The sequence below is a fragment of the Chitinophaga ginsengisoli genome (assembly GCF_003014595.1).
GTDB classification, from domain to species: domain Bacteria; phylum Bacteroidota; class Bacteroidia; order Chitinophagales; family Chitinophagaceae; genus Chitinophaga; species Chitinophaga ginsengisoli.
This window is the reverse complement of the sequence record NZ_PYGK01000001.1, coordinates 1-115,343: the sequence shown is the minus strand read 5'-3', so window position 1 is coordinate 115,343 and position 115,343 is coordinate 1. Positions and strand designations below refer to the sequence as shown.

Annotated in this window: 94 protein-coding genes (1 of these 94 running past the window's edge); 62 read left to right on the top strand and 32 right to left on the bottom strand. The window is 45.9% G+C overall.

What is annotated here, in order from left to right; all coding sequences use genetic code 11:
• From CLV42_RS00490 to CLV42_RS00480, 3 genes are all read left to right on the top strand, one after another.
• A protein-coding gene (locus CLV42_RS00490; protein ID WP_146154286.1) for a gliding motility-associated C-terminal domain-containing protein crosses the window boundary here: on the top strand, window positions 1–2,256 show its 3' portion. Its footprint begins 9,963 nt before the window's first position; only the last 2,256 of its 12,219 coding nucleotides appear in the window; its start codon lies off the left edge, out of view; the stop codon is at window positions 2,254–2,256.
• Window positions 2,257–2,331: 75 nt separating this feature from the next.
• The gene (locus tag CLV42_RS00485; RefSeq protein ID WP_106599944.1) at window positions 2,332–3,342 is read left to right on the top strand and encodes a PorP/SprF family type IX secretion system membrane protein; all 1,011 of its coding nucleotides are present in this window, start codon (window positions 2,332–2,334) and stop codon (window positions 3,340–3,342) included.
• Window positions 3,343–3,360: 18 nt separating this feature from the next.
• Window positions 3,361–5,373 carry an OmpA family protein gene (locus CLV42_RS00480; protein WP_106599943.1) on the top strand — a complete coding sequence of 671 codons (2,013 nt, stop codon included), beginning with the start codon at window positions 3,361–3,363 and terminating at the stop codon, window positions 5,371–5,373.
• Window positions 5,374–5,535: 162 nt separating this feature from the next.
• On the opposite strand, the gene CLV42_RS00475 is transcribed toward CLV42_RS00480, so the two are convergent.
• The gene (locus tag CLV42_RS00475; protein ID WP_106599942.1) at window positions 5,536–6,033 is read right to left on the bottom strand and encodes a hypothetical protein; all 498 of its coding nucleotides are present in this window, start codon (window positions 6,031–6,033) and stop codon (window positions 5,536–5,538) included.
• A 401-nt stretch (window positions 6,034–6,434) separates the two neighbouring features.
• On the opposite strand from CLV42_RS00475, the gene CLV42_RS00470 reads away from it, so the two are divergent.
• On the top strand, window positions 6,435–7,847 hold the full coding sequence (locus CLV42_RS00470; RefSeq protein ID WP_106599941.1) for an MATE family efflux transporter: 1,413 nt from the start codon (window positions 6,435–6,437) through the stop codon (window positions 7,845–7,847).
• A 53-nt stretch (window positions 7,848–7,900) separates the two neighbouring features.
• A complete protein-coding gene (locus CLV42_RS00465; protein WP_106599940.1) occupies window positions 7,901–8,827 on the top strand; it encodes a PfkB family carbohydrate kinase in 927 nt (308 codons plus the stop codon).
• A 79-nt stretch (window positions 8,828–8,906) separates the two neighbouring features.
• On the opposite strand, the gene CLV42_RS00460 is transcribed toward CLV42_RS00465, so the two are convergent.
• Window positions 8,907–9,704 carry a S1/P1 nuclease gene (locus CLV42_RS00460; protein ID WP_170117347.1) on the bottom strand — a complete coding sequence of 266 codons (798 nt, stop codon included), beginning with the start codon at window positions 9,702–9,704 and terminating at the stop codon, window positions 8,907–8,909.
• Window positions 9,705–9,817: 113 nt separating this feature from the next.
• Here CLV42_RS00460 and uvrB point away from each other — a divergent pair, with 113 nt between their 5' ends.
• The 4 genes from uvrB to CLV42_RS00440 all read left to right on the top strand — a co-directional run bounded on the left by uvrB (window position 9,818) and on the right by CLV42_RS00440 (window position 15,838).
• Window positions 9,818–11,872, top strand: a complete 2,055-nt coding sequence (gene uvrB / locus CLV42_RS00455; RefSeq protein ID WP_106599938.1) for an excinuclease ABC subunit UvrB — start codon at window positions 9,818–9,820, stop codon at window positions 11,870–11,872.
• Between the two features lie 438 nt (window positions 11,873–12,310).
• Window positions 12,311–13,699, top strand: coding sequence for an ammonium transporter (locus CLV42_RS00450; protein ID WP_106599937.1), 1,389 nt, complete (start codon window positions 12,311–12,313; stop codon window positions 13,697–13,699).
• Between the two features lie 265 nt (window positions 13,700–13,964).
• Window positions 13,965–15,047 (top strand): porin, encoded by a 1,083-nt coding sequence (locus tag CLV42_RS00445; RefSeq protein ID WP_106599936.1) that lies wholly within the window; start codon window positions 13,965–13,967, stop codon window positions 15,045–15,047.
• A gap of 125 nt (window positions 15,048–15,172) precedes the next feature.
• A complete protein-coding gene (locus CLV42_RS00440) occupies window positions 15,173–15,838 on the top strand; it encodes a DUF2461 domain-containing protein (RefSeq protein ID WP_106599935.1) in 666 nt (221 codons plus the stop codon).
• A 169-nt stretch (window positions 15,839–16,007) separates the two neighbouring features.
• On the opposite strand, the gene CLV42_RS00435 is transcribed toward CLV42_RS00440, so the two are convergent.
• Window positions 16,008–16,259: a hypothetical protein gene (locus tag CLV42_RS00435; RefSeq protein WP_089829114.1), complete on the bottom strand. Its 252-nt coding sequence runs from the start codon at window positions 16,257–16,259 to the stop codon at window positions 16,008–16,010.
• A gap of 299 nt (window positions 16,260–16,558) precedes the next feature.
• Complete coding sequence (locus CLV42_RS00430) at window positions 16,559–17,548, bottom strand: aspartate-semialdehyde dehydrogenase (RefSeq protein ID WP_106599934.1); 990 nt, start codon at window positions 17,546–17,548, stop codon at window positions 16,559–16,561.
• A gap of 122 nt (window positions 17,549–17,670) precedes the next feature.
• Between CLV42_RS00430 and CLV42_RS00425 the strand changes: the two genes are divergently transcribed.
• From CLV42_RS00425 to CLV42_RS00415, 3 genes are all read left to right on the top strand, one after another.
• Window positions 17,671–20,259: a lamin tail domain-containing protein gene (locus CLV42_RS00425; RefSeq protein WP_106599933.1), complete on the top strand. Its 2,589-nt coding sequence runs from the start codon at window positions 17,671–17,673 to the stop codon at window positions 20,257–20,259.
• A 127-nt stretch (window positions 20,260–20,386) separates the two neighbouring features.
• Window positions 20,387–21,046, top strand: coding sequence for a DUF5606 family protein (locus CLV42_RS00420; protein WP_106599932.1), 660 nt, complete (start codon window positions 20,387–20,389; stop codon window positions 21,044–21,046).
• Between the two features lie 453 nt (window positions 21,047–21,499).
• Window positions 21,500–23,224 carry a M3 family oligoendopeptidase gene (locus tag CLV42_RS00415; RefSeq protein WP_106599931.1) on the top strand — a complete coding sequence of 575 codons (1,725 nt, stop codon included), beginning with the start codon at window positions 21,500–21,502 and terminating at the stop codon, window positions 23,222–23,224.
• A gap of 78 nt (window positions 23,225–23,302) precedes the next feature.
• Here CLV42_RS00415 and CLV42_RS00410 read toward each other — a convergent pair whose 3' ends face one another.
• From CLV42_RS00410 to purN, 4 genes are all read right to left on the bottom strand, one after another.
• Window positions 23,303–23,731: a Fur family transcriptional regulator gene (locus tag CLV42_RS00410; protein WP_106599930.1), complete on the bottom strand. Its 429-nt coding sequence runs from the start codon at window positions 23,729–23,731 to the stop codon at window positions 23,303–23,305.
• Between the two features lie 17 nt (window positions 23,732–23,748).
• Window positions 23,749–24,381 carry an SCO family protein gene (locus CLV42_RS00405; protein ID WP_106599929.1) on the bottom strand — a complete coding sequence of 211 codons (633 nt, stop codon included), beginning with the start codon at window positions 24,379–24,381 and terminating at the stop codon, window positions 23,749–23,751.
• 191 nt (window positions 24,382–24,572) lie between these two features.
• Window positions 24,573–25,235, bottom strand: coding sequence for a hypothetical protein (locus CLV42_RS00400; RefSeq protein ID WP_106599928.1), 663 nt, complete (start codon window positions 25,233–25,235; stop codon window positions 24,573–24,575).
• Between the two features lie 85 nt (window positions 25,236–25,320).
• Window positions 25,321–25,887 (bottom strand): phosphoribosylglycinamide formyltransferase, encoded by a 567-nt coding sequence (purN, locus tag CLV42_RS00395; RefSeq protein ID WP_106599927.1) that lies wholly within the window; start codon window positions 25,885–25,887, stop codon window positions 25,321–25,323.
• A gap of 474 nt (window positions 25,888–26,361) precedes the next feature.
• Between purN and CLV42_RS00390 the strand changes: the two genes are divergently transcribed.
• The 15 genes from CLV42_RS00390 (at window position 26,362) to CLV42_RS00320 (ending at window position 42,513) form a co-directional block, all read left to right on the top strand.
• Window positions 26,362–27,573 carry a c-type cytochrome gene (locus CLV42_RS00390; RefSeq protein WP_106599926.1) on the top strand — a complete coding sequence of 404 codons (1,212 nt, stop codon included), beginning with the start codon at window positions 26,362–26,364 and terminating at the stop codon, window positions 27,571–27,573.
• Between the two features lie 139 nt (window positions 27,574–27,712).
• Window positions 27,713–30,799 (top strand): TAT-variant-translocated molybdopterin oxidoreductase, encoded by a 3,087-nt coding sequence (locus CLV42_RS00385; RefSeq protein ID WP_106599925.1) that lies wholly within the window; start codon window positions 27,713–27,715, stop codon window positions 30,797–30,799.
• A 119-nt stretch (window positions 30,800–30,918) separates the two neighbouring features.
• Window positions 30,919–32,400 carry an NrfD/PsrC family molybdoenzyme membrane anchor subunit gene (nrfD, locus tag CLV42_RS00380; protein WP_106599924.1) on the top strand — a complete coding sequence of 494 codons (1,482 nt, stop codon included), beginning with the start codon at window positions 30,919–30,921 and terminating at the stop codon, window positions 32,398–32,400.
• 76 nt (window positions 32,401–32,476) lie between these two features.
• Window positions 32,477–33,073 (top strand): DUF3341 domain-containing protein, encoded by a 597-nt coding sequence (locus CLV42_RS00375; RefSeq protein ID WP_106599923.1) that lies wholly within the window; start codon window positions 32,477–32,479, stop codon window positions 33,071–33,073.
• A 79-nt stretch (window positions 33,074–33,152) separates the two neighbouring features.
• Window positions 33,153–33,794 carry a c-type cytochrome gene (locus tag CLV42_RS00370; RefSeq protein WP_106600687.1) on the top strand — a complete coding sequence of 214 codons (642 nt, stop codon included), beginning with the start codon at window positions 33,153–33,155 and terminating at the stop codon, window positions 33,792–33,794.
• 39 nt (window positions 33,795–33,833) lie between these two features.
• Window positions 33,834–35,042: a quinol:cytochrome C oxidoreductase gene (locus tag CLV42_RS00365; protein WP_106599922.1), complete on the top strand. Its 1,209-nt coding sequence runs from the start codon at window positions 33,834–33,836 to the stop codon at window positions 35,040–35,042.
• Window positions 35,043–35,134: 92 nt separating this feature from the next.
• Window positions 35,135–36,196 carry a cytochrome c oxidase subunit II gene (locus CLV42_RS00360; RefSeq protein ID WP_106599921.1) on the top strand — a complete coding sequence of 354 codons (1,062 nt, stop codon included), beginning with the start codon at window positions 35,135–35,137 and terminating at the stop codon, window positions 36,194–36,196.
• A gap of 116 nt (window positions 36,197–36,312) precedes the next feature.
• Complete coding sequence (locus CLV42_RS00355; protein WP_106599920.1) at window positions 36,313–38,139, top strand: cytochrome c oxidase subunit I; 1,827 nt, start codon at window positions 36,313–36,315, stop codon at window positions 38,137–38,139.
• A gap of 80 nt (window positions 38,140–38,219) precedes the next feature.
• Window positions 38,220–39,098 (top strand): heme o synthase, encoded by an 879-nt coding sequence (cyoE, locus tag CLV42_RS00350; RefSeq protein ID WP_245901387.1) that lies wholly within the window; start codon window positions 38,220–38,222, stop codon window positions 39,096–39,098.
• A 31-nt stretch (window positions 39,099–39,129) separates the two neighbouring features.
• Complete coding sequence (locus CLV42_RS00345; RefSeq protein WP_245901385.1) at window positions 39,130–39,684, top strand: cytochrome c oxidase subunit 3; 555 nt, start codon at window positions 39,130–39,132, stop codon at window positions 39,682–39,684.
• 30 nt (window positions 39,685–39,714) lie between these two features.
• The gene (locus tag CLV42_RS00340; protein ID WP_106599917.1) at window positions 39,715–40,389 is read left to right on the top strand and encodes a cytochrome c oxidase subunit 3; all 675 of its coding nucleotides are present in this window, start codon (window positions 39,715–39,717) and stop codon (window positions 40,387–40,389) included.
• 50 nt (window positions 40,390–40,439) lie between these two features.
• Complete coding sequence (locus CLV42_RS00335) at window positions 40,440–40,844, top strand: cytochrome C oxidase subunit IV family protein (RefSeq protein ID WP_106599916.1); 405 nt, start codon at window positions 40,440–40,442, stop codon at window positions 40,842–40,844.
• Between the two features lie 122 nt (window positions 40,845–40,966).
• Window positions 40,967–41,653, top strand: coding sequence for an SCO family protein (locus CLV42_RS00330; RefSeq protein ID WP_146154285.1), 687 nt, complete (start codon window positions 40,967–40,969; stop codon window positions 41,651–41,653).
• A 36-nt stretch (window positions 41,654–41,689) separates the two neighbouring features.
• The gene (locus CLV42_RS00325; RefSeq protein WP_106599914.1) at window positions 41,690–42,259 is read left to right on the top strand and encodes a DUF420 domain-containing protein; all 570 of its coding nucleotides are present in this window, start codon (window positions 41,690–41,692) and stop codon (window positions 42,257–42,259) included.
• Window positions 42,260–42,303: 44 nt separating this feature from the next.
• Window positions 42,304–42,513, top strand: coding sequence for a hypothetical protein (locus tag CLV42_RS00320; protein ID WP_106599913.1), 210 nt, complete (start codon window positions 42,304–42,306; stop codon window positions 42,511–42,513).
• Between the two features lie 96 nt (window positions 42,514–42,609).
• Here the strand turns inward: CLV42_RS00320 and CLV42_RS00315 are convergent, their stop codons facing one another.
• A complete protein-coding gene (locus CLV42_RS00315; protein ID WP_106599912.1) occupies window positions 42,610–42,876 on the bottom strand; it encodes a DUF2024 family protein in 267 nt (88 codons plus the stop codon).
• A 315-nt stretch (window positions 42,877–43,191) separates the two neighbouring features.
• Here CLV42_RS00315 and CLV42_RS00310 point away from each other — a divergent pair, with 315 nt between their 5' ends.
• Window positions 43,192–44,466 (top strand): chloride channel protein, encoded by a 1,275-nt coding sequence (locus CLV42_RS00310; protein ID WP_106599911.1) that lies wholly within the window; start codon window positions 43,192–43,194, stop codon window positions 44,464–44,466.
• Between the two features lie 11 nt (window positions 44,467–44,477).
• Here CLV42_RS00310 and CLV42_RS00305 read toward each other — a convergent pair whose 3' ends face one another.
• Window positions 44,478–44,798 carry a DMT family transporter gene (locus CLV42_RS00305; RefSeq protein WP_106599910.1) on the bottom strand — a complete coding sequence of 107 codons (321 nt, stop codon included), beginning with the start codon at window positions 44,796–44,798 and terminating at the stop codon, window positions 44,478–44,480.
• A gap of 256 nt (window positions 44,799–45,054) precedes the next feature.
• Window positions 45,055–45,954, bottom strand: coding sequence for a methylmalonyl Co-A mutase-associated GTPase MeaB (meaB, locus tag CLV42_RS00300; RefSeq protein ID WP_106599909.1), 900 nt, complete (start codon window positions 45,952–45,954; stop codon window positions 45,055–45,057).
• 60 nt (window positions 45,955–46,014) lie between these two features.
• Here meaB and CLV42_RS00295 point away from each other — a divergent pair, with 60 nt between their 5' ends.
• Window positions 46,015–46,887, top strand: coding sequence for a glycosyltransferase family protein (locus CLV42_RS00295; protein ID WP_106599908.1), 873 nt, complete (start codon window positions 46,015–46,017; stop codon window positions 46,885–46,887).
• Between the two features lie 51 nt (window positions 46,888–46,938).
• Here CLV42_RS00295 and CLV42_RS00290 read toward each other — a convergent pair whose 3' ends face one another.
• Both CLV42_RS00290 and CLV42_RS00285 read right to left on the bottom strand, forming a co-directional pair.
• The gene (locus CLV42_RS00290; RefSeq protein ID WP_170117346.1) at window positions 46,939–47,982 is read right to left on the bottom strand and encodes a glycosyltransferase family 4 protein; all 1,044 of its coding nucleotides are present in this window, start codon (window positions 47,980–47,982) and stop codon (window positions 46,939–46,941) included.
• 19 nt (window positions 47,983–48,001) lie between these two features.
• The gene (locus tag CLV42_RS00285; protein ID WP_170117345.1) at window positions 48,002–49,054 is read right to left on the bottom strand and encodes a glycosyltransferase family 4 protein; all 1,053 of its coding nucleotides are present in this window, start codon (window positions 49,052–49,054) and stop codon (window positions 48,002–48,004) included.
• Between the two features lie 127 nt (window positions 49,055–49,181).
• Here CLV42_RS00285 and CLV42_RS00280 point away from each other — a divergent pair, with 127 nt between their 5' ends.
• The 3 genes from CLV42_RS00280 to CLV42_RS00270 all read left to right on the top strand — a co-directional run bounded on the left by CLV42_RS00280 (window position 49,182) and on the right by CLV42_RS00270 (window position 51,172).
• Window positions 49,182–49,817 carry an LON peptidase substrate-binding domain-containing protein gene (locus CLV42_RS00280; protein ID WP_106599905.1) on the top strand — a complete coding sequence of 212 codons (636 nt, stop codon included), beginning with the start codon at window positions 49,182–49,184 and terminating at the stop codon, window positions 49,815–49,817.
• Window positions 49,818–49,911: 94 nt separating this feature from the next.
• Window positions 49,912–50,466: an LPS export ABC transporter periplasmic protein LptC gene (gene lptC, locus CLV42_RS00275; RefSeq protein WP_106599904.1), complete on the top strand. Its 555-nt coding sequence runs from the start codon at window positions 49,912–49,914 to the stop codon at window positions 50,464–50,466.
• Between the two features lie 367 nt (window positions 50,467–50,833).
• Window positions 50,834–51,172 carry a tRNA-binding protein gene (locus tag CLV42_RS00270; RefSeq protein ID WP_106599903.1) on the top strand — a complete coding sequence of 113 codons (339 nt, stop codon included), beginning with the start codon at window positions 50,834–50,836 and terminating at the stop codon, window positions 51,170–51,172.
• A gap of 1,482 nt (window positions 51,173–52,654) precedes the next feature.
• On the opposite strand, the gene CLV42_RS00260 is transcribed toward CLV42_RS00270, so the two are convergent.
• From CLV42_RS00260 to lysS, 3 genes are all read right to left on the bottom strand, one after another.
• Window positions 52,655–54,787: a S9 family peptidase gene (locus CLV42_RS00260; RefSeq protein ID WP_106599901.1), complete on the bottom strand. Its 2,133-nt coding sequence runs from the start codon at window positions 54,785–54,787 to the stop codon at window positions 52,655–52,657.
• 98 nt (window positions 54,788–54,885) lie between these two features.
• Window positions 54,886–55,236 (bottom strand): DoxX family protein, encoded by a 351-nt coding sequence (locus CLV42_RS00255; protein WP_106599900.1) that lies wholly within the window; start codon window positions 55,234–55,236, stop codon window positions 54,886–54,888.
• 231 nt (window positions 55,237–55,467) lie between these two features.
• The gene (gene lysS, locus CLV42_RS00250; RefSeq protein WP_106599899.1) at window positions 55,468–56,982 is read right to left on the bottom strand and encodes a lysine--tRNA ligase; all 1,515 of its coding nucleotides are present in this window, start codon (window positions 56,980–56,982) and stop codon (window positions 55,468–55,470) included.
• Window positions 56,983–57,117: 135 nt separating this feature from the next.
• Between lysS and CLV42_RS00245 the strand changes: the two genes are divergently transcribed.
• Window positions 57,118–57,951, top strand: a complete 834-nt coding sequence (locus tag CLV42_RS00245; RefSeq protein WP_170117344.1) for a universal stress protein — start codon at window positions 57,118–57,120, stop codon at window positions 57,949–57,951.
• A 118-nt stretch (window positions 57,952–58,069) separates the two neighbouring features.
• Entirely contained in the window at window positions 58,070–58,804 is a 735-nt protein-coding gene (locus CLV42_RS00240) for a DUF4197 domain-containing protein (RefSeq protein ID WP_106599897.1), read from the top strand.
• A 75-nt stretch (window positions 58,805–58,879) separates the two neighbouring features.
• Here the strand turns inward: CLV42_RS00240 and CLV42_RS00235 are convergent, their stop codons facing one another.
• Window positions 58,880–59,764: a flavin reductase family protein gene (locus CLV42_RS00235; RefSeq protein ID WP_106599896.1), complete on the bottom strand. Its 885-nt coding sequence runs from the start codon at window positions 59,762–59,764 to the stop codon at window positions 58,880–58,882.
• 9 nt (window positions 59,765–59,773) lie between these two features.
• Entirely contained in the window at window positions 59,774–61,024 is a 1,251-nt protein-coding gene (locus tag CLV42_RS00230) for a fumarylacetoacetate hydrolase family protein (protein WP_245901383.1), read from the bottom strand.
• A gap of 177 nt (window positions 61,025–61,201) precedes the next feature.
• Between CLV42_RS00230 and CLV42_RS00225 the strand changes: the two genes are divergently transcribed.
• Window positions 61,202–61,867, top strand: coding sequence for a sterol desaturase family protein (locus CLV42_RS00225; RefSeq protein ID WP_106599895.1), 666 nt, complete (start codon window positions 61,202–61,204; stop codon window positions 61,865–61,867).
• Window positions 61,868–61,873: 6 nt separating this feature from the next.
• Here the strand turns inward: CLV42_RS00225 and CLV42_RS00220 are convergent, their stop codons facing one another.
• From CLV42_RS00220 to CLV42_RS00195, 6 genes are all read right to left on the bottom strand, one after another.
• Entirely contained in the window at window positions 61,874–62,200 is a 327-nt protein-coding gene (locus CLV42_RS00220) for a hypothetical protein (RefSeq protein ID WP_106599894.1), read from the bottom strand.
• Window positions 62,201–62,245: 45 nt separating this feature from the next.
• Entirely contained in the window at window positions 62,246–63,205 is a 960-nt protein-coding gene (locus CLV42_RS00215; protein ID WP_146154284.1) for a DUF6263 family protein, read from the bottom strand.
• 13 nt (window positions 63,206–63,218) lie between these two features.
• Window positions 63,219–63,992: a TIGR02757 family protein gene (locus tag CLV42_RS00210; protein WP_106599892.1), complete on the bottom strand. Its 774-nt coding sequence runs from the start codon at window positions 63,990–63,992 to the stop codon at window positions 63,219–63,221.
• 256 nt (window positions 63,993–64,248) lie between these two features.
• Complete coding sequence (locus tag CLV42_RS00205) at window positions 64,249–65,388, bottom strand: cystathionine gamma-synthase (RefSeq protein ID WP_106599891.1); 1,140 nt, start codon at window positions 65,386–65,388, stop codon at window positions 64,249–64,251.
• Window positions 65,389–65,960: 572 nt separating this feature from the next.
• The gene (locus CLV42_RS00200) at window positions 65,961–66,581 is read right to left on the bottom strand and encodes a DUF2911 domain-containing protein (protein WP_170117343.1); all 621 of its coding nucleotides are present in this window, start codon (window positions 66,579–66,581) and stop codon (window positions 65,961–65,963) included.
• Window positions 66,582–66,629: 48 nt separating this feature from the next.
• Window positions 66,630–67,211, bottom strand: coding sequence for an acyl carrier protein phosphodiesterase (locus CLV42_RS00195; protein WP_106599889.1), 582 nt, complete (start codon window positions 67,209–67,211; stop codon window positions 66,630–66,632).
• Window positions 67,212–67,730: 519 nt separating this feature from the next.
• Between CLV42_RS00195 and CLV42_RS00190 the strand changes: the two genes are divergently transcribed.
• From CLV42_RS00190 to CLV42_RS00180, 3 genes are all read left to right on the top strand, one after another.
• The gene (locus CLV42_RS00190; RefSeq protein ID WP_106599888.1) at window positions 67,731–68,255 is read left to right on the top strand and encodes a hypothetical protein; all 525 of its coding nucleotides are present in this window, start codon (window positions 67,731–67,733) and stop codon (window positions 68,253–68,255) included.
• A gap of 123 nt (window positions 68,256–68,378) precedes the next feature.
• Window positions 68,379–69,353: a deoxyhypusine synthase family protein gene (locus CLV42_RS00185; RefSeq protein ID WP_106599887.1), complete on the top strand. Its 975-nt coding sequence runs from the start codon at window positions 68,379–68,381 to the stop codon at window positions 69,351–69,353.
• 138 nt (window positions 69,354–69,491) lie between these two features.
• On the top strand, window positions 69,492–70,667 hold the full coding sequence (locus CLV42_RS00180) for an aldose epimerase family protein (RefSeq protein ID WP_106599886.1): 1,176 nt from the start codon (window positions 69,492–69,494) through the stop codon (window positions 70,665–70,667).
• 402 nt (window positions 70,668–71,069) lie between these two features.
• On the opposite strand, the gene hemW is transcribed toward CLV42_RS00180, so the two are convergent.
• Window positions 71,070–72,194 (bottom strand): radical SAM family heme chaperone HemW, encoded by a 1,125-nt coding sequence (hemW, locus tag CLV42_RS00175; protein WP_106599885.1) that lies wholly within the window; start codon window positions 72,192–72,194, stop codon window positions 71,070–71,072.
• Between the two features lie 462 nt (window positions 72,195–72,656).
• Between hemW and CLV42_RS00170 the strand changes: the two genes are divergently transcribed.
• The 8 genes from CLV42_RS00170 to CLV42_RS00125 all read left to right on the top strand — a co-directional run bounded on the left by CLV42_RS00170 (window position 72,657) and on the right by CLV42_RS00125 (window position 82,801).
• Window positions 72,657–73,712, top strand: coding sequence for a DUF4271 domain-containing protein (locus tag CLV42_RS00170; protein WP_146154283.1), 1,056 nt, complete (start codon window positions 72,657–72,659; stop codon window positions 73,710–73,712).
• Between the two features lie 40 nt (window positions 73,713–73,752).
• Window positions 73,753–74,544 (top strand): uroporphyrinogen-III synthase, encoded by a 792-nt coding sequence (locus CLV42_RS00165; RefSeq protein WP_106599883.1) that lies wholly within the window; start codon window positions 73,753–73,755, stop codon window positions 74,542–74,544.
• Window positions 74,545–74,682: 138 nt separating this feature from the next.
• Window positions 74,683–76,725 (top strand): thioredoxin domain-containing protein, encoded by a 2,043-nt coding sequence (locus tag CLV42_RS00160; protein ID WP_106599882.1) that lies wholly within the window; start codon window positions 74,683–74,685, stop codon window positions 76,723–76,725.
• Window positions 76,726–77,192: 467 nt separating this feature from the next.
• Window positions 77,193–78,488 (top strand): T9SS ring complex lipoprotein PorK/GldK, encoded by a 1,296-nt coding sequence (gene porK / locus CLV42_RS00150; RefSeq protein ID WP_245901378.1) that lies wholly within the window; start codon window positions 77,193–77,195, stop codon window positions 78,486–78,488.
• A 231-nt stretch (window positions 78,489–78,719) separates the two neighbouring features.
• Window positions 78,720–79,469, top strand: a complete 750-nt coding sequence (porL, locus tag CLV42_RS00140) for a type IX secretion system motor protein PorL/GldL (RefSeq protein ID WP_089829059.1) — start codon at window positions 78,720–78,722, stop codon at window positions 79,467–79,469.
• A 61-nt stretch (window positions 79,470–79,530) separates the two neighbouring features.
• Complete coding sequence (gene porM, locus CLV42_RS00135; RefSeq protein WP_106599879.1) at window positions 79,531–81,063, top strand: type IX secretion system motor protein PorM/GldM; 1,533 nt, start codon at window positions 79,531–79,533, stop codon at window positions 81,061–81,063.
• Window positions 81,064–81,074: 11 nt separating this feature from the next.
• The gene (gene porN / locus CLV42_RS00130; protein ID WP_106599878.1) at window positions 81,075–82,127 is read left to right on the top strand and encodes a type IX secretion system ring subunit PorN/GldN; all 1,053 of its coding nucleotides are present in this window, start codon (window positions 81,075–81,077) and stop codon (window positions 82,125–82,127) included.
• A 104-nt stretch (window positions 82,128–82,231) separates the two neighbouring features.
• Window positions 82,232–82,801 (top strand): DinB family protein, encoded by a 570-nt coding sequence (locus CLV42_RS00125; RefSeq protein WP_106599877.1) that lies wholly within the window; start codon window positions 82,232–82,234, stop codon window positions 82,799–82,801.
• 27 nt (window positions 82,802–82,828) lie between these two features.
• Here the strand turns inward: CLV42_RS00125 and uvrC are convergent, their stop codons facing one another.
• The 3 genes from uvrC to gpmI form a co-directional block, all read right to left on the bottom strand.
• Window positions 82,829–84,664 (bottom strand): excinuclease ABC subunit UvrC, encoded by a 1,836-nt coding sequence (gene uvrC / locus CLV42_RS00120; RefSeq protein ID WP_106599876.1) that lies wholly within the window; start codon window positions 84,662–84,664, stop codon window positions 82,829–82,831.
• Between the two features lie 17 nt (window positions 84,665–84,681).
• Window positions 84,682–85,254, bottom strand: a complete 573-nt coding sequence (locus tag CLV42_RS00115; RefSeq protein WP_106599875.1) for a hypothetical protein — start codon at window positions 85,252–85,254, stop codon at window positions 84,682–84,684.
• 245 nt (window positions 85,255–85,499) lie between these two features.
• Window positions 85,500–87,023 carry a 2,3-bisphosphoglycerate-independent phosphoglycerate mutase gene (gene gpmI / locus CLV42_RS00110; protein WP_106599874.1) on the bottom strand — a complete coding sequence of 508 codons (1,524 nt, stop codon included), beginning with the start codon at window positions 87,021–87,023 and terminating at the stop codon, window positions 85,500–85,502.
• 284 nt (window positions 87,024–87,307) lie between these two features.
• Here gpmI and CLV42_RS00105 point away from each other — a divergent pair, with 284 nt between their 5' ends.
• The 4 genes from CLV42_RS00105 to CLV42_RS00090 all read left to right on the top strand — a co-directional run bounded on the left by CLV42_RS00105 (window position 87,308) and on the right by CLV42_RS00090 (window position 89,944).
• On the top strand, window positions 87,308–87,727 hold the full coding sequence (locus tag CLV42_RS00105) for a DUF4783 domain-containing protein (RefSeq protein WP_170117342.1): 420 nt from the start codon (window positions 87,308–87,310) through the stop codon (window positions 87,725–87,727).
• A 120-nt stretch (window positions 87,728–87,847) separates the two neighbouring features.
• Window positions 87,848–88,693 carry a carboxylating nicotinate-nucleotide diphosphorylase gene (nadC, locus tag CLV42_RS00100; RefSeq protein WP_106599872.1) on the top strand — a complete coding sequence of 282 codons (846 nt, stop codon included), beginning with the start codon at window positions 87,848–87,850 and terminating at the stop codon, window positions 88,691–88,693.
• Between the two features lie 23 nt (window positions 88,694–88,716).
• On the top strand, window positions 88,717–89,601 hold the full coding sequence (locus CLV42_RS00095; protein ID WP_170117341.1) for a diacylglycerol/lipid kinase family protein: 885 nt from the start codon (window positions 88,717–88,719) through the stop codon (window positions 89,599–89,601).
• 10 nt (window positions 89,602–89,611) lie between these two features.
• Complete coding sequence (locus tag CLV42_RS00090; RefSeq protein WP_106599870.1) at window positions 89,612–89,944, top strand: translation initiation factor; 333 nt, start codon at window positions 89,612–89,614, stop codon at window positions 89,942–89,944.
• Window positions 89,945–90,041: 97 nt separating this feature from the next.
• Here CLV42_RS00090 and CLV42_RS00085 read toward each other — a convergent pair whose 3' ends face one another.
• Complete coding sequence (locus CLV42_RS00085; protein WP_106599869.1) at window positions 90,042–90,983, bottom strand: AraC family transcriptional regulator; 942 nt, start codon at window positions 90,981–90,983, stop codon at window positions 90,042–90,044.
• A 369-nt stretch (window positions 90,984–91,352) separates the two neighbouring features.
• Between CLV42_RS00085 and CLV42_RS00080 the strand changes: the two genes are divergently transcribed.
• Window positions 91,353–92,891 carry a glycosyltransferase family 39 protein gene (locus tag CLV42_RS00080; protein ID WP_106599868.1) on the top strand — a complete coding sequence of 513 codons (1,539 nt, stop codon included), beginning with the start codon at window positions 91,353–91,355 and terminating at the stop codon, window positions 92,889–92,891.
• A gap of 1 nt (window position 92,892) precedes the next feature.
• Here the strand turns inward: CLV42_RS00080 and CLV42_RS00075 are convergent, their stop codons facing one another.
• A complete protein-coding gene (locus tag CLV42_RS00075) occupies window positions 92,893–93,636 on the bottom strand; it encodes a biotin--[acetyl-CoA-carboxylase] ligase (RefSeq protein WP_106599867.1) in 744 nt (247 codons plus the stop codon).
• Window positions 93,637–93,925: 289 nt separating this feature from the next.
• On the opposite strand from CLV42_RS00075, the gene rsfS reads away from it, so the two are divergent.
• From rsfS to CLV42_RS00050, 5 genes are all read left to right on the top strand, one after another.
• Window positions 93,926–94,285: a ribosome silencing factor gene (gene rsfS, locus CLV42_RS00070; protein WP_245705352.1), complete on the top strand. Its 360-nt coding sequence runs from the start codon at window positions 93,926–93,928 to the stop codon at window positions 94,283–94,285.
• A 46-nt stretch (window positions 94,286–94,331) separates the two neighbouring features.
• Window positions 94,332–96,359: an ATP-dependent zinc metalloprotease FtsH gene (ftsH, locus tag CLV42_RS00065; RefSeq protein ID WP_106599866.1), complete on the top strand. Its 2,028-nt coding sequence runs from the start codon at window positions 94,332–94,334 to the stop codon at window positions 96,357–96,359.
• 6 nt (window positions 96,360–96,365) lie between these two features.
• The gene (locus CLV42_RS00060) at window positions 96,366–97,001 is read left to right on the top strand and encodes a LutC/YkgG family protein (RefSeq protein ID WP_106599865.1); all 636 of its coding nucleotides are present in this window, start codon (window positions 96,366–96,368) and stop codon (window positions 96,999–97,001) included.
• Between the two features lie 85 nt (window positions 97,002–97,086).
• Window positions 97,087–97,533 (top strand): hypothetical protein, encoded by a 447-nt coding sequence (locus CLV42_RS00055; protein WP_146154282.1) that lies wholly within the window; start codon window positions 97,087–97,089, stop codon window positions 97,531–97,533.
• A 120-nt stretch (window positions 97,534–97,653) separates the two neighbouring features.
• Complete coding sequence (locus CLV42_RS00050; RefSeq protein ID WP_106599863.1) at window positions 97,654–98,442, top strand: UDP-2,3-diacylglucosamine diphosphatase; 789 nt, start codon at window positions 97,654–97,656, stop codon at window positions 98,440–98,442.
• A gap of 4 nt (window positions 98,443–98,446) precedes the next feature.
• Here the strand turns inward: CLV42_RS00050 and recO are convergent, their stop codons facing one another.
• Together recO and porZ are read right to left on the bottom strand one after the other, a co-directional pair.
• Entirely contained in the window at window positions 98,447–99,178 is a 732-nt protein-coding gene (gene recO / locus CLV42_RS00045) for a DNA repair protein RecO (protein ID WP_106599862.1), read from the bottom strand.
• A gap of 43 nt (window positions 99,179–99,221) precedes the next feature.
• The gene (porZ, locus tag CLV42_RS00040; protein WP_106599861.1) at window positions 99,222–101,522 is read right to left on the bottom strand and encodes a type IX secretion system anionic LPS delivery protein PorZ; all 2,301 of its coding nucleotides are present in this window, start codon (window positions 101,520–101,522) and stop codon (window positions 99,222–99,224) included.
• A 117-nt stretch (window positions 101,523–101,639) separates the two neighbouring features.
• Here porZ and CLV42_RS00035 point away from each other — a divergent pair, with 117 nt between their 5' ends.
• The 6 genes from CLV42_RS00035 to CLV42_RS00010 all read left to right on the top strand — a co-directional run bounded on the left by CLV42_RS00035 (window position 101,640) and on the right by CLV42_RS00010 (window position 115,166).
• Window positions 101,640–104,054, top strand: coding sequence for an efflux RND transporter permease subunit (locus CLV42_RS00035; protein WP_106599860.1), 2,415 nt, complete (start codon window positions 101,640–101,642; stop codon window positions 104,052–104,054).
• A 196-nt stretch (window positions 104,055–104,250) separates the two neighbouring features.
• A complete protein-coding gene (locus CLV42_RS00030) occupies window positions 104,251–104,946 on the top strand; it encodes a LuxR C-terminal-related transcriptional regulator (protein WP_089829038.1) in 696 nt (231 codons plus the stop codon).
• 576 nt (window positions 104,947–105,522) lie between these two features.
• A complete protein-coding gene (locus CLV42_RS00025) occupies window positions 105,523–108,750 on the top strand; it encodes a SusC/RagA family TonB-linked outer membrane protein (RefSeq protein ID WP_106599859.1) in 3,228 nt (1,075 codons plus the stop codon).
• 19 nt (window positions 108,751–108,769) lie between these two features.
• Window positions 108,770–110,218 carry a SusD/RagB family nutrient-binding outer membrane lipoprotein gene (locus CLV42_RS00020; RefSeq protein ID WP_245901375.1) on the top strand — a complete coding sequence of 483 codons (1,449 nt, stop codon included), beginning with the start codon at window positions 108,770–108,772 and terminating at the stop codon, window positions 110,216–110,218.
• Between the two features lie 274 nt (window positions 110,219–110,492).
• Complete coding sequence (locus CLV42_RS00015) at window positions 110,493–113,699, top strand: SusC/RagA family TonB-linked outer membrane protein (protein WP_106599858.1); 3,207 nt, start codon at window positions 110,493–110,495, stop codon at window positions 113,697–113,699.
• A gap of 21 nt (window positions 113,700–113,720) precedes the next feature.
• Entirely contained in the window at window positions 113,721–115,166 is a 1,446-nt protein-coding gene (locus CLV42_RS00010; RefSeq protein ID WP_106599857.1) for a SusD/RagB family nutrient-binding outer membrane lipoprotein, read from the top strand.
• Window positions 115,167–115,343: the final 177 nt, after the last annotated feature.

Sequence of the window (115,343 nt, the reverse complement as noted above, 5' to 3'; positions counted from 1 at the left end):
TATCGCTGGTACACAACGGCAACAGGAGGTACTCCGATTGCTACGGGCAGCAGCTTTACTACGCCGGTTATCAACGCAGCAGTAAACTACTATGTAGAGGCTGTGAATGGCAATTGTACCAGCGCTGCAAGAGCTCAGGCGGCCATTTTTGTATCTACTGCGCCTCCTGTGCCGGTACTTGAGTCAAACAATGTAAGTATCTGTACGGGAGAGACCGCAACGCTGCGCGTAACTTCCAGTACAAATGGTATGCTGTATAGTTGGTATACTGTGGCTACTGGTGGTACGCCGATAGAATACGGTCCTGAGTTCACGACTCCTGCTCTTACCAGCACCACTACCTACTACGTAGATGGAACAACTACTAATAATCAGTGTATCGGTACCAGCGCGCGGGTTGCAGTTACAGTAACAGTGGGTGTGTCTCCGAATGTACCGGTACTGACGGCTGCCAATGTAAGGGTGTGTGCTGGTCAGGATGTGACTTTGTCAGTACAGAACCCACAGGCGGGAATCACCTACCAATGGTTCGATGCACCAACAGGCGGTACGTTGGTATTCACGGGGAATGCCTTCACTGTAACAGCTGTGAGCACAGATGTCAGCTACTATGTGCAGGCTACATTAGGTGCAACCTGTGTAAGTGCCAGCCGTGCAACGGCAAGTATAGTGGTAGATGCAGCAGCACCAACGCCGGATGTTGTTGCCGCGAATGTAGTCACCTGCGTAGGTGGTACAGCAACATTCAATGTGCTCAACCCTGACGCAGCACTGACCTATCGCTGGTATGATGCACCGGCCAATGGAACCCTCTTGGCTTCGGGACCAGAATACACAACGGCGACATTGAATAATAATACCACTTTCTATGTTGAAGCATTGAATGGCTCCGGTTGCAGCAGCCAGGCGAGAAAAGGAGTAACTGCAACAGTAGTGAATACCATTGATGCGCCATTGGCGGATGGTACAACGATCTGTGCAGGCCAATCAGCCGTACTCAATGTGAAAGATCCGCTGGCGGGCATCAGTTACAAATGGTATACAGCTGCCACAGGTGGTACTCCTGTCTTCACAGGTGCAGCCTTTACCACAGCACAACTGGATGCGAATACGACATACTATGTAGAAGCAGCTACAGGTGGTTGCGTAAGCCAGAGCCGTACTATTGTACAGGTAACAGTCAATCCGACACCATCATCCCCTGCGGTAAGCAATGCCGCAATAACCGCATGCCCTGGTGAAGTCGTAACACTGAGCGTACAAAATCCAAATACAAGTCTGACCTACAACTGGTATACCAGCCTGACAGGTGGTACGCCGGTGGCAACAGGCAGCTCTATCATGACACCGGCAATCACGGCAAATGCTACTTACTATATAGAGGCACTGAATACCTCCGGTTGTGCAAGCATTACCCGTACACCTGTAAGTATAACAGTAGGTGCTTCCGCTAATGCGCCAATAGTAACCGGTAATGGAGCTGGCATCTGTCCTGGTAATATGGCAACACTTTCTGCTACATCAACCACCGCAAACGCCACATTCCGCTGGTATACTACCGCTACAGGCGGCGCACCGGTAGGAACAGGCGCTTCATTCACCACACCTGCCCTCAGCCAGGGTACAACCTACTATGTAGAGGCAGTGACAACAGGTGGTTGCAGCAGTACTTCCAGAACAGCTGTACAGGTGAATATCCTCGAACCACTCGCTCCGCCGGTTGTAACGGTAACAGAGACAACACCGACTGAGGTAACCTTTGCGTGGACCGCAGTGCCGGGTGCAACAGCCTACCAGGTAACCCTGGATAACGGAGTGACTTATGTTGTTCCAAGTTCCGGAGCCGAAGGGCTTGTACATGTTATCTCCGGTTTAGCGCCTGCACAGTCAGTGAGTATCCGTGTAAGAGCATTGGGTAATGCAGATTGTGAAACCAGTGGACTCTCCGATGCAGTGACAGGTACAACAGAGAACCCGCAGGGCAACAACATCTTTGTACCAAACGTGTTCACGCCAAACGGTGATGGAATGAACGATGTGCATTATGTATACGGCAATACTATCGCAAACATAGTAGTGAGGTACTACAACCAGTTTGGTCAACAGATATTTGAGACCAAAGATCAGCGCATCGGATGGGATGGTACCATGGGTGGACGTCAGCAGCCTGTGGGTGTCTACATCTACGTACTCCGCGCTACGCTTCAGGATGGTTCCATCGTGAATAAGAAAGGAACCGTTACTATCGTCCGCTAATCGGGTTAGAAAAGGTATAAACAGGGCCGGGATGGCATTCATCCCGGCCATTACAAAAAAGTTAAAAATCTTCTTATGAAGAATAGAAACATACGCTTTGTTGTCTGGATAGTATTGGCCACTTTGCTGCCTGCATGGGCAAACGCACAGGTGGATCCTCACTTCTCACAATACTATGCTTATCCTATGTGGCTGAACCCTGCATTGACAGGTATCGTTGATGGCGATTACCGCGTCAGTGCCAACTATCGTAATCAATGGGTAAACATTGGTAAGCCGTTTTCCACTACCGGTGTATCCTTTGATGCTGCTGCGCCCAATAATATTGGCGCCGGTGTGAATATAATAAACATGACTGCCGGCGATGCAGGCTACAGATACCTCAATGCAATGGCCAGCGTTTCCTATCGCGGTGTACGCTTTGGGGAAACCGGTACCAGCCACCTGGTATTCGGTATCCAGGCAGGTATGATCAACCGGAAGATAGATCCGGCCAAATGGCAGCTGGGGAGCCAGTATGACCCGGTAATGGGCTTTAATCCTTCTAAACCAAGTGGTGAGAATATTAGTACCACTTCTTCCAATGTATTTGACGCGGCGGCAGGTGTAATGTTCTTCGATGGTAATCCCAATCATCAGTTCAACCCCTTCGCCGGTTTTTCTGCAGGCCATCTTACACAGCCGAGAGATCCGTTTTTAACAGGTGAAGATAAACGCTTGCCAGTAAGGTATATGGCGCATGGCGGTACACGTATTAAGTTGAATGACATCTTCAGTGTTACGCCTCATGGATTGTATATGCGCCAGGGAAATGCGCATGAAGCTGTGCTGGGTGCATATGGACAGGCTTATCTGAACGAAGAGTTTGACTTCCTGCTGGGAGCTAATTATCGCATCAATGATTCTGCCATTCCGTTTGCCGGCTTTCACTTCAAAAGCTTTGTACTCGGCGTCAGCTATGATGTGAATACCTCCAATCTCAGACGATTGGTCAATGGCAGTAACAGTTTTGAGCTATCCTTATCCTTCATAAGCCGGAAAAAGAGAGTGTATTCAGAAGAAAATTTCTTTTGCCCGCGCCTGTAAAAAACAAAAAATATACGGATGAAACCAAATGTACGCTATTGGCTGGCTATCGCATTATTATGGATTGTTAGCACCTCAAAGGCCCAATATGTATATGACTATAAGAGAACCGGTGATATTTACTTCGAGGCAAAGGATTACTACTCTGCAGCGCAGTATTACAACAAGGCGCTTGGTACTTTTAAAATAAAGCCGGGCCAGATCCTGCCCTATACCGTTGAATTACGGGGTAAGGAATCAGGGAAGCTCAAAGACTATGAAGCAGTGATCTATCGCCTCGCGGAATCTTACCGGAACTATTACGACTATGGTAATGCAGAGAAATACTATGAGCAGGTAGTTGGTTTCAATAATAGTGCGCTCTTTCCGCTGGCCCGTTTCTGGTATGGGGTGAGTTTGCGCGCAAACGGGAACTATAGTGCCGCATTGGAGCAGTTCACAAGATTCAAACAGGAATATACCAAAATAGACGATTTCAGTACACGTACAAACCTGGAGATCGCCTGTTGTGAATTTGCAATCGCTGAGAGTAATCGCATGCCTGCATATACGATCAGTAAATTGTCGGGAGATATAAATGCAGGCGGTGCAAACTATGCCCCAGCCATGCTGGCGAAAGACTTGTTGTTGTATACGTCTTCCCGCCCTGACAGCAGCGAGCTTGAAAAAGAAAAGAAATCCAAAAAAGCCAATCCATACATCAACAACCTGTTCATTGCCCGTGGGAAGGGAGCTGATTTTCATAATAGTCAGGCCGTTAATATTCCAGAAGCGAAAGGAATGGACCAGGGTGTGGCAACGGTCAGTCCTGATGGGAATACGCTTTACCTGACCCGCTGGACGGCTAAAAACGGTGTAAAGGCAGCTGCTATTTATACCAGCACCCGGAAAGCCGGTGGCTGGGACGAGCCCAAACCCATGGGGCCCAATGTTAACGTGGAGGGATATAGCGCTATGCAGCCATTTGTGACTGCAGATGGAAAATACCTGCTGTTCGCATCCAACAGACCGGGAGGTATGGGGAAAAATGACCTGTGGTATTGCCCGCTTGACAAAGGTCTTGTAGGCCCTGCCAAGAACATGGGAACCAATATCAATACCCGTGATGAGGAACAGGCACCTTTCTATGATAGTGAAAAAAAGGCACTGATATTCAGTACCGACGGAAGGATCGGGCTGGGCGGACTGGATTTCTTTGTTGTGGAAGGCGATTTCAGCAAATGGGAAGCGCCAAGGAACCTGGGTATTCCCCTGAACTCTCCTAAGGATGATGTTTACTACTCCCCTGTTGACAATGAACATCCACTGTCTGGCGGATACATCAGTTCTGATAGAGAATCCGTTTGTTGCCTGGAAGTATTTGCCATTAAAAAGATCTCTAAGACCATTAACGGACTGGTGCTGGATTGTGAGAATGATATGCCGCTTACCGGCGCTAAAATAACGCTGTTGGATACTATATTACAGCGTGTATTGCAGCAGGTTGTATTGGATGAGACCGGACGTTACCACTTTGAAGTGGAGCCATTAAAGCACTATAAGATCATGGCCGAGAAAGAGAACTACTTTTCTAAAGCCATTTATGCAAATACAGATGGGTTAACAAAAGTCGACTCTTTAATGAACCCCAATACCTGTCTCAAACATTTTGAAATAGGAAAGCCGATCATCCTGAAAGATATTTATTATGACTTCGATAAAGCAACCTTACGTTCGCAGTCACTGATAGTATTGGACACTGTGGTCTCAATCATGCTGGATAACCCGAATCTCATCATTGAGATGAGTGCACATACGGATAGTAAGGGCAAGGACGCATATAATATGAAGCTGTCTCAGAAACGGGCACAGTCCTGTGTGGATTATTTGATAAGCAGAGGTATCTCTGCCGATCGTATGATCGCTAAAGGATATGGTGAAACAAGGCCTATCGCGCCCAATGAAATGCCAAATGGGAAAGATAATCCAGACGGCAGACAGCTGAACAGAAGAACAGAATTTAAAGTGTTGCGGGTAACCCAGTTAAACTAATAACCGGAACAGCAACTTTTTATAAAGTCGGTATCTGGCCTGCGGGTCGGAGCCATATCCTAATAACGAGCAAAGACCATTATGATAATGGCCGGAAAGTTCCGGCCATTATTACTTTTTTTTACCCTGTAGTCTTCTGATACTTTTTATATCAGACGATTATTACTGAGCGCTGCTTTTCAGGATGTTACCGATAGCAATCACGCTGTCTTTACCAGCTTTGAAGTATACTTTAGAGAATGCGCTTATTTTCAGTGCACTATCGTAGTTGAACTTACGGGTCTGTCCGTTTACAACAACGCTCTTCACCTTGTTCCAGATCACTTTTGTAGCTTCAGCACCGTTACCAGGAATAGTATCCTTTAACAGGGTATCGATGGTAGGAGATGCAACAGAACCGCCGATCAGGTAGAACGGATGTTTTGTGTCTTTGGTAGAAGCTTTCAGTGTGATAGACAGGTTAACACTGCTATCCGCATTTTCAGTCAGTTTAACAGAACCTACCTGAGTTGCATCTGTAGCGCTTTTTGCCAATTTGAATTCTTTAGAACGAGTATTCGGCGTTGCTGGATCGTCATCATCGCTGCAAGCTGCAAAAGTAATACCCATAGCAAGGGCTAATGCTCCCACTTTAAGAGCATGTTTTTTAATCGTAAGCATGGTTTCCGTTTAATTTGAATTAATAGAAAATAGGTTTCCGTATTTATAACAATAAATTGGTTTCTCAGCGCTGATGCTATTGTTAAACGGAGATGGTCAGGAAAAGTTACAGTGACTGTAGAAAAATTATTTAATGTGTTTCCGGCAAACAATGAATTGCTTATCCGTACAGTGTTTGAGCCCTATAAAAAATGTTCTGAAAAGGAATATATGTTGTCACACCATCTAAAAAAGAGAAGGAGAATAAAAAAACATTTTACCTTTGTGTCCTACAACTTGATGTGTTATGAAAATGTAATTTGATATCCGGTACTTCCGGATATGCCCATCGCCCCCTTTTGATGTTAACAGGTACGGATCTGTACCGGCCATTCCATTTTTAATTATTTAATAGTATTTATATGCGAGATACACAGGCCAGTTCCCGCCTGGGCAAGGTGTTCCGGTTGTTTGTTATGGCAGTATCAGGCACGGAAAAAGAGTTCACAAGTGGTAATATCAACCGCGCTATTTTTTTATTATCGGTACCCATGATCCTGGAAATGATGATGGAATCATTGTTTGCGGTCGTGGATATTTTCTTTGTCAGCAAACTGGGTAAGCATGCTATTACCACAGTTGGACTAACAGAGTCTATGATGACGCTGGTTTATACAGCGGCATTTGGGCTGAGCATGGCTGCTACTGCCGTGGTAGCACGTCGTACCGGCGAGAAAGACAGCGATGCAGCAGCACATACTGCTGTACAATCCCTGTATGTTGCCGCAGTGCTGGCAGCAGCTATTGCTATAACAGGTATCATACTGGCGCCCGATCTGCTGGCGCTGATGGGAGCCTCTGAAGAAGTAATAGATAACGGACACATATATACGCGTATTATGCTGGGAAGTAATCTCATCGTGATGCTGCTGTTCCTTATCAATGGTATTTTCAGGGGAGCAGGAGATGCGGCTATTGCCATGAGATCATTGTGGATAGCGAATATCCTGAATATTCTCTTATGTCCTTTGCTGATCAATGGTCTGGGACCAATTCCGGCGTTGGGCCTGAAAGGCGCTGCGCTGGCTACTACAATAGGCCGTGGCATAGGGGTATGTTATCAGCTGTACCACCTTTTTGGGGGTAAGGACCTGATCCGTATTACCAACCGCCATATACGCCCTGATATAGGCGTGATCTGGAAACTGCTGAAGATAGCAGCAGGGGGGACTGCACAACTGCTGATCAATACAGTCAGCTGGATATTCCTGGTACGCCTGATTGCCCGTTTCGGGGAAGATGCAGTGGCCGGCTACACTATTGCGATAAGGATCGTTATTTTCACCTTGCTGCCTGCCTTTGGTATGGCCAATGCAGCAGCTGCCCTGGTGGGACAGAACCTGGGTGCTGGTCAGCCTGACAGGGCAGAAACATCCGTATGGAGGGCCGCCTTCTTCAATATGGTGTTCCTGGGACTGATATCCATCCTTTTCTTCCTGGCGGCGCGGCCGATAGTTATGATCTTTACGAGCGACGCTGCTATTGTTTTACACGCAGCACAGTGCCTGCAGCTGGTAAGTATAGGGTATATCTTTTATGCCTATGGTATGGTACTGTCCCAGTCTTTTAACGGGGCAGGAGATACACGTACCCCTACTCTTATTAACCTGGTAGGGTTCTGGATGTTGCAGATACCCATGGCCTGGATACTGGCCGTCAATTATAACATGGGCCCGTCCGGTGTTTTCTGGGCTATTGCTATAGCAGAATCCTGTATCGCGGTGGCGGCAATTGTTATATTCCGGAAAGGATGGTGGAAGCAGGTGAAAGTTTAGTTACATTTGCGCTGTTTTGCAAACTAACTAAAACTCAATAAAAAAGAATACGCATGTCGCTAACTGTTGTAGGTTCTATGGCGTTCGATGATATAGAAACGCCCTTTGGTAAATCAGGCCGGATCGTAGGTGGTTCTGCTACATTCATAGCATGGGCCGCTTCTAATTTCGTAAAGCCCATTAACCAGGTTTCCGTAATTGGTGGTGACTTCCCTCAGGAAGAACTGGATGCACTGAGTGCCAAAGGTGTGGCTTTCGATGGCGTACAGGTAAAGAAGGATGAGAAATCTTTCTACTGGGCCGGTAAATATCATATGGACATGAACACCCGTGATACGTTGACTACAGAGCTGAACGTACTGGGTGAATTCCAGCCTGTAATACCTGACAGTTACCAGGGAAGCGAATTCCTGATATTGGGTAACCTGACACCACAGGTGCAGATGTCTGTAATCAAACAGATGAAAACAAGGCCTAAACTGATCGTAATGGATACCATGAACTTCTGGATGGAAGTAGCCATGGACGATCTGAAAAAGGTATTGAAAGAAGTAGACGTGCTCCTGGTAAATGATGCCGAAGCCCGTCAGCTGACCGGAGAAGTATCTCTGGTAAAAGCTGCCCGTACGATATTGACAACCATGGGGCCTAAATACCTGATCATTAAGAAAGGTGAGCATGGTGCACTGCTGTTCCACGAGAACCATGTATTTTTCGCACCTGCGCTGCCACTGGAAGAAGTATTTGACCCAACCGGTGCTGGCGATACCTTTGCAGGTGGTTTTATCGGTCACCTGGCTAAAACAAAGGATATCTCTTTCGAGAACATGAAAACTGCCATCATCGTAGGTTCCGCTATGGCTTCCTTCTGTGTGGAACGTTTTGGGGTAGGCCGTCTGCGTGAGATCACCCATGAGGATATCAGTAACCGCCTGGAGCAGTTCGTACAACTGGTAAATTTTGATATAGACCTGATCTAGTCAGTAAAAGACTACAAAAAGAAAAGCATCAGCCCCGGGCTGATGCTTTTCTTTTTGTACTATATACTATAACCCACTATTATTTATAAATCTGATTCAGCACAGCTGCGAGTCTTAAGCCTCCTTTCAGCAGCTGGTTATTCAGGTCGTTGACAAACCAGAAATTATAACGGTAATTCAGTTTATCATTTGCATGTGTCAGCGAATATACCTTGCCTGCCAGCTGGTTGGATTCAAATATCCAGTCGGCTACAGTACCGCCCTGTATTTTCTTTACAGTAGCAGCGGTAGCGGTATCCAGGGCATGTGTATATTCAGTATAGCTGAGTTGCTGGAATTCTATGAGGTGTTCATCCCATACCCTGTGCAGGTTGGTCTGTTTGTCAAACCACATTACCTGTATCTTGTTACCACCCTGGTCTTCATCACGGCCTGCATGTAATGGCTGATGCATATCCCCTATCATATGAATAAGGAAACTCAGTGCAAATACTTTATCCTCTTTGGAGGTGGCAGGATCTTTCAGTTGTTTGATCAGCGCCTCAGTTTGTGCATATAAGTTGTCTCCCGTAGCATGTGCCTTTATTACCTCGTCAAATTGTGCGCGTGTACAGTTGGCAGGAAAATCGAGGTAGTGCCAGGGAGAAGTACGATCATACTTGTGCGTAGTGTCTGACTTGATAAAATCAGGCCAGTTGGCAACCATTGCCATACTCTGACGGCCAAGTAAAGCAGTGATGGCTTTCCGCGCCTGTGGGTTTAGGTGATGGCTGGCGATCTCGGCCACTACGCGGTGACCGGTAACGCCCCAGGCAAAGCCTGATACGGGTGCCAGTAACAGCATACCCAGTAAAGCATGGTAGAGTTTCTTAAGCATAATACATGAGGTGGTTAATAAGTCTGAATAAGTGCATAAAGGTGAGCCAGATTTTTCAAATGAAAAAGCACTGTCTATTAATTTGTACATTTGATAACGCTAGAATTTAGAATATGCCCTTTAAGATAAATGCACCATATGCCCCTGCGGGCGACCAGCCGGAAGCCATTCGCCAGTTAGTAGAAGGATTACAGGATGGAGCCCCTGCCCAGACATTGCTGGGGGTAACGGGATCCGGAAAGACCTTCACCGTTGCAAATGTTATTCAACAGGTACAGCGCCCAACCCTGGTGCTGACACACAATAAAACACTGGTGGCTCAGCTGTACGGAGAGTTTCGTCAGTTCTTCCCGGATAATGCTGTGGAATACTTTGTGTCTTACTATGACTACTATCAGCCGGAAGCTTATATGCCGGTAAGCGATACCTATATAGAAAAAGACCTTTCCATCAATGAAGAATTGGATAAGCTTAGACTGAGAGCAACCACCAGTCTCCTGTCAGGCCGGAGAGATATCATAGTCGTAGCGAGCGTGTCCTGTATTTATGGTATGGGTAATCCGACGGACTACGAAAATGGTATTATCCGCCTGCACAAAGGACAGACCATTGGCCGTAATACCGTATTGCATGGATTGGTGAACTCCTTATATACCAGGACTACCGGCGACTTCAACAGGGGTAATTTCCGTGTACAGGGAGACACAGTAGACATCAACCTGCCTTATGTGGATTTTGGTTACCGTATCACTTTCTTTGGCGACGAAATTGAGGAGATTGAAAGTTTTGACGTACAGAACGGCAAACGTATAGGCACTATGGAGAATGCGGCCATCTTCCCGGCCAATCTCTACCTGGCGCCTAAAGATATGATGGCTCAGATCATATTTGAGATCCAGGATGAGCTGCTGGCACAGGTGGAATATTTCCGGTCTATCGGGAAACACCTGGAGGCACAGCGTCTTTCTGAAAGAGTGAACTACGACCTGGAGATGATCAGGGAACTGGGTTATTGTAGTGGTATTGAGAACTACTCCCGTTTCCTGGACAGGCGATCTCCTGGTACCCGTCCTTTCTGCCTGCTGGACTATTTTCCTAAAGATTTTCTCCTGGTAATAGACGAGAGCCACGTAACCATTCCCCAGATCGGAGGAATGTATGGTGGAGACAGGTCCCGTAAGCTGACCCTGGTCGACTTCGGGTTCCGGTTGCCTTCCGCAATGGACAACCGGCCGCTGAACTTCTATGAATTTGAGAACCTGGTGAACCAGGCCATCTTCGTCAGCGCTACCCCGGGTGAATATGAACTGAGACAGACAGAAGGTGTGGTGGTAGAACAGGTGGTACGACCTACAGGGTTGCTGGAGCCACCTATTGAGATAAGACCAAGCGTCAACCAGGTGGATGATCTGCTGGAAGAAATAGATAAGCGCGTGGCAAAAGGAGGCCGTGTACTCGTCACCACCCTTACCAAACGGATGGCCGAGGAAATGGACAAATACCTGCATCGCATTAATATTAAGTCCCGTTACATTCACTCCGAGGTAGATACCCTGGAACGTATAGAGATATTAAGAGACCTCCGTCTGGGTAATATCAACGTCCTGGTGGGGGTGAACCTGCTGCGTGAGGGGCTTGACCTGCCTGAGGTGACACTGGTAGCCATACTGGATGCGGATAAGGAAGGCTTCCTGAGGGATGAGCGCTCTCTGACCCAGACAGCAGGACGTGCTGCACGTAACGTAGATGGACTCGTGATCTTCTATGCAGATAAGATTACCGACAGTATGCAGCGGACTATTGATGAAACAGACCGACGCAGGCAGAAGCAGATAGCTTATAATATAGAACATAAGATCACGCCCAGAACGGTGCTTAAGAGTAAGGAACAGATCATGGGACAGACGGCCGTGCTGGAAATCAAACAGTTCGACGAAAACTCACCATATGCGGTCCATGACGAAGTGACGCTCGTAGCGGAAGATGCAATAGGTTACGCCAAACAGGAGGCTACTGTTGCGAAAACAATACCTCAGATGGAGAAGGCAATTACGAAGATCAAAAAGGATATGGAGAAGGCGGCAAAGGATCTCGACTTTATGGAAGCTGCCCGTCTACGTGACCAGATGTTTGCAATGCAACGTGAATTAGAAAGTATGAAGCAATAATGCAGTGGAAAGATCAATTTTTATGGTCTGGATCATAAAAGTCACATTATATTATTTTTAATATATCGATAATATTCAACGACGGTATTCGACGTAACAAAATCAGCTTAATATTTATTAAGCTGATTTTTAGTTTATTATAAGGTCTATCTCCTAATTGCAGTAACAACTGCCTTTCCAATGTTAGATAATTGTTAAATGCCCCTCCCTTGAATTTATAAATAATTGATAATAAGTTGTTTGTGAACACATAGCCCCCGTTTTTAGCCTGTCTTTAACGGCTAAAAGCGATAGTTATATTATTTATATTTATAATATACTTGATATTTGACCCTATATCCTATATTTTTCTTCAATCATTTCTATTTTTTGCCTTTTCTATTTGATGAAATAAATATCCTTTATACTTTTATTAAAGAAATTTAAAAATGCATTGCTATGAAGAAAACATCATTTCAAGACTATCTGCCCTTCCTTTTGCTGGCATTGGTTGCGATAATTGCATTGTTTATTCCGGGGGAGCTTCCTTTTGCTGATCCGAAACATCAATACAATTCTGGTGACATTGCCTGGATACTGGTAGCATCCTGCCTCGTGTTTCTGATGACCCCTGGGCTGTCATTTTTTTACGGTGGTATGGTTAACCGTAAAAATGTGATCTCAACATTGGTACAAAGCTTTATTGCTGCCGGTGTAGTTAGCATCGTATGGGTAGCTGTAGGCTTCAGCCTGGCCTTCGGTAAATCTTTGAATGGTGTGATCGGTGATCCTTCTACCTTCCTGTTTTTCAGAGGCGTGCCTTCCGGCGAGCCCTGGTCTCTGGCCACCAGCATTCCTTTGCTGGTATTTGCCCTGTTCCAGATGAAATTTGCGGTAATCACCCCTGCCCTGGTAGTAGGTGCCGTAGCGGAGAGGATCCGTTTTACATCTTATGTATTATTTATGGTATTATTCAGCCTGCTGGTTTATGCGCCTATCGCACACTGGACCTGGCATCCTGATGGTATCCTGTTCAAACTGGGGGTGCTTGACTTCGCAGGTGGTACGGTAGTACATATCTCTGCTGGTTGTGCTGCACTTGCGGGTGTACTGGTACTGAAACGCCGTAAAGATCATATAGAAAAGAAAGAACTGCAACCTGCCAATATTCCTTTCGTGCTGTTAGGTACTGGCCTGCTCTGGTTCGGATGGTTCGGTTTCAACGCCGGCTCCGCACTCGCTGCTAACGGTCTGTCTGCTTCTGCTTTCGCTACTACCAATACGGCTGCTGCTGCTGCTGGTTTGTCCTGGATCTTCTTCGATGTGATCCGTGGCCGTAAACCTTCTGCACTGGGCTTCTGTATCGGTGCTGTAGTTGGTCTGGTAGCTATTACCCCTGCTGCAGGTTATGTAGGTATTCCGCAGAGTATTATGGTAGGTTTTGCTGCTGCTATCGTTTCTAACCTGGTAGCTCATTACAAATCCAAAACCGCTATCGACGATACACTGGATGTATTCCCTTGCCATGGTATAGGTGGTATGGTCGGCATGCTGCTCACCGGTATCTTCGCCAGCAAGAACGTAAATGGCGCTATCAGTGATGGCCTGTTCTACGGTGGCTTTGAGCTCTTCAAAAACCAGGTGATCGGATTGGCGCTCGTAGTAGTATACAGTTTCGTGGTTTCCTACGGTATCTTCAAACTGATCAACCTGATCCACCCGCTGCGCGTAAGCGACGAAGAAGAAGCACTGGGTCTGGATGCTACACAGCACAACGAACAATACCATCCTGCTTTGATGAGTGTAGCCGACAACGGTGCACTGAAAGAAGAGCAGCTGGTGCACTAAGCGCATAAACGATATTTACATAGTTTAACACCCAAATGTTAGAATAGCTAATAATCAAACTGGAAAATAAAAAACGTAAACAGTATTTTATTTTATCAACCAGAATTACTTTATCAACCAATATCTGTAGTATTCCATGTAGATGCTTTCCGGTTGGTTATTAGCTATTCTTTTCTCTTCCTCTTATTTCCAGTTATAGAACAGCGAGTATAGAATTGACATAAACAGATTCGCACACACCATTTTATCAACCAAATTTCCTTGCATGAAAAAAGTTATATTGGTAGCATATGCTGCCTGCCAGGGGTTTATTGCCCACTCCCAGACCGCTGCTGATACAACTAAAGCCCCGCTGGTTAAGCTTTCCGGCTCTGCAGACGTCTACTATCGCTATAATTTCAACGGTAATAATACCGACAATAAAACAAGCTTCACTAACTCGCACAACAGCTTTGAACTGGGGATGATCTCGCTGAAAGCCGAACATGAATTTAAAAAAGGAAGTATTGTGGCTGATGTTGGCTTTGGCAAAAGGGCCGCGGAATTTTCTTACAACGAAACACCCGATAAGACCAAAACCGCAGAAGTAGTGATCAAACAACTCTACTTAGGCTACCAGGTACTGGATAAACTGAAGGTCAGCATGGGAAGCTTCGGTACCCATGTGGGATATGAACTGCTGGATGCTTATCTGAACAGGAACTACAGTATGAGTTACATGTTCAGTAATGGCCCGTTCTTCAGTACCGGTGTTAAGGCAGATATTGCTATCAGCGCTGCATGGACAGCTATGATAGGTGTTTTCAACCCGACTGATTTCAAGTCTGCTTCCTGGACCAACAATAAATATGTCGGTGCACAATTGGGATATTCTTCCACCAAGGCACCCCTTAAATTATACCTGAACTACCTGGAAGGTAAGGATACCACTGGTGTTCAGAACCACCAGATCGACTTTGTAGCCACCTACCAGGTAAACAGTGTACTGGGCCTGGGATACAATGGAACTGTCAGCACATACAATAACACCCGCGATAAGGAATCAACCGAAGGTTCAAAACAATGGTGGGGATCTGCCTTATATGTGAATATGGATTTCACAGAGAAGCTAGGCCTGACCTTGCGCGGTGAGTATTTTGATGATAAAGATGGCCTGAAAACCTTTGCGGGTACAGATGGTGGCCACGTAGTGGCTGGCACTCTTTCCTTAAATTATAAAGCAGGTAACCTGACTATTATTCCTGAATTCAGGGTGGATAATGCTTCTGTGGACATCTTTCATAAGAAATCCGGCACTCCTGTCGGCACCTCCCCCAGTGTATTATTAGCCGCTACATATCATTTCTAGGCAGCGCTTTCTGCCACGGCATGCTCTTCTTTCCAGTTCCGCGGACCTGGAGGGAAGGGCATAGCCTATTCTTATTTACTGGGCAAGGTGAATAATTTTTTTATTTTGTGCGCAAAACTGATTACATGCTGCAACCTTCCACGTTGAAGTTTCTAAAGTTATTGGGTAAAAACAATAATAAAGTCTGGTTTGACGAGCATAAATCTGATTACCAGCAGGCGAAAGCTGATTATGAAAGTGTGGTACAGCAGATCCTGGATGGTTTATACAAACAGGACCCGGCAATTGTAGGTTTACAGGTGAAGGATTGCACTTTCCGTATCTATAAAGACGTCCGCTTCTCAAAAGATAAAACGCCTTACAAAACCAATATGGGTGCAGCTTTTGCACCTGGTGGACGCAAAACGCCCCGCCCTGGTTATTATTTCCACCTGGAACCGGGAGGCAAAAGCTTTGCCGGCGGCGGCTTGTGGATGCCGGAGGCCGACGTACTGAAAAAGGTAAGACAGGAAATAGATTACAACTTTGAAGAATTCCAGCAGATTATCTCCAATAAAGAATTCATCCGCTATTTTGGCAAAATAGAAGGAGAATCCCTGAAGACGGCGCCACAGGGCTACCAGCCAGACAATCCTGCAATTGCCTACCTGAAATTGAAAAGCTTCACAGTATGGCAAAACATCTCTGACGAAGCTGCCATTCAGCCTGCACTGGTAAGGGAAATTTTGAAAATATTTGCCGTAATGCAGCCCTTCGTCAAGTTTATTGACAGAGCACTTTATACGGAATAGTCAGGTAATACTTCGGGGTGAAAATAATATCAACAGGTCACTGTCTGTCATCACAGATGGGTAAGCCACAATGCACCCTGAAAATTACGCTGATCATCTGCCGGATACGCATACGCCGGTACACATATTTATGCCGGCAGATGATTACAGCTCAATAAGTTTTAACGGGTTAGTTCTTATGGATCAGGAATTCGAACGGTCTTGCCTTGCGGTTCTTTAACAGATTTTCTTTGTCTGTCTTAGTGTGTGCAAAACGTTGATTATACACGTTGGCAACCTCAATAATCGGAATAATGCCGTCCAGTGTATCATGCTGATCCACAATGTTCATGATGCGGGACACCTGTGAAGAAAAATTAGAACTCCACTCTTCAGTAAATTTGTGCATCAGTAGCAGCTCGCGATTGGCGTTGGTTTTCATAGGACTTAAGGGTGTTTACGGATTTGTGAATTTTAGTTCTTCGGCTCCTTACTTTCTTAAAAAGTCTTTTTTTGGAATAAGTAAGTTGGCATAGGATTATTGATACCAAAATTGGATTTTATCTAGCAGAAAGCAATACTACTTCTGTGTAATTTTTGTCAAAGTGATACTTATTTCTCCTCAAATTGATACTAAAAGAGCAAGCGTTGTTACACTTGCTCTCTTTTATACTAGAAAAATCGTTTATTCGTTTGCGAAAACACCTTTTTTGAGGTCATTCGGCCATTAGATGTTATCACTTAGATCCATTTCTGTGCATGCAGGTACTCAGCTATCTGCACTGCATTGGTTGCAGCACCTTTACGCAGGTTATCTGCTACAATCCACATATTCAGGGTCTTTTCCTGTGTTTCATCACGACGGAGACGGCCTACAAACACCTCATCCCGCTCATGCGCATCTTTTGGCATCGGATACAGCCCCTTCGATGGCTCATCCACCACGATCACACCAGATGTTTTCTCCAGTATTGAACGTACATCAGCCAGTTCGTATTCCTTGTCAAATTCTACGTTCACAGCTTCACTATGACCACCTATTACAGGTATACGTACAGTGGTAGCAGTGACACGGATATTGTCATCGCCCATGATTTTGATGGTTTCTTTCACCATTTTCATTTCCTCTTTCGTATAACCGTTATCGAGAAATACATCGATCTGTGGGATCACGTTCAGGTCAATACGGTGAGCATATGCCTTTTCACCTTCGATACCGTTACGCTCGTTCATCAGCTGATCTACTGCTTTTACACCGGTACCGGTTACTGACTGGTACGTGGAGACTACCACACGATTGATCTTGTACTTTTCATGTAATGGATTCAGCACAAGTACCATCTGGATGGTAGAACAGTTTGGATTAGCAATGATCTTGTCTTCCGGTGTCAGCGTCTTACCGTTGATCTCAGGCACTACCAGTTTTTTGGTAGGGTCCATTCTCCATGCGGAAGAGTTATCGATCACAGTAATACCTGCTGCTGCAAATTTGGGCGCCCATTCCAGGGAAGTACTTCCACCAGCGGAGAACAGTGCAACATCCGGCTTCATGGAAATTGCCGTATCTGCATTCACCACCTTATAAGGCTTGCCCTTAAATGTTACTTCCTTACCAACAGACTTCTCAGAAGCCACGGGAATCAGTTCTGTAACCGGAAAATTTCTCTCGGTCAATACTTGTAACATTTTTGAGCCTACCAGCCCGGTAGCTCCTACTACGGCAACTTTCATTGTTTTTACATTTTAATTTTTTGGAAATGCAAATTTAACACAACCTGCGTGGTTTTCAATGTTTATATCAAAATCATAGAAATTCACTAAATTTCTAGCTAAACCAACCTACTTTTTTAGACATGCGTATTTCCATTGTTTGTGCATGCCTGTTCCTGCAGGCTTCTTTCTCATTTGCACAAGTGAGCGAACATTTTGATTATCAAAGTATTACTGAGGCGAAATCATGGAAAGGCACCGATACTGCCTGGCAGATTGAAAATGGCCGTCTGAAAAGCCATTTACAGCAGGTAAGCAGTAGTTTCCACATCGCCAGGTCCTCTTCACTGGCCCGTAATGCAATATGGGAATGGTGGCTGCAGCTGGATTTCAACACTTCGTCTCTCAACTATGTGGATGTCTTTCTCACTGCCGACAGCGCAAACCTCCAGGGCGCAGGCCTCCGGGGATATTTTGTCCGCATAGGTAATACAAAGGATGAAGTGTGCCTGTACAGAAGAGATGGTACCGCAACACCCGTCCTGCTCATAGACGGTCGCGACGGGATCACTAATCATACTTCCACAAAGCTCAGGATCAGGGTGACCCGAAAGGACGATGAATGGGAACTGTGGACGGATGAAAAGGCCGATGGTACTACTTATATCCGCGAGGGCCTTGCTACGGATGGCAGGTATGGTACTTCGTATTTCATGGGATTTGTAGTGCGCCAGTCCACTGCCTCCTTCTTCAACCGTCATTATTTCGATGATGTATTGATCACACCCATTATAGCGGATACAACGCCGCCGGTGCTGCAATCACATTACCTGCGCGATAGCCGTACGCTTACGCTGTGTTTCAGTGAACCGCTGGACAGCGCCGTCCTCGCCCGGCCGGAATATTTCCACTTGTCTGTTCCGGGTAATACGCCCGACAGCATCTGGCAGGATAGCAGTCAGCCTTCATGTTTGCATGTACAATTCCGGGATGCCTTTCCTAACGGAGACAGTTGCCATTTGTTGATAGACGGGGTAAGGGACCCTACCGGGAATATCATGGAGCCAGCCACAGTGGCCTTCTTATTTTACACCAGCAGTGGTTATGATGTGCTTATCCACGAATTTCTGCCAAGAGCATTGCCCTCTGCCGGTTTATTGCCTGCCCGGTTCGTAGAGCTGAAGAATAACAGCCCTTATGCCTTACAGCTAAAGAACTGGCGTATCGGTAACAGCAGCCGGGAAGCCGTATTGCCGCAATACCTGCTGCCACCCGGTGCGCTGTTGGTGGTCTGCGATAAGGGGAATACAGACCTGTTCCCGGATGATATTCCCATCCTGGGGATCAGCGGTTTTCCGGCTCCCGGCGACAGTGACATCATCACCTTACGCAATGACAGTGGTGTGCTGGTACATGCCGTCGCTTATGACCGTAGCTGGTACAGTAATCCGGTAAAGGAAAGAGGTGGCTGGAGCCTGGAAATGATAGATACCAACTGGCCCTGCGCCGGTAACAGTAACTGGAAACCATCTACAGCACCACAAGGGGGAACTCCCGGACGGCCGAATACTGTGGCCGGAACGGGAACAATGCCTCCCCCGGTATCTTTGGTAAAGGCTTTTCCCTCGGATACGATGACGCTACACTTGTCTTTCAACGGGATCATGGACAGCCTGGCAGTAACTGCGCCGGAACACTTTGTGTTTGAACCTTCATTAGCGGTTGCAGGTATTACTGCTCATCCTCCCTTATATAATAGCTTATCCGTCCATTTAAGAGCGCCTTTGTTACCCGATACGGTCTATACAGTGGCAGTATCCGGTTTAAAAGATTGTACCGGCCAGGAAGTGACAACTGCTGGAGATGTCGCCTTTGCCCGGGTGAGTACACCAGACAGTTTCGACGTTGTGATCAATGAAATACTATATGACCCCGCTGCCGGAGTGCCAGAATTTGTGGAGGTATACAACAGGAGTCCGAAAGCGGTAGACCTGTCCCACCTGTACCTGTCCAGAAGAAAAGAAGACGGACAGCTGGAAGCTCCTACAACATTAGGCGACCAGCCTTTGTTATTGTTACCCGGAGGTTATGCAGCCTTTACAACGGGGCCGGAGGCATTGTGCACATATTATGATTGCCTGCAGGCGGCAGCTATTTATAAAATAAATCTGCCGGCCCTGATAAATGGAGAAGGAACAATTGCACTCTTAAATGAAAGTGGGCAGATAGTAGACGAGTTGCATTATTCTGACAAGATGCACCTGGCAATAGCTGACAATACCCGGGGTGTTTCCCTGGAGCGACTGCTGTCGGATGGACCTACACAGGATAAATATAACTGGCATTCTGCCGCAGCAGCCGTGAAATATGGGACACCGGGTTACCGCAATTCACAGCAACTACCGATGGCTGAAGTACCCGGTGACCTGACTGTACAGCCCACCGTTTTTTCTCCTGACAATGATGGTCTGGAAGATCTTGCCATGGTCAGATATAATTTCCCCAGACCAGGGTATATTATAAATGTCACGATTTTTGATGCAGTGGGCAGGCCGATTAGATACCTGGAAAAGAATACCTTATTGCCAGCCTCCGGGTATATGACCTGGGATGGGCGGGGGGAATCGAACCGCGAGCTGGTATCAGGAATATACGTCATCTTTGCGGAGGCTTTTAATGCCGAAGGAAAGGTCAGACATTGGAAATTACCTATAGTACTGGGAAAAAGATAGATTAGTTGATTCTGTCAAAAAAAATGCTTGATTAGGGCAATTATTAATAATAATTAGCCCGACGGCCTTATTCCAATTTGTCGGATAGAAACGATTTTTTATATTTGCGCTTCTTAAAAATTTGAACATGCAGTATAGAGAAATAGTTGCAGTAACCGGTTTGGGTGGTTTGTTTCAATTGATTGCCAGCAAACAGGATGGCGCTATCGTAAGATCTCTGGAAGATAAGAGCACTAAATTTGTGAGCTCCCGTGTCCATAACTTTACTCCGCTGGAAAGTATTGAGGTTTTTACCACCGGCGATAACGTAAACCTGGCTGAGGTATTCAAGGCCATGCAGGAACAGGAAGCCCAGACAGCCCCGGTTGATACCAAGGCTGATAATAATGCTATCAAGTCTTACTTTAAAAGCGTGTTCCCTACTTTTGATGAAGAAAGGGTTTACGTCAGCGATATGAAGAAGATGGTAAAATGGTATGCCATCCTCAAAAGCAATGATCTGCTGAAGTTTGAAGAAGCCACTGAAGAAGGTCAGGAAGGAGCTGCGCTGGCCGCAGAAGCTACCCCTGCTCCTGAAGCAGAAGAAGCAGAAAAACCAGCCAAGAAAGCTGCTAAACCTAAGAAAGCCGCCGCTAAGGATGCTGCTGAAGAGGTAGCCACTGAAGAGGCGCCTGCTGAAAAAGCACCTAAAAAAGCGAAAGCTAAAAAAGAAGAAGCACCTGCCGCTGAAGGAGAAGAAGCTCCTAAGAAAAAGGCTGCTCCTAAAAAGAAGAAAGCAGAAGAATAGTCTCTATTCTTACCTTATAGTACCAGGCGTTGGGTGTAGAACACCCAACGCCTTTTTTTATGCCCATATGCCTGCATAGCCCCTTCTTCCCCCACTCGAATCTCAGTTATTGCATATTAGATGCATGTACATTTAATTTATAACCAGATAATTACATAACTAGGATTTTAAACAATCCTTGTAAGGGCGCTATCCTGCTGCATTTCCGGAGATAACCCATATATAACCCATATATAAGCCATATATGACCCATATATAATCCATATCTAAGAAGTATGGGTTATATATGGGTTATATATGGGTAGATGATGGTTCATCTATGGATTGGAAGAAGGAATCTACCGGGATTAATAGGAATCTTCACCCTTATCGATACAAATGAGATGCTCATTTTTGAGGAATATTGGCCTTGAGCGCTCAGGACTTTGGCGCATAATTTCTTATTTTAGTAGAATGAAGACTTTAGACGCAAATATTGAGAAACAGCCACGTACGCTATTGCCGGAGAATTTTACGGTAACGACGTGGGAGGCATTGCAGCCCTATTTTGAAGAGCTGCAGCGAAGGCCATTAGAAAGCGTAGCTGCCCTGGAACAATGGCTGAAAGATATCAGTGAACTGGAGGCTGTGATCAGTGAAGATGCCTGCTGGCGACAGATACGCATGACCTGCGATACGACAGATAAATCACTGGAAGAGGCATTTGCCTACTTCTGCATGGAGATCCAGCCTAAGCTGCAACCCTATGCTGATGCACTGAATAAAAAATTGCTGGCCAGTGAATGGGTGAAAGACCTGGACCAGGAGCTATATGCTACTTACCTGCGTAGCGTAAAAAAACAGGTAAAACTGTTCCGGGAGGAAAACGTGCCGATATTGGCGGAACTGAGTGTACAGTCGCAGCAGTATGGCGCTATTGCCGGTAAAATGACCATTACGGTAAATGATCAGGAGTATACCCTGCAGCAGGCGGCCCGCTTCCTGGAGAGCAGTGACCGCGCCCTGAGAGAGGAAGTGTTTGCCAAGATGGCTAAACGCCGTATGGAAGATAAAGATACCCTCGACCAGCTCTACACTACCCTGGTGCAGAAAAGAGCCCAGGTAGCAAAGAATGCCGGGTTTGAGAACTACCGGGACTACAAGTTTGAAGACCTGGGCCGTTTTGATTATACCAAAGAGGATTGTTTCCAGTTTCATGCCGCCATCAGGGAGCATATTCTGCCCCTGGTAAAAAGCCTGCAGGAAAAGCAACGCAAAAAACTGGGCCTGGATGTGTTGAAGCCCTGGGACTCAGAAGCGGAACCAGCCGGCATCAAACCATTGGAACCTTTCAAGACCGGTGAGGAACTGGTCAATAAAGCCATTGAATGCTTTGATGAACTGGGACCATTCTTCGGCAACTGTCTGCGGGTGATGCAGAAAATGGGACGCCTCGACCTGGAAAGCCGTAAAGGAAAAGCTCCCGGAGGGTATAACTGTCCGCTGGCGGAAACAGGAGTGCCTTTCATCTTTATGAATGCAGCGGGTCAGATGAAAGACCTGACCACTATGGTGCACGAAGGCGGTCATGCGGTACATTCCTTCCTCAGCCATGATCTGTCACTCAGTGCCTTTAAGGAATACCCGATGGAGATCGCAGAAGTGGCCAGCATGAGTATGGAACTGTTCACCATGGACTCCTGGAATATCTTTTTCAGCGATGAAGAAGAGTTGCGCAGGGCGAAACTGCAGCAGCTGGAACGCGCCATCGTGATCTTCCCATGGATTGCTACCATCGATAAATTCCAGCATTGGGTATATGAGCACCCGGATCATACGGTAGAAGAACGTACTGCCAACTGGAACAGGATCCAGGATGAGTTCTCCACAGGCATCGTTGACTGGAGTGGCTGGGAATCATACAGAGCCATCGGCTGGCAGCGGCAGCTGCACCTGTTTGAAGTGCCTTTCTATTACATAGAATACGGTATTGCACAGTTGGGGGCTATCGCTATGTGGAAACAGTACAAGGAGAATAAGCAGCAGGCGCTGGACAACTATGTCAATGCATTGAGTCTGGGAAGTACCCGCACCCTGCCGGAGCTGTATAAAGCAGCAGGTATCAGGTTTGACTTCTCTCCCGCTTATGTGAAAGAGCTGGCGGAGTTTGTGCAGAAGGAGATCGACAAAATCAGCTGATTTAAATAGCAGAGGATATAAATGGAAAAATGCAGCGAAGACCTCGCTGCATTTTCCATTTATATCCCTGGTAGATAATTATCTGCATTGATTACATACTCCGCTTACCACCACGTCCACATTGTGCATGGCATAGCCTTTCGGCAAATGGATCTCAGGCACATCTGTGTCTTCAAGACAGGTGGTAGCACCACATTCTTCACATTTGAAGTGAACATGATGATCGTGGTGATCATGTTCGGAACAGTCTGATTTACAGAGTGCATAGCGGATGGAAGTATCGGTGGTAGGGATGCTGTGGATGATCCCTTTGTCGAGAAACGTTTGCAGGGTGCGGTAAACTGTTACACGGTCGAAGCTCTGACCGGCCAGTTTCTCAAAGCTACTATGTTCAAGTGCACCATTGGTGTTCATGAACAGCTCCAATATCTTCACACGGGTATCTGTTATGCTGAGCTTACTGGCCCGGAGCAATTCAGTGATACTTGCTTTGTTCTTGTTGCTCATGATAAAATAAAATAAGTTTATTTTTCTTCCTTTAACAACCTGGCGATGTCCCCGATCATTTTGTCCACATCAGGTTTTTTGGTCCCTTCATACAGTCCTCTTATACGGCCTTCTCCATCTACAAGAGCAAACCACTGGGTGTGTACAAAATCTTCATCCCCTTTACTGGTGCCGTCGTCTACCATGTAGCCGGCCCTTGCTAATTTATACAATTCCTTTTTGGAGCCTGTCAGGAACCACCAGTTTTTAGGGTCAGCGCCATGCTCTTCAGCATATTGCTTCAGTACCGGAACGCTGTCTGTTTCGGGATCCACGGTGTGGGATAGTATACGGAAGCGGGGCTCGTCTTTATAAGCGGCGTATACTTTTGTCATGTTGGCATTCATTTTCGGACAAATGCCGGTACAGGTAGTGAAAAAGTATTCAGCAACGTATATTTTCCCTTCTACGTCTTTGCTGGTAATGGTCTTTCCTTCCTGGTTAGTAAAGGAGAATCCGCCGACGATATGACCATTGGTCCCTAATACGGGCAATTTTTCTTCTCCGAAGAAGCTGCCTTTCTCGTCTTTGAGCACGTATCCTGAATAACCCAGAAAAGCAATAGAGAGGAGGACGAAGAATATAATATAGAACACATTCTTTTTAGACATAATGCCAGTCGTTTTACGCTACAAAGGTAGCACACAATTAGGTAAATACACTTATGCAGCTTTGTTGCAAAAGCGCTATTTTTACTCTAAGGGCACCCCTTTATTTGGAAGAATCTCCTACTGACAAGGCTTTACGCATACATAGATGAAAGTAAACAATGTGCTGTGTTGTACAGGTGCGGCACTTGTTTTTATAATTTGAGGCCGATCTTAACGCCCAGGTGCAGGCTGGGAAGTACGCTGATGAGTCTTCCGTCGTTGGCGCCCGCCACTCCGTTATTATTATGGAAGTTATTGTAGTCGTATACTTTCATCCGGACACCTACGCCGACATAAGGATCCAGGATGAATCTATCTTTCCTGATCTGGCGGCCCAGTAAGAATTGCAGGGCGTAAACGTCTTTATCGCCTGTATTCTCGTAGGTGCCATTATTAATAGTCACTTTGTCGCTGGGGTAGAATACCTTTTTATATAATAGCACCGGTTGGAAATAAGTGCCCTGCGCGCGAAACAGATCTTCCCTTTTCGAAACAAGGTACCAGCGTAAACTGGCGCTGAAACCCAGGCCTCTGCCGTCTACAAACTGTTCGGTACTGATATCAGGTTTTTTCTGGCCGATATCTATTTTTTTTGAGATGATATAATCGGGATAGTCGGTATAGATACCACTTATTCCCAGTTCGACACTTATCTTCTCTGTCAGTTCCTGTTCTATGGTGACTTCCAGTTCATTGATCAGCCGGGAGGGGTTTACCTTAATATAGGTAGACCGGCGAAAGGGAGTTTTGTCCTGTGCGGAGACAGTGATGATACTAAAGCATAACAGGCAAATAACAAGCAGTGGTCTTTTCATATAGTTGTCTGCATTTGACGACAGCAGTCAGTCGGGAGTTGTAGGTTCATAAGGGGAAGCCTACAGCTGAGCTGAAAGCCAGTGATTAAGAGGTCAATAATCGTTCCACAATTACCGGGTACCACTGGTGTTCAAGCAGGTGAATTTTGGCTGCCAGCGTTTCAGGGGTATCTTCCGGGGTGATGGTACAACGTTCCTGCAGGATGGTTGCGCCATCATCATATTTTTCGTTAACGAAGTGAATGGTAATGCCGCTTTCAGCCTCTTTCGCCAGGATCACTGCTTCATGTACAAACTGGCCATACATGCCTTTACCGCCATATTTGGGTAGCAGGGCAGGGTGTATATTAATAATACGGTCCGGAAATGCCTGGACGAGGTTAGCAGGTACTTTCCAAAGGAAACCGGCCAGGACGATCAGGTCTGTATCTGCCTGTTGTAACACCTTTATATAATGGTCTGTACGGAAAAACAGTTCTTTCTCTATCAGTATGGAAGAGATGCCTTCTTTTTCGGCTATCTTCAGCACGCCTGCCTCCGGCTTGTTGCAAAGTATCATAGATACCTTTGCGATGGTCGAATGACGAAAATGATCAATAATTTTTTGTGCGTTACTACCTGCTCCCGAGGCGAAGATGGCTATATTTTTCAAAATATGTGTTGTTAAGGACGGCGCAAAAGTAACTAATTGGTCTTATTTATGAGCGTATTTGAACTTTCCCGGCGCCAGAGGGTTATTATGGAAAACCTGTAAAGCCAGAAGGGAGTTAAAAAAGCAACAGCTAAATCAAAAATAATACCATTCAAAAGGACACGCCATATTATATATATGAGAAACGATGGAACCGGAAACGGGTTGTCTTAATTCATGACATTTATCATGTTTTTTTTCATGCAAAACGCGTTGACCATTACATGTTTTATCGTGTTATATATAGGGAAAAGGAATGAGTGATGCAAGTAAGATTTTTTTATAATTGTTGATAAATTGTCAACATTGTGTCTTATTTTTGTGAGCACTTTTAAAGAAACTTAAGGTCAAATCTAAACTAAATAGGCTGTGTATCGTCGTGTTTCCATTCTTATGCGCAAGCATTTTGTGAGTGTTCTTGTCCTATGCGTTGCAATGATTGCATCCATGTCCGTACAGGCTGCAGATCCAGGCAAGGGTAAGGCATTGTTTCAGCAGAATTGCGCCAGCTGCCATAATGTTCACAAGCAAGTTACTGGTCCCGCACTGAAGGGTGTGGAAGAACGTTGGTCTGATAAGAAATTATTGCACCAATGGATTCATAACTCAGGTTCTGTGATCGCATCTGGTGATCCTTATGCTGTTGACCTGTTCAACCGTTTCAACAAGCAGGCGATGCCTGGTTTCCCTTCTTTCAGCGACGGAGATATCGACGATATCCTGGCTTACATCGCAGATGAAAGCACTAAAGGAGGAACTACTGCCAGCACTCCTACAACAGGAGGTCCTACCACAGGCGGTGGAGAAGAAAGTGGTAACAACAGCCTGCTGTTCGGTATCATTACGCTGATCCTCGCGGTTGTAGCACTGATCCTGATGCAGATCAACAGTAATCTGAACAAACTGGCTGCTGATAAAGACGGTGTTGCTACTCCTGAACCGATTCCATTCTACAAGAACAAAGCGTACATCGCCCTGGTGATCCTGCTGCTGTTCATTGTAGGTGGTTACTACACTATCAATGGTGCCATCGGTCTGGGACGTCAGAAAGACTACATGCCGGAACAACCGATCTTCTACTCTCACAAAGTACACGCCGGTATAAACCAGATCAACTGTCTGTATTGTCACGCGGGTGCTGAGAAGAGCAAGCACGCCATGATCCCTTCTGAAAATATCTGTATGAACTGTCACAAAACCATTAGCGAATATAGTGGTAAGTATGAGCTGTACACTGCAGAGGGCAAGAAGGTAAATGGTACTGCCGAGATCCAGAAATTATACGACCACGTTGGATGGGATAAAACTTCCCAGAAATATACCAAACCTGGTAAACCAATCGAGTGGACAAAGATCCACAACCTGCCTGACCACGTTTACTTCAATCACTCTCAACACGTTGTAGCTGGTAAACAGCAATGTCAGACCTGTCACGGTGCTATCACTGAAATGGATGAGGTTCATCAGTTCGCGGAGCTGTCAATGGGTTGGTGTGTAAACTGTCACCGTACAACCAAAGTACAGTTCGCAGATAATAAATACTACAGCATTTTTGAAGAGTTCCACAAGCAGGTGAAAGAAGGTAAGATCGACAGTGTAACCGTTGAGATGGTAGGTGGTACTGAATGTCAGAAATGTCACTATTAATAACTAATTGAAGTAAATCGGGTGAAGGAAGCTGGGGAATGTTAGCGAAGGTCAAATCGTTATGCCATAATGCCATACTTCAACGTCAGACTTCATAGGTGTCTAAAAAAATAATCCGTAACTCGTTAGTATAAATAACATGGAGCAAAAAAAGTATTGGAAAGGCTTGGAGGAGTTGCACAATACCAAGGAACATCAGGAGACTGTGAATAACGAATTCAGAGAGGATTTGCCTTTTGAGGAGAGTGAAAGCCTGTTGAATGCTACTACCCCCCGCAGGGACTTCCTGAAATACCTGGGGTTCACTACTGCAGCTGCTACAATTGCGGCTAGTTGTGAAACGCCTGTTAAGAAAGCAATACCTTATGTAAATAAGCCGGAGGAAATCACTCCCGGTGTACCTAACTATTACGCTTCTACTTACGCAGTAGACGGAGAAGTTCTGCCTGTTGTGGTTAAAACACGTGAAGGCCGTCCTATCAAAGTTGATGGTAACGACCTGTCATCTGTAACCGGCAGCGCTTCCTCTGCAAGAGTACAAGGTTCTGTATTGAGCCTGTACGATTCAGCACGTCTGCGTTTCCCTACTATCAATGGTGCGGAAACAACCTGGGCAGAGCTGGACAAACAGGTAGCTGCAGCACTCGCAGGCCTGGGCAGCGCTCCTATCGTGTTACTGACTTCTACAATTGTAAGTCCTTCTACCAAAAAAGTAATTGCTGGTTTCCAGGCGAAATATCCTGGCTTCCGTCATGTAACATATGATGCAGTGTCCTACGCAGGTATGCTGCTCGCTAATGAAGCTTCTTACGGAAAAAGAGCACTGCCTGTTTACCACTTCGAAAATGCAAAGACCATTGTAAGTCTTGGTGCAGATTTCCTGGGTACATGGCTGAATCCCGTAGAATATTCAAAACAGTATGGTACTAACCGTAAGATCGATGCAAAGAAGCCGGAGATGAGCAAACATTTCCACTTCGAGAGCATGGTGAGCGTAACTGGTGCCAATGCTGATGAAAGATATACACACAAGCCATCTGAGACCGGTGCTGTAGCACTGGCCCTGCTGAATGCTGTAGGCGGTGCAGTAAGCAAACCGGCTATCGCTGACGCACGTCTGTCAGAAGGTATCGAAAAAGCGGCGAAAGCGCTGAGAGACAGCCAGGGTAAAGCACTGGTTGTAAGCGGTTCCAACGACGTAAACGTACAGATCATCGTAAATGCCATCAACAACCAGATCGGTGCAAATGGTAATACAATCGACTGGGCTTCCACTGTTAGCTACCGTCAGGGTATCGACAGCGACATGGCACAGCTGGTGAGCGATCTGAACGCAGGCAGCGTAGGTGCTTTATTCGTGTACGGTGTGAACCCTGCTTATGACTACTATGACGCTGCGAAATTCATTTCCGGTGTTAAGCAGGCGAAACTGACCGTTACTTTCAACGATCGTAAAGACGAAACTTCTGAACTGTTCAAATATGCGGCGCCTGCTCATCATTACCTGGAAAGCTGGGGAGATGTTGAAGGTCGTACCGGATATTTCAGCTTTATACAACCAACCATCGCACCACTGTTCAAAACACGTGCGTTTGAATCTACCCTGCTGGCATGGAGCGGAAACGCTACTTCCTGGGAAGATTTCCTGAAGAATGAGTGGATCGCTAAACTGGGTAGCCAGGAAGCGTGGGACAAAACACTACAGGATGGTATCATCGAACCTGCACAGGCTCCTGCTTTAGGCGGCGCCAGCTTCGCAGGCGATGTGGCAGCAGCTGCTGCAAAGATCAACAGTGCCAAGAAAGGCGGTAAGTTTGAACTGGTACTGTATGAAAAAGTAGCTATCGGTAACGGTAAAGAAGCCAACAACCCTTGGCTGCAGGAAATGCCGGATCCAATCACCCGTGCTACATGGGATAACTACGCGGTTATTTCCAACACCCTCGCTAAAACGTTCCACACTCAGCTGGGTGATGACTACGAAATCAACAATGACAGGACTGTACTGAAGATCAAAGCTAACGGTAAAGAAATTTCTCTGCCGCTGCTGATTCTGCCTGGTATCCATCCTGAAGTAGTAGCGATCGCTGTAGGTTACGGACGTAACAACAACGCCGGTAAAGCTGCATCAGGTGTAGGTAAAAATGCCTATCCTTTTGTAACCTATAACGGTCAGACTTTTGATTATTTCGCTCCTGAAGCAACTGTAGAGAAAACTTCAGAAGTGGCTCAGATAGGTGTTACTCAAACACACAACAGCTACGAAGGTCGTCCTATTATCAAGGAAACTACCCTGGAAGAGTTCATCAAGAACCCTAAAGAGGTGAACGAAGACCGTAAAGAGCTGGAAAAATATGGTGCAGACTTCCGTACTGATGGTACGCTGTATCCGGATGTTCACCACTATCAGGGTATCAAGTGGGGAATGTCTATCGACCTGAATACCTGTTTCGGTTGTGGTGCATGTACTATTGCATGTCAGGCTGAAAACAACGTATCAGTAGTTGGTAAAGAGCAGGTGATCAAGGCGCACGAAATGCACTGGCTGCGTATTGACCGTTACTTCAGTGGTGACGAGAACAATCCGGAAGTAGTGTTCCAGCCGATGTTGTGTCAGCACTGTGATAACGCTCCTTGTGAGAACGTTTGTCCGGTAGCAGCTACCAACCACAGCTCTGAAGGTATCAACCAGATGGCTTACAACCGTTGTATCGGTACCCGTTATTGCGCAAACAACTGTCCATATAAAGTTCGTCGCTTCAACTGGAGAGACTGGAATGGTGCGGACAGCTTCGAAAATAACCTGTATGATGTAGCAGGTATGAACGACAGCCTGACACGTATGGTGTTGAACCCTGATGTAGTGGTTCGTAGCCGTGGTGTAATGGAAAAATGTTCTTTCTGCGTACAGCGTTTACAGGATGCTAAACTGACCGCTAAGAAAGCTGGCCGTCCGATGAAAGATGGAGAAGCTAAAACTGCTTGTCAGGTAGCATGTGCTGCTGATGCTATCGTATTTGGTAACATCAACGACAAAGAAAGCCGTATTGCAAAACTGCGTGCAGAAGAGCAGACAGACAGGCTGTACTATGTGCTGGAAGAAACCCACACACTGCCTTCCGTGAACTACCTGGCTAAGATCAGAAACAAAGCTGCTGAGCCTAAAGCAAAAGCAGGTCACGGTGAAGAAGCTCATCATGAAGCAGCAGCAAAACATGAAGCGTAAGCGAGGTTGAGCTGATTAGAAAGAAAGATTAACAGAGAGATAAAGTTTTAAGTTTAGAACAATAAAAGCTCCTTATTCTGCATCCAGGTGCAGGTGTAGGGGTAAAAGCTTAAAGAATTATGCATTTAAAGTACGAATCCACACTAAGAGAACCATTAGTTGATGGGGTGAAAGATTACCACCAGGTAACAGAAGATATCATCAGCCCGATTGAAGCCAAGCCTGGTAAATTGTGGTACGTGGGCTTTTTCATTTCCTTGCTGTTGCTGGGATTCGGTATTTTCTCCGTCACCTGGGAAGTTTATTATGGTACAGGTGTGTGGAACCTGAATAAGACCATCGGTTGGGGTTGGGATATTACCAACTTCGTATGGTGGGTAGGTATCGGTCACGCCGGTACACTGATCTCTGCGATCCTCCTGCTGTTCCGTCAGGGATGGCGTACAGGGGTGAACCGTGCGGCAGAAGCGATGACCATCTTCGCGGTAATGTGCGCCGGTCAGTTCCCGATCTTCCACATGGGTCGTGTATGGATGGCCTTCTTCGTATTGCCTTATCCTAACACCCGTGGACCGCTGTGGGTGAACTTCAACTCCCCGCTGTTGTGGGACGTGTTTGCGATCTCTACTTATTTTACAGTGTCTCTCCTGTTCTGGTATTCCGGTCTGATCCCTGACTTCGCAACAGTGCGTGACAGGGCTAAAACCAAATTACGTAAGTTATTATATGGTATCGCTTCTTTCGGCTGGACTGGTTCTACCAAACACTGGCAACGTCATGAAGCACTGTCGCTGGTACTGGCAGGTTTATCAACACCACTGGTACTCTCCGTACACACCATCGTATCTTTTGACTTCGCTACCTCTGTAATTCCTGGTTGGCATACTACCATCTTCCCTCCTTACTTCGTGGCGGGTGCGATCTTCTCCGGATTCGCAATGGTACAGACCCTGCTGATCATCGTACGTAAAGTATTAAAACTGGAAGAATACATTACCCTGGGTCACATGGAAGCCATGAACAAGGTAATTGTACTGACAGGTTCCGTTGTGGGTTGTGCTTATCTGACTGAGTTGTTCATGGCATGGTATGCAGGTGTTCCTTACGAATTCGCTACCTTCTATAAATACCGTGCAGCTGGTCCGTTGGGTTGGTCTTACTGGATCATGATGACCTGTAACGTGATCACTCCGCAGGTGTTCTGGTTCAGCAAAATGAGAAGGAACGTAGCCGTAACATTCGTAATGTCTATCATTGTGAACATCGGTATGTGGTTCGAGCGTTTCGTGATCATCTGTACTTCACTGTACCGCGATTACCTGCCATCCAGCTGGGCATACTATCGTCCATCCTGGCCAGAAGTTGGTTTCTACATGGGTACTTTCGGATTGTTCTTTACCTGCTTCTTCCTGTTCGCTAAATACTTCCCGGTTATTGCGGTAGCTGAGATCAAGAGTATCCTGAAGACATCTGGTGAAAGCTACAAGAAAGGCATGGAGCAATATGAAGAGCAGTCTGCTGAAGTATTTGAAGCAGGCTTACATCACCACGATGATCATCATCATGATACACACGGTGCTGTAGCTCATGCACACAACTAATCTTATCAAAGGGCAATGCTCCGAGGAGTAAAGAGATCTGGATTTCGAATTATTAGACTAAGAATTTTTTAAACATATGGCGGTTAAAAATTTTGTTGTAGCAAGTTTCAGTGATGAGGCGGTACTGTTTCCGGCAGTGAAAAAAGTAAGAACTGCAGGTTACAAGATTCACGATGTGTACACTCCTTTCCCGATACATGGTCTCGATCACGCATTGGGTCTGCGGGAAACCAGCCTGCACACTGCCGGTTTTATATATGGTATCACCGGTACTACTACGGCATTATCCTGCATGAGCTGGGTATTTAACTCTGACTGGCCTATGAACATAGGTGGTAAGCCACACTTCCCGCTGCCGGCGTTCATTCCTATCACTTTCGAGTTGACGGTATTATTCTCTGCAGTAGGTATGGTGCTCACATTCTGCTACCTGTGTCAGCTGGCTCCTTTTGTAAAGAAACATATCTTCCATCCCCGTCAGACAGATGATCTGTTTGTAATGGCGATCGAAGTAACTGCAAAGACCAATACAGAAGAGCTGAAAAGCTTCCTCGCAAGTATTGGTGGACAGCAGATCAACGAGCAACGTGCGGAAGCGGGCTGGTGGTATGGTCGTTTTGACCAGGATGACCGCCTGTTTGAAGCCAAACGCGTAGAGGCTGTAAATGCATAAACTCAGAAATTAAAACCTTCCGGTGAAAGACTTTCGCGGAGGGAGCACACAGAACACAAGCTTGAATTATAATATACAGATGAAAAGGACTTCCAACATATTGATCGCGGCTGCTTTGGTAAGTGGAGCTTTGTTATCGGCATGCGGAAAGGACAACAGAAAACCTGGCAAACATTATATGCCAGATATGTTCGAATCCCGTGCTTACGAGTTCTATAATGAGCGTCTTTCTACAATGAAGCCAGTAGAAGGAACAGTAAAAAGAGGAGAGCTGCTGCCTTACCATCTGAAAGCGGCAGATACCGCACTGGCTAATGCTGTAAAAAATCCACTGATTCTCACCAAAGCGGATCTGGAGGAAGGAAAACGTTTATTTAATATTTACTGTGCTATCTGCCATGGTTCAAAGCTGGACGGTAATGGTCCGCTGTATAACGATGGTAATGGTCCATACGTAGCTAAGCCGGCTAACCTGGCGAGTGGTGATAAGACCCACTATACAGAAGGACGTCTGTTCCACGTAATGACCTATGGTTTCAATGCTATGGGTAGCTACGCCAGCCAGCTGGATAAAGAACAGCGCTGGAAAATAGCTGCGTATATCCGTAGTTTCAGGAACAACGGAGCAGAAGCTTCAGCCGTTCTGGCTAGTGATTCGACCAAGGCAGCTCCTGCACCAGCAGCGGCGCCGGCGGCCACAGATTCATCAGCGACTAAATAAGATAAACTAGCATTCAATCAAGTATTTTAATATACAGTAATGAAGGACCAATTTGTAGTACCGGCAAGATTAAAAACGACCAGCTTCGTGTTAATGGGTATTGGCTTGCTGACTTTGTTGATCGGAATTTTTGCATTTCATGGTGAGCATGGCTCTACACGTTTCTGGGCTGGGCTTCTCCAGAACAGTTCATTCTTTGCGCTGATTATTTTGGCGAGTACCTTCTTTATTGGAGCTACTACCCTCGCGCATGGCGGTTGGCAGATTGGTTTCCGCCGCGTTCCGGAAGCTATCTCAATGGCACTGCCTGTATTGGGTGGTATTTTGTTCATTGTGGTGATGCTGATCGTATTCGGTGGAAAAGAACATATCTACCACTGGGTAAATGCGGAACATGTTAAACACGATCCAATATTAACCTGGAAATCAGCTTTCTTAAATAAAGGAACATTCACAGGTTTCATGATTGTCACAATCAGCCTCTGGATATTCTTTACCATAAAGTTGCGTAACATGTCCATCCAGGAAGATGGATGGGATCTCACAGCAGCAACCGGCCGTCGTATCATCTGGAGAAATACAGTATGGTGCGGTGCATTTATTGTGATCTATGCGCTGAGCGTTGCCTCTACCACTCCATGGCTCCTGCTGATGAGTATCGATGCGCACTGGTATTCTACCATGTATAGCTGGTATACCTTCGCAAGCACCTGGGTATCCGGTATTGCACTGATCATCTTATTCGTAGCTTACCTGAAACGTAACGGTTACCTGCCAATGGTGAATGAAGAGCACCTGCATGACCTGGGTAAGTTCGCTTTCGCGTTCAGCATTTTCTGGACATACCTCTGGTTCTCCCAGTACATGCTAATCTGGTATGCCAACATGCCTGAAGAAACTGTTTACTTCAAACCACGTGTATGGGGTGAGTGGAGACCGATCTTCTTCCTGAACCTGATCATCAACTTCATCACACCGTTATTATATCTGATGAAACGTGATACCAAACGTAACTACTCCTCCATGGTATTCATCTCTATCGTGATCCTGGCTGGTCACTGGATGGATTTCTGGCAGATGGTAGGTCCTGGTACTTATGAACACCTGGTGTTCCCTTGGTACGAAGCAGGTCTTGCTGTAGGTTTCGTTGGTCTGATCATATTCCTGGTATCTAACCAGCTGACAAAAGCACCACTGGTACCAAAGAATCATCCTTATCTCAAAGAAAGTATTGTACACCACACCTGATCATCGGGCATGTAATTGAGATTCCGGTGTAAAAGCCGGATGTGACAGGTAATAACGAAAAGCATTAGATAACTTAATTATTTCAAATAGCAATGTCAGGATATTTAGCAGTCTTTGTTGTTGTGCTCATATTCGTAGTCATCTTCCAGATTGCGAAGGCCAGCGAGTATGTGTCCATATTGAAGGGAGAAAAGAAAACGCGTCAGCAAACTAACCGTGTAAATGGTTTCCTGTTGATTGTCTTCCTGGTACTGGGCCTGGTGGGTGTGTATTACTGTAACGACCTCCTGAAAGGTAAGATTATCTTGGAGGCTTCTTCTGAACAGGGTAGAGGAATTGATCAGATGATCATGACCACCCTGATCATTACAGGTATCGTATTTGTGATCACTCAGATCTTACTGTTCTGGTTCGCATTTAAATATCAGGAGAAAGAAGGACGTCAGGCGTTTTACTTCCCTCATAACAATAAGCTGGAGTTGATATGGACGGTTATTCCGGCCATCGCGCTCACTATCCTGGTAGCCTTCGGTTTAAGACACTGGTTCCGTATCACTTCTGATGCACCGAAAGATGCAATGGTGGTTGAGATCACCGGTAAGCAGTTCAACTGGTTGATCCGTTACCCTGGTAAAGATGGTCAGCTGGGTCGTAAGTTCTTTAAAAATATCAATGACGTTAACAATCCTGTAGGTCAGGATTGGGAAGATGAGCTGAATAAGGATGACTACATGGCTACAGAGATGCACCTGGTAGTTAACAAACCTGTAAAACTGATCATTGGTTCCCGCGACGTAATACATGATGTTGGTCTGTCCCACTTCCGTATGAAGATGGATGCCGTTCCTGGTATTCCAACTACACTGTGGTTCACTCCGGATGTTACCACTGCGCAGATGAAAGAAAAGACAGGCAATCCTGATTTCGTTTATGAGATCTCCTGTGATCAGATGTGTGGCGCCGGTCACTACTCCATGAAAGCGAATATCGTAGTGGAAACACAGGCTGAGTACGATGCATGGGCTGCGAAACAGGTAGCACAGTATGCAGTGGCTCATCCGGCTCCGGCAGCTCCAGCTGCTCCGACAGCAGCACCGGCCCCGGCTAAGGATTCTGCACAAAAAGTAGTGGCGGTTAACGAAGCTAAACACTAAATTTGTTTAGCCGAAGAGATAGAGATTAATAACAATAGACGCAGGTATTTTTAAAATTATAAGATAAACTGGTAGCGGTACTCCCCGATGACAGTTTTATATAAATAGAACCGATTATGAGTAACGAAGCAACATTGCACAGTCAGGAGGTCATTCATGGCGCACATGCGCACGATCACGGGCACGATGATCATGAACACCATCATGAGGGCGGCTTCATTTCGAAGTACGTTTTCAGTCTGGACCACAAAACCATTGCCAAGCAGTTTCTGATCACCGGTATCATCTGGGCTATCATAGGTGCTTTCTTCTCTGTACTGTTCCGTTTGCAACTGGGTTTCCCCGATGCTACTTTCCCCTGGCTGGAAAGCATTCTGGGTCACTGGGCTAAAGGTGGACGTATTACTCCTGAAGCTTACTATGCATTGGTAACCATGCATGGTACCATATTGGTATTCTTTGTATTAACAGCCGGTTTGAGCGGTACTTTCTCCAACCTGCTGATTCCATTGCAGGTGGGTGCCCGCGATATGGCTTCTCCCCTGATGAACTGTATGAGCTACTGGGCATTCTTCCTCGCCAGTGTGGTGATGATGACTTCACTGTTCGTGCAGACAGGTCCTGCTTCCGGTGGTTGGACGGCTTATCCTCCACTGAGTGCACTGGGAGACGCTTCAATCGGTTCTAAAATAGGTATGGACTTATGGCTGATCAGTATGGCACTGTTCGTTGTTTCACAGTTGCTGGGTGGTCTGAACTATATTTCCACTATCCTGAACATGCGTACTAAAGGTATGACCATGACGAAGATGCCACTGACTATCTGGAGCTTCTTCTTCACTGCCATCCTGGGTGTACTTTCCTTCCCTGTATTATTATCTGGTTTTATCCTGCTGCTGTTTGATCGTCACGCAGGTACCAGCTTCTACCTGAGCGATCTGTTCGTTGCCGGTAAAGCACTGTCTAACGAAGGCGGTAGCGCTATCCTGTATCAACACTTGTTCTGGTTCCTCGGTCACCCTGAGGTATATATCATTATCCTGCCAGCGATGGGTATGGTATCTGAGATCCTGGCGGTTAACTCCCGCAAGCCGATTTTCGGTTACCTCGCGATGGTGGGCTCTATGTTTGCGATCGTTATCCTGGCGTTCCTGGTATGGGCGCACCATATGTTCGTAACGGGTCTGAATCCGTTCCTGGGTGCCTTCTTCGTACTGTTGACATTGTTGATCGCGGTACCATCTGCCATCAAGGTGTTCAACTGGATCACAACCATCTGGAAAGGTAACCTGCGCTTTACACCTGGTATGCTGTTCGCTATCGGTTTTGTAAGCACATTTATCTCCGGTGGTCTGACAGGTATCTGGCTGGGTAACTCTTCTATCGATATTCACCTGCACGATACATACTTCGTAATTGCGCACTTCCACATTGTAATGGGTGTATCTGCGTTCTTCGGTACGTTTGCTGGTGTATACCACTGGTATCCAAAACTGTTTGGCCGTTATCTGAACAACACGATAGCGTATATCCACTTCTGGATCACCCTGATCGGTGCTTACCTGATCTTCTGGCCTATGCACTATGAAGGTATGGCAGGTATGCCAAGAAGGTACTATGACTACTCCAGCTGGGAATCTTTCAAACAGTTTACTGACCTGAACCACTTCATCAGCGTAGTAGTGATCGTAGTATTTGCAGCGCAGCTGATGTTTGTGTTCAACTTCTTCTATAGCATTTTCAAGGGTAGAAAAGTTACTTCTACAAACCCATGGAGCGCTACTACATTGGAATGGACTACACCAATCAATCCAGGTCACGGTAACTGGATCGGTGAAATTCCTGAAGTGTACCGCTGGCCATATGACTACAGCAAAAACGGTAAGGATTTCATACCACAGACTGTACCATTGTCACCAGACGAAGAGAAAGAAGGTCATTAATAAGTTGAATTTTTGGGCAAACTATGGGGTAAGACCTGTAGGAATGGGCTGAAGAAATGATAAGAGAAAACTCGATAAAATTGTCGACATCGTATGCAGTAGCCAGTAAGGTGAAGGATTATTCTCAGTTGATGAAGTTTAATCTCACTATCATGGTGGTGTTTTCAAGTGTGGTAGGATATCTGCTGGTGCCGGGAGTCGGGTTCAATCTGATAAAAGTTCTTACTTTATTTGCCGGTGGTTTACTGGTGTCTGGCTCGGCCAACACTATTAACCAGCTACTGGAAAAAGAAACGGATAAGCTAATGGCGCGTACAGCTGTACGCCCTTTACCTGCCGGCCGGATGTCTGATACAGAAGCGATCATATTAGCGATTGTAACAGGCTTGTCCGGACTGGTGATCCTGGCGCTGGGCTTCAACCTGCTGTGTGCGGGACTGAGCCTCCTGTCCCTGGTGTTGTACGGATTTGTATATACACCCTGGAAAAAATGGAACTCACTGGCGGTGCTGGTGGGAGCGGTGCCGGGTGCATTGCCCCTGCTCATCGGATGGGCGGGCGGTGCCAATGCGATAGGTGAAGGCGGATGGGCACTATTTGCTATCCAGTTTCTGTGGCAGTTCCCCCACTTCTGGGCTATCGCCTGGATAGGTTATAAGGACTACACCAAAGCTGGTTTCAAACTGTTACCAGCCGGCGGAGAACCCAACAAGCTGATCGCATTACAGGCAGTGCTTTATACCCTGCTGCTGATACCCGCTGGTTTATTGCCTTATTACCTGCATATCAGTGGCCCAATTTCTGCGATCGTGGTATTGCTGGTAACATTATTCTTTCTGTATCGTGCATTTAATCTGTACAGGAAATGTGATGTGCCTGCCGCCAGAAAGTTGATGTTTGGTTCATATATTTATCTGATGGTCATGGAGTTTGCACTACTCTTTGATAAGATCGGATAGTTCAATTTTGAAACAAGGAGTGATGGACGCAATGAGCTTACAACGAAATAAAATACATCCGCATAAATATTCCCTCTGGATAGCAATGGGTAGTATTACCATGATGTTCATCGGGTTTACAAGTGCGTATGTAGTAAAGCGTGCGCAGGCAAACTGGTTTACCTTCCAGCTGCCGTTTATTTTCTGGATCTCTACTGCAGTCATCCTGACCAGCAGTGCAACTATCCAGATGGCGGTAGAACAGTTCCGTAACAGGAACATGCAGCGGTACAAGCAGCTGATCACGCTGACCGCAATACTGGGAGTAGCTTTTGCCGCGTGTCAGTGGATTGGTTTCAAACAGATGACTGATATGGGGCTTCCGTTAAACGGGCCGGCATCCGTGTCCTTCATCTATGTAATAGTAAGTGTACACCTGTTGCACGTGCTGGGTGGTGTTGTAGCACTGCTGATCATGTTTGGCAGGGCCTTCCGTACGAGGGTACGTACGTATAGTGCCGTTCCGATAGAAGTAGCCGCCACGTATTGGCATTTTGTGGATGGGTTATGGATTTACCTGTTGATATTTCTGAGTATTGCCAGATAAACTTTCTAAAAATTAATTACAAAACAAACAATGGATACAGCAGTTACAGCGAAGAAAAAATGGTGGTCCGGGGGACATTCTCCTTTTAATGTGAGCTACGGAAAGTTGATGATGTGGTACTTCCTGATGTCAGATGCCTTTACTTTTGGAGCATTGCTGATATCATACGGTACGATCCGCTTCATGAGCACTTCCTGGCCTGATCCCAATGAGGTGTTCCACTCATTTCCGGGTATGGGACACACACATCTGCCACTGGTATTTGTGAGCTTGATGACCTTCATCCTGATTATGAGTTCTGTAACAATGGTGTTGGCTGTACACGCTGGTCACATGAGAGACCGTAAAGCTGTTGCAAAATGGCTGTCATGGACTATCCTGGGTGGTATCGCCTTCCTGTCCTGTCAGGCATGGGAATGGACGCACCTTCATGAAGCCGGTGCATGGTGGGGACGTAATCCTTTCCTGAACGTTGATGGAACAATTGCTTCTACTAACTTTACCAACTTCTTCTTTACTATCACTGGTTTCCACGGTTTACACGTAACTTCCGGTGTGGTGCTGAACATCGTGATCCTGGCTAACGTACTGAAAGGTACTTACGAAGAGAGAGGTCACTATGAAATGGTTGAGAAGGTTGGTTTATACTGGCACTTCGTAGATCTGGTTTGGGTATTCGTATTCACCTGTTTCTACCTGCTTTAATCGGAGACCGGTAAGTATTTGTAATCTGGAATTTTAAAAAGAAAAAACTAATGGAACATACACATACAGCAGTAGCGCACGAGGAGCACGGACATGATTCGTCTACCAAAACGATCTGGAAAACGTTCTGGATATTATTGGCGATCACCGTTTTCGAAGTAGGTCTGGCATTCCTTTACCTGGAATACGACTTCATGGCAAGATGGGCGCTGAATGGTATCTTCGTAACGCTGACAATGGTAAAAGCGTTCTTCATCGTTGCTGAGTTCATGCACTTACGTCATGAGATCAGAAATCTGATCATGACTATTCTGATGCCGCTGGCATTGTTTATATGGTTCATCATCGCCTTCCTGGCAGATGGTGATTCCTGGAAACATATGCGTAAAGACCTGGCACCAGGTACACACGTTGCTCCAGCAACGCATGTTACCAACGAGCCTGCACATCACTAATACAAACTTATATGTTACGCTTTACAGGTGCTGCTCTAATCATATGGCAGCATTTGTAAAGCGTAAATTTTATCTGACCATTAAAACTTCAGGCCATTACCAAGAGAGGACTTATAGGATTGATGCTGGCAATATTGGTGCCATTGGTGGGATACCTGATAGTAGACCATTACGGTAGAGATGTGGTACCTATCCCCCGTTACTACATACCCGAGAAGGTAGACACAATAGTAAAGAATGGTACTGCCACATATGATACCACTTTTCATGTGGTAAAAGACTTCAGCTTCACAAACCAGATGGGCCAGAAAGTAAGCCTGAAAGACTTACCCGGAAAGGTTATACTGGTGAACTTCTTCTTCACTTCCTGCCCTTCCATCTGCCCAAAGATGATGGCAAACATGGAAAAGATACAGCAGGCTTATATCAAGAATGACACTTTATTACAGATGGTTTCACTGACAGTAGATCCTGAAAGGGATTCTTCTGAACAGTTGCGTATGTATGGTGTGAAACACGGTATCAGCCCCGACAACTGGTGGCTGGGAACCTGCGCCAAGAAGGATATTTATGACTGGGCGAGGAACGAGGTTTATGTGAGTGTAACCCAGGGAGACGGCGGTCCGGACGATTTCATTCATACCGAGAAGCTGGTACTGCTGGATAAAGATCACCACATCCGCGGGTACTACGATGGATTGGATTCCAACGCCGTACGCAGGTGTGCGAATGATATTGCAGTGCTCCACCTGGAGAAAGACAAGCACAGGCCGGGTTTGCTGAAACGCCTTTTTTCAACAACAGACTAGTTAAAGCGAGGTACCACAACGCCTCTAATCACAGCTATGGACATCAAGAGTAAAAATCTTAACCTGCCGATCGCTATTGTATCAATAGCAATACCCGTGTTGGTGGCAATCTTATTCTACCTGCCACGTCCCAACATGGAAGCCGGCTTCAATGTACAGATACTTCCCCTGTTCCATGCGGTATTAAATTCAACGACGGCAGTGCTGCTGCTGGCCAGTTTATATTTTATACGTAGGGGACATATCAAAGCGCATAAAACAACCAACCTGATAGCGGTAGCGCTGTCAGCACTGTTTCTGATATCCTATGTTACTTATCACTTCTTTACGGAGAGTACCAAGTATGGTGATATCAACCACGACCATGTGGTAGACGCTGCTGAAAAGGCACTGGTAGGTGGAAGTGCTTATATTTATTATTTCATTCTGCTGACGCATATCTTGCTGGCAATCGTTATTGTACCCCTGGTACTGTTTACATTGCTGCGTGGGTTCCAGTCAGATTTCGTGAAGCATAAGAAGATAGCGCGTATCACCTGGCCAATCTGGTTCTATGTAGCAATAACCGGTGTGATCGTGTATGTGATGATATCTCCCTACTATTGATTGATGGTAACGGCCGGAATGAGAGGAATGCTTAAATTTACTGTATGAAAAAGATCATTGGGTTATTAGTGATTATATTATACTCTGGTGTGCAGGCAATGGCGCAATGCTCGCTTTGTACCAAAACAGCTCAGCAACTGGGAGAAGGTCCTGCAAAAGGATTAAATAATGGTATCCTGATGCTGGCAGCCACACCATTGATAATCATTGGTATCATGGTGTTCAGGCACTTCAGGAACAACCGTGAAGCATAAAGAATAATCACGTCAGGATATTAAAGAAAGAAGGAGGTCCGGTTTCATACCAGACCTCCTTTGATGTTCTTATTAGGATACAGTTTACGACTTGACTTATTTGTTACTGCAGCCTTCCATCTCATAAATATGGTAGCCCTGTTGCAGGATGTTTTGTTCCCAGATGGGGATCATTTCCTGTACATGACAAAACCGGCAGTCCCTGGAAGAAACAGATTGTTTTTCAATAGATTTCGACTTGAGATATGCATTGCCAAAGGTGAGCACATTCTCATAATTGGTATCGGCGGATACGATGATGTCGAAGTGCATATAACCGCCCTCACGACGCTTGACGTAGGTGTCAAAGATAGCAACCTCCATAGTAGTGTATTCAGTTTTAGGTCATAGAATATAGTGAATCATATAACGGATCAGGTAGGATACAAAAGTAGGAATGGTAAGAAACTGGTAAAATATTTAACATCTTATTTACCAGTGCTAAAACGGATAAGCGAGAATGAAGGGAATACTACTAATCTTGTTTATACCAATTAACAATAAATTAAATTTTTAACTAAAATATTGGCCCTTTCTTGATATACATTAACTTCCGATTAACAAATGTAGACGATAATTGTACGGTAGTGAATCCTCCGGTGAAGAATATGTAAATTGGGTGTTTAAACCTGACCAGCTATGAGAAGCATTTTCCAGTTATTTATCAGAGGAGGCATTCCCGTCTCGGCCCCTGTAAATATGGAAACATCCGTTCCTGTGAATACCATCCCCGGAAGAAATATCCCAGTATTGTTTTGTTTGTCGATTATAGCAGCCGCTGCGGCCGCTATGATAACAGAAGGGCTGATCATGGCTATGCAGGCGCTGAGCACTTATTGCGGACTGCCTGGTATGTCCAGAGATCTGGACGAGCACAATTTAATGGTCCTGCTGATACCGGTCATTGTTACCCTTCTTATAGCGCTTGTGTTACGTTATGCCGGTGACAGGGTAAGGCAACTGTTAAGACCTGTGCAGAGTATCCTGTCCATTAACGCAGGCATCCCGCTTGGTCTGGAAGGTGCACTGGCTGATATGCCTTTTGTGGCGGTCAGCCAGGTAAAAAGAGCCGGCGTCCGGGAGAAACAGATCCTGGCAGCAGCAGCTATAGCGGGAGGTATTGCATTTCTTTTTGGAAGTCCCCTGGCGGCTATCGCCCTAATTATAGAATTACTGATGGTTGAACTGACCTGGGTAGGTATTACCGCCGTCATATTGGGTGGAGGAACCGGTATGCTGTTACATTACCTGCTGCGCGGCAGCGACGCCATATTTATGATGCCGGAGGTAACAATGGCGGGTGTGCCGGCATTGCTGGGGTATACCGTTACCGGATTATTGGTTGGGTTAGTAGCGATCCTCGCCAGGAAGATGCTCAATGGAATAGGCCATCTCTTTCGGAAGCTACCAGTTGATAAATTATGGTGGCCTGTGGCAGGAGCTATGCTCACCGGCATAATTGGATATTTTTCCCCCGAGATCCTGGGGGCGGGTTATGAACATATAGACAGCCTCCTGCTGGGGCAGGTGACCTTGCAATTCCTTGTAGTAATGGCCCTGGGGAAATTATTACTGATGAGTATTACTGTAGGCAGTGGTATCCCGGGAGGGACAATGGCCCCCTTACTAGTTTCCGGAGGAGCCCTGGGCCTGTTTGTTACCTTCCTGTTGCAATTCATGTTCCCCGCGGTGCAGCTGAACTTTGCGCTGGCAGCTTTGGTAGGCATGACGGCCATGTTTGCCGGAGGAAACAGGGTACTGCCTGCCGCTATCTTTTTTGCTATAGAAACTACCCATGTTACGAATGCCCTGTTGCCGGTTATCTGCGGATGTACTGCCGCATACCTGGTGGTATTCCTGCTGGCAAAAAAGAAGGTAGCACAGCCGGCTGTGCTACCTGAAAATGTCTCTTAACCCTGGCGGATTTATTCAGCCACTACTTTTAATCCTACTATAGAAGCGATCAGCATGAAGAGGAAAAACAGGCGCCAGAATGCTGCTGGTTCCTTAAACAACAGCATACCTGCAATAGCGGTGCCGGCAGCGCCAATACCCGTCCATACGGCATAGGAAGTACCGATAGGAAGTCCGCTGTTAATAGCCTTGTTGAGGAACAGAAAGCTCAGCGAGATACAGGCGAAGAAGCCGATAGTAGGCCAGAGCCGTGTAAAGTTTTCAGAATATTTCAATGAGATGGTAAAGCCGATTTCAAATAATCCACCGATAATCAGGAATATCCAGGCCATGATGAATGCGTTTTAATGATATTTAAAATTGCAGATCCTCCCTTACGGCCATAATGCCTTAGCAGCAATCCGTATAATGGGAATATGCGTGTTACGTGTTATAGCAATGGTGTTATTGTGTAATGTTACAGCATGACATTACCTGCATAACCAGGATTCGTCGTTGCCGGCCGCATAATGGAATACGGCATAGGCGATGGAGATATGATATGTAGGAAACCTTAACACGGATGCAAAGATACATAATCTTAAGGGGCTAGTAACTACTCACAAACCTGTAGAGGTTGAATGCACCGCTGTTCATTTGTTGTAATATCTGCTGCTGGAGTGCACGGCGGTTCACATCTTTCATGCGCCGGTGTTGTAATAACTGGTAGGCCTTTTCTGCCAGCAATAAAGCATGATGCTGATGATTGGCCTGCACTTGTTGCTGATGACTTGTAATCGCGTTGACCAACGCAGCTAATCCCTCTTCCCTGGTAGCGATAGTTTTCAAAACCGGTATCTCCCAGTTTTCTTTATACCTGCTATGTGCCAGTAATCTGAGGTTCTTAACAAATTCATCTGCATTATCCCGGTCTGCCTTATTGACCACAAAGATATCGGCAATTTCCATGAGCCCCGCTTTCATCGTTTGTATCTCATCTCCTGCTTCGGGTACTACCACCACCACAGTTGTGTCGGCAATACCTGCAATTTCTACTTCACTCTGTCCTACTCCTACCGTCTCAATAAACAGGTAGTCGAACCCGGCTGCTTTTATCAGGTCGCTGACTTCTATGATCTTAGGGCTAAGGCCACCTAAAGCCCCTCTGCTGGCCATAGAACGGATATATACCTGCTGGTTGTCGAAGTGTTGTCCCATACGGATGCGATCGCCCAGTAAGGCGCCATAGTTGAATGGTGAAGAAGGATCAATGGCGATGATCGCAATGCGTTTGTCCTGACCCAACAGGAAAGTTATCAGCGCATTCACGAGTGTGCTTTTTCCTGCTCCCGGAGGACCGGTAATACCTATCACCCGGGTATTACTGTTCACAGGAAGAGCTTCCAGTAATTCCTGATAGCCGGCAGCTTCATTTTCAACAAGTGAAATACTCCTTGCAAGGGCCTTGATTTCTTTATTCAGTAATGCAGTTAAGAGGGGCTGGTGCATGCATCTAAATTACGTAATTCATTATTGATTATATATCTTCGCAAACATTATATCTCCTATATGAAAGTATCAGGGTTCACCTTTGTTCGAAATGCGGTAAAGTATGATTATCCGGTAGTTGCAGCTATCAGCTCCATTCTCCCATTGTGTGATGAAGTGATTGTCAGCGTGGGTAATTGTGATGATGGTACCCTGGAACTGATCCAATCCATCGGCTCTCCCAAGATAAAGATCACGCATTCCGTATGGGATGATTCTCTGAAAGAAGGAGGCCGTATCCTTGCAGTAGAAACAGATAAAGCATTTGCACACGTCAATCCTGATGCTGACTGGGCATTTTATATACAGGCAGATGAAGTGGTGCATGAACAGGACTATCCTGCTATTCGTGCAGCCATGCAGGAACACCTTGATGACAAGCGCGTGGAAGGATTACTGTTTAAGTACATGCACTTCTTCGGCAGCTATGATTATATCGGCGATTCACGTACGTGGTATCAGCATGAGATCAGGGTGATCCGCAATGATAAGCGTATCTCTTCTTACCGCGATGCGCAAGGTTTTAGAAAGGAAGGACAGAAACTACATGTGAAGCGTGTGAATGCTAGCATGTATCATTACGGATGGGTAAAAGATCCGCAGACACAGGCGCAGAAACTGAACAATTCCTTTCAGTTATATCATGGTACTAATGAAGAACTGGTCACTAATCGTGTGGCTATTGCTGCATTCGATTATGGCGAAGTGGACTCACTGGCGCCTTTTAAAGGCACACATCCTGAAGTGATGAAAGAGCGGATCAAAAAGAAGAACTGGCAATTCTCACATGATATCAGCCGGAAGAAATTCTCTTTTAAAGACAATATTTTATACTGGATAGAGAAGGCGACAGGTAAACGTTTATTCGACTACAGGAATTATAAAGTTATTTAAAGCAGTCATCAGGAATGGGTTGTACTCATTCCTGATGCCCTGTAAATATGATCAATACAGGCTTCTGTACAATTTGATATATTCTCTCGCGTTAGTATCCCAACTGAATTTTCCCGCATGTTGCTGTATGGCGTTAGCCGGATTGTTGGCGGCATAATGTGTTAATCCCTCTTCTAATACTTGTTGCATATGTTCTTTATCGAACTGTTTGAAATAGTAGGCAGCATCGCCTCCTATTTCAGGTAAGCTGGTTTTGTCTGAAAGGAAAACAGGTTTGCCAAAATGCATAGCTTCCACCACAGGTGCGCCAAAACCTTCCGCCACAGAGGGGAACATAAAGGCTTTACAACTTTTATAGTACCAGTATTTCTCTTCATCTGTGATGCTGCCGAGTAATTTAACACGGGAGCTTACACCGTATTTCGCCGCTTCTTCTTCTATTTTCTTAAAATAATCGCCCGGCGTTTTTCCTGCTATCAGCAATTCATAGTCATTATGCTCCAGCAGTTTTGGTAATACGTGGAAATTCTTTTTAGGAAGGACCATACCGATAGCGAACAGGAATGGCACTGTAGGTCGGTATTGTGGAGCATCGAAGCCAGGAAACTCTTTTATTTCGGAGCCCTGATAAATGATACTGCATTTACTTTTAGGCACCTTGATATATTCCTGTATAGTGTTCAGTGTGAATTGAGAGATGGCAACGATATGATCGGTTTCATCTACCTGTTGTTGTATCGCTTCCAGTGCCCTGCTTTTTTCCCCCTTGCTTTTATTGGGCTCAAAAAGAAAGTTGAGGTCATGAATAGTGAGGATGGTCTTCTTCGCTTTCTTTCGTGGCCATACATTACCTGTCTGATGCACAGCATGCCATATATCCATTTCGGACGGATGAAAGGCATAGCGGTGATACCATTTGTAAGGGATCTTTTTGAAATCGCCTTTAAAGTCTTTGAAACCGGCAGGCAGATAATAGCTCAGTTGTTCGTCGTCTGCCTTCAGCTGTAGCAGGCGTTGGCCCAGCTGTATACAGAAGGTGTACAGACCGTTATGAGGATATTTTAATTTCTCGAAGTCTAAACCGATATGATGCATATGATAAAAGTAGGATAAGTTAGTAGAGACTACGATAGATCTGTAAGTAATTTTTTGCCGCATGATCGAAAGTCATGGAGGCGGCCCGTTCCTTCATAGCGGTAACAGGCTGTGTGTTGTTGAAATGCTGCATGCCTTCTTTAAAGACCTGCTGCATATGTGAAGCTGAGAAGTCGCGGAAGTAATAGCACAAGGGGCCACCTACTTCCGGCAGACTGGTCTTATCAGAGAGAAAGCAGGGCTTGCCTTCACTCAGGGCATCTACAACCGGCAGGCCGAATCCTTCCGCCAGCGATGGAAATGCAAATGCTGTACAACGGTGATAATACCAGTATCTCTCCTGACTGGAGATGCTACCCAGCACTTTCACACGATCAGCTACCTGGTATTCGGCTGCAGTAGCCAGTATTTTTTCTTTATAGGCTTCGTCAAAAATAGGACCTGCAATGACCAGTTCATAGTCATTATCCTGCAACAGCGGCGGCAGTACTGCAAAGTTCTTTTTAGTATCTATACTGCCTATTGCAAAGATAAAAGGGCGTTGAGGCTGGTATGCCGGGCTATCGAAGTCCGGAAAGGTTTCCAGCGTGCCGCCATTATATATCACACTGGCGGGTTTGTTGTGAAGATCAAGGTGTTGTTTGACATCTTCAAGTACAAACCGAGAGATGGTAACGATATGGTCTGCGCGGTCTATATTCCGTTGTATCTTTTTTAATACGGAGTCTCTCTTTGCAGGAGAGATGGATTGCTGATGAATAACGTTGAGATCGTGTATAGTCAGCACATGCCTGGTATTCTTGTTGGACGGTCGGAAATGAGAAGATTGGAAAGATGTATGCCAGATATTCAACTGCGGGAAAGAGGGCATTAACCAGCGATGCAATTTCCTGTTGATGATATATTGTTCCTGCGGACCAAAAAAACCTTTTCGATTGGCCGGCACATAAAACACAACTTTTTCATCTGCTGCTTTGTTGCGGAGCAGCGCGTTACCGAACTGTTTACAGTACTCAAAGAGTCCGGTATTGGCGTATCTCATTTTCTCGCAATCAAACAATATTTGCCGCATGGATAACATTTAGATTTGAAGCTGAGAGCTTTATCGTCCCGTCAGATTCTTTTCAGCGTATCGGGCAAATATAGAGAAGATCCTTATATATTTCATTGGTAACGACTAATTCTATAATTTAGGCTATATGACGAATTTTATTCCAATATTCCCCCTTGGTGTTGTAGTATACCCGGATGAGCAGTTGAACCTGCATATTTTTGAGCCGAGATATAAACAGCTTATCAGAGATTGCATTGCCGATAATAAACCGTTTGGCATTCCCGCAGTGATCGATAAAAAAATGGTGGAGTATGGTACACTGGTGGAAATCGTAAGGGTAGAGAAAACCTATGATAATGGAGAAATGGATGTAGTAACCCGCGGTGTTAAAGTATTCAGGATATTGGAGGTGATTAGGAGTATTCCCGATAAGATGTTCACAGGAGCGATCGTTTCCTACCCTGAGAATCATTCCAACAGTAATGTGCGTCTGCAGGCACAGGTACTGCAGGCTCTGAGGGAGCTGCATCACATCCTGCAGATCAGCAAGACCTTTAAAAAGGCGGATGAAGAGCTTGTGGCATATGATATTGCCCATCATGCCGGACTGTCCCTGCATGAGGAATATGAGGTGCTTCACCTTTTCCAGGAATTGCAGCGCCTGGAGTACCTGAAGCGCCACCTGCTGAAAGTCATACCGGTAATGGCGGAGATGGAACGGCTGAAAGACAGGGTGAAACTGAACGGCCATTTCAGGAATCTGACTGCCGGCGATATCTAAAAGGAAGCCTCCCTTTCCGGGTTCCTGGTTTGCCGGGGATTGTCTACATTTGGGGCCGAAAAACGCCCGCGTTGGGCCTCCATTAATCACGAATATGAACAGAATTATAGCGCGTTTAGCGTTTGTTTTTTCTCTTCTGGCGATGGTATCCTGTGAGAACGATATGAATGCCATCATGAACCTCGATAAGAGTACTACAGCCGTTGAAGAGGGAAAAGATATAGAATCCATGTACAGCCAGACGGGACGTGTAAAAGCGAAGCTGACGGCGCCGGTGATGCTCAGGCATCTGAAACCTCCTGTATATGTTGAGTTTAGCAAAGGGCTTAAAGTGCTGTTTTACAATGACAGCCTTAATGTGGAAAGCACCCTCACCGCCAGGTACGGAAAGTATTTCGAGAACGATGCTAACATCTTCCTCAAAGATCATGTAGTGGTGATCAACAAAAAGGGGGAAAGACTGGATTGTGAAGAGTTGAACTGGGATTCCAAACTACAAAAGTTCCTGTCAAACAAACCGGTACGTATCAGCACTGTTACTGACACGCTGTATGGTACGGGATTAGAATCCAACCAGGATTTCAGTGATTACACGATTCTGCACCCGAGTGGTCCGTTTACTATACAGGACAGCACGATGGCACAGTAACAATATTACCGGCTTATCCGGCCACAACGAGAACGGCCCGACATTGCATATGCAATGTCGGGCCGTTTCGCTTTAACCTATTTTTAACCTAAAATTTTGTCTCTATAAAAACGCAAGAACCATGCCATTAAGTATGTGCAAATAGCAGGATTTTTCCTGATATAAGCACGAAAGTTTATCTGACACCAGCATCTGTTACGGGGCTTATCTGACTTTGAAATCGGAGGTGTTTTATTAAGTGTTGGTTTAATGATAGTTATCATGAGAATGTATTACAAACGTTTTCGCTGGGATATGGTTTAAAAAATTATTGTATTAGTTTGACTACTACTATTTTTTTATTATTTTCCACTTATAGATTTCTAATATGGGGACAATTAACTGGGCAGATTTTGAGAAAGTAGAGATCCGGGTGGGTACGATTACTGAGGTGGCTGAATTTCCAAAGGCTAAGAATCCGGCTTATCAGCTGACTATTGATTTCGGACCGGAATTAGGTATAAAACGATCTTCCGCCCAGATCACGAAGTTATATAACCGTGAGGAGCTGATTGGAAAACAGGTGGTAGCGGTTGTAAACTTCCCCGTAAAGCAGATCGCTAACTTCTTTTCGGAGTGTCTGGTGCTGGGAGTTGTTGGTAACGACAAGGAAATTGTGCTGCTTCGGCCCGATAAAACTGTTGCTAACGGGCTAAGAATTGCCTAAAATGATAACTTATTGATAGTATATTCACTATTGAATAGTGAAAATATACAATTGAAAATTAATATAATATGATAATATTTAGTATATGATTGCTGACCTATCCAAACAGGCTGTTTTACGAACTATTTTATAACGTTCACGGAAATGGCGTGTCATGACATGGGAGCCTGCTATATCTTTGGCTCAGGTTTTTCATAGGATATGGTTAAAATTATTACAAGGGCGGTATTCTTACCGCCCTTCTATTTTAGAGTTCGTTCCCCGTTCTAAGCTCTATTTGCCTCAAGTGATTGACTTTCAATTATACTTATCTAGAAAGCCTCGGAAAGGCTCCCAGAAAACCCCTGAAAATGGGTATTTTTTTCCCTACTTATCCTTATACGTTCACCTTCTGTTTCGATACGTTCCCCAAGTAAAATATAGCATTCACTAGAATGGCCTTTGAGTGTATGCAAAATACGCGCACCTTTGGTACAGGTTTTTCAATAAAGATATGGTTAAAATTTTTCGGGGCTGTAGTCTTGCAGCCCCGTTTCTTTTTCCTGAAGTCTTCGTCTTTTAACCCAGAACCTTCCCCAGCAACGGTTTTCCTTCTTTTAATACTGAAATTGACTTATTATACGTACCCGCGATGGGCCCGTAATGTGTCCTTTCTCTCCTGGACGTTTACCTGTAAAAGAGATACGTTCACCGGAAATGAGGGTTATTTTGCTGGCGTTCCTGATAACGTTAAACCGGTAAATCCATACGTTCACGGATGGAATATGTCCCTTTGCCATTCCTGAGCCTTCTTGCCTTCGTTTTTTCTGCTTTTAGCCTTTAGTCCCTGACGTATCTCAAAATAACAGCGGAGCTTATCAGCTGGCTTTGGATTAGCCCGATTCATGGGTATTGGATTATGTTTATCGGAAAGGCTGCAGGTGGGATCCCTGGCTGAGTTCTTTGAAGCTTCTTGTCTGGGTGACTTGGGGAGGTCGTATTGGGCATTGGGATATCTATTAAACCCCTGGTGGGGCGTATCAACAGCTTCAAATAACTTAGGCCAGGGATTCCCACCTGCCCCTTTCCTGCGCCAAAACGGGTTATCGGGTGCTTTCTGACGAGGGGAATGAAATGCCTTTTCAATTGCAGAAATCAATTGCTGTAATTTCCATCGCATTAGGAATACCAACTAAATAACTGCCGTCTTCCTTTTATCGGAACCCCGAAGTAGCGGAAGGCTTCAGGTGGAGCCCCAAGGCCTAAGTTGTTTGAAGCTGCCGATACGCCCCACCAGGGGTTTAATTAACCAACCAACGGCCCAATACGACCTTCCCAGGCCCCATAGACAAGCAGCTTCAAAGAACTCAGCCGAGGGCCCACCTGAAGCCGCAGCGAGAGCTGCAACAAAACGGAACCATCAACAATCTCCTACTAAAAGCCAGCAAAAAAAAGCCGGTCAGCATAACGCTAACCGGCTCCGGAAGAATATCAAAAAGATCATTACTGCTCAAATTCCTTTGGAAAAGGACGCTCCAGCAGATAACTATAAATGAAACGGTACATTTCATTATCGCTGTGCCTGTTCTTGACGCTGTTACGCCAGCCATGCCGTTCACCCGGATACACCATAAATTCAAAATGCTTCCCAAGGTTCTCCAGCTTATCAACAAACTGAATGCTGTTCTGCATATGCACATTGTCATCCATGGTGCCATGTACGATACGGAGAAGGCCTTTATAGCGATCAGCGTAAGTGATAGGAGAAGTAATACGGTAACCTTCAGGATTCTCCTGCGGCGTATCCATATAACGTTCCGTATAGTGGCTGTCATACAGCTGCCAGTCAGTTACGGCAAAGTTAGCCACACCATGTGTGAAGACATCTGCGCCATAAGTTAGTGCCATACAGGTCATATAACCGCCAAAACTGCCACCAGTGATACAAACTTTGGTGGTGTCAGTCCAGGGCTGTGCCCTCAGCCATTTTGCGGCATCCATATAGTCTTCAATTTCACGTTTACCCAGCTGACGGTGGATGTAGTTCATCCCCATTTTACCCAGCTGTCCGGAACTGCGGTTGTCGATGACAACCTGGATAACGCCTTCCTGCGCCCACCACTGGGTGCTGAGCGGCATCTTCCAGTTGTCGTATACGGAACCGGCATCAGGACCGCCATAAATGCTGATCAGGATAGGGTATTTTTTACCTGGCTGCATGTTGAATGGCATGGTGATAGTCATGGGAAGTTCCAGGCCGTCACGGGTCTTGTAGTATTGCATGGCGGTGCCGGCGAGATTGTATTGGCCGAACTGGCTGCCTCTGGCATCGCCGAGTTCCCTGATCACCTTGCCTTTATTGTTCAGCAGCGCCATTCTGGGCGGAGTGGACAGATTGGAGTAGGTGGTTACAAAATAGCTGCCATTAGGGCTCATGTCTACAGCGTGGTAGTAATCGCCGAAGGTGAGGCGGGTGATAGCCCCCGTTTTCATGCTAACCTGGTAGAGGTCTATTCGGGGCGAGGCCTCCTTACGGGCGGTGAAGTAGATGATGCCTTGTTTATTGTCGATCGCGGTTATGTCTTTTACTGTCCAGTTGCCGGAAGTTAGCTGTTTGTTCAGTGAGCCATCGGCGTTATGCCAGTAGAGGTGTGCCCAGCCGCTTTTATCGCTTCTCAGGATAAACCCTTTGCCTCCTGTGAGGAAGGGGATGTTGTCATACCAGTCGATCCAGGTGGATTGTTTCTCATCATAAATTTCCTTTTTCTGGCCGTTGTCAGGATTGATCTCGTAGATCTTCAGGTTGTCCTGTCCGCGGTTCATCCACTGTACCCAGAGGCGTCCTTCAGGGGTAAAGAAAGGGGCGCCGAAGTACTGGTCGTCTTTCTCGTTGAAGTCAGCCCATAAGGTTTTGCCACCGGTTACAGGCACGGTACCTATTTTCACGGCTGGGTTGGTGTCGCCAGCTTCAGGATAGCGGGTGTTTTCCAGGTAGCCGTGCTGTCCTTTTTCACTGTAGATAGGGAAGACGGGTACTTTGGAATCGTCGAAATGCATGTATGCCAGGTAACGGCTATCGGGGCTCCACCAGAAAGCGCGATATCTGGAGGCGCGGCCCAGGATCTCTTCGTAATATACCCAGGAAGCCCAACCGTTGTAGACTACGTCAGAGCCGTCTGTGGTGTAGCGGATCTCCTTCTTAGTGGCGATCTCAATGCTGTAGAGGTCATTGGTGCGGGTAAAGGCAACATACTTACCGTCAGGAGAAAGTGTAGGGTTCTTTTCCTGGGCGGTATCACTGGTGAGTTTTGTTTCGGTGCCTTCGGCAGAAGTATAGATGATATCGTGATCACGTACCTGTACGGTCGCTCCTTCCGGAGGGGTAGCATAAGGTTCAGCTTTGCCGGTGGCGGCATCTACCTTCCAGGCTTTGGAGGCACCGCCCGTAGTGCGGTATTCGATATAGTGTGTGTCGTCAGCCCATCCCCTGATGGAGGGTAGTGGTTGATAAAGGCCGGTCGTTTCTCCTCTGAAGATCTGGCGGAATGACAGGTCTTTTTTGTCCTGTGCCTGCACGCTGAGACTGAGAAAGCTCAGCACTGTCAAACAGGCTGACCCGTAACGTGTTGTATGCATGTTTAGCTCTTGTTGTAAAATTTCCTTGTAAAAGAGCTAAAAAATAATCAAATAAAGAAATGATCAACCTCAATTTACGGATGGGCGGAGTAAAGACACTATTTTCCGGTATTAGCTACCATAATGGCCGCGGCCATCAGGGCAACATCCTTCAGTAGCATGGTGAGCGATGGCAGGTCTTCAGTGGCATGTGGAATATGCACCAGCACAATGACAATGAGCAGGAAAAGTGCCAGCAGGTATCCTGCGAGTTTTACCTGGACGTTTATGATAAAGGAGATCGCGGCGAGTATCAGCCCCAGGCCGGTAATATAAACCCAGATGACGCCGCCAGGAATAGGTACAACGGCTGCCATGATTTTGGCATGTACAAGGTGGGTAATCCCAAAAAGACCCATAACAACAGCGTAAATGATAATAGCGATTCTGGTAGGAACGATAGTTTTCATACGGTTTTGGATTTTTAACAAATGTAGGGGGAAATGGTTAACGGAATCATTCGTGCTAATCGGTCCGCCGGTGGCGCGGCCATATTGTTTGTAGCGCGGGGTGCAACCCTGGGACAACGGAACGGAACACCACCGGAATGCAAAACGGGCGTATCACAATTATGATACACCCGTTTAAAATATTATTAAGAACCTTTTAACCGGCTCAGACCTTCCCGAAGGGAAAAAATATTATACCGTCTTCTCCGGTTTCATCTGCGGGAAGAACAACACATCCTGGATGGACGGCTGATTGGTCATGATCATGGTAAGACGATCAATACCGATACCGATACCGGAGGTAGGCGGCATACCATATTCCAGGGCGCGGAGGAAGTCATAGTCAATGTACATCGCTTCATCATCACCGCGTTCCATCAACTGTACCTGCTCTTCAAAGCGTGCACGCTGGTCGATCGGGTCATTCAGCTCACTATAGGCGTTAGCCAGTTCCTTACCGTTCACCATCAGTTCGAAACGCTCTACCAGTCCTGGTTTGCTACGGTGTTTCTTGGTCAGCGGACTCATTTCCACCGGATAATCGATGATGAAGGTAGGCTGTACGTATGACGCCTCACATTTCTCACCGAAGATCTCATCTATCAGTTTACCCTTACCCATACTTGGTTTTACATGGATACCCAGCTGGCCACAGGTAGCACGCAGCTGATCTTCGTTCATGTTAGATACGTCGATACCGGTATGTTCGAGGATGGCGTCGTACATGCTGATCCTGCGGAAAGGCGCTTTAAAGTTGATGGTTCTCTCTCCTACCTGTACTTCTGTAGTACCGTGGAGGGCGATCGCGATCTTTTCCAGCAGGATCTCTGTGGTACGCATCATCCACTCATAGTCTTTATAGGCGGCGTACATTTCCATTACGGTGAATTCCGGGTTGTGGGTACGGTCCATACCCTCGTTACGGAAGTCTTTCGCAAATTCGTATACACCTTCAAAACCACCTACGATGAGGCGTTTGAGATACAGTTCATTGGCAATACGGAGGTACAGCGGGATGTCCAGCGCATTGTGGTGGGTAGTGAACGGACGGGCCGCTGCACCACCGGGAATAGGTTGCAGGATAGGTGTTTCCACCTCCAGGTAGCCCATTTCATTATAGAAGTCACGGATCGTCTTCAGGATGAGGGTGCGTTTGATAAACACATCCTTTACCTGCGGATTCACGACCAGGTCTACATAACGCTGACGGTATTTGAACTCAGGATCAGTGACAGCATCGAAAGTTTCTCCTTCCTTCTCACGTACCACGGGTAAGGGACGGATAGATTTTGCCAGCAGGTCCAGTTGGGTTGCATGTATAGATAATTCCCCGGTTTTGGTAATAAAGGCGAAACCTTTCACACCTATGATATCACCGAGGTCGAGAAGTTTCTTGAAAACGGTATCGAACATGGTTTTGTCGTCGCCGTTGCTGATATCGTCACGACGCACATATAACTGGATACGTGTAGTATGGTCCTGGATCACCACGAAGGCGGCCTTTCCCATATCGCGTACACTCATGATACGGCCGGCCAGACATACGTCCTGGAACCGGTCCTTGGTTTCCTCCGTATACAGGGCCTTGATATTGGCAGCCGTATTATTTACCGGATATTCTTCCGCCGGATAAGGGTTGATGCCCAGTTTCTCCAGTTCCTGCAGTTTCTCCCTGCGTATGATCTCTTGCTCAGATAATGGTGTCATGTAGTACTGATTACAATAATGGAGTGCAAAAATAATCGATTTAAAGGGGAAATGAACGAAACATGGAATTGGCACCAAATTTTCATTACTGATAAGACCCCTTTCGGGATTCATCAGCTTCTAAAACAACAAAGGATGAAAACCATTATTGTACCTACAGACTTCTCCGCCACTGCTTACAATGCCGCCCGTTATGCTATGGGGCTGGCGCAGCAGATGGGCACTACCCGGATCGTGCTCTATCATGCATATGAGCTGATAGTGCCTATTCCGGACGTTCCTACCTCCATTCCGATGGTAGATCCCAATGAGCTAAAGGTCAGCAGCCTGGAAGGCCTGGAACGGATGAAACAGGACCTCCTTGCCGAATTGCCGGAAGGGACGGTACTGGACTACCGGGCCGACAATACCCTCCTGGCGGCTAACATCGACAGCCTCAGTAAAGAGGAAAATGCAGACCTGATCGTCATGGGCACTACCGGCGGTAGCCAGCTGGAGGAGATCCTGATCGGCTCCAATACGATAGATGTGGTGAAACATACCACCTGTCCGGTGCTAATAGTGCCTTCCATGGCCGTTTTTAAACCAGTCAGGAAGATCGTTTTTGCCTGTGACTTCAGGAAAGTGGGCACTCATACGCCTGTCTATCCGCTGAAACGCCTGCTGGACGTCTTCAATGCGGAGCTGCATGTGCTGAATATCGACAAGGAAGGTAAGGGCCTGAGTCAGGATACGCCCCAGGCCAGCCTGCTGCTCGACAGTTTGCTGGAAGGCTACCATCCGAAATACCATTTCGTGGATGACAGCAATGTGGTGCACGGTATTATGGAGTTTGCGGATAAGGAACAGGCAGATCTGATCCTGACCATTCCCCGCAAGCATGGACTGTTTGAAGGGATCTTCAAGCGGAGCCGCACCGCTCAGCTGGCATTCCATACACACATTCCGCTGCTGGCTATCCACGAATAACCAGCCATCTTACCATTCGTACATGGATTAAACTTCGGGGCTTCTTTTTGCTCTAACTTTATATCTACGGATCTTAAATATTGTTACTATTTTGCATATCAAACCACAACATCAATCTATGTACAAGAAACTATGTCTATTGTTATTATCCAGTGTGGCTTTATTGCCTGCATCCCAGGCCCAGTTACTGAAAAAACTGGGAGATGCGGCTAATTCTGCTGTATCTAAAGCGTCCGGTTCCAGCAATGTTACCCAGTCAGAAGCAGGTAATGCGATTAAAGAAGCCCTGTCAAAAGGTGTGGCGAATGGTATTGCTTCCCTGAACAAAAAAGATGGCTTTTTCGGAAGTGAAATATATAAGCTCTTATTACCTCCTGACGCGGTGAAGATCGGTAATACCCTCCGTTCCGTGGGTTTAGGCAGCCAGGTGGATAAAGCGATCCTGTCTATTAACCGTGCTGCTGAATCGGCAGTAGGATCTGCTGCGCCTATCTTTGTAGATGCGATCAAGGAAATGAGCATCACTGATGCGCTGAAACTGGTTTCCGGCGGAAATAACGCTGCAACTGAATACTTTAAAGGCAAGACCACTGACAAGCTGAAAGCTGCTTTCTCTCCTGTAGTGAAAAGCAATCTTGATAGCACCAGCGCTACCAAATATTATGGTGACATTGTAACTAGTTACAATAAACTGCCTACTACTTTCAATAAGGTAAATCCTGATCTGCAGGACTATGTAACAGGTATGGCGGTGAATGCACTGTTTGACCAGATTGCCAAGGAAGAAGCGAATATCCGAGCTAATCCTGCTGCAAGAACGACTGACCTGTTAAAGAAAGTGTTCAGTAAATAATTACGCAATCATTCAGGGATAGATATAAAAACGCCTCGTGTCGCAAGACACGAGGCGTTTTTTATTGTGCGGTTGTTATATCGTTCCTGCCAGTAATACCTGCCAGGCGTCCTGTACACGGCCCTGTTCCAATAGGCGTTGTGCATGACGGTGCAGTTCTTTCTCCATCTCGTCGGGCGTGATGCTGTAATACTGGATGATATTCTTCAGATGATCGTCATCAAAGGCCGGATCAACAGTGGGCTGTTGTTGTACATTGGCTAACTGTCCCAGGTTATTGCCTGTCAGAATGTTGCTTTGCCTGATGGCAGATGGTAATGCATCGATACCGATGCCCAGTTCTGTCAGCGGTTTCGCTACTTCGAATACGGCTGCGCCGGATGCCCTGCAGTAATAATCCCCTCCCATCCGGGCTACCAGGTCTATTTTATGTGGATCGATAGCGCCATTTTCATTTAAGATAGCATCGTTGATGTGGATCAGTACCGGTTCGCAGATGATAAGATTACCTGCGCCTCCTTCCGTACCCTGCGGCCGCACTTCCCTGACAATACACTCAAACTGTACGGGACTTTCCTTTACACGGAAAGGTTTCACTTTCTCAGAAGGCTGTGGCGTGAAGCCGGCCTTCTCGAATTCGTTCACACCTTTGGGATATTCGCAGCTGGCAAGGGAGGCTTGCTGTACCATCGCATAGTTGACCACATTGATCACCACTTCCATCGTTTCCAGTACGTTCTCCAGGGTGTGTTTCGTGGTATTATCACGTACCCTGCGGGAGGGTGAGAATATGAGTGTGGGAGGATTGCTCCCGAACAGGTTAAAAAAGCTGAAGGGAGACAGGTTCGGATTTCCGTTCTTATCGACGGTGCTGGCAAAACAAATAGGTCTGGGAGCGATGGCGCCCTGTAAATAGTTATGCAGTTGTGCTGTCTTGATCTGCCCTGGAATGATCTGCATGTAGCGTGTTTATTTTTTCAGTTGCAGAATAGAGAAAGTAGAATCTTCTTCCACAATAGTGTTTGTCAATGTGCCTAGTCCGTCTATCGTCATTTCGACTATGTCGCCGGGCTTCAGCCATTGTTCCTGATAATTTGGATCATTGAGTTTACCGGTGCCATTCAGTTCCAGGAAGCAGCCGGTTCCTACGGTGCCACTGCCTATCACGTCGCCGGGCAGGATGTTGGCGCCGTATGCACAACGTTCGATGATCTCTGCGAAGGTCCAGTCCATATCGCCCATATTACCTTCACTGACCTGTACCCCATTAATACGGCAGGTCATTTTCAGGTTATAGTTCTTACCGGTATGACCTGGTCTGGCTGGAATGAGCAAGTGTTCCAGTTCATCCGGCGTAACCAGCATAGGGCCTATTACAGTGCTGAAATCCTTTCCTTTGGCAGGACCAAGATTGAGTTTCATTTCCTCCATCTGTAGCGTACGTGCGCTCATGTCATTCATGATCATGAAGCCGGCGATGTAGTTGTCTGCTTCAGCAGCAGGTATGTTACGACCGGGTTTACAGATCACGATGGCTACTTCCAGTTCAAAGTCCAGCTTATCAAAATGGTCCGGCATACAGTAAATGTCGCCCGGGCCCTGTATGGCATTATGATTGGTAAAGTAGAAGATCGGATACTGATCAAATTCAGGGATCATCTCTATGCGGCGGTTACGGCGTGCAGCCGCTACGTGTTGACGGAAAGCGTAACCATCACGGCAGGAGGTTGGGAACGGTACCGGCGCCAGTATGTCTACTGACTGGTATGGCACCGGAACGGCAGCGCCGACGGTTTTACCCGCCTTTAACTGTGCTTCCGCTTCACGGGCAATGTCTATCACTTCTTCCCACATGAGCAGAAAATGCTGCATGTTGCCGGGTAATTGAGGATCGAGGTCCTGAGTATTATAAAGTTGATCGCCTACGAGGATGGCCAGCTGGTCAACCTCATCCCGGAGGTAAGTAACAAGTTTCATATTGTAGTTGGTTCTGGTTGTATGATCTGTAAATATAGGTAAAATGAGATCGCTGTAAGTAAATGGACTGGCCGAAAAAAAGATGATGCAGGTATAAGGGTAAGAACGATAAATAGCGTCTGTATAAATGGTCGGCGATAGATAATTTAATATTGTATGTGAGTTGATCCTGTTGACGTTATATGTAGCTTTATCTGACGCAGGGATATACTGCTCCTGTAATTCAATAAATAGGGCTATCATTATACAGCAGACGGTCTATTACCCGACCCCATATAGTGAGTAGATTTTATATTAATATATCCCCGCAACACTTAAGATCGGCATAATATTCGCGGGTAGCTCTTTCGGCTAAAGATCACAGATTAAGAAACGACGTATCATTCGTTTAAGCACTTATTTGCATTAAATAAAGGAGTTATGAAGTTTGATAAGATTAAGAACAAGGGACAGGCGCGACTATTTGAAAGCAGGTATTTAGAGATGCTCACCAAAACACACCCCCTTGTAATATGGGCCATGTATGTGCCTATTATCAGTTACATGTTATACTACAGCAATACCACATTGGATTTTAGTATTGCCCGCATCGTAACGGTTTTTCTGGGAGCTATGTTTTTCTGGACATTATTTGAATACTTCATGCATCGCTATTTGTTTCATTTCAGCAGCGAAAATCCCAGAATAAAAAGGTTCATCTACGTCATGCATGGCAATCACCATGAATACCCCCGTGACAAGCAGAGATTATTCATGCCCCCGGTGCCCAGCCTGATCCTGGCTTCCCTTATTTTTGGCTCACAATATTTTTTCCTGAGAGAGTATACGTTCATGTTTTTCCCTGGTTTTTTACTGGGTTACCTGATCTATGGCAGTATGCATTATGCGATCCATGCCTGGAACCCTCCCACCAGATTGCTGAAACCATTATGGCGTAATCATCATCTTCACCATTACAAGGGTGAAGAGAAGGGATTCGGCGTAAGCTCCAGTATCTGGGATTACATCTTCAGAACAAGCTTTGATCTGGAAAAGGAGAAGGAAGACAAGGCGAAAGTAAGGGAACTGATGTTCAACAAACAATAATCCCGGTTACCATTTTTCTTCACCGTCATCAGGTGGAGGTTGACTATAAGTTTTACGGGCAATAATCTTTTCCTGTTGTCTTTCTATCAGCAATGCGGCGATCTTTCTATATACTCCCGGAGTAAGGTCTGCCTCAAGTATCCTGCGGATCTTCAATTCTGAGACATCCACTTTATAGAGCAGCAGTACAAATTGCTGAAAGTCTGTGCTGATAAGGATTTCCAGTTTTTCAGCCAGTAATGCTTCCAGTTGATCATAGGTAATATCCGGAGCCGTCTGTAAGGCGGCATCTGCTGATAATTGTAATGAAGTTTCCGGCAATAATTGTATCATACACAAAAGTAAAAAGGTCCCGTCTCAGACGGGACCTTTTGTATGTTATTTCATTTGTTTGATCTTGTAAGAGGCGTTGGTCACTATCTTCACCGGCACCTTGATATCTTTCTTGATCCGTTTGGCCTTATTGGCCTTGTAGGTGTAAGTACCGTTCATTTCCGTATTCTGTGCGCAGATACTAGGCAAGCCGGTATTACGGTCTATCAGATAGTTTGTCATGATATCTCCGCTGATCTCAGCGGTAGCCTGTATGCCATCATCAATGGTAAAGGTTTCCACTTTATTGGTAGAGATCTTGCCGGTACCATCGATCTTGGCCGTCTGGGCGTCCCAGGTTTGCAGGTTCCAGTACAGGTCAATATTACCTACCAGGCCTGTGCGGATGGGCACATTTTCTTCCCAGCGGGTACCTGTTTTGATACTGCGTACCGGGTATATCACCAGGAGCTGTTCCAGCCAGGAGCGGAACGCGTTGGTCCCGAACTGGTCTTTCATGAGTTTCTTATAGGCTTCCTGTTCATCATCTTTCAGGTTGGAGAAAGTGGCAGATGCTTTATCCAGCAGGTCATCCAACCCGGTGATCTTGTTAATGAAACCAGAGGAAGAGATGTCTACAGTGAAAGGATGGTCCAGGATGCTTTTCAGGGCAGCCTGGAAAGGTTCTTTATCATTCGGCACGTTAGCGTCAACGAGAATGTTCTGGTTACGTGCGTTGAAGTTAAATTTAAGTTCTTTATACCGGAAGGTCAGGTAAGCATGACCGGGAATGACGTCTTCAATATTGATGCTGATGGTATTGTTAAAGTCGCGGGTTACGCGTTGCATGACATCATCAACAGTAGTGTATGTTTCACTGCGGCTCTCCTGTTTCAGTTCAAACTGCTGTCCTTTCAGAAAGCTGTAACCAAGGTCTATATAATCTCTTTTTTCATCTGACTGGGCTTTCACAGGCAGAGCCAATACTGCTCCCATCGCCATTGACACCAAAAATCGCTTCATCATTACGCTATATTTTTTAAACATACTTTTCAATTACACCCAGGCCGAAAAGGGCAAAATCATATTTGGCAGGGTCCAGCGGGTCCAGTTGCCGGAGTTGCCTGGTAAGGGCAAGCGCTGTTTTCCAGTCTGACTTTGCAGCAGGGATCAACCCCAGTCTGGTAGCCACTCTTCCAACATGTACATCCATTGGGCACACCAGCTGAGATGGCTGAATATGCTGCCATAGTCCAAAATCCACGCCATTTTCGTCGTTCCTGACCATCCAGCGAAGGTACATATTCAATCTTTTACAGGCGGAATTTCTCGCCGGCGTTGAAATATGTTTTCGGGTCCTTTCAGGGTGTTCCGGCAGAAAGAACATGTGATGGAAGCCACGGAGGGCGTTTTCGACAGTTTCGTCTTCCGGTGTAATATGCCCGCTGAAGGCGAATTCAAGCGAAGTGACATCTGTATAATATCCCTGAAGGAATTCTACAAAATACATCAGGTCTACCCCGTTGAAGGTCCGGTGACAGAAGCGGAGCAATTTCATCCGCTCTTTGGGTTTATGGTTGAGGACGAAGTCGTAAGGTGCATCGTCCATCATTTTCATCAGTTCCGTACACTTATTGATGATGGTGGTACGATTGCCCCAGGCCAGGATAGCAGCAAACAATCCGGAAATTTCAATGTCCTGAAGCTTTGTAAACCTGTGCGGGATGCATATAGGATCGCCCGCAATAAATTCCGGGGTATTATAATGTGCCGCTTTTGCGTCTAAAAAAGTCTTCAGTTGCTGGAATTTCATAATGGTTGCCAGGTTTTTAGTACTATGGCTCCGGGGTGCAATACACCGGCAGTCCGAAAAATAAGGAAAGATGTTCACAATACAGGAATTTATATAGATAACTGGTTATCTACTATAGACAACTGATAGTGAGTATTATGAGTATTCCGGAGCTGGTGTGCGCCGGAACTGCAACCGGAGTGTGAAGTGTATGAGGATGTACGCGATATACCTCCTCATACACTTCCGTGGAACTTCCTGGAAAAGTGTAATATGGTTACCCGATAGCTTTCTGCAGGTCAGCAATGAGATCTTCAACATCCTCGATACCTACGCTGAGGCGGATGAGGGAATCCACCAGGCCGTTGGCAATACGATCTTCCCTTGGTATGGAAGCATGCGTCATGCTGGCGGGGTGTCCTATCAGAGATTCCACACCGCCCAGTGATTCGGCGAGTGAGAACAGATGGGTACCGCTCAATACTTTCATGGCTGCCTCCTGGCTATCGTCCTTGAGGGTGAAGGAGATCATGCCGCCAAAACCTCTCATCTGCTGTTTGGCAATGTGGTGGTTAGGATGATCTTCAAAGCCACACCAGTACACTTTATCCACTTTGGGGTGCTGACGAAGGAAGTTAGCAATAGCAACGCCATTCTCACAATGCCGCTGCATGCGTACGTGCAGGGTCTTCAGTCCGCGTAATACCAGGAAGCAGTCCTGCGGGCCGGGTACTGCGCCGCAGCTGTTCTGTATAAAATAGAGTTGCTTAGCCAGCGCTTCATCTTTTACGATGATGGCCCCATGCACCACATCACTATGACCGCCCAGGTATTTGGTTGCACTGTGTACAACAATATGTGCGCCAAGGTCCAGGGGATTTTGCAGATACGGGGAAGCAAAGGTATTGTCTACACAAAGCAGAATATTATGTTCCTGCGCAATTTTGGCGCTGGCAGCAATATCAATAATGTTCAGCAGCGGATTGGTAGGTGTTTCTATCCAGATCAGTTTTGTATTGGCATTGATATATTTGCGGATATTCTCTGCGTCTTGCATACCGATAAAGTGAAATTTAATACCATACCGTTCGAATATTTTGGTGAAAATGCGGTAAGTGCCACCATAAAGGTCGTTGGAGGCAATGACTTCATCACCAGGGTTGAGCAGTTTCAACACTGCGTCGGTTGCGGCCAGGCCACTACCGAAAGAGATACCGTGTTTACCATTCTCTATAGCGGCAAGGGCATCTTGCAATGCATCGCGGGTTGGGTTTTGTGTACGGGCGTACTCATAGCCTTTATGCTGGCCGGGGGCGCTTTGTACATAGGTGGATGTCTGAAAAATGGGGGTCATGATTGCCCCGGTTGACGGATCGGGGCTTACGCCTGCGTGTATGAGTTTAGTTCCCAGCTTCATGCCTGAAATATTTTGTTGTGAGATGATCTGTTAATCTGAAAGTTTCAAAGGTACTAATTCCGGCATTGCGGAGAATGAAGGGAGAAAGTCTGGCGTATAACAGGTGCGTGAATGCTATCTTGAAGACATCCAATAAGATAGCTCATCAGATAATAAAAAAGGCGAATAAGTAGTTCTACGCAATACCAGGCTGAGGTATAAATACGCCCTACAGGCGTGGTTTTTGTCCGAAATGGCTATCAAAAGTTCCTTCACGGAAGAAAATGCAACATTCACGAACAAAATTTGTTCACTCAGCCGAAACCGTAGTTTCCGCGCAGTAATTCGCCCTACATTTGAAAAGGTTTTTCATAGGATATGGTTAAAATTCGTGGGCGGTAATCTTACCGCCTTTTTTCTTACTTAATTAAAAGCGAAAAGGGAATAGCTTGCTATTCCCTTTTCGCTTTTAATCTTTTATTCTATGCTGTTGTGTGTCCCACCCGATCTCTATATTCTGTTGGATTAAGATGGTCTCTTATTCACATTCACATTTTATGCTGTGGCGTATTACAGATGATCTGAACAGGTACCTACTTCTTCTTATCAGCCTTTGCAACAGTTGCAGGTGCTTTTTCCGACCATTTAATAGGAAGGCTTACACTGGTGGTATCCCAGGCTACAACCAGGTTAGCGCCATAGTCTGCCTTTTCGAAAACGATTGTAAAAGGTTCAACAGGTGTGGCCAGTTTAACAACCGGAACATCTGTCCTTACCACATCTTTGTGCTGATCGTATTTAAACGCACCCCAGATATCTGTTTCACGGTTTACGATCATTGTCCATTTTTGTTCTGAAAGCAGCGCATAGAGTGTATAGCGTCCTTTAGGAATGGCTTTGCCACCGATTACAACGGGACGGAAGAACTCAACTTCTGTGGCCTCATTGGCGCCCAGGCGATAGATCTCGCCATATGATTCCAGTTCACCAAAGATCTTTCTGCCTTTTTTCTGTGGACGGCTGTAAATAACACGTGCTACCAGCGATCCTGGTTCACCTTTTACTTTCACTATGTAAGGATACATTACAGGATAATAGGCCATATCCATAGGGCTGGCATCTAAAGGGGGCATCTTTTTGTCCTGCGCATAGCTGGAATGGCCGGTGAAGCCTGCTATGGCGATAAGCAGCATTACTCGTACTAGATTTTTCATTGTTGGCTATCAATTCAAATGTTAAGAATAATAGTGCAAACGTACGATTTAATGTGTGTAAGTTTTAACGAACGCGACCAATTCAGGAAAGAATGTACGGTAATGTGCAGCGAGTGTATCGTAATGTTCCTTCAGTACAATATAAGGTGCATCTGCTGTTACATCGAGATATTTGGCCCTGTGTACGATACCATTAAAGCTTTTATAAATACCGTCCATAAACCTGTAGCCATACAGCCAGTCATGTTGCTGCATATGGTGGAACACCTGTTGGAATACAGGCGGCAGTATATCATGATGACTGGCTATAACAGCATATACTTCTCTTGAAAAAGCAGGCAGGGTTTTATCGGTAAAAATGCTTGGATCTGTAGCAAGGAAGTGATCGTATACGATGTCAATGAATACAGCGCTGTACCTGCCACAGGAAGGCTGAAAGTATTCCCTGGCGGCCAATGTAACAGGATGCGTATCTGTAAAGTTATCAATGGCTCTATGTAACTGTATCCCCTGCTGTATGTGTGGCTCGTATTCCTGCCACTGTTTACCTTTTACATAATCTGCAATCATATTGCCTACTATCAGCGACTGATCATGAAAAGAGAGATATGCGTGGGCCAGGTAATTCATACACTGAAGATAGAATAACTTTTGCAGCTACTACAGTTTGCAAACGGATGCACTTATACTGATTCAATGTTACGTGAGTGTTAAGGTTGTCAATCAATTTGTTAAATCCCCGTTTTAGGTTAGTTTTTATACCGTTTTAGGTGATTGCCGGAGAAGAAAAATGTGCTGACATTTGTGTCGTCATGTTGAAAGCAACCCGAAGTTAACACAGTGAACAAATCGTTAACCATTGGTAAAGGGACAGAGAGAAACCGCATAAAATTCCATTCGTCAACGATCCTGGAATTTCCGTCCAGTTTAACAAAAGCTTAACGGAGACCGTTGCAACAATCGGGCGTTCAGCGCAACATGTGCATGGCAAAGGAAGTATGTGTGAAGACAAGGTACGTTTACTATGCCGGTAGTATGAGTGGTTTTAGCCAAGTAATCTAGCGTATCCACTTATAACAAAGCATTTGACCCGCACCTGTTCTAACATGTACATTTACATCACAAAACAAACCAATAAAAGTTTCCGCCATGAAACCTAGCATCAATTCAACTAACCTCACAAGCGCATCTGCGGATGCAACCCGGTTACCTGGTAACCGGTTCAAAAGAATGCTGCTTTTATTTGCAGCAGTACTTTTCTTCTCCACACAGTTTGCCTTCGCCGGCACCAAGGAAATGGAAGCTACTACCAAACTGAAACAGGCACTCAGTAAAGAGTTTGCCGGTGCTTCCGATGTGAAATGGTACAGCGAAGACAACAAGACGTTTATGGCTAAATTTAACCTGAACGCACGGAGTGTAACTGCTTACTTTGACGGAGAAGGTAACCTGCTGGCTACCCGCCGTTACATCGACGAGCAGTATCTGCCACTGGCTGTATCCAACAAACTGGCAAAACGTTACCCTAAAGAAAAAGTTCGCTGGGTAGTGGAGTTTGACAGTGAAGGCTCAACCGTTTATTATGTTACACTGGAAGGTGAAAAGACCTGGAAAGTGATCAAGGCTGGTGCTACCGGCGATCTGAGTGTTTACCAGAACATGAAAAAAGTTTAGACATCAGTTCATCAGTTGAAAGTCCATAGTCAGCATAGTCCATAGTAGCAGCCGCTATTATGGGCTATTTTTTTATTCCTTACCTTTGCCGTTCTCTAATGGATTTTAAACTTATAAACGGACATGAATAAAGGACCTGTTTCTCAATTTATCCAGCACCACTACCGCCACTTCAATGCGGCTGCACTGGTAGATGCTGCAAAGGGATATGAAACACATTTGCTGGAGGGCGGTAAAATGCTGGTATCCCTTGCTGGTGCTATGAGTACCGCCGAGTTGGGCATTTCTTTCGCGGAAATGATCCGCCAGGGAAAAGTAGACATCATCTCCTGTACCGGGGCCAACCTGGAAGAGGATATCATGAACCTCGTAGCCCACACACATTACAAAAGGGTACCTCATTACCGTGATCTGAGCCCCCAGGAAGAGTGGGATCTGTTACAGGGTGGTTTTAACAGGGTGACTGATACCTGTATCCCTGAGGAAGAGGCTTTCCGTCGCATACAGGAACATATTCATAAAATCTGGAAAGATGCAGAAGCCAACGGCGAACGCTATTTCCCGCACGAATACATGTACAAGCTGCTGCTGAGCGGTGTGATGAAAGAGCATTATGAGATCGATCCGAAAAACAGCTGGATGATCGCTGCTGCTGAACGTAATATTCCGATCGTTGTACCAGGATGGGAAGACAGCACTATGGGTAATATCTTTGCTTCTTACGTGATCAAGGGTGAACTGCAGGCTTCTACCATGAAGAGCGGTATCGAGTACATGGTATGGCTGACTGAATGGTACCGTAACAATTCCGCTGGTAAAGGCGTAGGCTTCTTCCAGATCGGTGGTGGTATCGCGGGCGACTTCCCTATCTGCGTAGTGCCAATGATGTACCAGGACCTCGAATGGCATGATGTACCTTTCTGGAGTTACTTCTGCCAGATCTCTGACTCTACCACTTCTTACGGTTCTTATTCCGGAGCAGTACCTAACGAGAAGATCACCTGGGGTAAACTCGATATTAACACGCCGAAATTTATCGTTGAATCTGATGCTACTATCGTAGCGCCATTAATATTTGCTTACCTGCTCGGCTGGTAAGAATATCTGTCAACAGACAAAATACTATAACAGAACGCTGATCATTACATTTTTTTGTGGTGATCAGCGTTTTGCATTGGTAGAATGCTATCACTTTTAATATAAAAAGGGTATATTGTACCCTTATAACTTCCAAATATGAAAAACATTATTCCACTTCTAACGGTGGCGGCCGCGGTAAGCATAAGCGCCTGCCAGTCTGGTACAAAAACCAACAATAATACAACAGATAGTATGAGTACGAATCAAGACACTGTTTCCGCAGGACAGATATCAGATGCTGCATTTGACAAAATGGTTGATGGCAAACAGGTGAAACTGTACCACCTGAAAAGAGGCAACCTCGAGGTGGCTATCACAAACTATGGCGGCAAGATCGTAAGCCTGATGGCGCCAGACAAACAAGGACAACTGGCTGATGTGGAGTTGGGTTATGACAATATCGACCAGTATGTAAATACCAAGGAAAGGTATTATGGCGGTATCGTTGGACGTTATGGTAACCGTATTGCCAAAGGCAAATTCAAAGTAGATGGTAAGGAATATACCCTCGCTACAAACAATGGCGTAAACCACCTACATGGCGGTAAAAAGGGCTTCAATGATGTGGTATGGGATGCCGAGCAGCCTAATGATCATACGCTGAAACTGCACTACCTGTCAAAAGATGGTGAAGAAGGATATCCAGGTAACCTGGACATTACCCTCACCTACGAGCTGACAGACAGCAATGCAGTGAAGATCGATTATTCCGCTACTACCGACAAGGCGACCGTAGTAAACCTGACCAATCACTCTTTCTTTAACCTGCATGGCGCCGGTAACGGTGATATCAATGATCATATCATGTATATCAATGCAGATAAATATACCCCGGTTGACAGTACTTTGATCCCTAAGGGTAAACTGGAGCCGGTAAAAGGTACGCCAATGGATTTCACCACTCCTACCAAAATCGGCGACAGGGTGGATGCTGATTTCGAGCAGCTGAAATTCGGTAAAGGCTATGACCACAACTATGTACTGAACAAGAAAGGCAAGGAACTGTCACTGGCGGCTACCGTAGAGGAACCGAAGAGCGGCCGTTTCCTGGAAGTGTGGACAACTGAGCCTGGTGTACAGTTCTATGGTGGTAACTTCCTGGATGGTACCGACAAGGGTAAAGAAGGTAAGACCTACGTACACCGTGGTGCTTTCTGCCTGGAAACACAGCATTTCCCCGATTCTCCTAACCAGCCAGCTTTCCCTTCAGTGGTGCTGAAACCAGGTGAGACTTATACATCTACCTGTGTGTATAAGTTTGGTGTGAAATAAGGAGGCGTTCGTTAAGATAATTCAATGCCATAGTACCTGCGGGTGCTATGGCTTTTTTTATGCTTATAGCTTCGTTTCAATCCCCTTTTGAAGAGGTACAAACAATGTTTCACCTATGTCTAACTTACGTTCATCTTACGTTCCGAACGTAGGATGAACGTAAGTTAGACATAGGTGAAACATTGTTACATCCTGATTAAATCGAAGTTTGGTCCTTAGTCTGTCGTCGGTAGAGGTTCGGTAGAGGCTATATCCTATAGGCTCTCTGGTCCTACATTACAGGCACTATTCTATAGCGATCGCTATAGGAAGTGCCTATAATGCTATAGTAGAGGGCCTATAGGATATAGCCTCCACTGAATCTCTACCGAATTTCGCCTAGATCTCTCCGGGATATCATCATCAGAAAAACAGGTCGGAAGCAATCCCATCTGCAAATAACCTTCCTTCAGGTGTCAATACCAGCGCATCTCCTTTCAGCAGCATCCAGCCTTTGTCTATGAAGGGGCGTGTCATTTTCAGCAGGGTATCACGTGTATCAGTACCAAAGCGTTCGGCTACTATAGGCAGCAGGCAGCCCTCGGAGGTGCGGAGGGTGGTCATGATGTATTCGTTCAGCATCATGGTGGGCGTCAGTTCTTCCAGTTCGAAGGGAATGGTGTCCTGCTCCATACTTTTGATGTAAAGGGCATTATTGGCGATGTTCCACTGGCGGGAGTGGCCATTGAATGAGTGGGCGGAAGGACCTAATCCCAGGTAGGGCTGAGACTGCCAGTAACTGCTGTTGTGCCTGGAATGCCAACCGGGTAAGGCGAAGTTGGAGATCTCGTAATGTTCATAGCCCGCTTTGGCGGTCCACTGCATGAGCATTTCAAAGTGTCGGGCGGCCTTATCGGTATCCACGGCGGCTACTTTCTTTTTGCGGATGAACTGATCAAGTGCGGTGCCGGGTTCTACGGTGAGGGCGTAACAGGAAAGGTGTTGTACACCAAGATCGATGGCCTGTTGTACATTGGCAGCCCAGCCTTCATCGGTAAGGGTTGGCCCGCCATAGATCAGGTCTATGGTCAGGTTATTGAAACCCGCTGCCTGAGCGTCACGGATGCACTGTAAGGCCTGCTGGCTGTTGTGTGCCCGGTTCATCCAGCGGAGGTCTTCCTCATAGAAGGACTGTATACCGATACTCAGCCGGTTAACGCCGGCAGCACGGAGGTCTTTCAGTTTTTCGGAAGAAAGATCATCGGGATTGGCTTCCAGGGTGATCTCTGCCTCGGGGGATATTTTAAAAGTATCGTACAGTTTGTCCAGCAACTGTTGGAGGTCTTCCCTGCCCAGGAGACTGGGTGTGCCCCCACCGAAGTAGATGCTGGTAACGGTCTGGCCGGCGAGGTAGTCCTTCTGCAGCGTGATTTCACGCAGCATTTGCTTTATCAGGGCTGGTTGTAATGCGAGGGAAGTGGAAAAATGAAAATTGCAGTAGTAACAAGCCTGTTTGCAAAAAGGAATATGTAGATAAATACCTGCCATGTTTTTGTAGTTCGATGAGTTGGAATGGTTCTCCGGCTGCGTTACGTTCCTGACTGTGACAGCAGGGGCATTCCAATGAAAGCAGCGGCAAAGGTACGCTAATAGTGAGGGATATTAAGCGCGACAGATACAGCAAAGGTGTATATCAAAATTGGGACCTGCCGCGTTTATAGAACGAATGCTACATCCAGGGAAGGATTTCGCAGCCATAATTTGTTGGCGACAATGGGTTTCCTGATCTGAAAATGGTGAGGTAGAGAACGGCTGATAGTCTATATACCACGAATGTGTAGCAAGGATAATTGCTGAGTATTGCTTAAACAAGTATATGGTTATTATCCTGTACGATCTATTGAGGATGAACAATTTTTATATCTTTGCCCACATCTTTACACGGCATTAAAAAATTATTTCCTGGTGCGAAACTGGTTGTTGTTTTTGTTTATTATACCCTGTTTACGTTTGGCGGCTCAGACGGATAGTTCTGTTCGGCAGGAGCCGGCGGTGCAGCATACGCCTGCAAAAGTACAGCGTGCTCCCGGGGATACAGCTGCCAGGCCAGTGAAAAAGAAAGTGCCCGTTGTTAAAAAAGACAGCGCAGGTGTAACGATACCTGTAAGCGCCTTAAAGCCTGCCGCTCCGGTAGCGCCAGTAGTGAGCAGTCCTGTTGTTCCGGCAACCCCGGCAGCTACAAAGCCCGTTGCTACAGCAGTTTCCCCTGACAGCGCACAGCAGCAGACTGTCGTACCTTCAAGACAGGAAACGGCCTATGATCTGTTCCTAAAGGAGCTGACGGCAAAAAATGTGTTTTTAAGGAGCAATAAGCCCACCCGACTGGATGTAAACAAGCTGAGGGTGTTTGACGACCTTGACTGGCTGGTGTATGTGATGGCAGGTGTAGTGCTGCTGCTGGGCATCATCCGCTTAAGCTATCTGAAATACTTCTCTGACCTGTTCCGGGCATTTATGAACCCAACGCTGAGCCAGCGTCAGCTGAAGGACCAGTTATCACAGTCGCCTTTCCCCAACTTCCTGCTGAACAGCTTTTTTGTGATCAGCCTGGCATTGTACCTTTATCTGCTGATGTACCGTCAGCAGTACATTACCAGTAATACCGCCTGGATGGCTATACCTGGTCTGATAGTGCTGGTAGCTGTTGTATATGGGGTAAAATACCTGATGCTGCGTTTCTGTGGGTGGTTATTTGGCAGTAGTGAACTGGCAGATGCCTATATCTTCATCCTGTATCTTATCAATAAGGTTTTAGGCATTTTGCTGGTGCCATTCCTGGTGATCTTAGCTTTTTGTACGCCGGAATTGGCAAAAGCATTTATGTATATCTCTATATTCTTTATTGTTTTATTGGTGGCATACCGGTATATACGGTCGTATTCAGTGGTAAAACAATACTTATCTTTCAGCAGATTGCATTTTTTTCTTTACCTTTGCGCATTCGAAGTAGCGCCGGTTTTAATAATAACTAAGGTGTTGCTGGTCGCGTTAACTGGTGGTCTCTGATAAAAAACTGCCTATTGTTAACACAAGAGCAAAAAAACGTATGATTAAAGGCGGGCCAAAAAAAGATTTGCAAGCAAAACACATTCAGTCAATTCTAATTTCCCAACCTAAGCCTGAAACAGAAAAATCACCATACTTTGAACTGGCGAAAAAATTCAATGTAAAATTGGATTTTTATCCGTTTATAAGGGTGGAGGGGCTGTCCGCAAAAGACTTCAGGAAACAAAAGATTGACATACAGAATTTTACGGCGGTTATTTTTACCAGCCGCAATGCTGTTGACCATTTTTTCAGGATCTGTGAGGAAATGAAGATCAAGGTGTCACAGGACTGTAAGTACTTCTGTATCACAGAAGCTATTGCCCTGTATTTGCAGAAATTCATCCTGTACCGGAAACGTAAGGTATTCTATGGTGCTGACGGTTCTACCAAAAGCCTGCTGGAAGTGATGAACAAGCACCGCGACAATGAGAAGTTCCTGTTCCCCAGCTCTGACAGTCAGCGGAAAGACATTGAAGAATGGCTGAAAGCCAACAAATGCGAATACGCTACCGCCACACTGTATAAAACAGTTTCTAACGACGTGAAGGAAGTGATTGAAGGCACTGAATATGATATGATCGTCTTTTTCAGTCCGTATGGTGTAAAATCCCTGTTTGAGAATGTTCCAAAGTTCGAACAGAATGGCACCCGCATCGGTTCTTTCGGTCCTACTACATCTGCAGCTGTTGAGGAAGCTGGCCTCCGGCTGGACGTGAAAGCGCCTACTCCACAAGCACCCTCTATGGTGGCTGCTCTTGAGCAGTACCTGGCGGCGATAAACAAAAAATAACACGAAAATTACTGCAAAATAATTGAGTAAAGGGACAGCAAACGCTGTCCCTTTGTTATATTTGAGGTAACGAAGGGGATCAGGGAATACACGGGCCAAACCATCATACTGTAGAAAAACAACAGAATAACCATAACTGTGAACAGACTAGCGAAAGAAACCAGTCCTTACCTGCTGCAGCACGCTCACAACCCGGTAGATTGGTATCCATGGGGGGAGGAAGCACTGCAAAAGGCCAAAGCAGAAGATAAGCCTATTTTAGTCAGTATTGGATATGCCGCTTGCCATTGGTGTCATGTTATGGAGCGGGAGAGTTTCGAAGATGAAGGAACTGCCCGTATCATGAACGAGCTTTTCATTAATATCAAGATAGACAGGGAAGAACGTCCGGATCTGGACCACATCTACATGGATGCGGTACAGGCAATGACGGGTTCCGGTGGCTGGCCACTGAATGTGTTCCTGACACCCGATAAACTGCCTTTTTACGGAGGGACCTATTTCCCGCCGGTGAAAGCATTTAACCGTCCCTCCTGGAAGGAAGTACTGCTGGCATTGTCCCAGGCCTTCAACGAGCGGAGGGAAGATCTGGAAACCCAGGCGGAAAACATGCGGGATCACCTGACGCAGGCTTCCCGCTTTGGGGAGAAGCCCATTGATCTGCAACTGGTGCCGAAGGAAGAGTTGTTTACAAAAGAACAGTGTAATACGATCTTCAGCAATATGATGCAACAGGGAGATAAGGAATGGGGCGGTTTCGGCCATGCTCCTAAGTTTCCCGGAACGTTTATTATTCAGTACCTGCTAAGGTATCATCATAGTTTTAACGAACCACAGGCGCTGCAACAGGCCCTGTTATCCCTGGACAAAATGATCCAGGGCGGGATCTATGACCAGCTGGGGGGCGGATTTGCCCGTTACAGCACGGACGCCAAATGGCTGGCGCCCCATTTTGAGAAGATGCTGTACGACAATGCCTTGTTGGTAGATGTGATGAGCGAGGCGTACTCGCTGACACGCAATGAGTTGTATGCACGGACAATTGCGGATACCCTTGGCTTTGTGACGCGGGAGATGACGGATGCCGGCGGTGGATTTTACAGTGCGCTGGACGCCGATTCTGAGGGAGTGGAAGGAAAATTCTATACCTGGAGCCGGGAAGAGATAGAAGCAGTGCTTGGGCCGGATGCTGCCTTATTCTGCACATTTTATGATGTGACGGAAGAAGGTAACTGGGAGGAAACCAACATTTTGTGGATCACGAAACGGGCGGCGGTGTTTGCCGCAGAGAACGGGATCACGGAAGAAGCGCTGGAAAAAAGCCTGGCGGTGAGCAGGGAAAAACTGATGGCAGTAAGGGCAAAAAGGGTCAGACCGGGGCTGGACGATAAGATCATACTGGGGTGGAATGCGTTGATGATACACGCCTGTTGTAGGGCTTATGCCGCAGTTGGGGTGGAGCAATACCGGGAGATGGCCATCAATGCCATGAATTTTTGCCTGAATAATCTGCAACAGATTGATAAACAGTCTTTTTTTCATACATTTAAAGCCGGCGTCGCGAAATATCCGGCATTCCTGGATGATTATGCGTGGCTGGTACGGGCTTTGATCGCTTTGCAGGAAGTAACAGGAGATGCTGGGTGGTTGGAAAAAGCACGGGGACTGACGGAATATGTCATTACGAATTTTTCAGACGAAGGGGGCATTTATTTTTATTATACGGAAGCCGGCCAAACCGATGTCATCGTACGTAAGAAGGAAGTTTATGATGGTGCCACTCCCAGTGGCAATGCTGTAATGGCGTCGAACCTGATCTATCTATCAATCGTTTATGACAAAAAGCACTGGTCTGAACGGGGCGTGGCTATGCTGGCAGGGCAGTCGCAGATGGCGGTGAGGTATTCCACCTCCTTCGGCGTATGGGCAGGGCTGTTATTACAACTGGTAAACGGGACAAAGGAGATAGCGGTGGTAGGAAATGATTATAAATCGCGCATGCAGGATACTAACAGGCATTATATTCCGTTTAAAGTACTAGTGGGATCTACAACTGATATACCGGGAATTCCCTTGTTAGAGCAGCGAGAGCGGCCAGGAGAGACGCTTGTATATGTATGTGAGGATTATCATTGTATTAAGCCCGTTAATTATATAGAGGAAATAATTAATTTAAAATAATATTTATGTATCTTGCATGACCATATCTGTGTAAAAAGCGCACGGAAAAATGATTTTGGAAGATATAATAAAATGTTAAAAAGTACGTTTAATTTAAACGTCACGCTTCCTTCAGGGGGCATGAAAAAGTTGGATGAAAACTAACTACGGATTAAAATTAATCGTTACATTTGTTATCTTGCTTAAGAGTGGAGAGAGACTGGGCAGAGGGGTAGAAGTGCTGACTTTGTAGAAAAATACCTTCCAAAGGGAATGAATTTAAAAGTGAAACCAACAAGTAGAACAACCGCTAATTTTCTGAAGTTGAATGTAACAGCTTTAGAGTCATTGTGTGTGAATGGCTGGTTGGTTAACGGTCGGACCGGACAGACCGGCAAGACCTTCGGCCATGTTTCAGAACATAGCGACACCCTCAGTAGCATTGTGGCCAATGTAAACTGCGTCGCCTACGAAATAAATGATTTTCAATGAAAGCTACCCTTATGAAGCTTAATTTTTCAAGTGGTCTGTTAGCAGTATTGCTGGTTAGCCTGCTCGCCAGCTGCGGTGGTAGTAAAACCCCCAAAAACGCGCAAGGACAGCTGATCGGCGTAAGTCCCAGACCTAAGTATTTCCCGCCAGTGCCCTATGGAATGGTTTATGTTCCTTCCGGAACTTTTCATATGGGTCCCAGCGATGAGGATTTGAACTACGCGTACACCGCCCGTAACAAGTCTATTTCCATTTCCGGCTTCTATATGGATGCTACGGAGATCACAAATAACGAGTACAGGCAGTTCGTACAGTGGGTAACAGATTCTATTGCCCACATCATGTTGGGTGACGTAAAGAACGATGGTGGTGAGGATTACATCGACTGGAAGAAGAAGATCAATTACAAGGATAAATCCACCATGGAGAAACTGGAGGGTATGACCTATGCACCTGAAGACCGTCTGTATGGACGTAAGGAATTCGACGTGCGTAAACTGGTTTACCATGCAGAAACCTTCAACTGGGAACAGGCCAAGCTGCGTGAGAACGCAAATAAGTCCCGTTCGAAGTTCATTGTAAAGAAAGACGTTGCTATCTATCCTGACACATTGTGCTGGATCCGCGACTTCTCTTATGCTTACAATGAGCCAATGACGAGGATGTACTTCTGGCACCCTGCGTTCGATAACTATCCGGTAGTAGGGGTAACCTGGCACCAGGCTAACGCTTTCGCTGAATGGCGTAGTAAGTTCTGGGAAGACTACCGTATCTCCAAGAAATTATTCACTGAAGATAAATTCCAGCTTCCTTCAGAAGCGCAGTGGGAATATGCAGCACGTGGCGGCAGAGAGCAATCTCCTTACCCATGGGGTGGTTATTACCTGCGTAACAAGAAAGGTTGCTTACTGGCGAACTTTAAACCAGGTCGTGGTAACTATCCTGAAGACGGTGGTTTCTACACTGTAAGAGCGGATGCTTACTGGCCAAATGACTACGGTTTATATAATATGTCAGGGAACGTAGCTGAGTGGACACAGGATATTTATTATGAGAACGCGTACTCTTTCACATCTGATATGAACCCATACCTCCGTATGGATATACCGGATACCGCGGTTCCAAAAATGAAACGTAAAGCTGTAAGAGGTGGTTCCTGGAAAGATATTGGGTATTTCCTCCAGACAGGTACACGTTCCTACGAATACCAGGATAGTGCTAAATCTTACATTGGTTTCAGATGTACGATCGCATTCCTGAGCCGTTCTAAAAACGATTTTGGTCACAGATAACAAGTATAGAACAGCCATTACGGATAGATGAGCGAGAAAACAGGCAGTATCGAAGAGACAGGACCAATATTCCTGTATGCCTTTGGGACGGGCATGTGTGAGATAATCAAACTTAAATATGTTGATATGAGAAACCGTATGATGTACATTGGGAAACTGCAAATCATCGTTGAGCAACAACTATTCCATAACAATTTAACCTTTAACACTTTAACCAGTAAATTTTGACCTATGGCTATGAATCCTACTACATCGAAATGGCTTAATTTCTTTGTTTGTGTCGCAGCATCAGTAGTAATTATCGGAGCGTTGTTCAAACTGCAACACTGGCCAGGCGCGGATATCGCCCTGATCGTTGGTTTGAGCACTGAAGCACTCATCTTCTTCGTTTATGCATTCGTACCGGATAGCGGTGGTCACGAGGGCGCAGCTCATGTAGCAGTTGTTTCCGGTGGCAGCCCTGCTCTGGCTGGTCTGGATAAAATGCTGGAAGAAGCTGACATCACTCCAGTAAGTCTGCAGCGCTTAAGCGAGAACTTCCAGAAATTAGGTTCCACAGTAGATAAAATGCGGGATATCAGTGACGTAGTTGCCGCTACAGGTGATTACACACAAAAAACAAGAGAAGCTGCTAGCGCAATTGGCAACGTAGCTCACGCTTACACTACTGCTGCTTCAGCTGTATCTTCTTTCAACAGTGCTTCTGAATCTACAAGAAGCTTCCATGAGCAGATGCAGGGTATGACCAAAAACCTGGCTTCCCTGAATGCTATCTACGAACTGGAACTGCAGGATACTAACAATCACCTGAAAGCTATGAACAACTTCTATAGCAATCTGCTGAATGTATCCCAGGCAATGACCAGCAGCGTAGACGATGCGCGCAAAACACAGGATCAGATCTCTAAACTGGCTCATAACCTGACTAGCCTGAACACCGTTTACGGTAACATGCTCAGCGCTATGCACAGTGCGAGATAAGGTAACGCTTATAGTTTATTTGAATTAACAACAGACAATCATTCAAACCTGAGAACAAACTATGGCACTACCTAAAGATCCCAGGCAAAAGATGATCAATATCATGTACCTGGTCTTGACGGCCATGCTGGCATTGAACGTCTCTGCTGAGATATTGAACGCATTTAATATAGTAAACAACTCAATAGAAACTTCGAATACTTCCATCACCGGAAAAAATAACGATACCTATCTGGCTTTTGATGAGAAAATGAAGACCGATGCTGCAAAAGCAGGTCCTTTCAAACAGAAAGCAGAACAGGTAAAGGCAGCTTCTGCCGAAATGTACACCTTCCTGGATTCACTGAAAGAGAGAATCGTTAGAGAGAGTGGTGGACGTGACGAATTTGGTGAGCTGAAAAGTAAAGATAACCTGGATGCTCCTACCCGTGTGATGGAGAATCAGAAACAGGGTCCTTTGCTGGAACAGAAGCTGACTGAATTACGTGGTAAGTTACTGACTTACGTAGAGGCTAAGGATAAAGCAAAGTTTGAAAAATCATTACCGCTGCATATCGAAATTGGTAAAGCACATGGTAGCCATGGTCCTGCAAAAGACTGGACTTCCTATCACTTCAACATGGTGCCTACTATCGCAGCTGTAACCATTCTGAGTAAATTCCAGAATGACATCAAGAACTCAGAATCCCTGATTATTGATGACCTGTATGCGCAGATCGGTAAAAGAGATTTCCACTTTGATAAGATCAAGCCTTTCGTTTCTCTGAACTCAAAGAATCTGATGGAAGGTCAGACGCTGACAGCTTCAGTAGCAGTGGGTGCTTATAGCAGCACTGTAAATCCTGAGATCGTAGTGAACGGTTCTTCTGTAACTGCAAGCGAAGGTCTGGGTACATATACAATGGTGGTTTCCGGTATCGGTGAAAAAACCATCTCTGGTACTGTTAAGATGACTGACCCAAGTGGCCAGGTAATTAACATGCCTTTCAATGAAACTTATAGTGTAGGTGCTTCTACTACTTCCATTTCTGCCGACAAAATGAATGTACTGTACATTGGTCTGTCGAATCCGATCTCCATCTCTGCCGGTGGTGTTCCTGCTGAAAAAGTATCCGCAGGTATCAATAACGGTAGCATGACTAAGACCGGTGCAGGTAAATATGCTGTAATAGTTAGCAAACCAGGTACTGCGATGATCACTGTAAATGGTGATATCGATGGTAAGGTAAAAACACTGGGTTCTAAAGAATTCCGTATCAAATACATTCCTGATCCGGTGATGAAAGTGGGTTTGAGCAGAGGTCCTTTCATGAAGGCTGCTGAGTTTAAAGTACAGGGCGGTTTACGTGCTGACCTGGAAGACTTCCTTTTCGAAGGTGTTAAATACGATGTTGTTAGCTATCGTATCGGCATCGACGCAAAAGGTAAAGACTACGCAGAAGCTGATGCAAACTCCGCTTACTTCCCAAGCAGCGTACTGCCGGCGATCCGTTCCATGAGAGCAGGTGATATCGTATACTTCGATAACATCCGCATAAAAGGTCCGGATGGAAGGGTAAGAGATATGCCTAACGTCAATTTCAAGATTAACTAATATTATTTTTTATGCGAGCAGTCATCCTTAACAGAATTGGTTGGTGTTCCCTCCTGCTGGTATTAGTATTGGCAACAGAGGTAAACGCACAAGGTCGCCGTCGTGGCGGCGGAGGAACAACACGTCGTACCACAGGGGCAGATAACGCTGCACCAACACAGGATGCTTCAGTTGTGAATCCAGCTACCGGTAACAGCGTTGCCACACCACCACCGCCAGCTCCTACAGCTGATGCGGCATCCCAACGCCCGGATGGTATTGGTATCCCAGTAGATACCCCACGCAAATCCCTGCGTACGGATGGCATCTCTGAAAAGAACTTCATCAAGGACCGTGTGCCCATCGCTTACGACCATATCCGCTCAGATGACGAATTCTGGGAAAAGAAGATATGGCAGGTGATCGACACCCGCGAAAAGATGAACCTTCCTTTCCAGTATAATGTTGAGGATGAAAATGGTACAAACCAGCTGTTCATTAATATCCTACTCAACGCGATTAAGAGCAAGGAAATCGAAGCGTTCAGTGCTATCGACGACAGGTTTACTACCGTACTGCCTTATGCTGACATTCAGACTAAACTGAGCGGCGAAGAAAAGACAGTTCGTAGTATCGACCCTGTAACCGGTGAAGAGAAAATGGTAACTACCCGTGATGAATTTGACCCACGTACTATCGTTCAGTACAAGATCAAAGAAATCTGGGTGTTCGATAAAGAAGCATCTGCACTGAAAGTACGTATCCTTGGTATTGCACCAATGGTAGCGCGTATGAATGAAGATGGTTCCTTCCGTGCAGCTATTCCGCTGTTCTGGGTATATTATCCTGATCTGCGTCCTGTACTGGCCAGATATGATGTATACAACCAGAATAATGATGCGGCAACCATGAGTTGGGAAGACCTTTTCGAAATGCGTTTCTTCTCCAGCTTTGTGATCAAGGAAAACAACACTTACAACCGCGAGATCAAAGATTACATTAAAGATGGTACCATGCGCCTCCTGGAAGGTCAGGCGGTTAAGGATAAAATCTTTAACAAAGAACAGGATATGTGGCAGTATTAATCTGCTCGCAGTATAAAGAAACTGAAAGGGAGTCTGTCTAACAGGCTCCCTTTTGTTTTTCCCTTTTCCCCCGTTAATTTTGTGGCCAATCAATCACCTGTATTATGTCCGCGAAAATTGAGACCCCTGATCTACTGAAAGCACTTCACCTGCAGATGGATGATCTGCTGAAAACGGCCAACGAACAATTTGTAAACGCTCCCCAACAGATCCTCCTTAGACAACCAGCTCCGGAAAAATGGAGTGTGGCCCAATGCCTGGATCACCTCAATGCCTATTCCCGTTTTTATGTACCTGCGATGGAAAAAGCTATCCAATCCGGATTGACCAGCAGTCTCCCACCGGCAGCTACCTTCAAAAGCGGATGGCTGGGAAACTATTTTACGAAGATGATGGAGCCGAAAACAAACGGTCAGCCTGGAATGAAGATGCAGGCACCGAAGGCTTATCGTCCTATGTCAGATCTGGACGCAGGAAAGGTAGTGTCGGAGTTTATTGAATGGCAGCAGAAAACGAAAGCCCTGCTCGATCAGGCGCAATATGTGAACCTGCAAAGCCTGAAGATCCCTACCACTTTGGGTAACTGGCTGAAATTTTCACTGGGAGATACTTTCCGTTTCGTTATAGCACACGAACGCCGCCATATGGCCCAGGCGCTGAGGGCCAAGGCATAATCACAATATAGACCTGGAAAGAATGTATTATGACGCTGCAGGCGTATCCGCTTCGCCGGTGGCAGGATGGAAATGGGCGTAGACCAGTTTTGCTTTGGCGGCGCCTATTTCCTTTACTAGATCATCCTCCGAAAGGAGTTTTATTTTCGCCACGGAACGGAAGGTTTTCAGGAGCTGGGTGGCGGTATTCTCTCCTATTCCCTTGATACCTTCCAGCTCGTTCTTAAAGGTGCCTTTGCTGCGCTTCTGGCGGTGGAAAGTGATACCGAAACGGTGTACCTCATCACGCACCCGGCGGATGAGTTTCAGGCTTTCACTATCATAAGGCAGTTTGATACTGTCCTTGTCGCCAGGGAAAAAGATCTCTTCTTCATTCTTAGCCAGGCCTACTACGGTCATACTGCCGATGAGGTCCAGCTCGCGTATACTTTCCATGGCTGATCCAAGCTGGCCTTTACCGCCATCTATGATCACCAGCTGGGGCAATGGTTGCTGTTCTGCCAATAAACGGGCGTAACGACGGTATACCACCTCTTTCATGGAGGCGAAGTCGTTGATACCCTGTACTGTCTTGATATTGAAATGGCGGTAATCTTTCTTGGATGCAACGCCGTCTTTGAACACCACGCAGGCCGATACCGGGTAGCTTCCCTGGAAGTTGGAGTTATCGAAACACTCAATATGCAGAGGAAGCTCCTGTAGTTCGAGATCGGCCTGTAACTGGTACAGCACCTTCTTCCTTTCCATATCACTCTTGCCTTCCAGGTGCAGGATCTTTTTGCGGTATAATTCCTCTTTGAAATAGTTCACGTTCTTTTCGGAAAGCTCCAGCAGTTTCTTTTTATCCCCTGCTTTGGGTACGGATACCGTAACATGTTCTTCCGGATATTCTATCTCGATAGGTACAATGATCTCCCGCGTCAGGCTCTGGAAAGCATCGCGCAGGTAGCTGACAGCATAGGTCAGTACTTCAGTATCATCTTCTTCCAGCTTTTTCTCCAGTGTGACCGTTTTGGTATCTGCAATGGTACCATTCAGTACCCGCAGGTAGTTCACATAGGCATAGTTGCCTTCACTGATGATGGAGAATACGTCCACATTGCCTATGCGGGCATTTACGATCGTTGATTTGGCCTGATACGCCTGCAGACTTTCTATTTTCTTTCTTACTATCTCTGCTTTCTCAAATTCCATGTTCATGGCATGTTCCTGCATCTGGGTGCGGAACATCTGTAAAACAGGGCTGAGATTTCCCCTGAGGATGTTCTTTACCTGTTGTAGTCCCTCCCTGTAATCTTCATCCGTCTGCAATCCTTCACAGGGACCTTTACAGTTGCCGAGGTGATACTCCAGGCATACCTTGTATTTCCCTTTATTGACGTTTTGCGGCGAGAGGTTCAGGTTGCAGGTGCGCAGGGGAATGTTGTAACGGATCACTTCCAGCAGTTCGCGTACACGGCCTACGGATGTGAATGGCCCAAGGTATTCTGAACCGTCTTTAATCACATTACGAGTCAGGAATACACGGGGATATGATTCATGTTTTATAACGATGTAAGGATAGGTTTTGTCATCCTTCAGGTTGATGTTAAACTTCGGCTGGAACTGTTTGATCAGTGAATTTTCCAGCAGGAAGGCATCCTGTTCTGAGCCGACGATGGTAAATTCAATATGATGAATTGTTTCTACCAACCGGCGTGTTTTATAGTTATCGTGATTCTTTACAAAATATGAGCTAACCCTTTTACGCAGGCTTTTGGCTTTTCCTACGTAAAGCAGTTCACCGGCTTCGCTGTAATATTTATAAATGCCGGGTTGAAGGGGTATGGTATGTGATATCTGTTGAAACTCCGCTGCTGTCATGTTCTAAAGAAGATCTGTTAGGGGTGTCTGAGCAGAACCTTCACATCCAGTTCCCTGGCGGGCAAAAATGCGATCTTCTGCCAGGTCACAATGCGGATATGTTTGTTATGCTGGTACACCAGGTTTTGCTGGTATTCATATACCAGGTTTGAGACGTGCTTATTCATCTGCACATTCGTGATATGTTGCTGGTTGTCAATATTCATGATCACTTCCTGGGGTACGGTGGCCATATTTCTGGCCTTGTACATAAGGGAATGTGTACCTGTAAACTGATCTGCCAGCAGAATGGTATCGTATGCTCCCTGGAGGGACGGTTTGTTCAGATCCACTTCCAGAAAGGGGGCCAGGAGGTGTTGTAACTGTGTTGAATCCGGGGTGGTAATGGTCAGACTATCCCGTTGGCCGTTCAGGACGATGGTCTTCTGTAAGGCCGGCTTATGTGTATTTATATTATTCAGTTCTTCCTGAAAATAACCTTTGAGATCCCTGTATGTATGTCCTTTGCCCTGTCCGGTACTGCTTCCGGTACCGCATGAAGCGGTGAGCGCAGCAACAACCACCAATGTCCATGAAAAACGATGATCCATCCTGCAAATTTAGGGAAGAACGTTTAAAGCTGCGTGTATATGATAATGGAAAGCAAATACTATAAAAAAGTTAATGCGCCGTAAAAACGGCGCATCTGATGCATGAGCAAATCTGTCGAGAGCACTAAAAAACGTAAAACGTATTATCTCGGCGAATAGTTACAGCATCAGAATAATATAAAATAAGAAAGCTGTCGCGCCTACGGCGGACAGCTTTCCAAAGTGTTTATATAATACTTTAATACTTAGATCAGTACGTTGCCGGACATTTCCTTCGGAATAGGAAGGCCCATCAGCGTAAGGATGGTAGGTGCCACATCGCCCAATTTTCCCGGTTTCAAAGCGCCTTTAAAGTCGTTGCTGATGACAAAATAAGGTACCAGGTTGGTGGTATGCGCTGTATTTGGCGTACCATCGTTGTTAACCATGAAATCAGCATTACCGTGGTCGGCGGTAAGGAACACTGTATAGCCATTTGCCAGGGCAGCAGTGACTACTTTGTTCACACAGGCGTCTACTGTTTCTACCGCTTTGATAGCGGCTTCCCAGATACCGGTATGACCTACCATGTCTGCATTCGCAAAGTTGAGGCAGATAAAGTCAGCAGATTTGCTTTCTATTTCAGGAACGATGGTGTTGGTTACTTCGTAGGCGCTCATCTCAGGTTGCAGGTCGTAGGTAGCTACTTTAGGAGAAGCTACGATCAGACGGCGTTCACCGTTGAACTCTTTTTCACGGCCACCGGAGAAGAAGAAGGATACGTGTGGGTATTTTTCTGTTTCTGCGATGCGGATCTGGGTGCGGTCGTTTGCTTCCAGCACTTCGCCCAGTGTATTCTGCAGGTTATCGTTTTCGAATATTACATGCACACCTTTGTAGGTCTTGTCATATTCGGTCATGGTCGTATAGTGCAGTGCGAGCGGTTCCATGCCAAAGTCGGGGAAGGACTGCTGCGTAAGCACCTGTGTGATCTCGCGGCAACGATCAGTGCGGAAGTTGAAGCAGAGTACTGCATCACCCGGTTGAATAGTGGTGATCGGTTTCTGCTGGGCATCTGTTACGATGATAGGTTTGATGAATTCATCAGTAACGCCTTCCGCGTAAGATGCTTTGATAGCAGTAATTGCATCCTGTGTAGGAGTGCCGATACCCTGTACCAGTGCATCGTAGGCCAGTTTCACACGTTCCCAGCGTTTATCGCGGTCCATTGCGTAGTAGCGGCCAGTGATCGTGGCTACTTGGCCGGTAGTTTTCTGGAGGTGAGCTACGAGGTCTTCCATGTAACCCAGACCGCCTTTGGGATCAGTATCACGACCATCAGTGAAGGCGTGAATGAATACCTTGGTCAGTCCTTTATCTTTAGCTATCTGTGTCAGTGCTTTCAGGTGAGTGATGTGCGAGTGTACACCGCCATCGCTGACAAGGCCCATCAGGTGCAGCGCTTTGTCATTATCTTTTGCATAGTTGAAAGTGTCCTGCAAAACGTTGTTGGCAGCCAGTTCGCCGGTGCGGATGGCTACATTGATACGTTGCAGTTCCTGGTACACGATACGTCCTGCACCGAGGTTCAGGTGGCCTACTTCGGAATTACCCATCTGGCCTTCCGGCAAACCTACTTCTTCTCCGCAGGTAACGAGCGTACTGTGCGGATATTTAGAATACAGACTGCTTACAAAAGGCGTCTTGGCATGCGCTATAGCGTCAGCGGCAGGAACTTGTCCCTGTCCCCATCCATCCATGATAACGAGAATGGCTCTTTTCTTTTCCATATTTCCGGTTGTAGTTTTCTTGTTCTTAATGGAGGCTAAAGTTATGAAGCATCCGTGAATACGGCATCAAACATATAGAAATGACGCCAAAAATAATACAGCAGTGAAAGAACTTTATTGCAGTTAGGTTTTATTCTAAAAATATATATTAATATATTCGCATTAATTAATCACTGTACAATACAACGATAATTGTATTTTAAAAGCTCTCCTGCAAATTGGCATAGTTTTAGCCCATTTCACTACTAATGATGAAAACTTTACTACTTAATAAAATACTGACGATGAAAAAGTTATTGTATGTGCTTGGAGTTGTGTTGTTTGGCGTCATTATCACTGCACTTACACTGTCAGCCGCTACCTTAAAACCTACTGCAGCAGGCCCTTTCGAAGATGTAGTGAGTGCTATTAAACAAGGCGATGCGAGCGCACTATCCCGTTACCTCGACAACACCGTAGAAATCAGCATGGCAGGTAAATCCAATTCCTACAGCAAAGCACAGGCAGAAATTATCCTGAAAGATTTCTTCTCTAAAAATCAGGTAAAATCATTTGAACTGATCCACCAGGTGGAAAGTGCAGGTGGTTCAAGGGTGGGGATTGCAAACGTAGGTACCACCGGAGGGGCTTACCGTACATCGTTCTTCCTGCAAAAGAAGGGTGGTTCGATGGTGCTGAATGAATTACGCTTTGAGAACAAATAAAAGTATTGTTAAGATTGATAGTGAAAAGTCCGGCCAGGCCCGGACTTTTTTATATTACAGAAAGTCTGTTCCGATGTGCTTTCTGAAATTCACTTAATTTCGTTCTTTCAAACCGATGGTATGTTACTGGAACCAGCATTTACAGATCTTATTCGCAGCGCATTGGCCGAAGACATAGGAAATGGTGATCACTCCACTCTGGCATGCATTCCAGCAGATGCCAGAGGCGGCGCCAGACTGAAGATCAAGGAAGACGGAATACTGGCAGGGATGGAAGTAGCAGCAGCTATTTTTAATCTGCTGGACCCATCATCCGTTTTTAAGCCGTTCAAGAAGGATGGAGATAGTATGAAAGCAGGAGAAGTGGCATTTGAGGTGGAAGCCGCTGTACACACCCTGTTGATGGGAGAGCGCCTTGTGCTGAACTGTATGCAGAGAATGAGCGGTATCGCCACGCTGACAAGTCAGTACGTGAATATATTGAAAGGATATCATACCCGCCTGCTCGATACCCGCAAGACCACGCCTAATTTCCGGCTGCTGGAAAAAGAAGCGGTACGCATCGGAGGTGGTGTGAATCATCGTATGGGACTCTATGACATGGTGATGCTGAAAGACAATCATATTGATTTCGCTGGTGGCATTACTGCGGCTGTGAACAAAACAGTAGCTTATCTGCAGGAGAAACAACTGCCCTTACAGATAGAAGTAGAAACCCGCAACCTGGAAGATGTGAAAGAGGTACTGGCAGTGGGACAGGTGCATCGGATCATGCTGGACAACTTCTCTCCTGCGCAGATCAGTGAAGCATTGACACTGATTGATGGCAGGTATGAAACCGAAGCGTCCGGTGGTATCAATCTGAAAACACTGGAGGAATATGCGAAGACAGGCGTCGATTATGTCTCTGTAGGAGCTGTGATCCATCACGCAGTAAGTCTTGATCTAAGTTTAAAAGCAATCTAATATCACATACAATATCCCTAACGTTGAGAAAGATTTTATTTATCATAAATCGGAAGGCAGGTACAGACAGAGAGAAACGCCTGGAGGGTATTATCAGGAGGTATTTAACTCCGAAGGCTTTTTCAGTGGAAATTACCCATCTGGAATACCTGGGACATGGTACTGACCTGGCGAAAGCCGCAGTTGCAAATGGAACGGACACAGTAGTGGCTGTAGGCGGCGATGGCTCAATTAATGAAATTGCCCAGGGGCTGGTAGGAAGTGATACTGCCCTGGCGATCATCCCGCTGGGAAGCGGCAATGGTCTGGCAAGAGCATTGAAAATACCATTGAAGGTATCCCGTGCGCTGGAAGTAATTGCTGATGGCAGGCGCCAGGCAATAGATGTCGGGTATGCCAATGAATACCTGTTCCTGAGTAATGCAGGCGTGGGTTTTGATGCCCTCGTAGCTGATCAGTTCCGCCACAAGACCAAACGCGGTTTATGGGGCTACGCAAAGCTGGTTATTTCGAGTTTCAGCAGGTATAAAGGGCCTTCCTACCAGATAGATGTCGACGGCAAAACGCTGCAGGAACGCGCTTTTCTGCTGACGGTAGCAAACGGGAACCAGTTTGGTTACGAATTTAAGCTGGCCCCTACGGCAAACGTATTTGACGGTAAACTGGACCTTTGTGTGGTGCCGCCAATCAAACTCATCGGATTAATCCCGGTCGGACTATATTCATTACTGGGCAATATTGACAAGACCCGTTACATGCAACACTATACCGGAGAAACAATCATTGTAAAAAGCAAAGAACTGGTACATCTGCAGGTGGATGGAGATGCGGTGCCCCTCAAAGAAGAGGGCGAAGTAGCTTTCCGGATACATCCTGCTGCCTTGCAGGTAATCGTTAACCGAACCTAAAATTATTGTTATGTCTAAGAAGAAAAGTAACCTGGGCGGTATCGTCTATTCCACTGATCCGGATTTCAGCCCGGAGAGCAATGAACCAGAAGAAACAGATACCCTGCCTCCTGCCCAACAGCAACTGCGTGTAAAACTGGATACCAAACAACGCGCAGGTAAAGTGGTAACCCTGGTAGATGGTTTTATCGGTAAAGTGGAAGACCTGGAAAAACTGGGGAAGGAACTGAAAACTAAATGTGGTACCGGCGGTAGTGCAAAAGATGGCCAGATCCTGATACAGGGCGACTATAAAGAGAAAGTGGTGAAGTGGCTGCAGGATTGGGGGTATAAAGCGAAATAAACCTTGCACAACGAATTTAACAAAACGTAATAGGCTCCGGTAGGAGCCTTTTTTATTGTAGCCGGAGATGATAACCCGGGTAATGGAAAACCGATTTTTATAATACCCTGAACGTATGCGGCGTATGCCCCGTCTGGCTTTTAAAGAAATGTGAAAAACTGGCGGGTTCCTCAAATCCCAGGCAATGCGCAATGATGGCGATAGGCCACTCGGTATGTAACAACAGCAATCTTGCTTCCAGCAGGATACGCTGGCGGATATGCTCGCTGGTAGTACGGCCGGTAACTCTCTTCACGGTTGCATTCAGGTGGTTTGGATGTACATTCAGGACTTGTGCAAAATCGCCCGCTGTTTTCAGCTGTACCTGCTCCTGTTCTGAAGTGATGGGAAACTGTTTTTCCAGTGTATCAGTGAAGCGCTCGGCCAGCAACTGTGCGGTAGTAAGCGTACGCTGAGGCACAAATTCGCTCACCCCCATTCTTTTAGACTCCAGCAGTAATAACTGCAGATAGATGGTGATCGCATCCAGGCGGTAATTATCACATTCCATATTCTCCTTACGCAGCCGTTCGAAGATCTCCAGCATATCTGCTCCCTGCTGTTCCGTTAAATTCAGCACACAATTGGCGCCTGTCTGAAACAGTGGATGATGCAGCAGTTCATCACGATAATAGCGTTGTGCCTCGAAGAGATGTTCAGTAAAAATGCAGTAGTAGCCGTCCTGCTCTCCTTTCGGCTGCCAGAATTTGGGCTCCAGCGGATTGACGAATACCATGGCAGGCGCCTGGATAACATAGGTACGTTCTCCCAGGGTCAACACGCCGCCACCTTTTGTGAGCAGGGAAATCTTATAATAATCCCTTCTGCTGGAAAGATATTCGCTGCAGGGGTTGGTTGCGCGGGAATGAATGGAGAAACTACTCTTTGCGGGCACCTTTGGCAGGTTCTCCTGTCCGACACTCACCTGTGATAGGTCATCGCTGAGTTTGAGCTCTTTACGATGAACAGATCTGCTATTTTTACTGTTTAAGGAGGGCATGCAGTAAAATTACAAAAAGCGCAATGCTAATGATGTGCTAATATAACCACATGTGGGAGAAGGCGGGATGTGTGGATATATGGCGGGTTAGATGGTTTAATGAGTAGTTGAAGGGCGTTACTTTGTATCAATGTTGCAATTTTTGATTTGATAAATTAACAAATATTTCACAACTTGGACTTAACCTTTATCAACCAAAATCTTGTTTTCATCAACTGGTCTTTTTGATGAACTGCCTGGTCAACCAACTATCTTTTCGCAGTACAAGATTATTTATAACGGATTACATGTTATCATACCCTTACCTATTGAGCTGTAGTGATGATAACATGTAATCCTTCTTTTTTAACTGATACCTAAGTGCTTTCAATGCCGAGACGTGCCTACCTATTGCTGATTTTGCTCCTGTTATTTAAGCTTGTATTCCATTTTCTGATCATTCACCCCGCATATGACCTGCATAGGGATGAGTTCCTGCATCTTGATCAGGCAAATCACTTGTCGGCAGGCTACTTGTCGGTGCCGCCTTTTACGGCCTTTCTCTCCCTGCTTATTAAGTGGCTGGGCGGAGGTGTATTTTGGGTGAGGTTCTTTCCTGCGCTGTTCGGCGCATTGACGATGCTGATCGTCTGGAAGCTGGTAGAGTTACTAAAGGGAAGCTGGTATGCCCAGGTGCTTGCAGCGGTGGTATTGCTCTGTTCTGTCATGTCGCGGATCAATATACTGTATCAGCCTAACAGTTTTGACGTGCTGAGCTGGACGCTGATTTTTTATCTGCTGGCGCTTTATGTAAGGACCGGGACTCCGCAGCTGTTGTTATGGCTGGGTGCTGTGGCTGGTATTGCCTTTTTGAATAAGTACAATGTGCTTTTCCTGATGGTAGGGCTGTTACCGGCGCTGCTTATCTCATCTCACCGGAAAATGTTCCTGCATAAATACCTGTATGGTGGTTTACTGATCGCATTGCTACTGGCAGCGCCAAATATTATCTGGCAGATAAGGAATGGTCTGCCTGTCATTCATCATATGAAAGAACTGGCAAGTACCCAGCTGGTGAATGTGGAACGTTCCGGTTTCATAAAAGAGCAATTGTTTTTCTTCCTTTTGGGAACGCTGGTATGGGTGGCAGCCCTGCTGGGTTTTGCAAGGTATGCGCCTTTTAAGCCATACCGTTTTATAGGATGGACATTCCTGGTCGTGATGGCGGTATTTGTTTATCTGAAAGCCAAGGCCTATTATGCTTTAGGTCTGTATCCTGTGCTGGTCGCTTTCGGAAGTGTCTACCTGGAGCATGTTTTTTCCAAACGACGGATACTTGGCGTCTGGCTCAGGTGGCTATACCTGCCATTGATCATGATGCCAACCCTGCTATTTTTCAAAAGGATATTCCCGGTACTGGAACCTCACCAGCTGGAACAGTCTATGACACCGTTGCGCCGGGAAATCTTTGCAAAATGGGACGACGGGAAGACGCATTCCATGCCGCAGGATTTTGCCGATATGCTTAGTTGGCGGGAATTAGCCGGACTGGTCGTTCAGGCCTATGAAAAGGTACCGGCCGCCGAACGTAGGAATACCCTGATCCTTTGTGACAATTATGGTCAGGCGGGGGCCGTGAATTACTATGCCGGCAGAAAAGTCAGTCCTGCCATTACCTTCAGTGCTGATTATATGTTCTGGTTCCCGGCCATGGATACCCTGCATTATCTGATCCTGGTAGGAGAAGAGCCCCGCGAATATGTCCGGAAATACACGTCCGGCTACCTCAAAACCGGACAGATCAGCGATTCGCTGGCACGGGAATGTGGTACAGGCGTCTATCTCGTCGAAGGAATTTCTCCTGTTTTTCCCAAAAAGTTAAGGCAGTGGCAGCTGGAGGAGCAGGCGGCCTTCAGGGCGTGGAAATAGGCTATTTAACGATAACGAATTCTACCTCGCCAAAGCCCAGCTGTAGTACTTCTCCATCTTTTTCCAGGCACAATTTGCCGTCAGGAAGTACGTCGCGGATGATGCCTTCGAAGTATTCTTCGTTCATGCGATAAGTGCCAGGTTGTCCAAAGCGGAAGAGCTTACTTTTATAATCTTCCAGCAGGCTATCATAATGCGCAGGATGAAGTAGTTTCAGCCTTGTATCCAAGCATGAGCAGAGGTCGCGGGTCAGTTCGATAGCGTCCCAGGTTTTGCCTGTGATCTGTTTAAGGGACACCGGGTTAGGCAGATGTCCGGGGAAGACTGTCTGGTTAATATTGATACCCATGCCGGTAATGGCATATTGCCATGTGTTGCCACGTAGTACATTTTCGATCAGGATGCCTCCTGCCTTTCTGTCACGCCAGTAAATATCATTACTCCACTTGATAGCAGTTTCATCACCAGCGTATTTGCTAAACCAGTCGTAGACGCCAAGGGCTACAGCGGCGCTGAGCATAAACTGCCTGGAAAGCGGTAGCATGCCGGGTTGCAGGGCAATAGTCAGTATGATGTTCTCTCCCGGGGGCGATAACCATTGTTTGCCACGCTGTCCTTTTCCTGCTGTTTGCTCCATGGCAAACCAGGCTGTACCGGGTGTCACCTGCCCTGTATTTACCTGCTCCATGGCATAGTTATTGGTGCTGTCTACTGTGTCTAAAATGTATAATGGTTGTCCGATCACGGGAAAATTCTTTTCTGATTTGGTTTACCGCAGCAAAGTAAATCATTTTATCTTTTTCTTAACAATCGGGCAGGCGCCGGCAGGAGAGCAGGGTATTAGACAAGTGTATGATTTATAGGCGTTAAAGACCCGCACATCACGGATTATTACACATTGTAACAATATCATCTTCCGGCGTTTATTTGCTCCTTCTTTAGTAATTTTGACAATTAAAGATTATTTTTAACCAAAAGAGATTTTATTGGCACCCTTAACCGTTCTGAGTACGAGAAAGAAAGCGTTAACACGCTTGAGTAGAGAAAGCGAGATTTTTTCCACCATCATCAAGGCCATCCAGGAGAAAAAGGGAGAGAATATAGTTTCCCTGGATCTGCGCCAGATTCCTGAAGCTGTGGCTGATTTCTTTGTTATATGTGAGGCTAACTCCAATACACAGGTGAGGGCTATCGCCGACTTCGTGGAAGACCAAGTGTCGCAGCACATCGGCGAGCAACCTTACAAGCACGAGGGATTTACCGCACAACAATGGATACTGGTAGATTATGTGAATGTAGTGGTGCATGTATTCCAGCCTGAAACCAGACAGTTCTATGGTCTGGAAGACATGTGGAGTGATGCAGAACGAATGGAGCATAATGATACAAACTAATAACTTTTAACTATTACCGACATCCTTAAAAAAGGATCGTAAGATTATGGAAAGAGGCAACAACTTCAACAAGGGAGACAAATCGCCAAAGAAAGGACCAAAGTTCAACATATACTGGGTTTATGCCTTTATCGGGGTAGCCTTGCTGGCAATGAACTTTTTTAATTTCGGTGCCCAGCCTAAGGAACTGAGTTTCCAGGAGTTTCTGGTGAATTACCTGAAACCAGGTGACGTAGACAAGCTGGTGGTAGTGAATAAAAAATCGGTAGAGGTTTACATCAAGAAGGAAAGACTGAATGAGTCTAAATTCGATAAAGTATCCAAAGGCCGTTTCGGCGCCGCTAATCAGGGTCCTCACTTCCGTTTCAGCATTGGCAGCGAAGAGAGCTTCAAAGCTGACATGGACAAGGCCCAGGCAAATACACCACTGGAAGACCAGGTGAAAGTGATCTATGAGGACAGACAAGGCTGGTTCGAACCATTTATTCAGTTACTGTTACCATTAGTGTTACTGATTGGATTGTGGGTATTGCTGATGCGTAAAATGGGCGGTCCTGCCGGTGGCAGTGGTGGTCCGGGTGGCATCTTCAATATTGGTAAATCCAAAGCGACCCTTTTCGATAAAGGTACCCGCGTAAATATCACTTTCAGTGACGTGGCTGGTCTGGATGAGGCGAAAGTGGAAGTAATGGAAATCGTCGATTTCCTGAAAAATCCAAAGAAATATACTGCATTGGGTGGTAAGATCCCTAAAGGCGCGCTGCTGGTAGGCCCTCCGGGTACCGGTAAGACCCTGCTGGCGAAAGCGATGGCAGGTGAGGCCCAGGTTCCTTTCTTCTCCATGTCCGGTTCTGATTTCGTTGAATTGTTCGTAGGTGTAGGTGCAAGCCGTGTACGTGACCTGTTCAAGCAGGCCCGTGAGAAAGCGCCTTGTATCATCTTCATCGATGAAATTGACGCGATCGGCCGTGCAAGAGGTAAGAACGTGATGATGAGCAATGACGAGCGTGAGAACACCCTGAACCAGTTACTGGTGGAAATGGATGGTTTCGGTACTGATAGCGGTATCATCATCCTGGCGGCAACCAACCGTCCGGATGTACTGGATACAGCGTTGCTGCGTCCCGGACGTTTCGACCGTCAGATCTCCATCGATAAGCCAGACCTTGTAGGTCGTGAGTCAATCTTTGACGTGCACCTGAAACCGATCAAGACTTCTCCAAACCTCGATATCAAGAAACTGGCTTCCATGACACCTGGCTTTGCCGGCGCCGATATTGCCAACGTATGTAACGAGGCGGCCCTGATCGCTGCCCGTAAAGGCAAAACGGAAGTGGAAATGGAAGACTTCAATGACGCGGTTGACAGGGTGATCGGTGGTCTGGAAAAGAAAAACAAGATCATCTCTCCTGAAGAGAAAGAAGTGATCGCATACCATGAAGCTGGTCACGCTATCTGTGGCTGGTACCTGGAACATGCTAATCCGCTGGTGAAAGTAACCATCGTTCCCCGTGGTGTAGCAGCCTTAGGGTATGCACAGTATCTGCCGAAAGAACAATACCTCTACAATACTGAACAACTGCTGGACGATATCTGTATGACCCTGGGTGGCCGTGCAGTGGAAGACATCGTGTTCGGTAAAGTATCCACCGGTGCACAGAATGACCTGCAGGTGATCACCCGTATGGCCTATGCAATGGTAACCGTATATGGTATGAACGATAAAGTTGGTAACGTGTCCTTCTACGATCCTAACAGCGATCAGGCATTTACCAAACCTTACTCTGAGGAGACAGCTAAGATGATCGACGAGGAAGTTCGCCTCCTGATCGAAAAGGCATATATCCGTACGAAGAACCTGCTGACAGACAAACTGGAAAATGTGAAGGCACTGGCGCAGGAACTGCTGAAAAAAGAAGTATTATACCAGGCAGACCTGGAAAGACTGATCGGTAAACGTCCATGGGATGTACATCGTGAGCATATCGCCAATAAGGAAGGTATGACCACAGATGGTGTACACCCGACAGATATCATCAATCCTTCTCCTACTCCTGCTAATGCTAATGCGTAAGCTGATATGAAGATATCTCCTGCCAAGGAAAATATTCTCAAAAGAGTAAGAAATGCATTGAGTCAATCGGTGCAGTTGCCCTTCCCCAATTCGGAGGGCAACAGTTCCGTTTTTGTGAAGGAGCATGACGGCCTGGAGATGAAGTTCGCAGAGGAGTTTGCCCGTTTACAGGGGAAGTTTATCTTCTGCACGAGTAAGGAAGAACTGCTTGAGAATCTGCTGGCATTGGTTGCTTCCAAGGAATGGGAAGATGTACTCTGCCAGACGCCGTCCTTAATGAAGGCACTTCAGCTGTCACAATTCCCTTTTATCAACAAAGGGGATATGCACACAGCAGCCGCAGCCATTACAGATTGTGAACTGCTGGTAGCGCGTACAGGCACCATGGTGCTGAGCGCGGCACAACCTTCCGGCAGGGCATTACCGGTATACACACCGGTGCATATCGTGATAGCTTACACACATCAGCTGGTGTTCGATCTGAAAGATGCGATAGCCCGCCTGAAAGACAAATACCAGGGAGAGCTGCCATCGTCGATACACTTTGCATCCGGTCCCAGTCGTACCGCAGATATCGAGAAAACACTGGTAGTAGGGATACACGGACCCCGGGAGGTATATGTGTTCCTGGTAGATGAATGAACTATTAATTGTTAAACATATTTGAGCAGCGCGTGATCCTCATCATGCGCTGTTCTTTTAAATGATTATCTTATACCGGCTCGCTATGACCAGGTTATTTCTCTTTCTTTTTTCCGCTAGTTTGCTGGCGTCATGTGGACAAGCCTCTGAGCAGTCGTCTAAAAACATCGACACTGTCAATACATTGACCATAAAAGGACCGACAGCGGTACTGTTCCGACCTGCGGGAGATAAACTGCGGTCCCTGAAAGCAGCTATCGGCGAAAAGGGCTTTCCTTCTTTACAAACGGCCAACAACAGTATCCTTTCAGAAGACAGCGCGTACCTGGCGGGTAAGGGAGTGAAAATTGTGAGTACCAGCGCCACCCAGTTACAATTCATCAGAGGGAATGGGGAAGTGCTGTACGTCAATCTCATTCATCCCAAATATGCCTGGGAGATCTTCCTGTACAATGGCTACAGTGATCCTGTCAAAGCCGATCTGACAGATATCGAGGCCGCCTACCTTGAGTCAGGGATAAAGAAACCCTGAGCGTAGCTTTTCCGTTTTAGTTGTTTTGTTGAAGAGTTATTTATTACTTCGCAGTGGCAAATTTCGTTTAATCATCTGTCTTCACCGCCCGGTGAGGCAGACCTGAAAATATTATCATCTATGGAGCATGGACTGTCCGCTGTGGACTATTCCATTCCTCTTCCGGAGGGCAAACGTGTTTATTTCGCATCAGATTTTCACCTGGGTGTGCCTGATCCTGCTACGAGCAGGGACAGGGAAAGACATATTGTGCGATGGCTGGATGCGGCTGCTAAGGATGCGGAACACATCTTCCTGGTAGGTGATATTTTTGACTTCTGGTTTGAATACAGGGAAGTGATCCCTAAAGGATATACCCGTCTGTTAGGCAAACTGGCAGAGCTGAGAGATAAAGGCATCGGCATCTCCGTTTTTATCGGGAACCATGATATGTGGATGGATGGCTATTTTAAAGACGAGCTGGATATTCCTGTTCACTATGAACCCAAAACTTACAATATAGGCGGCAAACGTTTCTACATCGGTCATGGAGATGGTCTCGGACCGGGCGACCATGGTTATAAGATGTTGAAGAAGGTATTCCGTAATCCCATATGCCGTGCATTATTCTCATTGATCCACCCTTCCTGGGGGATCGGCCTGGCGAATTATTTCAGTCGCAAAAGCCGTGCTGCCACAGGTATGGAGCTGGAGAAATTCCTCGGAGAAGAGAACGAATGGCTGGCAATCTACAGTAAAGAGGTCCTGCAGCAATCCCATTTTGACTACTTCATTTTTGGCCATCGTCACCTGCCATTGGACTTGCAGGTAGGGGCTGACAGCCGTTATATCAACCTGGGCGACTGGCTGTACTATTGCAGCTATGCCGTATTTGACGGTAAAACAACTTCCCTGTTATACGATAAATAAGAGGCTATTCCAGTATTTCATGCAGGATGGGAGGCGAATTCAGCTCCTGGAAATCCGGTAAATGCAGTCTGAAAAAATCCAGATAAGCGTACAGGAGTTTCCTGCGCTTATCCTTATTCATATTGATCTCCGCAAGACTTTCCCAATTGGCGCATTGAAAAAGACGGTCCGTTATCTCGCTGTTGGCCGCATCCAGGTAGTTACTGTGATGAGGTGGCAGATCTGTGAAGGAGCCTTCCTGCAAATCGAGGTAGTGCGCATATTCAGAATACCGGCCATTTAAACGGAAGCCCAGATGTTCAGCCAGTTTCAGCGTGAAATACAGAGGTATATTTGCTGCAATAGACAGCGGCGCTACATCCAGCGCCTGTAATGCCTGTTCTGAAAAATAATATAGTTCCAGCTGTTGCTCCGGCTCCCGGAGGCTCTTCTGCAACAGTTCTATCATGTACAATGCAACCGTATTCTTGACGATATTGAAGTGCAGGGAGGTATAGATATAACCCAGTTTGAACTCAGAAATACGCTGTATGCTCTTTTGCTCATGATGATATACCACCAGCTCCAGGATGTTACCCGGCTGAAAGAGATTCCCCTTTGCCTTTGGTTTTGAAGAGCGTACGCCGTTGACCATATAGGACTGCACGCCGAAGAGTTCAGTGAATATATTGACAATGGCGCTGGTATCGCCATATTTGACCGTTCTTAATACTATCCCGCGAGTTTTGTGTAACATACCTGGACTCAGCTACTGAGTTCAAATGTACGATTAGCGGGCGTTAATTGATGAATACAATCTTAGTGACCAGGTGCTCCCCTCCTGTTTCGCTTGCTGCAAATACCAGGTATACGCCAGACTGTGGCCGGTGTCCGGTATAGTCCATTCCGTTCCAGACGGCTTGTCCGCCGAAAGCCCTGGTCTGAAATACCATCTTCCCACTAATATCAGTGATCTTTACCCTTGTATTCTGTACCAGGCCACGGATGGCAATGGTGCCGCTGTAGTTGTGTGGTACAGGATTAGGAAATACCAGCACGGAATCCCGTGTCATACTGGCTACTGGTTCTGTAGCAGTACCATGCCATGACATCAGGCCTTTTCCTGTAGCGAAGTAGATCTCTCCTGTCTTAGGATCTATGGTGATAGTGTAGACGTGATTGTCAGGAAGCGGGCTATTGCTGGTATTAAACTGCTGGAGGATGTGATCTCCATCCTCACTGACCAACCAGGCGCCATTGAGGGTACCTACCCATTTGCGGTTGGCGCCGTCTACAGCAATGGTGGTTACCTGCTCATCCTGGAAGAGGTAGCCGGCAAAATTGTCCTGCTGGATGATCGGCAGGATGGCATTACAACCATCGGCAGCTGCCTGCCCCGGGCAATTGATAACCGCGATACCTCTCGCCGTGCCTACCCATATGCTGCCATTCTTATCTTTTGCCAGGCAATAGACGTCGTTGGAGGGCAGGTTACCCTGGCTGCTGCCAAGACGGTATTGCCGCCATTGGTCGTCATTTTTATTGTCGAGGGTATTGTTGTGATTCAGTACAAACAGACCGTTGCTTTGCGGGGACACTATATATACCAGGCCGTAATCGTCCGTTAGTAACTGACTGATGGCATTACCTGTCATTACATAAGGGCTACGGAAAGATAGCCAGGTATTGTCTGGCTTTTTCACCAGGAGATTGCTGGAAGCACCATAGGCCGCCAGCCATAGATTACCGGCAGCATCTGTGGTCAATCCGCTGACGTTATAGGCAGCAGGATTGTTAGTTGCAGGAGGCAGAACACCCTGTTTGAATATAGTATAACCACCATTGGTAGCAGCATATACCAGTCCCCCGCCGAAAGAACCCAGATAAACTCCCTGACCACCGGGATCAGGAGAAAGCGTGATCAGGTCTGGAACAGCGTTCAGTGCAGGCTGGGTGTTGTGATCAAACTGGGTCCAGCTGCCTTCTGAAAAAGTAAAGTAGCCGTTATTGTTACCAGCAGCCTTCCAGTCACTGCTAACGCCACCAGCAGTAGCCCAGAGGGTATTGTTGATGAACAGCATGTTGCCGGTAATGATACTGGCCGGTGCATCCGGATGAATAGCGGTATAGCTGTTGTCATCAGATTTATAACGGATAAGCCCTTGCAGCGAATCTGCTATCCAGGTTGCACTACCGGTATTGGCTGTCTGCAAAGGCGCATTAATTAACCGGTGCTGTACTATTTTTATGATGTTAGCGTTGGCATCCAGTATGATGATACGGGCAGCGCCTCCGGATTGCTGTTCGCTGAGGAACAACTGACTGCCATGTACATCCACGTTGTTAATCGTCCAGCCGTCTGTATACCAGGATGTCCAGGTGTTGTTGGCAAAGCGGAATAACTGCTTGCCCTGACGGCAGATCAGCTGATTATTGAAAGAGATGATTTCCTGAACAGAGTCCTGCTGCAGGCCCTGATTGAGAGAAGACCAGTTTCTGTAATCGGATAGATTCCTGCCGTTGAGGGGCGCTGTTCTGATGCCTTCTGAAGTGGCTGCGTACAGGGAGGCATTAAGAACGGCCAATGAATAAACAGGTGCGTAATTGCCGGTGTTGCTTACCACATACGTAGCTGCAATCTCCGGAACAGCCGTATTTACAACAACAATCCCCAGGCCTGTACACAGATAAGCGTAATGATTATAGTAGAAGATGTGGAAAACAGATTTGTCCGCAGCTACCTGTTTGCGCATCAGGTCAGGAATATTGAAGCTATTGTTACCGCTCAGCAGGTCGATGTTACTATTGCGGTAGGCGATCAGTATATCCTCATCATCTGCTGCTATGGTACTAATCCCGATATCGTGAAGGCCATTGATCTTACTATACCTGCTGATCTCCTCATCTGCACCGGTGGTAATGGAGAATAATCCCTGGGATGTGGCACAGTATATTTTATCTGCTTTCACGGTAACAGCAACAGCCGGGCGCCAGGGAAGATGGTCACTCCATTGCCCCACAGGAGTCTGGGCATTCGCCTGAAGGAAAGTCAGGCAGGATAGGCAAAAGAGGGCATATAAGGATGTCAGGAAGCGGTACATGCATCAAAAATAGTTATATGTTGTTACTTTATGACACTTACCGGCATATATCCCTGACCTCCCTTTTTTTAGACAACTTTGATTACCTTTACGCCCTACTAAATTACAAAGACGCGTATGTGGCAACGCTTAGCAGGATTCGTATTGAAATTCCGTCTACCACTCCTGATTATATTATTGTTGAGCACTGCAGTGATGACTTATTTTGCCAGTAAGGTGGAGTTGTCCTATGAGCCTAACAAATCTATTCCGCTTGACAACATAAAGTATCAGGACTACCTCCGGTTTAAAGGGCAGTTTGGTGAAGATGGTAATATGATTGTGATAGGGGTGCAGACGGATAGTTTCTTTCAGAAAGATTTCTTTCACGATTACGTGCAGCTGAATGAAGACATGAAAAAGGTGGAGTTTGTGGAGAATGTGTTGAGTGTGCCATTTGCCATCAATCTTGTTAAAAATGACAGCACCCATAAGCTGACCCCTGAGCCCTTATTCAGAGGCGATCTGCAGCAACAGGCTGTACTCGATAGTCTTGCTGGGGCTTTGAATAATCTTCCTTTCTATAAGGGCCTGTTGTATAATCCTGATACCCATGCCTACATGATGATGATCAACGTCAATAAGGAGGTAATGGGTACTGCCCGCCGTATTGAGGTAGTGAATAATGTGATGAAGCTGGGTACTGCTTTCGGTGAAAAACATCATACAGAAGTGCGTATGAGCGGATTGCCGTTGATCCGTACCATCGTAGCGCAGAAGGTGGCAAATGAACTGGGACTGTTCCTGAAATTATCTTTCATACTGACGGCACTGATCCTGCTGCTGTTCTTCCGGTCTTTCGGGGCGGTGCTGATGTCTATGATCGTTGTGGCAATAGGTGTAATATGGTCGGTCGGTACGATCGTATTGCTTAATTATAAGATCACCCTGTTAACTGGCCTGATCCCACCATTGATTGTGGTGATCGGTATCCCGAACTGCGTATACTTTCTCAATAAATATCATACTGAATATGCTAAAGATGGTAATAAGACCCGGGCGCTGGTACACATGATTCAGCGTATGGGGATTGTGACTCTCTTTACTAACCTGACAGCAGCGATCGGTTTTGGTGTATTCTGTTTCACTAAGAGCGCTTTGTTAAAAGAGTTCGGTGTGGTAGCAGGATTGAATATCATGCTGATCTTCCTGATCTCATTTATATTCCTGCCTTCCGTACTGAGTTATCTGCCGGCTCCGAAGACGAAACATACCAACTACATGAACAACAGGTTGTTCCGTTCCCTGCTGGATGGACTGACGGCGTTGGTGTTTAAGTATCGTCCCTGGGTATACGGTGTGACTGTGGTAATGGTTGTAGGTGCAGTGATCGGTATGATGAAGCTGCATTCCGAGGCGCACATGCTGGATGATATTCCGCAGAGCGACAGGCTGTATACTGACCTTAAGTTTTTCGAACATAACTTCAAAGGAGTGATGCCGCTGGAAATTGCGGTAGATACAAAGAAGAAGAATGGTGTGGTAAGCTTGCAAACATTGGAGCGGCTGGATCAGTTGTCCAAACTGATAGCAGCGCAGCCGGATTTCGCAAGGCCTTTGTCTGTAGTCGAGGGTATTAAGTTTGCCAAACAGGCTTATTATAATGGAGACAGTTCCAACTACTCTGTGCCTAACCAGTTTGATATCGGGTTCCTGGCGCCTTACCTACGTATGAAGGGTGGCACCAATGCCAGTGGAAATGCCACTGCTTTTACCAAACTGGTATCTTCCTTTATGGACAGTACCCGCCAGGTAGCGCGTGTGAGTGTGAATATGGCAGATGTGGGTTCTGCAAGGCTGCCGGTATTGCTGGATTCATTGACCCCACAGGTGAACCAGATCTTCGACAGTACGAAGTATAAAGTGACCTTCACCGGTACCAGCGTTATTTTCCTGGAAGGTAGCCGTTTCATCATCAACGGGCTGACGGAGAGTATCCTGCTGGCATTTGTGCTGATCATCTTCTGTATGCTGTACCTCTTCCGCTCCTGGAGGATGTTGCTGATCTCCCTGATCCCAAATATTATTCCACTGGCGGTAACGGCCGGTGTAATGGGCTGGCTGAACATACCTTTAAAGCCATCTACCGTGTTGGTGTTCAGTGTGGCGCTGGGGATAGCGATAGATGTGACAATCCGTTTCCTGGTGAACTTCAAACAGGAGCTGCCACATCACAATCTGGATATTTCTGCTACGGTGAAACAGACCATTCACGAGACCGGATTGAGTATTATTTATACTTCACTGATCCTCCTGGCCGGATTTATGATCTTTAGTTTCTCTGAATTCGGAGGTACGAAGGCGCTGGGCTGGCTGACGTCCCTGACATTGTTAATGGCAATGATCACCAACCTGACCATTTTACCTGCATTATTATTGTGGATGGAGAAAGCCTTGCTGAAGAAAGCGCAGAAGAAACAGTTATGGAATGCTTTAGATGAGGAAAGTGATATAGATATGTCTGAGCTCGGATTGAAAGACCATGAGAAGTAGGAGATTAGATAAGGAGGTCATTCACATATAATTAAAACGCTCAATGCATGATTATCAGCATTGAGCGTTTTTTGTTATCCCCAAATAATCTAGTGGACTACATTCATCCCCCCATATTAGCCGTTTGTATAAAAGGATGCTACATACCCATTAAAAAGTATGAGGTTTATAATGCCATTCTAACCTCTTTTAGTTCATGAAAAACAAATACTTAAAGGGCGCTCACCTTTCTGAGCGTAAATTTAAGGAGATACTACGGCTATTCGCCGAAGATCTTACAGCCACGCAGATTGCCAACATTAGTGGAGTAAGCCGGGTTACCGTAAACAGTTATCTCAAAAAGATTCGCCAACAGATCGCCCGTCATTGTGAGTCCTTATTGCCGGCAGAGAGTCATTATCGTCCTGCCGCGCCGGTACGTAGTGTACAACACCATGCATCCTCAGCCGAGGAAGGAGATGTTTCCGTTAAAACAGAAGTAGGCCGTAATGTGAAGCCGGTTGTATTTGGTATCTACCGTTGTTCAGACAGGTTGCATACCGAGATACTGCCGGACGTAAGCAGGTCTATGATCCATTCTGTGGTAAGAAGCAGCCGTTCCATACTGGAGATGCAAAGTGCTGCGGAGAAGATCCGCCGTTTCAGCAATGTGGTTGACCTGGGTCAGTACCGCCTGTACAATCTTGAAAACGAAGGGGCTGTCAGTATTGCAGACGATGTGGATGCATTCTGGGGGCTTACCAAGCATAGGCTTGCGAAGTTTAAAGGATTGAACCGTAGTACGGTATACCTGCATTTGAAAGAGTGTGAATTCCGGTACAACAACCGGAATGAAGACATCTATGAAACGTTGCTGGAGTTGTTAAAGACGCAACCGCTTAGTCTTTCCTGACGGGTTTATTAGTTATGATATTGCTGCAGTGATGTAGCGCACTTTTATTTAAATCTGGAACAAAAACCCGGATTTAGATTTTGGTTGATGAGCGCGCAGGTGGTATTCCTACCGCCTGCCTTTATATACTATTGCCTATACTTATTTAAGGGCGTTAAGAAAATTATCTTGTGCACACTTTTATATATTACGGATTTGAATTATTACAAATAAAAAAATTCCATTTATGTTAAAGAACTGTTAAAGGGATGTTATAACATCTAATTTGTTAACTAGTTTTGGTTAAAATTATTGTTAATAAACTTATATTTGAACGTTAAAATTAAGTTAAACAACAAAGAAGGGTTAATTGCTTATGAGAAAAGGCCGTGACATGGCTTCTCACCCTCTGTATACTCATTTAAGGAATTTAAGGACATGTATTGTTAATTGCGTTTAGGGGAAACCAAAATGTATTTTTTCAATTAAGTATTTTATCAACGTAGGACGAGCTTTCAGAGCCAGTGGTCGGTTTCCTGAGAACTATATTCTATTTCATTTGAATATTTAACTAAACAACCAGAAACAACAAAGCTTATGAGGAAAAGTCTAATTTTCCTCCTGTCCACTGTATTAGTGGTAGGGCAGGTGGTTGCGCAAAACCGTCCCATTACAGGGAAGATTACTTCCGCTGATGATGGAAGTCCGGTGATTGGCGCTACAGTCATTGTTAAAGGTACCACAACCGGTACTGTAACCAACGCGAGTGGTGAGTATACCATTCAAGTGCCAGAAAATGCTACAGCCCTGATCGTTAAGTTCGTGGGTATGAAAGACCAGGAAGTTAAACTGGGTAGTGGCGCAAAACACAATGTGGTACTTTATCCCGATGTTACCAAACTTACTGAGACTGTTGTAACTGCTAACGCTATCCGCCGTGATAAAGCATCTCTTGGTTACGCAGCTCCGACTTTGAAAAATGATGAACTGACCAAAGGTCAGAGCACAAGCCCACTGAATGCGCTCGCAGGTAAAGTAGCGGGTGTGAACATCTCCACCACTGCGAATGCTCCGGGAAGTTCTTCCAGGATCGTATTGAGAGGTGGTTCTTCCATCGGTGGTAACAACCAGGCTTTAATGGTAGTTGATGGTGTACCTATCGATAACTCCAGCATCATTGGTGGTGGGGATAGCCGTAGCACAGTAGACTTTGGTAACCGTGGTAATGATATCAACCCCGACGACATTGAGTCTATTACTGTATTGAAAGGTCCTGCTGCTGCTGCGTTGTATGGTTCCCGTGCGTCAAACGGTGCGTTGATCATTACAACCAAGAGCGGTAAAAAATTGACTAACAAAAAGAATGAAGTTGGTTTCAATACAGCTGCTACATTCTCTAACATAGTAAAACTGCCTGATTTTCAGAATGAGTTCGGTCAAGGTGGTGGTGGTGTGATTGATCCACGTGAGAACTTTACCTGGGGACCTGCATTTGACGGTCAGGTAAAGCCTTGGGGTCAGTCCATCAATGGTGTAAGACAAATGAAGCCTTACTCTGCGTTGCCTGATAACGTTAAGAACTTCTTTGAAACAGGTAAAGCGCTGACCAATAACCTGTCTTTGTCAGGTGCTGGTGAGAAGACTACTTATTACATGTCAATAAATACCATCAACTCTGATGGAACAATGCCAGGCAACTATGACAGGTTTAATAAATATAGCCTGCGTTTCAATGGTACCGCTCAGTTGAACAATAAGTTCTATACTGGTATTAACCTGAACTACAACAAGATCAATAGCCGCATGATCCAGGGCGGTCAGGGTGAAGGATCTGTGTTCGACAACGTATTACAGACTCCCCGTGATATTCCCATTGACAAAATGGGTGATCTGAACAATCCTTACAATAGCTATATTACCAAAGATGCCAATGGTAACCCTACCTACGGATTCTATGGTGCATATACTATCAGCCCATATTATATTCTGAAGAACTATCGTAACCAGAACGATGTGGACAGGATAAGCGGTAACTTCTCAATAGGTTACAAACCAACAGCATGGTTAGATGTATTGGAAAGATTAGGTGCTGATATTTATTCAGACCGTCGCCAGTATAAATATCCAAAATTTGACTTCCTGCCAGCTGATGATTTGCCAGATGATGATCCAAACAAATTCTACAGTGTAGACGATAACCGTCAGGTTCAGCGTGGTAAATATGGTGAGGATCAGTATAACCTGAGCGAGATCACGCATGACCTGATGGTCACTGCGAAGAAAGATTTCGGTCCTGACTTCAAAACGTCCCTGATGGTGGGTAACAACATCCGTCAGCGTACATTCAATACGTTAGAGACTCAAACGAATCTGGCGAACGGTCTGGTTATTCCAGGATGGTATAACCTTGACAACAGTGACGGTCCTGTACACACTTTCAACGAGCGTACAACCCGTCGTCTCGTGGCGTTATATGCTGACCTGAACTTGTCTTACAAGAGCATGTTGTATTTAGGAGCTACTGCAAGAAATGACTGGTCTTCCACATTACCTCCGCAAAACAGGTCTTTCTTTTATCCTAGCGTAAATGGTTCATTCGTATTCACCGAATTAACTAAAGAAACAGGACTGAGCCACATTCTGAATTATGGTAAGGTTCGCGCGAGCTGGGCTCAGGTAGGTAATGATGCTGATCCATATCAGCTGCGTACGTACTTCAATAAAACAGATATCTCAAGCGGTTTTGGTCGTGTTACCTTCCCATTCAAATCTATTCCGGGCTATACTTACAGTAACCTGATCGGTAACAATACACTGAAGCCGGAGATCACTACGGCATTTGAAGTAGGTACTGAACTGAATTTCCTGGATAACAGACTCTCCTTAGACTTCTCTTATTACAAGAACAAGTCTAAAGATCAGATCCTGAACGTGCCAATTCCTCCATCTTCCGGTTTCTCTTCAAAGGCGCTGAACACTGGTGTTGTTGAGAACAAAGGTATCGAGTTGTCACTGAGAGGTACTCCAATCCGTACTGCATCCGGTTTCAGTCTCGAATTGTTCGGTACTTATACACGTAACAAAAATACCGTGGTTGAAATTGCAAAAGGTGTAGATCAGGTAATTATCGGCGGTTTTGGAGGTATGAGTATCGTAGCTGCAAAAGGAAGACCTTATGGTACTTTCTATTCACAGGATATTCAGCATGACGCACAGGGTCATGTAATTGTAAGCGCTTCAACAGGCTTACCTCTGCTGACACCAACTGCTGTTTACTTCGGTTCTTATAATCCTAAATATCAGGCTTCCTGGGGAGCTAATGCCTCTTATAAAGGCTTCTCTTTCAGCATTCTGTTTGATACTAAACAGGGTAACCAATTCTATTCCCGTACAAAAGACATCCTGGATTTCACAGGTGCAGCGGCGGAAACAGCAGAAGGTGGACGTGAAGACGTTCCTTTTGCTAACTCTGTGGTTGATGACGGTACTGGTAAGCTGGTACCTAATACAAATGTTGTATACAGTAAGTATAAATACTTTACATCTGTTATTCCTGCAGGACGCCATATTATAGATGCTTCTTACATTAGATTACGTGAAGCAAGTCTTTCTTACAGATTGCCTAAGCAGCTGTTAAACAGAACTCCTTTCGGTGATCTAAGTGTAGGTATATTTGGTAACAACCTGGCACTGTGGACTGCAAGCCAAAACAAGTATGCTGATCCTGAGGTGAACTCTGGTGGTGCAACCAACGAACAGGGTTTTGACTTTACAGCTCAGCCATCCCTGAGGAACTATGGTTTCAATATAAGGGTGACATTTTAACGATTAAAGAGCCAAAAAAATGATGAAAAGAAATATTATTAAGTCAGCTGCTGGTCTCCTGACCGTGCTGTCTCTAACAATAACGGGTTGTTCTAACTTCCTCGATATTAATGACAACCCTAACAAAGCGGAAACTGGGGATCCTAACCTGGTATTACCATCAGCACAGGCAGCGATCGCACAGGTAGTTGGTTGTCACTTCCAGATATACGGTGGTATCTGGAACCAGTACTGGACACAGAACTTTGGTAACTCTCAGTATAAGTCTGTTGAACAGTATCTGGTGCAGGGTTCCGATTTTGACAGACCATGGCAGACGCTGTATGCTGATGCTATGACAGATCTGCAAATGATCTCTGAGAAGGCTGGAGAAGCCAAGTTCAGGCAGTATGCAGCTATTGCTTTGATATTAAAAGCATATGATCTGCAATTGCTGACTGATGCTTTCGGAGATATTCCTATGAAAGAAGCACTGCAGGGTGAAAGTAAAGATAGCTACGCTCCTCATTATGATGCTCAGGCTGAAGTATATGATAGCATCTTTGCTATGATTGACAGGGCTAAAGGCTGGATTGATCCTGAATCCGCATTCCTTCCAGGCCCAGAAGATCTGATCTTTGGTGGAGATATGGACCAATGGACCCGTTTCGCAAACACGCTGAAGCTGAGAGCTTATCTCCGTTTAGCTTATGTAAATAAAGATAAAGCGCAAGCTGGTATCACTGCGTTGCAGGGAGCTGAATTCCTTACCGAATCTGCGCAGATTGATTACATAAGCACAGGTGGTAACAATAACCCGCTGTACGCAGAACTGTATGCACTGGGCCAGTACCGTCAGCTGAGAACAAGTAACTCCTTGTTTAAACAAATGCAATACAGGAAAGATCCCAGGATCGATGTATACTTCCAGATCATAAGTGGTGTCAGAAGAGGTATGGACCAGGCCAGCTACGATATTGGCCCTAACGGTTCTACTCCTGCTACTATTTTTGGTGCAGATCCGCTGAACACTGACGCAGCGCTGGCTCCTGTTAAGTTCATCTCAGCCTATGAGAGCTATTTCCTGCAGGCTGAAGCTGTAGCAAGAGGCTGGCTCACCGGCAATACTGCCGCTGGTTTATTCCAGCAAGGTATCCAGGCAAGCTTCGATGCTTACCACGCTACACCAGGTACTTATATCACTACTCAGGTTGCTGGCTTCCCTGCCACAGGTGTTGAAGCACAGGTAGATAGTATCATTACGCAGAAATATTTTGCAATGGCACTCAACCAGAACTTTGAGGCATGGACAGAATGGCGTCGCACAGGATATCCTAAAAGCTTCTTTGTAAAACCTGTTACAGGTACATTGCCTGCAAATACTTATCCTTCCCGTTTCCTTTATCCTAACACTGAACTGACCAGGAACCCTAACTTCCCTGGCGCAAAAGTGATCACCGATAAAGTTTGGTGGGATACCAAAGACTAAAAAATAACAGATAGATAGTTTTCGGGGGCTGACAAAAGAGTAAAACGCTTTTTGTCAGCCCCCGAAGTTTTTACCCCACCTTTCCCCTGCCCTTTCGGACCATCAAATATTGTCTGAGTGAATGTTAGTTAAATATCGTATTTGGATATCGATACCCGTTAAATAATGAAGGCAGGAACGGGGAATAAATAACCCCTTATCAAAGGACCGTGAATACCCTTACACAATGTATTTGTTCATACAGATTTAGATTTCAACCTTATCATTTAATCTTATGAGGAAAAGTCCTATTTTTTTCCTGTCTACGACATTACTGGTAGGACAGGTAGCTGCGCAAAATCGCGCTATTACCGGAAAGATCACTTTCGCTGATGGAGGTCGGGTAGTTGGCGCTACAGTCATTGTTAAAGGCATTACAGCCGGTACTGTCACCAACGAAAATGGTGAGTATATCATTCAGGTACCACCAGGAGCTTCTACCCTGGTCGTTAAATTCATAGGCATGAAAGACCAGGAGATAAAACTTGGTGCCAGTACAAAGCAAAATGTAGTATTACATCCTGATGTTAACAAGCTTAATGAAACGGTTGTAACAGCAAACGCTATCCGTCGTAACAAAATATCCCTGGGATATGCAGCTCCGATTTTAATGCATGATGAACTGTTGCGTGGCCATAGTATCAGTCTATTGAATGCGCTTGCAGGTAAAGTACCCGGTGCGAATGTTACTACCGGTTCGAATGCTCCAGGAAGTTCTTCCAGAATCGTATTGAGGGGTGGTTCTTCTATTATCGGTAACAACCAGGCGTTGATGGTTGTTGATGGAGTGCTGATTGATAACTCCGGTATTAGCAGTAGTGACAACAATCTGGCCTATACTGATTTCGGAAGCCGCGGTAATGACCTGGACCCCGAGGATGTCGAATCTATAACTGTGCTGAAAGGCCCCACGGCAGCCGCCTTATATGGTTCGCGTGCGTCCAACGGTGCATTAATGATCACTACAAGGAAGGGTGGGAAGGATGATGGCAAGGAAAACGAAGTAGTGCTAAGTTCAACATTAACGCTCTCCAATGTTGCTAAATTGCCTGATTTTCAGAACCAATACGGTCAGGGCTATCTGAATCAGAACGGTGATGGCTTTAATATCGATCCAAAAGAAAACCTAAGCTGGGGGCGTCCATTTACTGGTGCTGAAGAAGAATGGGGACAATCCATTAACGGTGTAAGATTAAAGAAGGCCTACAGCGCCCAGAAGGATGCGGTGAAAAAATTCTTTGAACCGGGCAAAATGGTGAATACTCATCTGTCATTGGCAGGAGCCGGTGATAAAACCACTTATTATCTGTCGCTGAATAGCCTTAACGCTAATGGAGTTATGCCCGGTGATTACGATAAGTACAATAAATATGGTGTCCGTTTCAATGGTAGTGCAGAACTGAATAATAAGATTTGCACTTCTGTTAATTTCAATTATAATAAAATCAACAGCATTATTGTACAAGGTGGTCAGGGTAGAGGTTCCGTATACAATATCTTATTACAGACACCACGTGATATCCCTATCGACAAAATGGGAGACATCAACAACCCTTACTATAGCTTCGGTAATCTGCTCAATGCAAATGGATTGCCTTATTATGGGTACTATGGTGCTTATACCAGAAGCCCCTATTTCATTCTTCGAAACTACAGGAATGAGAACGATGTGGACAGAATCACAGGTGCATTTACGTTGGAATACAAACCTTTAAAAGGGCTAACTGTATTTGAGAGGGTTAGTATTGACATATATTCCGATCGGCGCGTACATAAGCAGCCTAAATATTCATTCATTCCTGCGGATGATGCTGGGAATTACAGTCAGACCCGGAATATACAAACAGCAAATGGTTATTACAGCAAGGAGCAGCATGACTTTGCAGAAGTAGCGCATGATTTAATAATTACAGCTACGAAAAACTTCAGTCCTGACTTTCATACTTCCCTGATGATAGGCAACAATGTTCGTCAGCGCGGATTAAATACTACAGCGCTGCGGACAAATGCAGCCGGTCTCATAGTGCCGGGATGGTATGGATTTGACAACAGCAATGGCCCCGTTACCACTAATGATGCATTAGTAAAACGTCGTTCAATCGGGATATATGGCGAGTTGAACCTGGCTTATAAAAACGTAATCTATATCAATGCAAACGGACGAAATGACTGGTCATCTACATTACCTGAAGTGAACAATTCCTTCTTTTATCCGGGTGTAAATTGTTCATTTGTATTCTCCGAGCTGTTCAGAGGCAGCGATTTCAACCATGTCCTAACCCAGGGTAAGTTGAGGGTAAGCTGTGCCCGGGCTGGTAATGATGCAGATCCATATCTGTTACATACTTACTACGAGGCCACCAGCATCAATGGTGGATTCGGTAGCACTACATTCCCATTTAAGGGTGTAAATGGTTATAGTCCGTCCGGCATCAGTGGTAATGCAAATCTTAAACCTGAGATCACTATTGCCAATGAAATCGGCATGGAGCTTAATTTCATGGATGACAGGCTACTTCTCGACCTTTCGATATATAAAAACGAATCCCGGGACCAGATTATTCCTGCCCCATTGGCACCATCAATGGGTACTGCTACCCAAATACTGAACACTGGTGTGATTGAGAACAGGGGACTTGAGATTAGTATGAGAGGAATGCCTGTTCTTACTGCTTCGGGCCTGTCTGTTGAATTGTTGGGCACTTATACCAGAAACAAAAACACTGTATTGGATGTAGGCGTTGATAACCAAATTGTGATCGGAGGGTTCTCTGGCATGAGCATTGTTGCTGCCAAAGGCAAATCTTACGGTGAATTCTACGCGCAGGACATCTTACGGGATAATCAGGGGCGTGTGATTGTAGACCTGTCTACAGGTCTTCCGCTGAGGACTTCTGCTGCTGTTTACCTTGGTTCCTTCAATCCCAGATATCAGGCTTCCTGGGGACTGAATGCAGCATATAAAGGATGGAATTTCAGTATCCTGTTTGACGCCAAACAGGGGAACAAGTTTTTCTCTTATACTAAAGACATCACAGATCTTACAGGAGTGTCTGAAGTTACTGCCGGTCAAAGCCGTTTAGGCGCAGTCTGGCCTAACTCAGTAGCTAATGATGGCGCTGGCAGACTGGTATCTAACACGACTCCTTATTTTCCGGAACAATACTGGACAAACAAGCCTGATGGTCAGAATGTGCTTGATGCATCTTACATCAGATTGCGTGAAGCACGCCTGACATACCGTATCCCGGGAGTCAGGAACAGGAGCCAATTCAGAGAGCTCGCAGTAGGATTGTTTGGTAATAACCTTGCCTTATGGGCCAGAAACAAGTATACCGATCCGGAAGTGAACTCCGGTGGTACCAGCAACGAGCAGGGGTTGGACTTCATCGCACTACCTTCTTTGAAGAACTTTGGTTTTAACATGAGAGTAACCTTTTGAATGTTTAAATGCAGGCTTACAATGAAGCAAATAATAAATTCAGTCACAGGCATCCTTGCTGCGCTGTCACTCATAATAACAGGCTGTGATAAATTTCTCGATATAAATAACAACCCTACTAAAATTGCTGACCTGGATCCCAACTACCTGTTGCCAACCAGTCAGGCAAATATTGCTATGGTGTTAGGTAACCACTTCCAGGTTTATGGAGGTATCTGGGCTCAATACTGGACGCAGGATATCAGCTCTTCCCAGTATAGGAACATTGAACAAGTGAACCTCGATCCATCTGACTTTGACAGACCCTGGCAATTTCTGTATACAGGTGCTTTACAGAACCTGCAGACAATCATTGATAAAGCGCACATCAAAAGATGGGATCAATATGCAGGTATCGCTGAGCTGCTGAAGGCTTACAGCTACCAGTTACTAACTGACGGATTTGGGGATGTTCCCCTAAGAGATGCTATCAGGGTTGGTGCCCCCGATATCCTGGCTACAACTTATGATCCCCAGAAAATGGTATATGACAGCATTTTGGCTATGATCGACAGAGGTTTGAGGCGGATGGATCCGGTAAATACTGTCAGACCCGGAAATGATGACCTGATCTTTGGTGGTAATATGGCCAACTGGAAAGCTTTCGGTAATACCTTGAAACTTCGTATATATATGCGGTTGACAAAAACTGATTCTGCATTTGCGGCTCACGGTATAGCAACCCTTGCCGGCGCAACATTTCTGACATCAGACGCAAAAATTACCTATATAAATACCAATGGAAACAATAACCCATTGTTTGCTGAAATACTTGGGCTCGGAAGAACACAGAACCTGATCGCGAGCAGCACTACCGTTGACCAGATGAATGCCCTGAACGATCCACGTGTTTTCACTTTCTACAGAACTACTCCTGATACCTTTGGTATTGCAGGTATTCCTCAGGGTAGCTACAAAACACTGTGGAACTATTTTTTTTCTGCACCAGGTGTGGTCGTTGGCGCTTACGGGCAGAATGACTCATCTGCACTGGCTCCTGTGAAATTTATTTCTGCTGCTGAAAGCTATTTCCTGCAGGCGGAAGCTGCTGCCCGCGGATACTTACCAGGCGACGCCAGGACATTGTATCGGCAGGGTATCACTGCCAGCTTTGCTGCTTATAATGTTGCTCCGGGCAACTACATCACTGACGTAGTTGCTGCATTCCCTGCCATAGGTATTGAAGCTCAGGTAAGAGCAATTATTACACAGAAATACTTCGCAATGTGTGGAAATCAGAACTTCGAAGCATGGACAGAATGGCGTCGTACCGGCTATCCTTCCTTTCTGGTTCGTTCCCAGGCTTCGGTATTGCCTGCAGGCCAAATGCCACAGCGTTTCCTGTATCCTAACTCAGAGATTACCAGAAACCCTAAATTTCCAGGTGCTAAACTGATTTACGATAAAGTTTGGTGGGATGTTAACTGATAATAACACAGATGTATATATAAAGAGGGTGTCTCAAAAATAAAGAGGCACCCTCTTTATTTTTATATACGGCAGTATAGATTGCTATATATTGATTGTTATTTATCTGGGACAAATCTAGCTGGAATGCGGTATAGTGTATTATATAGATATTGGGCAGATATTTGAGTATTATTT

Bases quoted from the DNA above. Each gene is read 5' to 3' on its own strand.
- CLV42_RS00035 (WP_106599860.1), top strand. From the start codon at position 101,640: ATGTGGCAACGCTTAGCAGGATTCGTATTGAAATTCCGTCTACCACTC.
- CLV42_RS00315 (WP_106599912.1), bottom strand. From the start codon at position 42,876: ATGGAGGTTGCTATCTTTGACACCTACGTCAAGCGTCGTGAGGGCGGT.
- CLV42_RS00450 (WP_106599937.1), top strand. From the start codon at position 12,311: ATGAAGAAAACATCATTTCAAGACTATCTGCCCTTCCTTTTGCTGGCA.
- porL (WP_089829059.1), top strand. From the start codon at position 78,720: ATGGCTATGAATCCTACTACATCGAAATGGCTTAATTTCTTTGTTTGT.
- CLV42_RS00465 (WP_106599940.1), top strand. From the start codon at position 7,901: ATGTCGCTAACTGTTGTAGGTTCTATGGCGTTCGATGATATAGAAACG.
- uvrC (WP_106599876.1), bottom strand. From the start codon at position 84,664: ATGACAGCAGCGGAGTTTCAACAGATATCACATACCATACCCCTTCAA.
- recO (WP_106599862.1), bottom strand. From the start codon at position 99,178: ATGTTACACAAAACTCGCGGGATAGTATTAAGAACGGTCAAATATGGC.
- CLV42_RS00180 (WP_106599886.1), top strand. From the start codon at position 69,492: ATGAAAAACATTATTCCACTTCTAACGGTGGCGGCCGCGGTAAGCATA.
- CLV42_RS00195 (WP_106599889.1), bottom strand. From the start codon at position 67,211: ATGAATTACCTGGCCCACGCATATCTCTCTTTTCATGATCAGTCGCTG.
- CLV42_RS00200 (WP_170117343.1), bottom strand. From the start codon at position 66,581: ATGAAAAATCTAGTACGAGTAATGCTGCTTATCGCCATAGCAGGCTTC.
- CLV42_RS00400 (WP_106599928.1), bottom strand. From the start codon at position 25,235: ATGAAAAGACCACTGCTTGTTATTTGCCTGTTATGCTTTAGTATCATC.
- lptC (WP_106599904.1), top strand. From the start codon at position 49,912: ATGAACAGAATTATAGCGCGTTTAGCGTTTGTTTTTTCTCTTCTGGCG.
- CLV42_RS00305 (WP_106599910.1), bottom strand. From the start codon at position 44,798: ATGGCCTGGATATTCCTGATTATCGGTGGATTATTTGAAATCGGCTTT.
- CLV42_RS00420 (WP_106599932.1), top strand. From the start codon at position 20,387: ATGCAGTATAGAGAAATAGTTGCAGTAACCGGTTTGGGTGGTTTGTTT.
- CLV42_RS00405 (WP_106599929.1), bottom strand. From the start codon at position 24,381: ATGTCTAAAAAGAATGTGTTCTATATTATATTCTTCGTCCTCCTCTCT.
- porZ (WP_106599861.1), bottom strand. From the start codon at position 101,522: ATGTACCGCTTCCTGACATCCTTATATGCCCTCTTTTGCCTATCCTGC.
- CLV42_RS00285 (WP_170117345.1), bottom strand. From the start codon at position 49,054: ATGCGGCAAATATTGTTTGATTGCGAGAAAATGAGATACGCCAATACC.
- CLV42_RS00090 (WP_106599870.1), top strand. From the start codon at position 89,612: ATGTCTAAGAAGAAAAGTAACCTGGGCGGTATCGTCTATTCCACTGAT.
- CLV42_RS00390 (WP_106599926.1), top strand. From the start codon at position 26,362: ATGATTGCATCCATGTCCGTACAGGCTGCAGATCCAGGCAAGGGTAAG.
- CLV42_RS00190 (WP_106599888.1), top strand. From the start codon at position 67,731: ATGAAACCTAGCATCAATTCAACTAACCTCACAAGCGCATCTGCGGAT.
- CLV42_RS00085 (WP_106599869.1), bottom strand. From the start codon at position 90,983: ATGCCCTCCTTAAACAGTAAAAATAGCAGATCTGTTCATCGTAAAGAG.
- CLV42_RS00015 (WP_106599858.1), top strand. From the start codon at position 110,493: ATGAGGAAAAGTCCTATTTTTTTCCTGTCTACGACATTACTGGTAGGA.
- CLV42_RS00290 (WP_170117346.1), bottom strand. From the start codon at position 47,982: ATGCATCATATCGGTTTAGACTTCGAGAAATTAAAATATCCTCATAAC.
- nrfD (WP_106599924.1), top strand. From the start codon at position 30,919: ATGCATTTAAAGTACGAATCCACACTAAGAGAACCATTAGTTGATGGG.
- uvrB (WP_106599938.1), top strand. From the start codon at position 9,818: ATGCCCTTTAAGATAAATGCACCATATGCCCCTGCGGGCGACCAGCCG.
- ftsH (WP_106599866.1), top strand. From the start codon at position 94,332: ATGGAAAGAGGCAACAACTTCAACAAGGGAGACAAATCGCCAAAGAAA.
- CLV42_RS00270 (WP_106599903.1), top strand. From the start codon at position 50,834: ATGGGGACAATTAACTGGGCAGATTTTGAGAAAGTAGAGATCCGGGTG.
- CLV42_RS00415 (WP_106599931.1), top strand. From the start codon at position 21,500: ATGAAGACTTTAGACGCAAATATTGAGAAACAGCCACGTACGCTATTG.
- CLV42_RS00125 (WP_106599877.1), top strand. From the start codon at position 82,232: ATGTCCGCGAAAATTGAGACCCCTGATCTACTGAAAGCACTTCACCTG.
- CLV42_RS00310 (WP_106599911.1), top strand. From the start codon at position 43,192: ATGAGAAGCATTTTCCAGTTATTTATCAGAGGAGGCATTCCCGTCTCG.
- CLV42_RS00060 (WP_106599865.1), top strand. From the start codon at position 96,366: ATGAAGATATCTCCTGCCAAGGAAAATATTCTCAAAAGAGTAAGAAAT.
- CLV42_RS00475 (WP_106599942.1), bottom strand. From the start codon at position 6,033: ATGCTTACGATTAAAAAACATGCTCTTAAAGTGGGAGCATTAGCCCTT.
- CLV42_RS00330 (WP_146154285.1), top strand. From the start codon at position 40,967: ATGCTGGCAATATTGGTGCCATTGGTGGGATACCTGATAGTAGACCAT.
- CLV42_RS00105 (WP_170117342.1), top strand. From the start codon at position 87,308: ATGAAAAAGTTATTGTATGTGCTTGGAGTTGTGTTGTTTGGCGTCATT.
- CLV42_RS00010 (WP_106599857.1), top strand. From the start codon at position 113,721: ATGAAGCAAATAATAAATTCAGTCACAGGCATCCTTGCTGCGCTGTCA.
- CLV42_RS00165 (WP_106599883.1), top strand. From the start codon at position 73,753: ATGATTAAAGGCGGGCCAAAAAAAGATTTGCAAGCAAAACACATTCAG.
- CLV42_RS00370 (WP_106600687.1), top strand. From the start codon at position 33,153: ATGAAAAGGACTTCCAACATATTGATCGCGGCTGCTTTGGTAAGTGGA.
- porN (WP_106599878.1), top strand. From the start codon at position 81,075: ATGCGAGCAGTCATCCTTAACAGAATTGGTTGGTGTTCCCTCCTGCTG.
- CLV42_RS00240 (WP_106599897.1), top strand. From the start codon at position 58,070: ATGTACAAGAAACTATGTCTATTGTTATTATCCAGTGTGGCTTTATTG.
- CLV42_RS00355 (WP_106599920.1), top strand. From the start codon at position 36,313: ATGAGTAACGAAGCAACATTGCACAGTCAGGAGGTCATTCATGGCGCA.
- CLV42_RS00385 (WP_106599925.1), top strand. From the start codon at position 27,713: ATGGAGCAAAAAAAGTATTGGAAAGGCTTGGAGGAGTTGCACAATACC.
- CLV42_RS00280 (WP_106599905.1), top strand. From the start codon at position 49,182: ATGACGAATTTTATTCCAATATTCCCCCTTGGTGTTGTAGTATACCCG.
- meaB (WP_106599909.1), bottom strand. From the start codon at position 45,954: ATGCACCAGCCCCTCTTAACTGCATTACTGAATAAAGAAATCAAGGCC.
- CLV42_RS00425 (WP_106599933.1), top strand. From the start codon at position 17,671: ATGCGTATTTCCATTGTTTGTGCATGCCTGTTCCTGCAGGCTTCTTTC.
- CLV42_RS00470 (WP_106599941.1), top strand. From the start codon at position 6,435: ATGCGAGATACACAGGCCAGTTCCCGCCTGGGCAAGGTGTTCCGGTTG.
- CLV42_RS00210 (WP_106599892.1), bottom strand. From the start codon at position 63,992: ATGAAATTCCAGCAACTGAAGACTTTTTTAGACGCAAAAGCGGCACAT.
- hemW (WP_106599885.1), bottom strand. From the start codon at position 72,194: ATGGCAGGTATTTATCTACATATTCCTTTTTGCAAACAGGCTTGTTAC.
- lysS (WP_106599899.1), bottom strand. From the start codon at position 56,982: ATGACACCATTATCTGAGCAAGAGATCATACGCAGGGAGAAACTGCAG.
- CLV42_RS00430 (WP_106599934.1), bottom strand. From the start codon at position 17,548: ATGAAAGTTGCCGTAGTAGGAGCTACCGGGCTGGTAGGCTCAAAAATG.
- CLV42_RS00320 (WP_106599913.1), top strand. From the start codon at position 42,304: ATGAAAAAGATCATTGGGTTATTAGTGATTATATTATACTCTGGTGTG.
- CLV42_RS00260 (WP_106599901.1), bottom strand. From the start codon at position 54,787: ATGCATACAACACGTTACGGGTCAGCCTGTTTGACAGTGCTGAGCTTT.
- CLV42_RS00460 (WP_170117347.1), bottom strand. From the start codon at position 9,704: ATGCTTAAGAAACTCTACCATGCTTTACTGGGTATGCTGTTACTGGCA.
- porM (WP_106599879.1), top strand. From the start codon at position 79,531: ATGGCACTACCTAAAGATCCCAGGCAAAAGATGATCAATATCATGTAC.
- CLV42_RS00340 (WP_106599917.1), top strand. From the start codon at position 39,715: ATGGATACAGCAGTTACAGCGAAGAAAAAATGGTGGTCCGGGGGACAT.
- CLV42_RS00115 (WP_106599875.1), bottom strand. From the start codon at position 85,254: ATGGATCATCGTTTTTCATGGACATTGGTGGTTGTTGCTGCGCTCACC.
- CLV42_RS00205 (WP_106599891.1), bottom strand. From the start codon at position 65,388: ATGAAGCTGGGAACTAAACTCATACACGCAGGCGTAAGCCCCGATCCG.
- porK (WP_245901378.1), top strand. From the start codon at position 77,193: ATGAAAGCTACCCTTATGAAGCTTAATTTTTCAAGTGGTCTGTTAGCA.
- CLV42_RS00335 (WP_106599916.1), top strand. From the start codon at position 40,440: ATGGAACATACACATACAGCAGTAGCGCACGAGGAGCACGGACATGAT.
- CLV42_RS00480 (WP_106599943.1), top strand. From the start codon at position 3,361: ATGAAACCAAATGTACGCTATTGGCTGGCTATCGCATTATTATGGATT.
- CLV42_RS00245 (WP_170117344.1), top strand. From the start codon at position 57,118: ATGAAAACCATTATTGTACCTACAGACTTCTCCGCCACTGCTTACAAT.
- CLV42_RS00030 (WP_089829038.1), top strand. From the start codon at position 104,251: ATGAAAAACAAATACTTAAAGGGCGCTCACCTTTCTGAGCGTAAATTT.
- CLV42_RS00215 (WP_146154284.1), bottom strand. From the start codon at position 63,205: ATGATGAAGCGATTTTTGGTGTCAATGGCGATGGGAGCAGTATTGGCT.
- CLV42_RS00185 (WP_106599887.1), top strand. From the start codon at position 68,379: ATGAATAAAGGACCTGTTTCTCAATTTATCCAGCACCACTACCGCCAC.
- CLV42_RS00230 (WP_245901383.1), bottom strand. From the start codon at position 61,024: ATGATAGCCCTATTTATTGAATTACAGGAGCAGTATATCCCTGCGTCA.
- CLV42_RS00080 (WP_106599868.1), top strand. From the start codon at position 91,353: ATGCCGAGACGTGCCTACCTATTGCTGATTTTGCTCCTGTTATTTAAG.
- CLV42_RS00440 (WP_106599935.1), top strand. From the start codon at position 15,173: ATGCTGCAACCTTCCACGTTGAAGTTTCTAAAGTTATTGGGTAAAAAC.
- CLV42_RS00225 (WP_106599895.1), top strand. From the start codon at position 61,202: ATGAAGTTTGATAAGATTAAGAACAAGGGACAGGCGCGACTATTTGAA.
- CLV42_RS00485 (WP_106599944.1), top strand. From the start codon at position 2,332: ATGAAGAATAGAAACATACGCTTTGTTGTCTGGATAGTATTGGCCACT.
- CLV42_RS00410 (WP_106599930.1), bottom strand. From the start codon at position 23,731: ATGAGCAACAAGAACAAAGCAAGTATCACTGAATTGCTCCGGGCCAGT.
- CLV42_RS00445 (WP_106599936.1), top strand. From the start codon at position 13,965: ATGAAAAAAGTTATATTGGTAGCATATGCTGCCTGCCAGGGGTTTATT.
- CLV42_RS00055 (WP_146154282.1), top strand. From the start codon at position 97,087: ATGACCAGGTTATTTCTCTTTCTTTTTTCCGCTAGTTTGCTGGCGTCA.
- CLV42_RS00235 (WP_106599896.1), bottom strand. From the start codon at position 59,764: ATGCAGATCATTCCAGGGCAGATCAAGACAGCACAACTGCATAACTAT.
- CLV42_RS00345 (WP_245901385.1), top strand. From the start codon at position 39,130: ATGAGCTTACAACGAAATAAAATACATCCGCATAAATATTCCCTCTGG.
- CLV42_RS00220 (WP_106599894.1), bottom strand. From the start codon at position 62,200: ATGATACAATTATTGCCGGAAACTTCATTACAATTATCAGCAGATGCC.
- CLV42_RS00365 (WP_106599922.1), top strand. From the start codon at position 33,834: ATGAAGGACCAATTTGTAGTACCGGCAAGATTAAAAACGACCAGCTTC.
- nadC (WP_106599872.1), top strand. From the start codon at position 87,848: ATGTTACTGGAACCAGCATTTACAGATCTTATTCGCAGCGCATTGGCC.
- CLV42_RS00050 (WP_106599863.1), top strand. From the start codon at position 97,654: ATGGAGCATGGACTGTCCGCTGTGGACTATTCCATTCCTCTTCCGGAG.
- CLV42_RS00020 (WP_245901375.1), top strand. From the start codon at position 108,770: ATGATGAAAAGAAATATTATTAAGTCAGCTGCTGGTCTCCTGACCGTG.
- CLV42_RS00435 (WP_089829114.1), bottom strand. From the start codon at position 16,259: ATGAAAACCAACGCCAATCGCGAGCTGCTACTGATGCACAAATTTACT.
- CLV42_RS00255 (WP_106599900.1), bottom strand. From the start codon at position 55,236: ATGAAAACTATCGTTCCTACCAGAATCGCTATTATCATTTACGCTGTT.
- CLV42_RS00295 (WP_106599908.1), top strand. From the start codon at position 46,015: ATGAAAGTATCAGGGTTCACCTTTGTTCGAAATGCGGTAAAGTATGAT.
- CLV42_RS00325 (WP_106599914.1), top strand. From the start codon at position 41,690: ATGGACATCAAGAGTAAAAATCTTAACCTGCCGATCGCTATTGTATCA.
- CLV42_RS00025 (WP_106599859.1), top strand. From the start codon at position 105,523: ATGAGGAAAAGTCTAATTTTCCTCCTGTCCACTGTATTAGTGGTAGGG.
- gpmI (WP_106599874.1), bottom strand. From the start codon at position 87,023: ATGGAAAAGAAAAGAGCCATTCTCGTTATCATGGATGGATGGGGACAG.
- CLV42_RS00360 (WP_106599921.1), top strand. From the start codon at position 35,135: ATGTCAGGATATTTAGCAGTCTTTGTTGTTGTGCTCATATTCGTAGTC.
- CLV42_RS00375 (WP_106599923.1), top strand. From the start codon at position 32,477: ATGGCGGTTAAAAATTTTGTTGTAGCAAGTTTCAGTGATGAGGCGGTA.